The organism is Rhizobium esperanzae (assembly GCF_014197615.1).
Classification (GTDB): Bacteria; Pseudomonadota; Alphaproteobacteria; order Rhizobiales; family Rhizobiaceae; genus Rhizobium; species Rhizobium esperanzae_A.
Genome location: NZ_JACIFY010000016.1, coordinates 1 through 115,343 on the forward strand (window position 1 = coordinate 1; position 115,343 = coordinate 115,343).

Below are 115,343 nucleotides of genomic sequence, written 5' to 3' on the forward strand. Positions count from 1 at the left end.
GCATAAACCTCAATCTCTCGAACCGCCCGGTGCGGACCCGCATGCCGGGTGGTGTGGCAGGGGTGCGATCACAGCGATCGCCCCCTATGCCGATTATGGGAGGATGTCTGCTGGTATCAGGCGGCTGCGTAGGCGCCGCGGCGTGCGTCGATCGAATAGGCACCGGCACCGACGGTGGCGAGCAGGATGTACGCGCCGGCCAGCGTGATGTTCTTCATGACCATGATCTGGTTGAGAATGTTCACCAGTTCCGTGCCGCTTGCGTAGGGCAGGTGGAAGGCAACGCCCGTGAAGACACAGAAGGCGGCGAGCAGCCAGCCGGCAATGCGGACCTGGAAGCCCGTAAGAACGGCAAGGCCGGCCAGCAGTTCGAAAAGGCCTGCGACATAGGCCAACAGGGTTGCTGCCGGCAGGCCGGCACCGGCGATCATGCCCGCAGTACCGGCAGGATCGGTGAGCTTCATGAAGCCGGAAAGGATGAACATGAAGGAAAGAAGAATGCGGGCAATCAGGATAATGGCGTTCGACATGGATGTTGTCTCCGTTTGAAGGACTCTGGAGATCTGGGTGCCCCGGCACCGGATGGACCTCGGATGCCTCCTATGTCGCCTTTTTCTTCTATTATGGAAAGATAAACGGAAGCGGACAGTTCGTTCAATAATATGGAACAATGTCCTGCCGTCGTCGCTTGCCTTTCACAAAGCCAGTCTTTTATGGTCGCCACCCAACAAGGAGAATCCGATGGCAGATCTTTCCGCATTTCCGATTACGACGCGCTGGCCGGCTAAAAACCCCGACATCATCCAGCTCTATTCTCTGCAGACGCCGAACGGGGTGAAGGTTTCGGTCGCTCTCGAAGAGCTCGGGCTCGCCTATGAGCCGCATTATATTTCCTTCGCCGTCAACGAGCAGAAGTCGCCGGAATTCGAATCTCTCAACCCGAACGGCCGCATTCCGGCGATCATCGATCCGAACGGCCCGGGCGGCAAGCCGATCGGCCTGTTCGAATCCGGCGCCATCCTGCTTTATCTCGCGGAAAAGACCGGTAAGCTCATCCCCGAGGATGCCGCCGGCCGCTATGAATGCATCCAGTGGGTGTTCTTCCAGATGGCCGGCATCGGCCCGATGTTCGGTCAGTTCGGGCATTTCTACAAATTCGCCGCCGACAAGGTCGCCAACAATTCCTATCCGGTGGAGCGCTATCGCGATGAATCCAAACGCCTGCTCGGCGTGCTCGAAGGCCGGCTGAAGGGCCGTCAGTGGATCATGGGCGATCAATATACGATCGCCGACATCACCACCTTCACCTGGGTCCGCGGCGCCGACATCTTCTATGGCGGCCGCGAGGTTCTCGACTATGCGAAATTCCCCGCCGTCTGCTGCAGCGCTGCGTCGCCCGTCCGGCAAGCGAAAGGGGCCTGAACATACCCGTCAAGCCGGAGTAGCGACTGGATCAGTCGGAAAGTACGCAGAGTGGGCTCGGGGAGGGCTTAAGATTGCTGACTGAGCCCGCAAACTTCTCGGCAAGGGGTGAGCCATGCATCTGACAGACACCAAGATGGTCTATCAACACAGTGGCTGGCGGATCGACTTCGTCGGTGACGACGGCGACGCGGTCACGATCCGTGTTGCATGTGCTTTCGACGCCGCTCGACCAGTGCGACGCAAGGATACTTCATGCCGATGACCTCGGCACAAGTCGGCCCTGCATGACAACCATCTCGGCGTCGCGCTTGCCGGTTATCATTTCGACCACGGCGTTGATCATCTCGTCAGTGGGCTGTTCGTAGCTGGTCAGTTCGTAGGCCGGAGCCCCGCCGAGTTCGATATTGTCGAAGCCGACGACTGCCAAGTTTTGTGGAACTCCAAGCCCGAATTCGCTTCGGGCGACATCCATCGCTCCCAGGGCCAAGATGTCATTTTCACACATCAGTACGTCGATGCGCGATGTGGGCGAAGTGGCGCTCAAATAAGTGCGTGCGGCCTCGGCGCCCGCCTGTGCGCTATATCTTTCCGCTGCCAATTCTGTGATCACTTCGACGCCTTTCCGTCGCCAGAAATTTGCGTAGTGATGCCGCCTGCCCAGCGCCGTCGACAGGGTTCGCGCTCCCGTCATAAAGCCGGGGCGGCGATATCCCTTGTCGAACAGGTAGTCGACGATTTCGCTTAGAGCGAGTTCGGCGTTGCAAGCGATCGCGGGAACGCCGGGGATTTGGCTGTCCCTTGCAAGAACGAACATCGGCGGGAAACCTGCGCCAAGCCGTCGATCGCCCAGCGTTTCCTCGCGAAAGGCGGTGCCGAACAGGATCACCGCGTCGAATTGTCGTTGGTCGGCATTAATCAATGCGTGAACATGATCGAAATGGCGGTTAATGTTGATCAATACGGTCAATAGACCCTCCGCTTGCAGGCGCTCGGTTAACCTCTCCAGAACCGGGAGCTTGTGCGGGTTGGCGAAGTCGTCGACGAAGACGGCGACCTGGTGTGTCGTGTTCGTCGCAAGGCTGCGGGCAAGCAGGTTGGGCGAATAATTCAGGGCCTCGGCCGCCTGAAGAACCTTTTGCCGGCTGGCGTCCGTAATCGATGCGCCTTGTGTAAACGCGCGGATCACCGTCCATTTCGACACGCCGGCGGCTTCCGCCACCTCTTTCGCCGTCGCCCGTTTGCGCATGACTGCCTCCTCCTCAGTGGAATGAATATTCCACAAAAAAATAAAAATGGAACGGATACTTGATTTCTGCCGACAATAAAGTAGTTTTGTCGAGCTTGCTACCGGGTGCAAATGGAGATGCAACCGGTAGCATTGGAGGTTTGCATAGCGCGAACCGTTTTTGGGAGGGTAAAATGAAATTCGGACTGAAATCGCTTCTCGCGGGTGCGGCTGTCGCTGCTGCGCTCATGTGCTCCTCGGTAATTGCCAACGCTGCTGACATCCGCATTGTCGCCGTGACCCACGGCCAGGCCAATGATCCGTTCTGGTCCGTCGTCAAGAACGGCGTCAACGCAGCGGCGAAGGACATGGGTGTTAGCGTCGATTATCGCGCTCCGGAAACCTTCGACATGGTGTCGATGGGGCAGCTCATCGATGCTGCCGTCAATCAGAAGCCCGACGGGCTTATCGTCTCAGTGCCGGACGCCTCCGCGCTCGGTCCATCCATCAAGAAGGCTGTCGCTGCCGGTATCCCGGTGATTTCCATCAATTCCGGTTCTGACGTTTCCAAGGAGTTGGGAGCGCTTCTGCATGTCGGCCAGGACGAGTATACCGCCGGCAAGGCCGCTGGCGCGAAGCTTCATGAGTTGGGCGGCAAAGAAGGCCTCTGCGTGAACCAGGAGGTCGGCAATGTTTCGCTCGACCTGCGCTGCAAGGGCTTTGCCGATGGTTTCGGCGGGAAGGTCACGGTCCTGCCCGTCAGCAACGATCCGGCCGATGTCCGCGCGAAGGTCAAGGCGGCGCTGAGTTCCAATACGGCTGTTGATACCGTCATGGCGCTCGGTGCGGGCACGGCCGGCGAGCCGTCGCTCGCGGCCGTCGAGGATGTCGGAATGACCGGCAAGATCAAAGTGGCGACATTCGACCTTTCAGCCGATTTCCTGAAGGCCGTGGCCGACGGCAAGGCTGCATTCGCGATCGATCAGCAGCAGTTCCTGCAGGGCTATCTGCCGGTCGTATTCTTGGCTAACTATGCCAAATACGGGCTTATCCCAGGGGGAAATGTTCCATCCGGCCCGAACCTTATCACCAAGGAAAAGGCTGCCCAGGTTGTGGATCTTTCCGCCAAGGGCATTCGCTGACCGGAATTGCCGAAAGGCATTCTCCCAGAATCTCCTCCCCCTTGATGGGGAGGGGGTTCGGCTGACACAGCGCGCTGTCGAGCAGCGCCGCCGCTACCCTAGATTACGATACCGTTGGAGGAGTTATGGCTTCGCTTGAGCAGACGAGGGCGGCCGCGCCGAAACCCGATGAGCGCATCAAACAAGTGAGTTTTCTGACCCATATGATGCGGCGGCCCGAGCTTGGTGCCGTGGCAGGACTCGTTCTCGTCATCGTCTTTTTCTTTCTCACCGCAGATTCGACGATGTTCTCGCTTTCGGGCCTGATGACGATCATGGCGCCCGCATCGCAATTGGGGATTCTGGCCATTGCAGCGGCACTTCTGATGATCGGAGGAGAGTTCGATCTCTCGATCGGCTCAATGGTGGCTTTTGCCGGACTGATCTTCGGCGTCATCCTCACGAACTTCGGTCAGCCGCTTTCGGTTGCCATCGTCATGACGATGCTCTTTGCCGCGTTCATGGGTGCGATCAATGGGCAGATCGTCATTCATACCCGTCTTCCGTCCTTCATTGTGACCCTGGCATTCCTCTTCATTCTTCGCGGCCTGACGCTCGTCGGCCTGAAGTGGGCGACAGGCGGCTCGACGCAGCTTCGCGGCATCGGTGACCATGTGAAGGACAGTCCGCTGCTCGGGATCTTTTCCGGCGATGCTCTGAAGAGCCTATTCGTCTGGCTTGCAGATCACGACTTAATCGACAAGTTCCCCAATGGCCTGCCGAAGGTCACGGGCATTCCCGTGTCGGTCCTGTGGTTCGTCGCACTTGCCCTGGCTGCAACCTGGGTCCTGCTGCGCACCCGCATGGGCAACTGGATATTCGCAGCCGGTGGCGATCCGAATGCAGCAAGAAACTCGGGTGTGCCTGTCCACAGGGTGAAGACCGGCCTGTTCGCCTTGACGGCGTGTGCCGCAGCGCTGGTCGCCATCATCACCGTGCTTGACGCGGGGTCGACTGATGCGAGACGCGGTTTTCAGAAAGAGTTCGAGGCGATCATCGCCGCCGTCATTGGAGGATGCCTGCTCACAGGCGGCTATGGTTCGGCGATCGGCGCCTTCTTCGGAGCGATCATCTTCGGCTCGGTTTCCATCGGCCTGACCTATACCAAATTCGACTCCGACTGGTTTCAGGTCTTTCTCGGCTCGATGCTGTTGCTGGCTGTTCTCTTCAACAATTTCATCCGCCGCAAGGTTACCGGGGAGCGCTGATCATGCCAGACGTCAATAATCGAACGCCGATCATCGAAGTGACCGACATCACCAAGCACTACGGTTCCGTGATTGCACTCAACGGCGTGTCGATGCAGGTGTCGGCCGGAGAAGTGCTTTGCCTCCTTGGAGACAATGGTGCGGGCAAATCCACCTTGATCAAGACGCTCTCCGGTGTCGTCCGTCCAAGCGGAGGTGCGTTCCTGGTCGAAGGCAAGCCGGTCAATTTCCGCAGCCCGCGCGACGCGCTCGATGCAGGGATCGCGACCGTCTATCAGGACCTTGCCATGATCCCGCTGATGTCGATCACCCGCAATTTCTTCATGGGGCGAGAGCCCCGCAAGGGCTTCTTCCCCTTCCGTCACCTCGACCTCACGCACTGCAACGATGTCACGCGAGAAGAGATGCGTAAGATCGGCATCGATATCCGCGATCCCAATCAGGCGGTCGGCACTCTGTCCGGGGGCGAACGCCAATGCGTTGCGATTGCGCGTGCGGTCTACTTCGGCGCCAAGATTCTCATTCTCGATGAGCCGACTTCGGCGCTCGGTGTGGCGCAAACCTCGATGGTGCTGAAATACATACACCAGGTCCGACAGAACGGATTGGGGGTGATCTTTATCACGCATAATGTCCGGCACGCCTATGCGGTCGCGGACCGTTTCACCATCCTCAATCGCGGCCAGACGCTTGGCACTTTTGCCAAGGCGGATATCGCGATGGACGAGCTTCAGAACTTGATGGCTGGTGGTAAGGAACTGCAGCAATTGTCCGAAGAGCTCGGCGGAACGATCTAGCCGGCTTACTACCGAGGCGGCGTCGGGTGCCTTCCAAAGGCCGTCGCCGCCTTTCACTCAATTATCAAACATGGAATACGGTCATGAACGACGGCTCGTCGAATGCCTCATCCCCCTTCACGCTCGCCGTCTGCGCTGAGATGGTCTTCAAGTCGCTTCCTGTCCTCGACAGGCTGAAGCGCATCACCGAACTTGGCTTTCATGCCGAGATCTGGGACTGGACGAAACATGACATCGCCACCCTAGCAAAATCCGGGGCGGTCTTCTCTTCAATGACGGGCTATGTGACCGGCACGCTCGCGGATGATGAGGGCGCCGACGAATTGCTACGAACTGCGAAGCAATCGATCCCGATCGCCAGGGAGCTCGGTTGCCCGCGCCTCAACCTGCACGGGACCGGTCTCGATGGCCAGGGTCTGCCGGTGGTCAAGGCCGAAAAGGTAACGGGCGCCATGTGGCTCAAGGCGCGCGACACGCTCAACCGCATCGCCGACCTTGGAGAGAAAGAGGGCGTCACCTTTGTGCTCGAAAACCTCAATGAAGCCGTCGATCACCCCAAGACGCCGTTTGCCAAGGCGGAGGATACGCTTGCTCTCGTCTCGTCGGTAAGCCGACCATCTCTGAAGCTCAATCTCGACCTCTATCACGCTCAGATCGGCGAAGGAAACCTGATCGAGCTATGCCGGCGCGCGTTGCCCCATATCGGTGAAATCCAGGTGGCGGATGTTCCTGGCCGCATGGAACCGGGCACCGGAGAAATCAACTACAAGGCAATCGCCCGTGCGCTCAAGGAAATGGGTTATCGCGGTACCATCGGCATGGAAGCCTGGGCCTCCGGCGATGATGAGACGGCGCTTGCCCGCTTCCGCGACGCCTTCACTGTTTGAAGATTTCGATAGTCAACACTTACATATCACGGAGAAATATCAATGATCAGGTTTGGAGTGATCGGCGCTGGCCGGATCGGCAAGGTGCACGCCGCGACCATTGCGGCGAACCCCAAGGCCAAGCTCGTCTATGTGGCGGATGCCTTCAGAGCATCAGCTGAGGCACTGGCCGCGCAGACGGGCGCCGCGGTTGCCGATGCGGAAGATGTCATCAAGACCCCAAACGTGGATGCGATCCTCATCGCGACACCGACCCCCAGCCACGCCGATCTCATCGAGGCGGCCGCGAGGGCCGGCAAGGCAATACTCTGCGAAAAGCCGGTGTCCCTGTCGGTCGAGCGCATCAATGCCTGCCTCGACGTCGTCGAGAAGAACAAATCGACCTTCATGATCGGTTTCAATCGCCGGTTTGACCCGAACTTTGCCAGCGTGGAAGCGCGCCTGCGCCGCGGCGATATCGGCGAAATCGAGATCGTGACGATCACCAGCCGAGATCCCGCGCCGCCGCCGGCCGACTACGTCAAATCCTCCGGCGGCCTGTTCCGGGACATGATGATCCATGACTTCGATATGGCTCGCTTTCTCATGGGGGAGGAATTCGTCGTCGTGAACGCGCTTGGGTCGTCTCTCGTCGACAAGGCAATCGGCGCCGAGGGCGATGTGGATACCGCCGCTGTGCAGATGCAGACGGCTTCGGGCCGCATTGCCGTCATCACCAATTCCCGCCGGGCAACTTATGGCTATGACCAACGCATCGAAGTGCATGGAGCCGCCGGTATGCTTGCGGCGAAGAATATCCATGCAACAAGCGTCGAACTTTCCAATGCGGACGGCGTGAGCGGCGATCCTGTTCAATATTTCTTTCTTGAACGATATGCGCAGGCCTACGCCAACGAGATCAACGCCTTCATCGAAGCGATCGACAGCGGCAACTCGTCGACGAGGCCAGGCGGGTTGGATGGCCTTCAGGCTCAGAAACTGGCTGAGGCCGCCACCGTGAGCTGGCAGACGGGCAGACCGGTGCAGGTCGATTAACGAGCTTTGATGCGGTGCGATGCGCTGATGTCTTCACATTGCTGCATCGCTACCGGGGGTGACGTGCCGCCTCGCGATATGTGTCCGGGTCGCGTTGAGATTGCCGGAAGGCAGTTCTTTGAAAGGTGAAGCGAAATGCCACAAGATAGAGACCGCCGTCCTCCAGCGACACTGCAGGAACTGAAGTATCTGATCGCCAAGCGGCAGATCGTCTTTTCCAATAGTCTAGAACAGGTTGCGAGGCAGATCATAGACCGGCCGGAAATGGTTGCTTTCGAAAGTGCTGCTGTGATTGCGCGCAATTGCAGGGTTTCTCAAACAACGGTCCACCGACTTGCACAGCATATTGGGTTTCAAACATTCGGCGAGCTTCGCGCGATGATAAGAAATCACCTTCGCAAGAGCGCCGTATATCGCGGACACTAACAAAATCGTCCGGTCAGGACGGTTGCGCAGTCGAAACCGATCTAAGCCTGCGAGAGACTGATCGATCAGTGTTTGCCGTCTCCCCTTGGCGACGCGGCCGTCCTGCGCCAACCCCGAAAAGAGGGCAGCGCCCTGTCTGGGTGCATTTTGAGGGCAGATGACTGTCGCATTCGCGCGGATGCCTGCCTTCACTCCCTAACCCTCTCCTATCGCGAACTTGTGATTTGCCTGGCGCCTTCGAGCTTGAAGCGCGGGAAGATGAAGACGCCGGCCATGCTGCCGCTGTATTTCTCTTCGAGCCCGTTCGACTCGCCCATGCAGAAGAGCGGCTGGCGCAAGCCGTTCGGCATGATGATCGTCGTCGAAAAACAGAAGGAGGAGCAGAGGGTCGCCGCCTGCTCGAACAGCTCCAAGACGTGGCCGCGGTCCTTGCTGTCGTAGCAGCGGATCAGGCTTAGCAGTCCGCAGTCCCTTGCGGAGAGGCCGTGCAGCATCGTGCTCCATTCGCCGAGACGGAGCATGCCGCTCGACAGATCCCCGGTCCAGGCTTCGGAAATGGAAAACTGCGCCACCATCTCGTCATTTTGATTATGGTGATCAAGCGAGCCGGGCGTCAAAGGAATGGCTGCATTGGCATTGGCGATCTTAAACAAGGCGTTCCCCCGTTCGCATGCGGCTCCTCACCGCACGCTCGGCAAACACAAAGAAACAGGATCATGTCGCTGCGGGCATTATGCCCGCGCACCCGGCGATCGTTGACACAATGATCAGGCCTTCAGAACCCGAATGTCCACGTATCGCCTTCCGCGCTCTGGCCTCGTCTGATGGCGAGATTCGCCCGGCGCGCTTCAATTGCAGCGCGGATTTATAGGGGCTTTTCGACAAACGGCAACGGCTTTTTAAGGGCTATTCGGATTGCTGCCATTTCCTGAATGCCCGCATGTCCGAGCCGTTTTGCGGAAATCGTCACCAGACCATCGTCCTCAAGGGTTTTGCGGCGGTTTCCACGCCTTAGGAAGCAGGAAATTCTGCCGCGGCGCTGCGATGTCGGCGAAACAAGGAGAAGCTGCGACGCAAGTTTCGCGCAAGCTTCGCGCCCGGGGCCTGTGATAGCGAGCCTTCATCGGTCGAATGAAACGTCTCACCTGTCGAATCGATATCGCATCACTCAGCCGCTGCGGCGCAAAAGAAAAGGGCGACCCGAGGGGCCGCCCTTCCTGTTCCGGATATCGGAATGGTATCAGTGCAGGCTTTCGCCTATCACATCATGTCCATACCGCCAGTTCAGCGCGCTTGACGCGCTGAACCATCTTAGATGATGGGCGGTTTTATGGACGATGCTGTGAAAGGCCGTTGGCCTATCACATCATGTCCATACCGCCCATGCCACCCATGCCGCCCGGCATGCCGGCAGGGGCATCCTTCTTCGGCAGTTCGGCGATCATGGCTTCGGTGGTGATCAGCAGCGATGCAACAGAAGCAGCGTTCTGCAGTGCCGTGCGAACGACCTTGAGCGGGTCGACGATACCCATGGCGATCATGTCGCCGAATTCAGACGTCTGGGCGTTGTAGCCGAAGTTGTCTTCGTTCTTGTCGAGGACCTTGCCGACAACGATCGAGGCTTCGTCGCCTGCGTTTTCAGCGATCTGGCGAACGAGGGCCTGAAGGGCGCGGCGAACGATGTTGATGCCGGCTTCCTGGTCGTCGTTTGCACCCTTGACGTTGATCTTCGTGGAGGAGCGCAGGAGAGCGATGCCGCCGCCGGGGACGATACCTTCCTGAACGGCAGCGCGCGTCGCGTTGAGAGCGTCGTCGATGCGGTCCTTCTTTTCCTTCACTTCGACTTCAGTCGAACCGCCGACGCGGATGACGGCAACGCCGCCGGCGAGCTTGGCAAGACGTTCCTGCAGCTTCTCGCGGTCGTAGTCGGAGGTGGTTTCTTCGATCTGGGCCTTGATCTGGGCAACACGGCCTTCGATGTCGGACTTGGCGCCCGAACCGTCGACGATCGTGGTGTTTTCCTTGGAGATCGAAACCTTCTTCGCGCGGCCGAGCATGTCGAGCGTGACGCTTTCGAGCTTGATGCCGAGGTCTTCGGAGATGACCGTACCGCCGGTCAGGATCGCGATGTCTTCGAGCATGGCCTTGCGGCGATCGCCGAAGCCCGGAGCCTTGACGGCAGCGATCTTGAGGCCGCCGCGCAGCTTATTGACGACCAGGGTCGCAAGAGCTTCACCTTCGACGTCTTCAGCGATGATGAGGAGCGGCTTGCCGGTCTGAACGACGGCTTCCAGAACCGGAAGCATCGACTGCAGGTTCGAGAGCTTCTTCTCGTGAAGGAGAATGAAGACGTCTTCGAGGTCGGCGACCATCTTTTCCGGGTTGGTCACGAAGTAGGGGCTGAGGTAGCCACGGTCGAACTGCATGCCTTCGACGACTTCGAGTTCGGTTTCGGCGGTCTTGGCTTCTTCAACCGTGATGACGCCTTCGTTGCCGACCTTCTGCATGGCTTCAGCAATGTCGAGACCGACCTGCTTGTCGCCGTTTGCCGAGATCGTGCCGACCTGTGCAACTTCTTCCGAGGTGGAGATCTTCTTGGCCTTGGCCTGGAGATCCTTCACGACGTCGGCCACAGCGAGGTCGATGCCGCGCTTCAGGTCCATCGGGTTCATGCCGGCTGCAACGGCCTTGTTGCCTTCGCGAACGATCGCCTGGGCAAGAACGGTTGCGGTCGTGGTGCCGTCGCCGGCGATGTCGTTGGTCTTCGAAGCAACTTCGCGGACCATCTGGGCGCCCATGTTTTCGAACTTGTCTTCGAGTTCGATTTCCTTGGCGACGGAAACGCCGTCCTTGGTGATGCGCGGAGCGCCGAAGGACTTGTCGATGATGACGTTACGACCCTTCGGGCCGAGCGTTACCTTGACTGCATCGGCGAGAATGTCGACGCCACGCAGCATCTTTTCGCGCGCGGTGCGACCAAACTTGATTTCTTTAGATGCCATGATTGAAACTCCTCAATTCGAGTGTCCGGGTTCTGGACCCGTCGGCTAGTCGGAAAGGCCAGCGGCTGATCAGCCGATGATGCCCATAATGTCGGCTTCCTTCATGATCAGAAGGTCTTCGCCGTCGATCTTGACTTCGGTGCCGGACCACTTGCCGAACAGAATGCGGTCGCCAGCCTTGACGTCGAGTGCGACGACCTTGCCGGATTCATCGCGCGCGCCGGAGCCGACCGCGACGATTTCGCCTTCCTGCGGCTTTTCCTTGGCGGTATCGGGAATGATGATGCCACCCTTGGTCTTGGCTTCGGACTCAACGCGGCGAACAACGACGCGGTCGTGAAGGGGGCGGAAGTTGGTGCTTGCCATTGTCTAATCCCTCGATCGAATGACATTCGCGGGCCGGAGCGGCCCACATGGATAGATGTTAGCACTCCCTTGCGGTGAGTGCTAGCGAGGAGCATTTAGGGATGGCTCTAAGAGGAGTCAATGAGAGCACTCACGAATTTTTGTGCCGGAATTGTGAAGAGGCGGGAGAATAATCGGAGAATGCCGCCGAAGCCCGGCCCGTTGCAGCATGGCAAAGAAAAGGCCTTGCCATCGCCTTGCGCCTTTGCAATGTCACCGGTGACTGAAGCGGGGAAATCGGAATGGCCAGACGGATAGAAAACTTCTCGGAGATAACAGGTCACTATGATGTGGTGCTCTGCGATGTCTGGGGCGTCGTTCACAACGGCGTCGATCCGTTTCCGAAGGCGGCGGCTGCCCTTGAAGCGGCACGCGCAAGCGGTGTCGCCGTCGTCCTCATCACCAATTCGCCGCGCCTTTCCTGGCAGGTGGTCGAGCAATTGCGCCAGATCGGCGTGCCCGACAGCGCCTATGACAGGATCGTCACCTCAGGCGACGTCACGCGCCGGCTGATCGCCGAAGGGCCGAAGACGGTCTTTCTGCTCGGCCCCGAGCGCGACAAGGCGCTGCTCGAAGGCATTGGCGTCGAGCGCACCCCGGCGGGCGAAGCGCAATCGCTCGTCTGCACCGGCTTTTTCGACGACGAGACGGAGAAGCCGGAAGATTACACCGACATGCTTCTTGATTTCAAAGCCCGCGACGTGCCGATGATCTGCGCCAATCCCGACCTCGTCGTCGAGCGCGGCCATCGCATCATCCCCTGCGCCGGCGCCATGGCCGCCTATTATGAGCAACTCGGCGGTAGCACCCGCATCGCCGGAAAACCGCACCGGCCGATCTACGAGGCGACGCTGGCTGCCGCCCGCGAGCTTCGCGGCGATTTCCCCGTCGAGCGCGTGCTGGCGATCGGCGACGGCATGCCGACCGATGTGCGCGGCGCCTTGAATTACGGCCTCGACCTTCTTTACATCAGCGGCGGTATCCACGCCAAGGAATACACCCTGAACGGCGAGACCGACGAGGCGATCCTCAACGCCTATCTCGATCGGGAAAAAGCCGCACCCAAGTGGTGGATGCCACGCCTCGCATAAAGAGAAGCCAGCCGATGACCGTTTTCCACCGCAATGAAACCCGGGAACCTCTACCCGCCCATCTCAAAGGCGGCGTCATTGCCATCGGCAATTTCGACGGCGTGCATCGCGGCCACCAGTCGGTGCTGAACCGCGCGCTCGAAATCTCCAGGGCGCGCGGCATCCCGGCCTTGGTGCTGACCTTCGAGCCGCATCCGCGCACGGTCTTCCGGCCGCAGGCGCCGGTCTTCCGGCTGACGCCCGCGCCGCTCAAGGCCCGCATCCTGGAAACGCTCGGTTTCAACGCCGTCATCGAATATCCCTTCGATCATGAGTTCTCGCAGCGCTCGGCCGATGATTTCATCCATTCGATCCTCAAGGATTGGCTCGGCGCCTCCGAAGTCGTCACCGGCTTCGATTTCCATTTCGGCCGCGGCCGCGAGGGCGGTCCGGCTTTTCTCATGAATGCCGGCCAGGCCTATGGTTTCGGCGTTACCCTGATCGATGCCTTCCGCGACGAAAACGCCGATGTCGTCTCGTCGAGCCATATCCGCGCGCTTTTGAAGGAAGGCAGCGTCAGCGAAGTCGCCGGCATGCTGGGCTACCGCTATACTGTCGAAGCCGAGGTGATCGACGGCGAAAAGCTCGGCCGACAGCTCGGTTTTCCTACGGCCAATATGCGCCTGCCGCCGGAGGTCGATCTTGCCGCCGGCATCTACGCCGTCCGTTTCCGCCGCCAGGACGGCACGCTGCACGATGGCGTCGCCAGCTACGGCCGCCGCCCGACGGTGACGGCAAACGGCGCGCCGCTGCTCGAAACCTATCTCTTCGACTTCAGCGGCGATCTCTACGGTCAGCTCTGCGCCGTCTCTTTCTTCGGCTATATCAGACCCGAGCTGAAATTCGACGGCCTCGATCCGCTCGTCGCCCAGATCAAGCGCGACGAGGAAGAGGCGAGGGCGCTGCTTGCAGGTGTCAGGCCGCTCGGCGAACTCGATCGGAAGCTTTGTTTTTCCTGAGGCTGCGCTGGCACCAAATTTTTCTGACGCAATCGAAAATTTCCCCCGCGCCGAGGGATCGCTCGCGGTGAATTCTTCTCTTCCTTTTCCCGGCAAAAACGCCTATGAACCGGCGCTATGACCAAATTTCGGCTGGCGATCACGATGCGAATTATCGGCCCGGCCTTCCGCGCGCGCTAAGCGGCCGGGAGGTCCGGGTTTTTGGCGCTCTCACATGAGCGCTTCCGTCACCAGCTTTTTCACGCCCGTAGCGCCCCTTTCCGGGCCGCCAGAAACGATTGTCCCGCTATGACCGACACAGCCGAAAAGATCGATTATTCGAAGACCCTCTATTTGCCCGAGACCGATTTCCCGATGCGCGCCGGCCTGCCGCAGAAGGAGCCGGAGCTCGTCAAGCGCTGGCAGGAGATGGGCCTCTACAAGAAACTGCGCGCCTCTGCCGCTGGCCGCGAGAAATTCGTCCTTCATGACGGTCCGCCCTATGCCAACGGCAACATCCATATCGGCCACGCGCTGAACAAGATCCTCAAGGACGTCATCAACCGCTCGTTCCAGATGCGCGGTTACGACGCCAATTACGTGCCCGGCTGGGATTGCCACGGACTTCCGATCGAATGGAAGATCGAGGAGAAGTACCGCGAGAAGGGCAAGAACAAGGACGAGGTTCCGGTCAACGAGTTCCGCAGGGAATGCCGTGAATTCGCCACCGGCTGGATCAAGGTCCAGGCCGAAGAGTTCAAGCGTCTCGGCATCGAAGGCGACTTCGACAATCCCTATACGACGATGAATTTCCATGCGGAATCGCGCATCGCCGGCGAACTCCTGAAGATCGCCGCCAGCGGCCAGCTCTATCGCGGCTCCAAGCCGATCATGTGGTCGGTCGTCGAGCGCACGGCGCTGGCCGAAGCCGAAGTCGAGTACCAGGATTACGAGAGCGATACGATCTGGGTGAAATTCCCGGTCGTCGAAGGTCCGTCCGCGCTCAAGGATGCCTTCGTGGTGATCTGGACGACGACGCCCTGGACGATCCCCGGCAACCGCGCGATCTCCTTTTCCGCACGTGTCTCCTACGGGCTCTACGAGGTGACGGCGGCCGAGAATGATTTCGGTCCGCGTCCCGGCGAAAGGCTGATCTTTGCCGACAAGCTGGCCGAGGAATCCTTCGCCAAGGCCAAGCTGCAGTACAAGCGTTTGAGCGATGTCTCTAAGGCGGACTTCGCGGCGATGGTCTGCGCCCATCCCTTCAAGGGCCTCGATGGCGGCTATGAATTCGCCGTGCCGCTGCTCGATGGCGACCACGTCACCGACGACGCCGGCACCGGCTTCGTGCACACCGCTCCGAGCCATGGCCGCGAAGACTTCGATGCCTGGATGTCGGCCGTCCGCACGCTGGAGGCGCGCGGCATCGAGACCAAGATCCCGTTCCCGGTCGATGACGGCGGCTTCTACACCTCCGACGCCCCCGGCTTCGAGGGCGCCCGCGTCATCGACGATAACGGCAAGAAGGGCGATGCCAACGACCGCGTCATCAAGGAACTGATCGCCCGCGGCGCGCTCTTTGCCCGCGGCCGGCTGAAGCATCAATACCCGCATTCCTGGCGCTCGAAGAAGCCGGTCATCTTCCGCAACACGCCGCAATGGTTCGTCTATATGGACAAGACCCTTGCCGACGGCACGACGCTGCGTTCGCGCGCTCTGGGAGCGATCGACGACACGCGCTTCGTGCCCGCCGCCGGCCAGAACCGGTTGCGCGCCATGATCGAGGGCCGCCCCGACTGGGTTCTTTCCCGTCAACGAGCATGGGGCGTGCCGATCGCCGTCTTTGCCGACGATGAGGGCGAGGTCCTGGTCGATGACGCCGTCAATGCCCGCATCCTCGAAGCCTTCGAACATGAGGGCGCCGACGCCTGGTTTGCCGAAGGCGCCAAGGAACGTTTCCTCGGCAATGACCACGACCATTCCCGCTGGAAGCAGGTCATGGATATCCTCGATGTCTGGTTCGACTCTGGCTCGACGCACACCTTCACGCTCGAAGACCGCCCCGACCTGAAGTGGCCGGCCGATCTCTATCTCGAAGGCTCCGACCAGCATCGCGGCTGGTTCCATTCCTCGCTCCTGGAATCGGCTGCCACCCGCGGCCGTGCGCCTTACAACGCCGTCCTCACCCATGGTTTCACCATGGACGAGAAGGGCGAGAAGATGTCGAAGTCGAAGGGCAACGTCACCGCACCGCAGGAAGTGATGAAGGATGCCGGCGCCGATATCCTGCGCCTCTGGGTGATGACCTCGGACTATGCCGATGACCTGCGCGTCGGCAAGACGATCATCCAGACCAATGTCGACGCCTATCGGAAGCTCCGCAACACCATCCGCTGGATGCTCGGCACGCTCGCCCATGACAAGGGCGAGGAGATCGCGCTTGCCGACCTGCCGGAGCTTGAGCAGCTGATGCTGCACCGGCTGGCCGAACTCGACGAGCTGGTGCGCGAGAATTACGACAGCTTCGATTTCAAGAAGATCGCCCGCGCATTGATCGATTTCGCCAATGTCGAGCTTTCGGCCTTCTATTTCGATATCCGCAAGGATGCGCTCTATTGCGACGCGCCGTCGAGCCTGCGCCGGCGCGCCAGCCTGCACGTCATCCGCCAGATCTTCGATTGCATGGTGACCTGGCTCGCGCCGATGCTGCCCTTCACCACCGAGGAGGCCTGGCTGTCGCGCAACCCGTCCGCCGTTTCCGTGCATCTGGAGCAGTTTGCCCCTGTCGCCAGGGAATGGCGCAACGACGCCCTGGCGGAAAAGTGGAAGAAGATCCGCGCCGTCCGCTCGGTTGTGACAGGCGCCCTGGAAATCGAGCGCAAGGACAAGCGCATCGGCTCCTCGCTGGAGGCGGCTCCCGTCGTCCACATCGCCGATGCGGAGCTGATGAAGGCGCTGGAAGGTCAGGACTTCACCGAAGTCTGCATCACCTCGGCAATCGAGATCGAGGCAGGTGTTGGCCCGGCGGATGCTTTCCGCCTTGCCGAGGTACCCGAGGTCAGCGTCGTGCCGAAGCTTGCAGAGGGTGAGAAATGCGCCCGCTCCTGGCGCATCACCCGGGATGTCGGCTCCGATCCGGACTATCCCGATGTCTCCAAGCGTGACGCTGCCGCCTTGCGCGAACTCGGCATCGGCGCTTGAAGATATTTGCCGGGTGAATTGCGTTTTCGCGGTTCATCCGGTAAAAGCTGCCTGAAAATGGCCGGATTTTTGCGTCAGGGGGACGGTTGTCCGGTTGGGCAACGATTGCACCGGTGGCTGGAAGGGTTTTCATGTTCGCAACGCATTGGTTCCGTATGGGCGCCTGCCTGTCTGTCGTCATGGCGGGATGCTCCCTGGTCTCCAGCTGCGCCAGCAGCCCGACCTACGGCACCGACAAAACAGCCATGGAGCAATTGACCGACGACCTCGGTCAGTCCGTGTCGTTGACCGGGCCGGACCCGAAGAATAAGGGCGTCAAATACACGCCGCGCCCGACGCTGGTGCTGCCGGCCGCCGAGCAGAAGGAAACCCTCGTTGCGCCGCAGCAGACGGTCGCCAACAAGGACAATCCGCAGTGGATCGAATCGCCGGAGGAAACCCGCGCCCGCCTCGTCGGGGAAGCCGATGCGAACTCGGACAATCCGAATTACCGCTCGCCGCTCGCCAGCTCCGCCATCGAAGGCGGCCGCCGCACGACCGAAGCCCAGACCAAGGCCTATCGCGAAGCCCGCGCCCTGCAGAAGGGCTCCTATGTCGATCAGCGCCGCTACATATCCGATCCGCCGCCCGGCTACCGCACGGTCGACGATCCGGCCAAGCTCGACGATGTCGGCGAGCCCGAGCTCAAGAAGCAGAAGAAGCGCAAGAAGGACGCTGCGATCGCCAATAGCGGCAAGCAGTGGTGGAACCTGCTGCAGTAGCAGCTTTTCTCTGCGTTTAGACGCCGTCCCGGGAGACCGGCGAAGGCAGCCCCTCATCCGGCTGCCGCCACCTTCTCCCCGTAAACGGGGCGAAGGGACCACTCCGCAAGCTCTCCGTTCCCCGGCAGGCCTCTCGCAGTGCACGGTTAGGGTGAGGGGCAGCTATTCGCGCGAAAGCGGAAGATGATGCCGGGCACCTGAGAATTACGGCGCCTCTCGCCTCTGCGAAAAGAAGCCCCGCAAGATCTCGGCTGACTCGACCTCGTTGAAGCCGGAATAGACCTCCGGCGCGTGGTGGCAGGTCGGCTGCGCATAGAACCGCACGCCATTGTCGACGCCGCCGCCCTTCGGGTCCTCGGCGCCGTAATAAAGCCTGCGGATGCGCGCAAACGAGATGGCCGCCGCGCACATGGTGCAAGGCTCGAGCGTGACGTAGAGATCGGCGCCGGCCAGGCGCTCCTGTCCGAGCGCTTCGCAGGCGAGCCGGATTGCGGCGATTTCGGCGTGGGCGGTCACGTCATTGAGCTCGCGCGTGCGGTTTCCCGAGCTGGAAATGGCAATATCGTCGATGACGACGACGGCGCCGATCGGCACCTCGCCGCGTTCTCCGGCAGCCCGCGCCTCTTCGAGCGCCATCTCCATGAAACGATTTGTCTTCACGATCGCACGAATTTCCACTTAACCGCAGATGCGTGACCTGATAGACAGGCCCAAAAGGCAGGCAAACAACAAATGACACCCAAAGACAAGCCAAAACGCCCGGGCGCAAAGCCGTTTTCACGGGACACCGAGCCGAAGACCGGCGCCAAGTCGGGCAGCGGCAAGCCGGCAAAGGCTGCGATCGCCGCCGAGACCGACGGCGACGCGAAGGCAGAACGCATTTCCAAGGTGATGGCGCGCGCCGGCGTTGCCTCCCGCCGCGACATCGAACGCATGATCATGGAAGGCCGTGTGACGCTGAACGGCAGGGCTCTCGACACGCCTGTTGTCAACGTCACGCTGGCCGATCGCATTGAGGTCGACGGCGTACCGATCCGCGGCATCGAGCGCACCAGGCTGTGGCTTTATCACAAGCCGGCGGGCCTGGTGACCACCAATGCCGATCCGGAAGGCCGCGCGACCGTCTTCGACAACCTGCCGGAAGAACTGCCGCGCGTCATGTCGATCGGGCGCCTCGATATCAACACCGAAGGCCTGCTGCTGCTCACCAATGACGGCGGTCTTGCCCGCGCGCTCGAGCTGCCCGCGACCGGCTGGCTGCGCCGCTACCGTGTCCGCGCCCATGGCGAGATCGATCAGGAGGCGCTCGACAAGCTGAAGGACGGCATCGCCGTCGACGGCGTGCTCTATGGCTCGATCGAAGCGACGCTCGACCGCACGCAAGGCTCGAACGTCTGGATCACCATGGGCCTTCGCGAAGGCAAGAACCGCGAAATCAAGAACGTGCTCGGCGCGCTCGGCCTCGACGTCAACCGTCTGATCCGCATTTCCTATGGCCCGTTCCAGCTCGGCGATTTGCCCGAAAGCCAAGTCATCGAAGTGCGCGGCCGCACGCTGCGCGACCAGCTTGGCCCGCGTCTGATCGAGGAAGCCAAGGCTAATTTCGACGCGCCGATCTATAACGCCCCGGCCGTTGCCGCCGAGGAAGAGGCTGAAGCCGCAGTGCCGGAAAAGCGCGAACAGCGTCCGCGCCGCGGCGAGGACAAGCGTGAACGGGCGCTGAGCCGCCTCGACACCAAGCGTGACGACCGCCACGGCGGCGGGCGCAGAGATGACGATCGCCGCGAGGGCGGCCGCAGGGACGACGACAAGCCGAAGCGTCCCCAGCCGCTCGGCCAGCGCCGCAGCGCCAATGTCTGGATGGCGCCCGGCGCCCGGCCGCTCGGCGAAAAGGCTGCGGCCAAAGCCGCCAAGAATGCGCAGACCGCGCGCCGTCGCGGCGAGCAGGCGCCGGCAAAGAACAATGCGTACGATCGCATCGAGGATCGCCCGCGCACGCCGATCAACCGTGTGCGCGAGGAGGATGGCGAATGGATCCGCTCGAGCGAAGAGCCCCGTCGCAAGGATGAGGGCGAAGGCGCTGGCCGCAAGCGCTCGTTCGGGGATCGCCCGGCCCGCGAAGACCGCGGTTTTGGCGACCGCCCGGCGCGCGGCGAGCGCCGTCCCCGCGAAGGCGGGGATGAACGCCCGCGTGCCAGAAGCTCTGCCGGCGAAGGCCGTTCGGAGCGTCCGCGCGGCGAGCGACCTTTCGGTGATCGTCCCTCACGCGGCGATCGCCCCTTCGGCGACAAGCCGCGCGGTGACCGCAAGCCGCGTGGCGATGGTGACGAGCGTCCCCGTGCCGCCAGAGCCGCCACCGGTGAGGCTCGCTCGGAGCGCCCGCGCGGCGACCGGCCTTTCGGCGATCGTCCTTCCCGCGGCGATCGGCCGTTCGGCGACAAGCCGCGTGGCGATCGCAGACCGCGTGAGGATGGTGATGAGCGTCCGCGCGCAGCCAGGAGCTTTGCCGGCGAGGGCCGTTCCGAACGTCCGCGCGGTGAAAGATCGTTCGGCGACAAGCCTTCCGGTGACAAGCCTCGTGGTAAGGGTTTTGCCGGCAAGCCCGGTGGGCCGAAGAATTTTTCCGGTAAGCCAAAGGGCGCCAAGCCGGGCGGTAACAGGCCGGGCGGTGACCGGCCGGGCGGCGACAGGCCTGCGGGCGGTCCGTCCAGAGGTGGTGGAAAAGGAAAGGGAATGACGCGCGGTGCGGATCGTCGGCGGTGAGTTTCGCGGACGGCCTCTCGCCGTGCCAAAATCCAACGAGATCCGGCCGACTGCCGACCGGACGCGCGAGAGCCTGTTCAATATATTGAGCCATGCCTATCCGGAATGCGTCGACGGCACCCGGATCCTCGACCTTTTTGCCGGAACCGGCGCCGTCGGCCTCGAAGCCGTGTCGCGCGGCTGTCGCCATGCGCTCTTCGTCGAAAACAGTGTCGAGGGCAGGGCGCTGCTCTGGGAGAATATCGATGCGCTCGGCCTGCACGGCCGCACGCGCATCCTGCGCCGGGATGCCACCGATCTCGGCAGCGTCGGCAATCTCGAACCCTTCGACGTGCTGTTTGCCGACCCGCCCTATGGCAAGGGCCTCGGCGAAAAGGCGATGGCGGCGGCCGCCATGGGCGGCTGGCTGCGGCCGGGCGCGATCGCGGTGCTCGAAGAACGCGGCGATATTGTCGTTTCCGTGCATCCTTCCTATGTCTTCCTCGAAAACCGCATCTTTGGCGATACGAGGGTGCATTTCTTCCGGTATCAGCCGCAATAAGCGGGGGCGGGGCGTGCAGCAGGCAGAGATCATCAGCCCGAAACTGCCTGCGATCAGCGATCTTCCAACGGTCGCTGTTGCTTTCGGCGGCGGCGGCGCGCGCGGGCTTGCCCATATCCATGTCATCGAGACGCTCGACGAACTCGGTATCCGGCCGGTGGCGGTATCCGGCTCGTCGATGGGGGCGATCATGGGGGCTGGCATGGCCGCCGGCATGTCCGGCGCCGAAATCCGTGAACATGCGCTGGCGACCGTCGGCAACAAGACGGCCGTCGTCAGCCGCATCTGGGGCCTGAGACCGACGACGGTGCGCGATGCGGTGGCAAAGGGCATCCGCATCGGCCAGTTCAATCTGGAGCGGATCCTCAAGGCCTTCCTGCCCTCCGAACTGCCGGCCCGCTTCGAGGATCTGCTGGTGCCGATGAAGGTGATCACCACGGATTATTACGGGCAAAGCGAAGTCATCATCGAAGAGGGGGAGCTGTTTCCGGCACTGGCCGCCTCTTCCGCCATCCCCGCCGTCTTCATGCCGGTGCGCCTGCGCGGCCGGGTGATGATCGACGGCGGCATCAGCAATCCGGTGCCCTACGAACCACTGATGGATCTTGCCGACATCGTCGTCGGCATCGATGTCGTCGGCGCGCCCGAGGGTGACGGCACCCATATTCCGAACCGCATGGAAAGCATCTTCGGTTCCGGCCAGCTGATGATGCAGACGGCGATCACGCTGAAACTGAAGCTGCGCCCGCCGCACATCTTCCTGCGCCCGGCGGTCGGGCGCACCGGCGTCATGGACTTCCTCAAGGCCCGCGACGTGCTGGCCATGTCGGTCGGCGTCAAGGACGAGTTGAAATTCGCCCTCGACCGCGAGATCGAAGCGCGGTTAAAGCGCTAAAGCAATTCCAGGAAAAGTGCGAAGCGGTTTTCCCAGGCAAAGCGCAAAGCGCCTTTGCCGGGAATTGCGTAAAACAAAAAGTTAGAGTGGTTCAGCGCTTCCGTGAAACCTGAACCGCTCTATCTAACGAACCTTGCAAGGGAAGCGCTGCACGCGCCCGGGCGGCATGCATGAGCGGTTCAGCAAACATCGCTTCGGCGATGAGCTCGGCATCGTCATTGTCGATTTCGAAGAGACCAAAGCGCAGTCGATAGCCCCAGCCTGCTCGATCGCTCGTGAAGGAGAGCCGGCCGAGCAGCGGCCGGATCGGTGTTTCCACGGCCTGCCACCAGGCGACATCCCGCCTCCAGGGGCGGAAGCCGGGCTGAACCTCCACCTGATATGCCGCCGTTTCCTCGACCACGCCCATAGCCGTGAACGCCTGCAGGCGATCCTTGCCGCCAAAGGTTTCGGTCGGCGAATAATAGATCACGCGGTCGCCGGGCGCGCTCCGCTTCAGCGGAGCGGCCTTGCCGTGACAGACCTGCATAAACCCGGCTTCGCGCCCGATGCGGACATGGTTGGCGGATGCGACGGCGATCCAGCTGCGGGACATAGGTCAGTCCTCCGTCACGTTATAGACGCGCAGGCGATGCCCGTCGGGATCGGCGGCAACGAAACTACGGCCGAAATCGAGGTCGGTCGGCGGCAAAAGCACGGCTGCGCCCTTGGCTTGCCATTCGGCGTGAAGCGTATCGACCATATCCGCTGTCGCAACCTTGAAGCCGATGTCGCAGCCCCCGCCCGTTGCCGCCGGCGCCGGATCGACGCCCGCCTTGCCCCACAGTCCGAGCGCCAATCCCGAAGGCAGGATGAACATGGCGAAGGTCGGGCTGGCTTCGACCGGATCCTGCCCAAGCAGGCGGCTATAAAAGCCGGCGCTTTTCGGCGCGTCGGCTACGAAAAGGAGAATGCTGTTGCTGTCGATCAAGGTCGCCTCCTGTTTTGGGTCAGGAGGATCATCTACAGAGACATACTGACAGATTCTGGCAGTAGGCTTTTGCTTCGCCGCCGTTCAATACGCTCAAGCTTGGCACGCCCGAAGTTGATTTATGCGTCCGCCGTCGCATCGACGGTGCCCGCCAGCGGGTCGTCCTCGAAGGGATCGGCGGCGCGTTTCGGCTTGACCAGCGGTTCGGGGCGGACGGGATGGGAAAACAGCATGTCGCGTCCGGCCTGCAGCCCTTCGGACACCTGCAGCACCAGGCGGGCTTCGTCGCGCTTGCGGATATCCTCGCCGATCTCATAGGCGTCGACTTCGGAAACGCCGAGCGCTTCCAGCGTCCGCCGCCCGAAGAGCAGGCCCGATTCCAGCGTTTCACGCAGCTCGTAATCGACACCCTTGTTGCGCAGTTCGATCGAATGGATGCGGTCGTAGGAGCGCACGTAGAGCCGCGTGTGCGGATAGTCCGCCTGCACCAGCTCCACCACCTTGTCGGTGATCTCCTTCTTCTGCGTGCAGACGAGCACGATCTTTGCCCGGTCGATGCCGGCCGAACGCAGCACGTCCTTGCGGGCGCCGTCGCCGAAATAGATGCGGAAACCGAAGGAGGAGGCCTGGCGGATGCGGTCCGCCGAAAAATCGATGACGGTGACGCTGCGCCCGCCGGCAAGCAGGATCTGGGCGGCGATCTGGCCGAAACGCGAGAAGCCGACCATCAGCACGTCGGCGCCCGCGCCCTCGAAATCCTCGTCCAGTTCCTCATGCGCGTCGCCGCGCAGCAGCCGCTTCGAAAGGGCCGCCCCGATCGGCGTCAGCGCCATGGACAGCGTGACGATCGCCACCAGCAACGATGCGGTGCTCGTCGACATCAGCCCGGCCGTACCCGCCGTGGTAAACAGCACGAAGCCGAATTCGCCGCCCTGCGGCAGCAGGAAGGCGATGCGGATCGCATCGTCATGCGGAGAACCCGAGATCCGGCAGAGCCCGTAGATGATGATTGCCTTGACCGCCATGACGATCGGCACGGTGACGATGACGAAGAGCACGTTGTCGGCAAGAACCTCGAGCTCCAGCGACAGGCCGACGGCGATGAAGAAGATAGCGAGCAGGACGCCGCGGAAGGGCTCGATATCGGCCTCCAGCTCGTGCCGGTAGGAGGATTCGGCCAGCATCACGCCGGACAGGAAGGCGCCCATTGCCATCGAAAGCCCGGCAAGCTGCATCAGGCTTGCCGATCCCATGACGACGAAGAGGGCGGCCGCGATCATCGCCTCGCGCGCGCCGGTCCGGGCAATGACCTGGAAGAGCGGCGTCAGCAGGTAGCGCCCCATCAGGATCATCGCCGCGACGGCGCCGATGGCGACGGCAAAACCGAGCAGCGGCGCATTGCTGCCCCTGCCACCGTCGAGAATGGTGATCAGCGCCAGGAGCGGCACGATCGCCAGGTCCTGGAACAGGAGCATCGAGAAGGAGCGCTGCCCATATCGCGTATTGACGTCGCCGTCGCCCTCGAGGATCTGCATGGCGAAGGCGGTCGAGGACAGGGCCAGGCCAAATCCGGCGACGATGCTGCCGCGCCAGTCGAAAACCCCCGAAAACCAGGCGAGCACCGTCAGCGCCAGCCCGGTCACCACCACCTGCGCCGTGCCGAGGCCGAAAATGTCGCGCCGCATCTGCCAGAGGCGGCTGGGTTTCAGCTCCAATCCGATGATGAACAGCAGGAAGACCACGCCGAGTTCGGCGACGTTGAGGATCTGTTCGCCATCGGTGATGCCGTGGAAGACCGGGCCGATGACGATGCCGGCAGCGAGATAGCCGAGCACGGTGCCGAGCCCGAGCTTCTTGAAGATCGGCGCGGCCACGACCGCTCCGCCGAGCAGCAGGATCGTTTCGGAAAAAAGGGCATTGGGCGCGGACATGCTGGCGATTTCTTTCGACGGCGGGGAACGTGCAGCCAGCCCCGACAAAGAATCGGTGGCGGCGGCCTTGATGCTTGGGAGAGTGCACAATAAATGGAAGCCGAAGGAAAGGCCAAATCATGTCCTCTGAAATCGATTCCTCGACACTTCTTTCCCGCGCAAGTCAATTGATCGATCTGGCCAGGAAGGCAGGGGCGGATGCCGCCGACGCCGTCGTCGTCCGGTCGCGCTCGCAATCGGTCAGCGTCCGTCTCGGCAAGGTCGAGGGAACGGAATCTTCCGAAAGCGACGATTTTTCGCTGCGCGTCTTCATCGGCAAGCGCGTCGCCAGCGTTTCGGCCAATCCGGGCTTCGATCTCAAGGCGCTTGCCGAACGCGCCGTCGCCATGGCCAAAGTCTCGCCGGAAGATCCCTTCGCCTGCCTGGCGGATGAGGCGAGCCTTTCGAAATCCTATCCCGACCTGCAACTGCTCGATACCACCGAAGTCTCCTCCGAGATGCTGCGCGAGGCGGCTCTTGCCGCCGAGACGGCGGCCCTTGCGGTCAAGGGTGTCACCAATTCTTCGGGCGCCGGCGCCTCGGCCGGCATGGGCGGCCTGGTTCTTGCCACCTCGCATGGGTTTGCGGGCAGCTACATGGCTTCGCGTTTCGGCCATTCCGTCAGCGTTATCGCAGGCGAAGGCACCGGCATGGAGCGCGACTATGATTTCGACAGCCGCCTCTATTATGCCGAACTCGACGCGCCCGCCGAAATCGGCCGCCGCGCCGGCGAACGGGCGGTCAAGCGCATCAACCCGCGCCAGGTGCCGACCGGCAAGGACATCACCGTCATTTTCGATCCGCGCGTCGCCCGCGGCTTCGTCGGCCATATCGCCGGCGCGATCAACGGCGCTGCCGTTGCCCGTAAATCCAGCTTCCTGCGCGATAGGATGGGGCAGCAGGTGCTGAAGTCGGGCCTGTCGATATCAGACGATCCGCTGATCGTGCGCGGCCCCGCCTCGCGGCCCTTCGACGGCGAAGGCGTGTCGGGCGAGCGGCTTGTGATGATCGAGGACGGCGTCTTGAAGCACTGGTTTCTCTCGACCTCGACCGCTCGCGAGCTGGGGCTGGAAACCAATGGCCGCGGCGTGCGCGGCGGCACCGCCGTCTCGCCGTCTTCCACCAACCTTGCGCTGGAACCCGGCGACGTCTCGCCGGAGGAGCTGATCCGCAGCGTCGGCAATGGTTTTTACGTCACCGAATTGATCGGCCACGGCGTCAACATGATCACCGGTGAATATAGCCGCGGCGCCACCGGCTTCTGGATCGAGAACGGCGAACTGACGTTCCCGGTGTCCGAGGTGACGATCGCCTCGAACCTCAAGGAGATGTTCATGCGCCTGACGCCGGCAAACGACATCGACCGCAAATTCGGCGTCGCCGCCCCGACCTTCGCCATCGAAGGCATGACGCTTGCAGGGCGCTAGAGCAATTCCAGCAAAAGTGTGTGAGCGGTTTTCGGGCGACGTCATACTCTCGCATTTGAATTGAGAAACGGATTGATGGGATGAGCGATAGCAACAAGGACCGCTGGCAGAGCGATCTGACGCTGATCGCCGATGCCGCGAAAGAGGCGGGTGCGGTCGCTTTCGGCTTCTTCAACCAATCGCCCGAGGTCTGGTGGAAGAACGGCGATCGCTCCCCCGTCAGCGCCGCCGATTTTGCCGCCAACAAGACACTCGAGACCATTTTGCGTAAGGCCCGGCCGGATTACGGCTGGTTGTCTGAGGAAACCGACGACGATGCCGACCGTCTCGCGCGCGAGACGGTGTTCATCATCGATCCGATCGACGGCACACGCGCCTTCCTCGGCGGGCAGAAGGTCTGGTGCGTCAGCGTCGCGGTCGTTCATCGCGGCCGGCCGGTCGCCGGCGTGCTCTATGCCCCGGCGCTCGAAGAGTTCTATCAGGCCGTCGAGGGCGGGGTGGCGACGAAGAACGGCATGCCGCTCGCCGTTTCCGCCGCGCGGCCGGAAGAGACGAGCCGCCTTGCGGTCGGCGAGGACCTTTTGAAGACCTTTCCGCCGGAGTTTCGCGAGCGGGTCAGCCGCCAGAAACACATTCCATCGCTTGCCTATCGCATCGCCATGGTGGCGGACGGTCGCCTCGAAGGCACCTTCGTCAAGGGCAATTCGCATGATTGGGACCTGGCCGCCGCCGATCTCATTCTGGCTTGCGCCGGCGGTGGCCTCGTCGATCTCGACGGCCGGCCGGTCGTCTACAACAGCGCCGGCGTGACCCACAAGGTCCTCTGCGCAGCACCGGTGTTGCGCATCGATGAATTCCTCACGGCCTTTGCGGGGCGAAGAGACAGTTGACGTTTCCGTCAAAATCCCGCAGATGGGATGACGGAGGAGAACAGGCAGAAAGAGAACAAAAAATGACTGAATCCGGTGACAAGAAGCAGCTTTTGCATCTCGTTTTTGGCGGCGAACTGGAAAGCCTCGATGACGTCCAGTTCCGTGATCTGAAGGATCTCGATATCGTCGGCATTTTCCCGGATTATGCCACGGCGCTGACAGCCTGGAAGTCGAAGGCGCAGCAGACGGTCGACAATGCGCATATGCGCTACTTCATCGTCCATATGCATCGTTTGCTCGATCCGCAGGAAAAGGCCTGAGGCAACTGACCTCGGCGAGCGACCTCGGCCAAGGCCATCCGCAAGTGCCGCCGGCGACCTCCGGCGCGCAGGGTTTTCGCGCATCGGGCGCGCGTCGTTCCGGATTGCCTGACGCATTCTGAACAAATTGATCGGTCATTGCGGCCGCAACGATAATGAGGGAATGGGTTTGATGTCGATCTTGGATCGGAGACTGGCGCAATGAGCTCCCGGATGGCTCGGTTCGGTCTGAGCGCATACCGTCTGGCGGGAACCGTGGCCTCTCCTGTTGTCGGCCTCTATATCACTTACCGCACGGCCAAGGGCAAGGAAGACCGGGCGCGCCGCCTGGAGCGCTTCGGCTATCCGAGCGCCAATCGGCCGCAAGGCCCGCTCGTCTGGTTCCATGCCGCCAGCGTCGGTGAAACCAATGCCGTCATCCCGCTGATCCGTGAAATCCGCCGCCGCGACATCCACGTCATCCTGACCACCGGCACCATCACCTCCGCCAGATTGGCCGCCGAGCGGCTCGGCAATGAGGCGATCCATCAATATGTGCCGCTCGATCTCAAACCCTCCGTCAGCCGCTTCCTCGATTATTGGCAGCCCGATTGCGCCATCATCGCCGAGTCCGAGATCTGGCCGGCAACCGTGCTGGAACTCGGCCGCCGCCGCATTCCGCAGATCCTGATCAATGCCCGCATGTCGGACCGCTCCTTTGCCCGCTGGCGCCGCCGCCCGGCGATCGCCGAAGCCCTGTTCGAGAATCTGGCTCTGGTCATCGCCCAGTCGGATATGGATGCCGAACGTTTCCGCGATCTCGGCGCCGTCCCGGTCATCACCTCAGGCAATCTGAAGGTCGATACCGACGCACCGCCTTACGACAGCGCTGTCCTTGCCCGCTACAAGAAGCAGATCGGCGAGCGCAAGACTTGGGCGGCGATCTCGACCTTCGACGGCGAGGAAAATGCCGCCGCCATCGTCCATCGGGCGCTGAGAGAGCGCGATCGTCAATTGACGATCATCGTGCCGCGTCACCCCGAACGCTGCGACGAGATCGAGGCGGCCCTGGTCAAGCAGGGGCTGAAGGTCGCCCGGCGCACCCGTGACGATGTCCTGTCGGCCGATGTCGATATTTTCCTCGGCGATACGATCGGCGAAATGGGCCTCTATTTGCGACTGACGGAAATCGCTTTCGTCGGACGCTCGCTCTTTGCCGAAGGCGGCCAGAACCCGCTGGAGCCCGCCATGCTCGGCTGCGCCGTCCTCTCCGGCGGCCATGTGCAGAATTTCCGCGAGGCCTATCAGAAGCTTGCCCGCAGCGGCAGCGCTCGCATGGTGCGCGATACCGAAATGCTGGCCAAGGGCGTGCATTACCTGCTGATCAACGACGAAGCCCGACGCAATATGATCGAGGCCGGCATCACCGCCGTGCACGAGATGCGCGGCGCGCTGACCGCGACCGTGAAGGGGCTGGAGCCCTATATCAATCCGCTGACGGTAAAGGCGCGGCTGTTGCCCAAGGCCGTGGCCCAGCTCTGAGGATATATCATGTCGGCAGCCTCTCCTATCAAAGGCATTCTCTTCGACAAGGACGGCACGCTGCTCGACTATGACGAGAGCTGGCTGCCGGTGAATCGCGAGCTTGCCCGCATTGCCGCGCAAGGCGATCCGCTTCTGGCCGACCGGCTTCTCGCCGCCTGCGGCATGGATCCGGTCACCGGCCATATCGTTCCCGACAGCCTGCTTGCCGCCGGCAATACCCGCCAGATCGCCGAGGGTCTGGTTGCCGCGGGCTCGATGGTCGATGTCGGCGAACTGACGGTGCGCCTCGACGAACTCTTTTCCAACGCCGCCGAATTTTCCGTGCCGGTGACCGACCTCGCCGGCTTCTTCGCAAGGCTGCACGGACGCGGTTTCAAGCTCGGCGTTGCCTCCAGCGACAACGAACGTTCGATCCGCCAGACGGCGGAACGCTTCGGTTTTGCCCGCTATGTCGATTACATCGCCGGCTATGACAGCGGTTTCGGCGTCAAGCCGGAGCCGGGCATGGTGCTCGGCTTCTGCGCCGCGACCGGTCTTTCGCCGGAAGAAGTGGCGATGGTCGGCGACAACAATCACGATCTGCACATGGGCCTGAATGCCGGCACCGGGCTGAGGATCGCGGTGCTGACCGGCACCGGTTCGCGCGCTTCGCTTGCCGCGGCCGCCCATCACGTGCTCGACGATATCACCGCCATCGAGACGCTGTTGCCGGATCTGCAGCCGGCCTAAACCTGTAAGGACTTGCATTTTCATCGGTTTTGGCTTCTCAATCCGACCCGGGCGAAAAGCGCGGGGTTCGACCGTCGCCAGCCGGGCAGGGGAGCAGAACGGCAAGATGATATCCGAAGCGCCGCCGTTCTGGTGGAGGAAAGCCGATTGGCGGGCCTGGCTGCTCGCGCCGCTTTCCTTTCTCTACGGCCGTATCGCCGGCCATCGCATGGCCCATGCGCGCCGCGCCTCCGTTCCCATTCCGGTCATCTGTGTCGGCAATTTCACCGTCGGCGGCGCCGGCAAGACGCCGACGGCGCTGACCATCGCCCGTGCCGCCAAGGCCAAGGGGCTGAAGCCGGGTTTTCTCAGCCGCGGCTACGGCGGCTCGCTCGATGTGACGACGGTGGTCGATCCCGATCATCACCGGGCCGTTGCCGTGGGCGACGAACCCTTGCTGCTTGCCCAGGAGGCGCTGACGGTGATTTCCCGAAAGCGCGTCGAGGGTGCCGCGCGCCTGGTGGCGGAGGGCGCTGATCTCATCGTCATGGATGACGGTTTCCAGAGTGCCCGGCTGGCGATCGATTATGCCCTGCTCGTCATCGACGCGACCCGTGGCCTCGGCAACGGCCATATCGTGCCGGGCGGCCCGGTCCGCGCGCCGATCCGTCAGCAGCTGCGTCATGCGACGGCACTGTTGAAGGTCGGCGGCGGCAATGCCGCCGACAGGATCGTCCGCATGGCGGCGCGCGCCGCAAAGCCCTATTTCACCGCATCGCTGAAAGTGCGCGGCGACAACACGCTCGCCGGCGCCAAGGTGCTCGCCTTCGCCGGCATCGCCGATCCCGCCAAATTCTTCCGCACGGTCGAATCGCGTGGCGCCGAGATCGTCGTTGCCAGGAGCTTCGGCGACCACGAGCATCTGACCGAAGAAGAGATCGACGACCTCCTGACGACCGCCGAGCGGCAAGACCTTCTGATCGTCACGACGTCAAAGGATTTCGTTCGCCTCTCCGGCCATCCCGGCAAGGCGGCAGAGCTTGCCGAAAAGAGCCGGGTGATCGAGGTCGACATGGTCTTCGAGGATCACCTCGCGCCAAGCCTGATCATCGACCGGGCGATCGTCGCCTGCCGCGAGAGGCGGCTGCGGGAGATGAAGGCCGGGGCTAAAGGCTGAGCAGCTCTCACAGCTGCTGCAAAACGTCTCGCCCGTGCACATCTGCGCATAAAACCATATCACGCGATCGAGTGAAGCAAAGTTTCGCGGGCCGAAGTCAGATGCAACCGACATGCGCGATCGATCGACACGATAGTGCGGCTTTCGAGGGCTTCAATCAGCGCGAGATGTTCCCTGATGGCAATCTCATTGCGCGCGCGTTCATCACGCTTGTTCCACTGATAGTGGTAGTGAAAGACCATGGCTATCACGTCTTGGAAGCTTTCGATAAAGCGGTTTGGCGCAACTGCCGCAATCAGTCGGTGGAATCGGCTGTCCAGCTCCGAGAAATCCTGAAACCGGACGTCGATATCCGCGAGCAGTTCCAGATGTGCAGCCCGCATGGATTGGATCTGTTTCCAGACGGGCGCGTTGTCGGGCAGGGCAGCGAAGAGCCGTGCCGAGCGCATTTCGAACATTTCTCTGATCTCGAACAGTTCGAGTGCGAAACTGGCTGTGAACCCCTTGAAAACCCAGCCAGCGTTCGGGCGCTTCTCGATCAGGCCATATTTCTGAAATCGATTGAGAAACTCACGGACAATCGTTGTCGCGACACCGAACTTCCGAGCCAATTCCGCCTCATTGATTTCCGTGCCCGGACAGGCATCGCCGCGCAGCATCCATTCCATAAAGCTTGTCTCCACCTGTTCCGAAATTGCCAAGGTCTCTTGCTGCGGATAGCGTTCTATCTGCAGCGGCTGCTCGCGGAGGATCCGCCTATGCGCTTCAGACGTGATGATCCCGCGTGCCGACATCCCTGCTAGCACCTTCCGGACCGTTGTCCTGCTCACGCCAAGCTGCGCACGCAGGGCATTTTCGGACGGCAGCTCCGCCCCAAGATCGAGCGTCCGTATGATGTCGATCATCTCATTGAATGCCCGCTTAAAGGTCGTGTCGGTCCGCATTGAACAACTCCCGGTATGGATTTCTATCCATAAAAAACAAGTTGACGTACGTGTATCATATGTTTCTTATGTATAAAAAACAGGGGAGGCTAGGGGAATTTGGAGAACTCCGGGATTCTGCCTCAGAATTCGTCTCGGCCTGACGGTTCGCAGGATGAAACCTTCTATCCGAGACGATCAGGCGTCACACTGGGATTGAAGCTACTGAGCCTTGGCCCACTGCTGATCCTCGTTATGCTCATTGCCGTCGTCAGTTTGATCACCCCGGCTTTTCTGAAGCCCGTTAACCTGGGGAACATCCTGGCGCAGACAGCAGTGATCGCTGTTGTGGCGATGGGCCAGCAACTCGTTATCCTGACGCGCGGAATCGACCTGTCCGTAGGCTCGAATCTCGCGTTGGCTACGGTCATCGGCGGACTTGTTTACCAACAAGTCGATTCCTCATTTATCGTCATCATGGCCATGCTGCTGGCAGGTGCTGCCATTGGTGCAATAAACGGGGTGGTCTTCGTCTACGGTAGGCTGCCACACCCTTTTATCATTACACTGGCAACTCTGAGTATCTGCCGCGGGGTGGCACTTGCATTGGCGCCCGGCCACACGACCATGCGCGGGATGCCTAATGCAGTGACTGCGATCGGTGGCGGTACGACGCTTGGTGTGCCCAATTCCTTCTTTATCGTCGGGATGTTCGGGCTTCTTTTTCTGATCCTGACGAAGTCGATGGTCTGCGGCCGATGGATTTATGCGGTCGGCGGCTCGCCGAACGCCGCCAGAAGCATGGGTATACCGGTGAGGGGCGTTCTGCTCTCGACCTATGTCGTTTGCGGCTTTTGCGCCGGTGTCGGCGCGGTGCTGCTTGCCGGCCGGACCGGCGCCGCCTCGCCGATCTATGGTAATCTCCTGGAACTCGACACGATTGCTGCGGTGATTATCGGTGGCGCCAGCTTCCTTGGCGGACGAGGACACCTCGGCCACGCCCTGATCGGCGCCGTGCTGATCGGCGTCATCCGCAATGCCCTTAACCTTCTCGGCGTCGACGTCTTCTTTCAGATGATTGCGATTGGGCTTGTCATCGTCATCGCCGTAGAGGCTGACGTGCTTCGTAACCATCTCGAGGCCCGTGCACGCGTGCTTCAAGCGGCGGCAGTACAATGAACCCGACATCCACCGCACCGGCACTTTCTGTTCGAAACGCCCAGAAGCGCTTCGGCGCAATCCACGCCCTGAAAAATGTAAGCTTTGACGCTTATTCAGGTGAGGTAACTGCTCTCCTGGGTGACAACGGCGCCGGCAAGTCGACGCTCGTCAAATGCATCAGCGGGCTTCATAATCTCGACGAAGGAGAGATCCTCGTGGATGGTTCTCCGGTATCGCTCCATTCAGCGGCGGCCGCCCGCCGCGCCGGTATCGAAACCGTCTACCAGGATCTGGCGCTTTTCGACAATCTGACACCCGTGCAGAATTTCTACTGCGGGCGAGAAATTTCTTTCCCCTCCTGGTTGCCGCGTCCGCTCCGCTTTCTGAGGACGGGCGAAATGAAGCGGGAAGCAGCGAGCGTCATCGATCGCTTGAAGGTTAAGTTGCCGAGGTTTGACGCACCGGTCGCGCTGATGTCTGGGGGGCAGCGGCAGGCGATCGCGGTCGCACGCGCCATTGTTTTTGCCCGCAAGCTGGTGATTCTTGACGAACCTACGGCAGCCCTCGGCCTTCGCGAGTCTCGCCAGGTCCTTGATATTATCGGTCAGCTCAAAGCCGACGGCAATGCCGTGATCATCATCACCCACAATATGGAACACGTCGTCGAAATCGCTGATCGGGCGGTTGTCCTGCGGCAGGGTCGCAAGGTGGGGGAAGTGAAGCCAACCGAAGCGAACAAGCAGGACATTGTCGCAATGATTGTCGGCGCCGAGGCTTGACGAGATCGCTGCTTCGTTCGGGCAGCGGACAACGAGATCGCCCTAGAGGAGGGCGGTCGAAAATGGGAGGTGTAATCATGAAATCGCAATCCCTACTGGGAGCTGTCGCGCTCCTGGTCGTCGCTGTAGTCCCGTGCCTGGCGCAGGAGCCGGTGAAGCTCGGCTTTATAACCAAATTCCCTGTGCCGTTCTTCGCAACAATGGAGAACGCCGCCAAAGATTATGCAAAGAGAAATCCTGGCGTCGAGATCATCTATGGGCAAGGGACGTCCGCAACCGACATCGAGGGCCAGATTGCACAGATCGAGTCCATGGTAACACGCGGCGTGCAGGGCATTGCCCTCACGCCCGTCGATCCCACGGTATCCACTGCCCTCGACAAGGCGGTGGCGGCCGGTATCAAGGTCGTGCTGATGGATAACAATATTCCGGATTGGAACGGCAGGACGGCGCTTGCCACGACCAATAACTTCGCCGCAGGCAAAATTGCCGGGGAATATCTCAAAACTGTTCTTAAAGCCGGCGACACGCTCGGAATTCTTGAGGGTGTGCCTGGTGTGCCGGCGCTTGATGATCGAGTGAAGGGCATGCTTGAGGGGCTGAATGGACTTGACGTTAAGATCGTCGGGAAAGGCGCAACAAATTGCACCGAGGAACTCGGGATCAGTGTCGCCGAGGATCTGCTTACGAAAAACCCGGACCTCAAGGCCATTTATGCCGCTTGCGGCCCGCCCGCTGCTGGTGCGGCACGCGCGATCAAGAACGCTGGCATTGCCAATGATAAGATTGTGCTGGTCGGTTTCGATTTCTGCTGCGGCGAAGAGGAGGCGCTGAAGAATGGAATCGAGGATGCATCGGTGGCGCAGTTTCCCACCAAGATGGCGGAACTGGGTGTAGATGCGCTGGTAAAGTCGATTCGCGGAGAAAAGGTCGAGTCTTTGATCGACTCCGGCGCTGCGCTCGTGACGCCTGAGAACATGTCCAAATTCAAGTAAGTCGTTGCCGCTCTGTGCAGCCTGCATAGGGCGCATATGGACCTTTGCGAAGCAAACGGCCCGTCCTTCACGGGCGGGCCGGATCTATGGTTCCTCGAACGCGGCCGCTTTAACGCCGCTGGTTCGGCAGCACGCCGGCGCGTTTGTCGGCTTCTACAGCCGAGATCACGTCGGCATAGGGTTCCTGGCGGGCGACGCTCCAGTAGCGCAGCTCGTCGAGAGGGACCTGTTTTCCCGTCATCGCGCAGACGACATAAGAGCCGGGCGAGAGAATCTGGAAATCGCCATCGAGATACCGGATCTTCGCTTCGCGGTTTCCGTGCCCTTCGAACAAATTCATGCGCTCCGTTCCCTGCAGCCTGTCATGCGTCTGCCATACTCCCGCACAGGCGGCTTTTCCAGCTTTTTTAGCTTCTGCCGAAAAGCCGCTCGATATCGCTGAGCTTCAATTCGATATAGGTCGGCCGGCCATGATTGCATTGGCCGGAGCCGGGCGTCACTTCCATTTCGCGCAGCAGCGCGTTCATCTCCTCCGGCCGCAGCCGCCGCCCGGAGCGCACCGATCCGTGGCAGGCCATGGTCGCCGCCACATATTCGAGCTTCGCCGACAGGCCCGACGCCGTGTCCCATTCGGCGATCTCGTCGGCAAGCTGGCGGATCAGGCCATGCGCGTCGACCTCGCCGAGCATGGCCGGCGTCTCCCGCACGGCAATCGCCCCGGGGCCGAAACGCTCGATCGACAGGCCGAGTTCGGAAAGCTCGGCAGCATGCTGCATCAGCCTGTCGCAATCCTCTTCCGGAATGTCGATGATCTCGGGGATGAGCAGCACCTGCGAGGCGAGCCGCTTCGAATGCAGCGCCTTGCGCATCGCCTCGAACACCAGCCGCTCATGCGCGGCATGCTGGTCGACGATGACGAGCCCGTCCTCGGTCTGGGCGACGATGTAATTTGCATGGATCTGCGCCCGCGCTGCGCCGAGCGGATAGCGCGCGGTCGGTTCGGGAGCGGCCGGCTGCGGCGAAAATTGCGGCTCGGCCCGCGCGGTCGGCATCGACAGTCCGTCGAAGGAGGCCTGTGGCCGTTCACTGAGCCCCGTTGTCGGCTGATAGGGCCGCGACGGCGAGGTCTCGGCCGACCATGCCGTCTGCGGCCGCGGCGCGTAGGACTGAAAGCCGGGGCGGAAGGCGCGCAGCATATCGCTCGCCCCCGTCGTTGCCGCCCGGCTGCCGTCTCGCGCGAGCGCCTCGCGGACGGCGCCGACGATCAGGCCGCGCACCAGGCCGGGATCGCGGAAGCGCACGTCGGATTTGGCCGGATGGACGTTGACGTCGACGAGAGCCGGATCGAGCGTGATCGACAGCACCGCTACCGGGTAGCGTCCTGACGGGATCGTCTCGGCATAGGCGCCGCGGATAGCCGAAAGGATGAGCTTGTCCTGCACCGGCCGGCCGTTGACGAAGGCATATTGATGGGCGGAGTTGCCGCGGTTGAAGGTCGGCACGCCGGCAAAGCCGGTGAGCGCGATCTCCTCGCGCACGGCGTCGAGCGCAATGGCGTTGTCGCGGAATTCCTTGCCGAGCACCTGCGCCATGCGCGCCAGGTGATCGTCTCCGGTTGCCGGAAATTCCAGCGTTGCGCGGTCCGAGCCCGACAGCACGAAGCGCACAGCGGGAAAGGCGATCGCCATGCGCTTGACGATTTCGGTAATGGCGCCGGCCTCGGCCTTTTCCGTCTTCAGGAATTTGAGCCGCGCGGGTGTGGCAAAGAACAGGTCGCGCACTTCGACGATCGTGCCGGGATTGGCGGCGGCCGGGCGCATATGCGCGATCTTGCCGGCGATCACGGCGATCTCGTGACCGCCGGCGCTGTCGCGCCTGCGGCTGGCGATGCTGAGCCTTGCGACCGAGCCGATCGAGGGCAGCGCCTCGCCGCGGAAGCCGAGCGTGCGGATATCCTCGAGCGTGTCGGATAATTTCGAGGTGCAGTGGCGCCGGACTGCCAGTTCCAGATCGGCCGCGTCCATGCCCGAGCCGTTGTCGCTGACGCGCAAGAGCGCCTTGCCGCCGCCTGACGTCGCGATCTCGATGCGGGTTGCGCCGGCATCGAGCGCGTTTTCGATCAGTTCCTTGGCAGCGCTCGCCGGCCGTTCGATGACTTCGCCGGCGGCGATCTGATTGATGAGCGTTTCGGAAAGCTGTCTGATGGCCATGGGCTATTTTCGAGGATTCGGGGCTCGGAGGGAAGGGGCTTCGACAGGCTTTCCCAAAGCGTGATCCGGGCGTCTGTCCAAACTTGGGGGTCGATAGAGCAATTCCGTTTTCTTCGAATCACGGAGTTGCTCTATCTCTTTGTTTTCTCGCAATTCCGGACGCAAGAACCGCTGCACACTTTTGCTGGAATTGCTCTATTGTTAAGCCGGTCTTAACATAAAAATGGCATTTCTATTCATATACCTCCGGAAGCCGCGAAATCGAACAGATGTGGGACGCAATGGAATGAGTGCCGGCTTCGAAAAGGCGGACACATCATCGGAAACCGACGGGATTTCCGCCGACGCCGATCTGCAGACGGCGCTTTTCGATGCGGTGTGCGACAGCCTTTCGGCCGCTTTCATCATCTACGACAAGAACGATCATCTGATCTTCGCAAGCCGCCAGACGCTGCAATTCTTCCCGTTGCCGCCTGAGATGCTGAAGCCCGGCACGCGGCTTCGCGATTTCCTCGGCGCGGTCTACGACACCGGCATTCGCCAGCAATACGACGTCAAGCAGCGCGGATCGCTCAGCCGCGAGGACTGGCTGTCGCAGAAAATCGCCTCGCATTGGCGCGAGCGCTTCGAATCCGTCGAGCGCCACGGCGCCGACAGCTGGGTCCGTTTCGCCAAGCGCAGGCTGCCGGGCGGTTACGGCGTCACCATCATTTCCGATATTTCCGAGGACAAGAAGCGCGAAGAGCAATGGCGCTCGGACCTGGAGCGCGTGCAGCTCACCGAGGATATTCTCGACAATCTGCCGTTCCCGCTGTTCGTCAAGGACCGCAACCTCACCTATGTCGCGGTCAACCTTGCCTTCTGCGAGAAATATCAGACGACCGCCGACGAGGTGCTCGGGCGCAAGAGCGCCGATCTTTTTTCCGACGAGATCGCCAAGCGTTTCGAAGAAAGCGACCGTCACGTGCTGGAGACCGGCGAGATGTCGATCTCCCGCCAGCGGCAGATCTCCCGCGACGGCATCGAGCGCGATATCGTCAGCCGCAAGCACCGCATCGGCAAGCCGGGCCGCTATTTCCTGGTATCGACCATGCAGGACCTGCCGCGCGACGGCGCGGATCTCGAGGAGTTCGGTCGCGCATCGGCGATCACCACCTCGAGCAATCAAAGCTACCGCCGGGCCTATGTGCCGATGCCGAGCGCCGTCGAACGCCGCGAGCCGGCGGCGATGGAAGCGATCGTTCCGGAGAATTTCTCCGGCCGCAAGGTCCTCGTCGTCACGGCAGACCTCGCCGCCGAGACCGCCGCTTTGCGCACACTGTCGAAATACGGTTTCGAATCCTGCTCGGTCCGCGGCGAGGACGAGGAGGAGCGGTTCCTGGAAATCGCCACCTCCTCCGGCATCTCGCTCGATCTGCTGATCATCGACAATCAGATGGGCATGCGCTGCCTGGAACTCGCCGAGCAATACGGCATCCCGTCGCTTGTCATGGACGGCTTCCAGATCGCCAACGAGCTCACCTTCCAGATCGCCCGCCATTTCAACCGCAACAGCCGCAACGGCGGCACCGGCGCGGATACGGATTGGGAAATCAGCATTTCCGACGATGTGGTCGGCCTGCAGGTTCTCGTCGCCGAAGACAATGATATCAACCAGATCGTTTTTTCGCAGATCCTGGAAGGCCTCGGTTATCGCCATATGATCGCGGCGACCGGCGACGAGGCCGTGCGCCTCTGGGCCGAACACCGGCCGCAGATCGTGCTGATGGATATTTCCCTACCAGGCTTCAACGGCTTCGAGGCCGCCCGCCTGATCCGGCAGATGGAGGAAGCCGGCAGCGCAACCCGCACCCCGATCATCGGCGTTCTCACCCAGGCCTTCGAAAGAGACCGCGCCGAATGCGTCAAAGCGGGCATGGACGATGTCATCATGAAACCCGTCAGCCCCGACATGCTCGAGGCCGTATTTCAGAAACACCTGATGGATGAGGCCATGCGCGCCGCCGCGGCTGCGGGATCGCGACATACCTGAAAACAAACAGATTTAATCCGGCATACCCGTCAACTCCCCAGATTTAGGGCGCTTCAAGCGACAATGCCCGCTGATTTACTATCGAATTGTTAAGACATGCCGGTCATTCTTTGCATGGCGCGGGAAAGCTCGGGTGGAGAATGAAATCGGCGGAAACAGCTTTCTTGACCGTCGGTCAGAATGAGCTTCAGGCGATGGCCTATACCGATCCGCTGACCGGATTGGGAAATCGCAATCGCCTGCGGGACAAGGTCTTGCAGATCTCCTCCGAACGCGCCAGCGATCCGGCCCCCTTCACCATCGGCATTGCCAATCTCGACAGTTTCAAGCCGATCAACGATCTCTTCGGCTCGACGGCCGGCGATGAAATCCTGTGCCAGGTCGCCCATCGTCTCCGCGCCTGCATTCCGGATGGAGCCTTGGTCACCCGCCATGACGGCGATGAATTCGCCTTCGTGCTGCCGCTGATTTTCGAGCGCGCAAGTGCCGAGAAATTCGGCCAGATGATCCGCGAGGTGCTGTCGGCCCCCTATGATCTCGGCGACCGCAATGTCCGTCTCTCCGCCTCCCTCGGCTTTGCCATCTACCCGTTCGCCGGCGAGGATTGCGAGGAACTGCTGAAGAGTGCGGAAACCGCGCTTTACCGTTCCAAGCGCCGCGGCCGCGGCCAGATCACCGTTTATTCGCGCGAGATCGCCCAGGAAATGAAGCGCGCCACGCAGTTGGAGCAGGCGCTCCGAAACGCCATCATTTCAGACGCGATCGATGTACATTTCCAGCCGATCGTCTCGCTCTCCAACAATCAGGTGGTCGGCTTCGAGGCGCTCGCCCGCTGGAACGATCCCGATCTCGGCTTCGTCTCGCCCGGCGTCTTCGTGCCGCTCGCCGAAGAGCGCGGCTTCATCGATGCGCTGTCGGAGGCGCTGCTGCGCAAGGCCGCCGAAGCCGCCCTTTCCTGGCCGCGCGAACTCTTCCTGTCGTTCAATCTCTCCTCGGCCCAGCTGATGGACCCGGGCACCAGCGGCAGCGTGTTGTCGATCCTCGGCCGAGTCGGCTTCGATCCGCATCGCCTGGAGCTTGAAATCACCGAGACCGCGGTGATGAGCTCGGCCGATACCGCCCACCGCATCATCGCCGATCTGCGCGCCGCCGGGGTGCGCATTTCGCTCGACGATTTCGGCACCGGCCAATCGAGCCTGGGGCGGCTGCGCGACTTCATCTTCGACAAGATCAAGATCGACCGCGCCTTCGTCTCGCGCATCAACTCCGACCGCGCCTCCGAACATATCATCAAGGCGATCCTGACCATGTGCGACGGCCTGGAGCTGGAAGTCGTGGCCGAAGGCATCGAGGATTATGCCGAGGCGGTGAAGCTGCGCACGCTCGGATGCGGCATGGGCCAGGGTTATCACTTCGGCCGTCCGGCGGACGGGATCGCCACACTGCGCTTCCTGCATGAGAATTATTACGATCCGGCCATGGCGGAGCGTGCCAGCGCATAAAACGATGGCGCCCTCCGGGGAGCGCCATCGCCTACGCTGTACTACCGCGCGCGGTTTATTTAGCCGTGGTCGAGCCGGTCGCCGTGGTATCGGTGCCGGTCGCAGCCGGGGCCTTTTCCGCCGACTGCATGGCCAGCGTCTTGAACTCAGGGGCGGCCTTCAGCGATTCAGCCGTTTCGCTCGTCGTCAGCTTGACACTGCCGTCCTGGGTGTTCTGGGCGACGGTGATCTTTTCCATCGGAACGGCGACGTTCTTTTCGCCAATGCCGAGGAAGCCGCCGACGCCGACGATCGCAGCGACGAAGCCGCCGTCCTTCTTGAGGATCAGGTCGTTGACGCTGCCGATGCTTTCATTGTTGCCGTTATAGACCGACTGGCCGATATAGGTGTTGGCGCTGACCTGGTCCGGGGCCTGCTCCGTGATATAGCCGGCCTGAGCCGTATCTGCTGTCGGTGCTGCGGCCGGAGCCTGTGCGGCATCGCCTGCGGGCTTGGTGACGTCAGGGGTGACCGGCGGCTTCGGTGCTGCCGGATCGGCGGGCGCTGCCTGGGTCGGAGCGGCCGGATCTGCCGGTTGCGGAGCCGCCTGCGAAAATGCCGCCGGTGCGAAAGCCGTGGCAAACAGAGCGCCAGCGGCAACGGTCGTCAGAAGTTTGCGTGTCATTTCGAACCTACCTTCATTTCCCTAGAGTGATTTCTGACGCGGCAATGCCTGTTTTAGGTCTCCTTGCCGTGCCGGTTCGAAGAGGAAATGACCGGTGCGCCGATTGGTTCCGGTTGAAAACACGGAAAATTTCTCGATTTTCACGGAACTTTTATCGCAGAACCGCCCCTGAAAGCGAAAAGGCGCCCCGGTTGGAGCGCCTCTGGCCGGCAAAATACAGATGGCTCGGTTTCAGATCACATAGACCGGATCGAACACGCCTTTGACCTCGATGCCGAGTTCCAGCAGCGCGCCGGCACTGGGCTGCGCCGAGCGGGCATCCTCGTCGAGACCTTCCCAGGCGGTGGTCACCGCCAGCCGGTCGGCGTTGACGCCGATGAAGGCGGGGCAGGAGGGCTGGACGGCGGGAACCTTGTAGCGCGAGATGCGCAGGCCATCGGGATTGTAACGGTCGACGACACCCGCACCCCAGCGCGAATTCCAGATATAACCGTCGGCATCGACCACAGAGCCATCGATGTCGCCGGGTTCGTTGGCGCTGTCGACCAGCACGATCGGTTCGCCCGCGGGCAGGCCTGTCTGCGGATCGACCATGACGCGCATCAGCCGGTTGAGGCGGGAGTCGGTATAATAGCCGATCGTGCCATCGGGCGAAAAGCAGATCGAATTCGGGATGCTGATGCCGTTGAAGATCTTCGTCACCTTGCCGCCGGCGACATGATAGATGGCGCCGGCCTGGTTTTCCGCGCGTTTGCTCATCGTGCCGATCCAGAGCGCACCGGATGGATGGGTGCGGCCGTCGTTCGAACGGTTTTCCGGCCGGTCGTTTTCGAGCGCGGCGTAGAAGGTGAGCTGGCCGCTTGCCACGTCGCGGACGAAAAGCCCTTCTTCCGTCGCGATCAGCTGCCGCCCGGCGTCGATACGGGCAAGCACGCTCGCCATGGCAGGCAGCGAATGCACCTTTTTCGCGTTGGTCGAAAGATTGAGCTCGTGCAGTTCCTTGCCGAGGATGTTGAACCACCAGACAGTATTGCTGTCCGGATCATAGGTCGGGCCTTCGCCGAGAACGGAGTTGGTGTTGCAAAGGGTTTTGCCCTCGAACTCATAAATGTCGGTCATACGCTCACGCTCCAATGGCTGCATCATAGGCGTAAATGGTCGCCTTGGCGCGCTCGGCAACCTCCGACGCGGTCATTCCCGGCTTGTAGAGGCTGGTGCCGAGGCCGAAGGCGAAGATGCCGGCTTTGGTGTAATCGCCGAAATTCTTGTCCGATACGCCGCCGACGGCGGCAATCGTCAGCTCCGGCGGCAGGATGGCCCGGATCGCCGTGATGCCGGAAGGGCCGAGAACGCTCGCCGGAAAAAACTTAAGACCGGTGGCGCCGGCGCGCGCCGCTGCCAGCGCCTCGGTGGGCGTGAAGACGCCGGGCATCGTCACCATGCCGTACTGACGCGCCCGGATGATCACCTCGGGCTCGACATTTGGGGTGACGAGCAGCTTGCCGCCGGCCGCGTTCAGGCTGTCGACCGCCTCGACCGTCAGCACCGTGCCGGCGCCGATCAGCACCTCGGCCGGCGCCAACTTGGCGGCGATCTCGATGGATTTGAACGGTTCCGGCGAATTGAGCGGGATCTCGATCGCCGTCAGGCCATTGTCGATCAGGGCGCCGACGATGCTCTCGGTCTCGTCGGGCCGGATGCCGCGAAGGATGGCGATCAGCGGGCGCTTCATCTCGGGGAAGGGGATACGGTTCATCGTGTCGGCTTTCTCAATTCGGCCAGAGGGTCTCGGCGGCGGCCGAAAGCCCGCGGCGCACGGCGGCGTCCGCATCGATGGCGGTGAAGGGAAGGGAGAGAGTTCTGAAGGCCTGTTCGTAGAGTCCCTGCAGGCGCCCGGAAGCGACGAGGGTAATGTCTGAGTTGGCTGCATCCTGCAGCGCCCCGGCGATTTCGAGGCCGATCAGCGTGCCGGAAATCCGGGCTTGCGCCGATGCGGCCGAGATCCCGTGCAGAAGCTGGCCCGAGCGGGCGGCAAACAGCAGGTTGGAGGCAAGCGCCGGCCGCGCGAAAGCCGCCGATACCGCCGCCTCGAAGGCGGCTGCGTCTGCCGGCTGTTCTGCCGCGCCGGCAACGGCATGCGACAGGATGGTGTGCTTGCTGATGACGTCGAAAAGTTCGCCGGTCATGAAGGTCGAAAAGCCGGTGACCTTGTTGTCTCTGACATGCACCCATTTCGAATGGGTGCCGGGCATGCAGACCGCTTGCGCCCCCGAACCTGCGGTGCCGAGCGCGCCGAGAAGCTGGGTCTCCTCGCCGCGCATGACGTCGGGTGTGGCGATGTCCCGCTGGGCAAGGCCGGGCAGGATGCGGATGTCGCGGCTTTCGGCCGGCACCGAGACGGCGCCGGTGAGGATCGAGGCGAGCGGCGCCGGCACGTCGATATAACCGGCCTCGACCCAGCCCTGCCGCGCGCCGGCCATGCCGCAGACGATCACCGGCAGATTATCCGGCGCCTCGACGGCAGCGAGGTGGCTGGCAAGCACTTGGGAAAAGCCGGTCTTTGCCGCACTCGTCATGCCTTCGCCGCTGCGGCGTTCGGCCAGGATGCTGCTGTCTTTTCCGATCAGCCAGAGCCGGAAACTGCTGGTGCCCCAGTCCATCGCGATATAAGCGGGATTAGCCATTACAGAATGCCTCCATCGACAATCAGGGACTGGGCGGTCATCGCGGCCGCGCAGTCGGATGCAAGAAACAGGCAGGGGCCGACGATCGCGCCGGGCGTGAGGGCGGTTTTCAGGCACTGGTCCTCGACCGAGCGCGCAATGCTCTCCTCGGTCAGCCAGAGCTGCATCTGCCGTTCGGTGACGACCATGCCGGGCAGGATGCAGTTGACCCGTATGTTGTCCTGCCCGAGCTTGCCCGCCATGCTCTTCGTCAGCCCGACGACCGCAGCCTTGGCCGCCGCATAGGAGGGAAAACCGCCCATGTTCAGCTTGTAGGCGATCGACGACATGTTGATGATCGCCCCGCCGCCGGCCGCCCGCATCGAGGGGGCTGCCGCCTGCGAGGCAAAGAACACATGCCGCAGGTTGACCGCCTGGTTGTTGTCCCAATAGGCCTCGGTCACCGCGTCGAATTCATGGCGGTCGTCCCAGGCGGCATTGTTGACCAGCACCCGGATCGGCCCGGAATTCGCAACGACGGTATCGACCGTGCGCCGGATCGCCTCGATGTCGCGCAGGTCGGCATGGTGGAAGGAGACCGGATGCGCCGTCTCCCGCGACAGGTTTTCGGCGAGCGCGCGGCCCGCGGCCTCGGCGATATCGATGAAGGAGACCTTGGCGCCCTGGCGCGCGAAACCTTCGACGATCGCAGCGCCGATGCCCGATCCGCCGCCGGTCACCAGCACGGTTCGGTCTTTGAGTTCGGGAAATTGTGCTGCCGGCATTATGGTCATCGTGACCTCGTTATTCCATTATTTGGAACTTAATTTGACTATATGGAATTATCCAATTATGCTGGCCTTTCTGTCAAGGTGGATGGGGCGATGAATTCAAACGGCGACGGCATGGCGCAGGCACGCGAGACCGGCACGCTCGGCAAACTCATGGTTCTGCTCGACCTCGTCACCCATGCGGACGGCCCGCTGCGTTTCACCGATATCCTGGCCCTTGCCGGCCAACCGCGCGGCACATTGCACCGCCATCTGAGCCACCTGGTGGAGGAGGGGCTGCTCGAGTTGGACGGCGACGGCCGTTATGCGCCGGGCCTGCGCCTGCTCGATTTCGCCGCGCGCAGCTGGGCGCGCAACGAATTTCGCCTGATTGCCGAACCGCACCTCGCCGATCTGCAGCAGGCGACCGGCGAGACGGTGCATCTCGGCGTTCTCAGGGGCCAGTCGATCATCTATCTCGACAAGGTCGACGGCCGTCAGCCGGTACGCATGTATTCGCAGATCGGCAATGCCTCGCCCTGCTACTGTACCGGCGTCGGCAAGGCCGCCCTTTCGCTGCTTCCGGCCGATCGCCTTGCCGATCTCCTCGCCGGTCTGAGTTTCACCCGCTTTACCGCCTCGACCCATGTCTCGGCCGAAACGCTGCTTGCCGAAATCCGCGAAATCGCCGTTGAGGGGTATGCCTTCGACCGCGAGGAGCACGAGGCCGGGATCCGCTGCGTGGCCGCGCCCGTCTGGTCGGAGGATCGGACTTTCATCGGCGGCATTTCGATCACCGGCCCGGCCTATCGCCTGTCGATGGAACTTCTGCGCCAATGGGCCGTTCCGGTTCAGCGGGCAGCTGGGCAGATCATGGAAGGCATGCGCATCCGCCTCGGCCCGCGCCGCTGATGGAAAATTGGCTCTCGGCCCTTGCCGAACGCGATTCGGAGAGCATGCTTATGATGAGGGCGATATTGAGATTTGCCGGCGAATCACGACAACTGTAAATAGTCCTCGAAATCGACAACCACTCACCGGCCGAATGCTGCACGCCGAGGCCGGCTCCATTTGATCCGATCAGCGATCGTCATTCCCCGATGCAATCGAACCGGCCGCTGTGCTGAAGATGAAGAAATGTGATGGCACCCTTGTCGCAAACATCCCCGGAAGAAGATGATTATCTCAAGGAGATAGCGGGTCTGAAGACCCAGTTCGATATTTTCCGTTTCCTGAAACGCGTGACGGAAGCCTATCGCAGCCGTGCCTTCATGGTTCTCAATCTGCCGCCGATCACCTCCCTGGATATCCAGGGCAGCACCGTCATCACCAGCTGGCCGGCCGAGCTTCTGGCGCTTTACGACCAGGAGGGACTGCTGGTGAACAGCCCGGTTCTCCGGCGGCTCAGAACATCGGCGCGGCCCTTCTCCTACGACATGTCGCGGGACAACTGGTCTCGGGACGACGGTAAGTCGGTCCTCGTCACCGCGCTGTTCGAACGTTTCAGGATGATGCGCGGCGCCTATTTTCCGACGCATGAACCATCCGGCCTGCGCGGCGCCGTGTCTTTCTCCGGCGACCGCGAACCCTTCAGCCCGGCGGAGATGCGTGAGCTTTGCTATATCGCCGTCCATGTCTATGACCGGCTCGCCGAAATCCGCAATCTCGATGCGCGCATCACCGACACACTGACCGACCGCGAGATCGATTGCCTCAACTGGACGGCGGCCGGCAAGACCAGCGCGGAAATTGCCGAAATCCTCACGCTGTCCGAGCACACGGTCAATCATTACCTCAACCGCGCCACCAAGAAGCTGGATACGGTGAACCGCACCCAGGCGGTCGCCAAGGCGCTGCGGATCGGCCTGATCAAATAAGGTGCAGAAAGCCGCGGCGGGCTTTCGCCGGGCGCCCAGCGCTTGGGCAGATCCTTGTCGTTGGGGCCGTTCTGAGGCCGCCATTGCAGAATTTCCGTCGATTTTCGGTCTGGCACGCTTTCTGCTTCTCTTTTGACAGAGGCCCAGAGGGGACTTGACCAGCGCCAGGAAATGGCGCGGCCGGCACACCGCCGTCCGACGCCGAAGCCGCTTTCTTGCAGGCCTTCGGCGTCGGCGGCAGTTGTTGCGTTTTGGCACCGCTCGGTTTGCAGCTGCCGGCGGTTTGGCCTTTCCCGGTCATTTTTCGCTGGCCTTTTTGTCGGCTTGCTCTAGTTCGCCCGCATTGCGCCGGTTCTCGGGGAGACCGTTGCGGCCATCAGGGCGAAAGCCCGGCGGACTTGATGGCCGCAACGGATTGCCGATCCTCCCCGCCGCTTTCTGCAAGCCGGCAAATCGATTTTCACGGCGATGATTTCGTTTGGCGAAGGCGTCCGCCTCCACTATCTCTACTGCAGGATTTCAGCCTTGATCGGAATCGATGAGGGCTGAAATCATATGGCAATTAAAGTGCTGCCGCGTCCTTTGCGTCTCTTGAACACGCGTGGGCGCCGTAGTCTGCGACAGATGCAGTGAGGGTGGAATGACCGACGTCACCAAGGAACAGGTTCTCGAAACGCTGAAAACCGTGCGTGGACCGGATCTCGAGCGCGATATCGTCGAGCTCGGCATGGTTTCCGACGTCTTCATCTCCGACGGCAAGGTTTATTTCTCCATTACCGTTCCGGCCGATCGCGCCAAGGAGCTGGAGCCGATGCGGCTCGCCGCCGAGCGCGTCGTCAAGGCGATGCCAGGCGTCAAGGGCGCGCTCGTCGCACTGACCGCGGACAAGAAGGCGGCGGCCGCTGCTCCCGCTGCCCGCCCGGTGGCGAACCCGCCGCACGGCCATGCCGGCCACGATCACGCGGCTCATGATCATGGAGCCCATGGTCACGGGGCGCATGCACACGCGCCGCAGCAACAGCCGCCGCGGACAGGCAGGATCGGTGTTCCCGGCATCGGCGCCATCATCGCCGTCGCTTCGGGCAAGGGTGGGGTCGGCAAGTCGACCACCGCCGTCAACCTGGCGCTCGGGCTGCTTGCCAACGGCCTGCGCGTCGGCATTCTCGACGCCGATATTTACGGCCCCTCGATGCCGCGGCTGTTGAAGATATCCGGCCGTCCGACGCAGATCGACGGCCGGATCATCAATCCGATGGAGAATTACGGCCTCAAGGTCATGTCGATGGGCTTCCTCGTCGACGAGGAGACGGCGATGATCTGGCGCGGGCCGATGGTCCAGTCGGCCCTGCTGCAGATGCTGCGCGAAGTCGCCTGGGGTGAACTCGACGTGCTCGTCGTCGACATGCCGCCCGGCACCGGCGACGCGCAGCTGACCATGGCCCAGCAGGTGCCGCTTGCCGGCGCCGTCATCGTCTCGACGCCGCAGGATCTTGCGCTGATCGATGCCCGCAAGGGCCTCAACATGTTCCGCAAGGTCGAAGTGCCAGTGCTCGGCATCGTCGAGAATATGAGCTATTTCATCGCGCCGGATACCGGCACCCGCTACGACATCTTCGGCCATGGCGGCGCCCGCAAGGAGGCCGAGCGCATCGGCGTGCCCTTCCTCGGCGAAGTGCCGCTGACGATGAACATCCGCGAAACCTCCGACGCCGGCACGCCGCTCGTCGCCTCCGAGCCGAACGGCGTCGTCGCCGGCATCTATCGCGGCATCGCCGCCAAGGTCTGGGAGCAGATCGGCGGCCAGCCGCAGCGCGCTGCCCCGGCGATCGTCTTTGAATAATGCATGTCGCCCGGAAGTGTTTAGCGGTTCCGGGATAACGACATGCATAAGAAAGAACGCATGCCGCCCGGAAGTGTGCAGCGGTTCCGGGATAACGACAGGCATTAAACGTGCCAGCCTGCGAATCACCGCGGCGGATACCCCAAATTGTGGGGGAAACGTGGTGAAAAGCCGCGCCTCACGGAAGATGTCTTGATTATTTCACGGCTTTGCTTCATATGCCGCGGCGCCATGATGGCATTTGCTGCAGTTGCTCAATGACGGTCGTCTTCGTGTGGAAGATTTCGGCTCGCCTGCAAGTTCGGAGTTGTCTTGTCGATCGAAGGATTGGTCGCTGCGATGCGGTGGAGCACGATGCGCATGCCGGCCTTTGAGGTTGGATGCGGCCGGAGTTGTATGAACTTTTTTGATCCGCTTCGGTTTGGACTTGGAACGAGCGACCCTCGCGGCGCCGCGCTGGCGGCCGCATGGAAAGGCTGCCGGTGATCACCGCCTACTGTTCCGATTGCAAGTCGGTCGAGATTCGCGACCTGTCGCATCCCGCATCCTTTCCAGGGGATGCGGTGTGGATCGACATGATCGAACCGACCCGCGACGAGGAGCTCTATGTCGAGAAGGTTCTCGGCATCGAAGTTCCGACCCGTGACGACCTCAAGGATATCGAGCCTTCCGCCCGTCTCTATGTCGAAAACGACGCTGTCTTCATGACTGCATCGCTTCTGTGGAAGGCCGATACCGACGCGCCGACGCTGACGGACGTCGCCTTCATCCTGGCCGGAAACCGGCTGGTCACCATCCGCTACGCCCATCCCAAGTCCTTTGCGCTGTTCATTGCCGCCCTTCACCGGCTGCCGGAAAGCTGGCGCAGCGGCGCTGCCCTTCTTGCCAAGCTGTTGGAAACGATCGTCGACCGCACCGCCGAGCTCCTCGAAATCTCCGTCTCGCGCATCGACATCCTGTCGATGCATGTCTTCGGCGACCGGGCAAAGAAGGTGCGCAAACCTTCGAACTATCTCGAGGAGAAACTGCGGGATATTGCCGGCCATCACCGGATGATCAGCAAGCTGCGCGACAGTCTCGGTTCGCTTTCCCGCCTGCTGACCTTCTTTCACACGACCCCGGCGATCCAGCAGGACCGTGAGGCGAAGGATCTCTGCCGCACCGTCTCGCGCGATATCCAGTCGCTGTCGGAACATGCCGCCTTCGTCGCCGGAAACATCACATTCCTGCTCGACGCTTCGCTCGGTCTGATCAACATCGAGCAGAACTCGATCATCAAGATTTTCTCGATCGCCTCGGTGGTGTTCCTGCCGCCGACACTGGTCGCCTCCATCTATGGTATGAATTTTCAGGTCATGCCGGAGCTGGCCTGGGCCGCGGGTTATCCCTATTCGCTGGCCCTGATGGTGATCTCAGCCGTCATCCCCTTTTTCTTTTTCCGCTGGAAAGGCTGGCTCTGAGGAGCCTGTTGCAACTTCATGTCCGCAGAAAGCCATCCGAACGAATCCCAGATGACGCCGAAAAAGCTGTTCTATCTGACGCTGGGCTCCATCGGCGTCGTTTACGGCGATATCGGTACCAGCCCGCTCTATGCCTTTCGCGAGGCGTTGAAGCCGGTGGCTCATGACGGCCTCACCCGTTTCGAGGTCATCAGCCTGATCTCGCTGATGATCTGGGCGCTGACGATCATCGTCACCATCAAATATGTGCTCTTCCTGCTGCGCGCCGACAACGAAGGCGAGGGCGGCACGCTGTCGCTGCTTGCTCTTCTGATGAAGACCGCCAACGGCCATACCGCCATCCTGATGCTGCTCGGCCTCTTGGGAGCTGCGCTTTTCCTCGGCGATGCGATGATCACGCCGGCGCTGTCGGTGCTGTCGGCCGTCGAAGGCCTGAAGCTCGTCACGCCCAGGCTCTCGGAATATATCGTGCCGATCTCGGTGGTGATCCTGGCGCTGCTTTTCGTCGTGCAATCGCGCGGCACCGGCGCCGTCGCCAAATTTTTCGGCCCGATCACCGCCGTCTGGTTCCTCGTCATGGCTGCCGCCGGCATTTCGCATATTTCGGACGATTTCGGCATTCTCGCCGCCTTCAATCCCTATTATGCCGTCAGCTTCCTGCTGCATGAGGGCTTCTATGGTGTCGTCGTGCTCGGCGCCGTCTTCCTGACGGTGACGGGTGCCGAGGCGCTTTATGCCGATCTCGGCCATTTCGGCCGCCGCCCGATCCAGTGGGCGTGGTTCCTGCTGGTCTTTCCGTCGCTGACGCTGAACTATCTCGGGCAGGGCGCACTCGTGCTCGGCAAGCCAGAGACGATGTCGGATCCCTTTTACCTGATGTATCCGCAATGGGCGCTGCTGCCGGTCGTCATCCTGGCGACCGCGGCGACGATCATCGCCAGCCAGGCGGTCATAACAGGCGCTTTCTCGATGGTGCGCCAGGGCATCAACCTCGGCTTCCTGCCGCGCATGGAAATCCTCTTCACCTCGGAAACCAATACCGGGCAGATCTTCGTGCCCTCGGTCAATGCCGTGCTGTTCATCGGCGTCATCTTCCTGGTCCTGAGTTTCAAGACCTCGGACGCCCTGGCGACCGCCTATGGCATTTCCGTCACCGGCGCCATGGTCGTCACCTCGATCATGGCTTTCGAATTCGTTCGCGCCCGCTGGAACTGGTCGCTGCCGGTTGCTGTGATCGCGCTCGCACCGCTCGTCATGCTCGAATTGATCTTCCTCGGCGCCAACCTTCTGAAGATCCACGACGGCGGCTATATCCCGATCATGATCGCCACGGCCTTTACCGTCATCATGTGGACCTGGCGTCGCGGCACCGCGATCCTGATGGAAAAGACCCGCCACACCGATATTCCGCTCGCCTCCTTCGTCAGCTCGATCGAACGCAAGAGCGAACATTCGCCGGCCCAGGTTCCGGGCACCGCGATCTTCCTGACCAGCGATCCGGAATCTGCACCCGCCGCCCTGCTGCACAATCTCAAGCACAATCACGTGCTGCACGACCGCAACGTCATCCTGACGATCCGCACCGTCAACAAGCCGCGCGTGCCGAGCCAGGACCGCTACAAGGTCGAGCAGATTTCCGAGCGTTTCTCCCGCGTCGAACTGCTGTTCGGCTTCATGGAATCGCAAAACGTCTCACAGGCGCTCGCGACGCTGCGCAAGACCGGACTGAAGTTCGACATCATGTCGACCTCCTTCTATCTCGGCCGCCGCAAGCTGGTGCCGGACGCCAAGTCGGGCATGCCCTACTGGCAGGACCGGCTCTACATCGCACTCGCCAACGCCGCCGCCAACCCCTCGGACTACTTCCGCCTGCCGGCCAACCGCGTGGTGGAACTGGGGTCGCACGTCATTATTTGATGTAGAGCGCTGAAGACCCCGCCCCAAACCCCTCCCCACAAGGGGGAGGGGCTTAACCTGTTGCGCCGGCTTTCCAGATCTTTGACGTTCGGGAGGAACGAGGGGCAACCCCGGGGTTAGTCCCTCCCTCTTGTGCGGAGGGGACTTTCGCAAGGGCGCAGACACCACATTCACGAAATTGTCAGCCCTATTAGAACATGCAGAACTTCGCATGGTCACATTCCGGCACGCCCCGTTAACCAGACATCAAGGTTAATGCGGGATTTATAGGGGAATGTTCCCGCGTCCCATGCCCGGAGTTCGTGTTGCGTCGAAAGAGCTCTTCCCGTAGCAAGCTGCGTCTTCTTCCCGAGAACTGGGTCTCGCCCGTTATCTTCGGGCTTGCCGGCTGGCTGATTTTCCCGAGCGTCGCATCCCATGCCGATCTCGCCGCCATGCTTGCCGGTCTCGACCGGGAAGGGGAAAACTGGCGCATGGTGCTGACCAATTCGCCGGCCGGCTCCATCCATCAGGCCGAACTTGCCTTTGCCGATCCGGCGGCGACGGGTTCGATCTCGTCAGGCGCCGGCATGGTGCTGCCGGATGGCCGCAAGGTTGCTTTTACTGCCAAGGATAAGGGCCACGAGGACACGCCGGACGAAGATCGCGTCAATCGAGGCACCAAGAAGGGCCGCGTCGTCGCCGTCGAGAAGATGCAGCCGCCGAAGGATTTTTCCGCAGGCTCCATCCTCGAGCGCACGAAGATGCTCTTCACCCCGAACTTCGATCTCAAGGACCGCTCGGCCTTCGTCAAGCCGAAGATCCAGGGTAAGGAAATCCAGATCGCCACTTCTTTCTATAAGAAGCAGCCTGTCGTGACCGATAGGGGCGTGCCGGCAATGCTCGCAAGCCTCGTCACCAGCAATAAGGCCGATATCCTTGCCACCGCCTATGGACCGGCAGCACCCGACTATTCCCGCCAGTCGCCCTTCGATTCGATCCTGACCGAGCCGGACAGCGGCCGCTTCGTTCCGGAGATCGGCCCGCGCGATCACGCCTGGGCGGCAAGCGTGCTGCCGCCCAGCGTCTTTTCCGCCGGCGAGCAGCAATGCCTTGCCTCCGGCATCTATTTCGAGGCGCGCGGCGAATCGGTGAAGGGCCAGGCGGCCGTCGCCCAGGTCATCCTCAACCGCGTCCGCAACCCTGCCTATCCGAAAACCATCTGCGGCGTCGTCTACCAGAACGAAGACTGGCGCAACCGCTGCCAGTTTTCCTTCGCCTGCGACAGCATCAAGGACAGGGTGAACTCGGAATATCATTGGCGGATGGCCCGCGATGTGGCGATGGCGGTGACATCTGGCAAGATCTGGCTGCCGCAGGTGGGCTCGGCGACGCATTACCACGCCGTCTATGTCAGGCCGAAATGGGCAAAGACCATGGAAAAGGTCGGCCGCATCGGTCTTCACGTCTTCTACCGCACCTATGGCGGCGGCTGGAGCTGAGATAAATCAGCCACGGCAAGCCGATTTGCCGGGCTTAAAAGCGGATTCTTTCCATCGAATTTAAGCAATCGGTCAAAAATCGGCTTATCTCATTGATTCGACAAAATTATTTTCTGGCTGGACAGAAGCTGTCTACGCCTTGACTATACCAATCCCTAAAACTATGTTGCGCGCGACTTCAGAACGGGCCGGAAGGGTCTCAACCTTCGCGTCCGGGGTCCGAATGACCGGGGTAGCGGGAGTGCGGGCGACGGGCAGGCGAGGAGAGATCCATGGCGGATGACCGCGAGGAAAGTCTTGAGAAGCGCCGTGCGCGGCTGGGAGCGGAACTCGCGACCAAGCGCGCTGAGGCGGGAGTGGAACATGCAAGCGAGGCCCATGCCGAGGTAAGCCGCAAAGGTTATGCCCAGGCGATGAAGCTTTCCAGCGAGTTCATTGCCGCGATCATCGTCGGTGCCGTTCTTGGCTATGTTCTCGACCGTTTTGTTGGTACGGCGCCTTGGGGGATGATTGTTCTTCTGCTTCTCGGATTCTGTGCCGGCGTTCTGAACGTGCTGCGTTCTGCGGGGGTGGTAGCCCATCCCCTTGATGACGACAAGAAATAAGGACCGGTTCCGGTCCAGTGCAATGACCCCGCGTCCTGCGGGCCAAAGAGAGAGAACAAGCGGTGTCTAACGATCCGACTCATCAGTTCCTGATCCAGAAGATTGTGCCGATCGAAATCGGCGGAATTGATTTTTCGTTCACCAATGCATCGCTTTTCATGGCGGCTTCCGCTGCCGTTGCCGCCGGCTTTCTCTATTTCGCGACCTCGAACCGCGCCATCGTGCCGGGCCGTTCGCAGTCGGTCGCGGAAATGTCCTATGAATTCATCGCCAATATGCTGAAGGAAGGCGCGGGCAAGCAGGGGATGAAGTTCTTCCCGCTGGTCTTCTCGCTCTTCATGTTCGTGCTGACGGCGAACCTGCTCGGCATGTTCCCTTATTTCTTCACGATCACCAGCCAGATCATCGTCACCTTCGCGCTGGCGATCCTCGTCATCGGCACGGTTCTCGTCTACGGCTTCTATAAACACGGCTTCCACTTCCTGAATGTCTTCGTGCCCAAGGGCGTGCCGGGCATATTGCTGCCGCTGGTCGTCTCGATCGAAATCATTTCCTTCCTGTCCCGCCCGATTTCGCTCTCCGTTCGTCTTTTCGCCAACATGCTCGCCGGTCACATCACGCTGAAGGTGTTCGCAGGCTTCGTCGCCTCGCTTGGAGCCCTCGGTGCAGTCGGTGTCGGCGGAGCCGTTCTACCCCTCATCATGACCGTCGCCCTGACCGGTCTCGAGTTCCTCGTCGCCTTCCTTCAGGCTTACGTCTTTGCGGTGCTGACTTGCATGTACCTCAACGACGCAATCCATCCGGGCGGGCACTAAGGATAACGACAACGACGTCTCCAGGGCGTCAGTCATTCGCCGCAACAACCATTTCAAAGGAGTTCAACATGGAAGCGGAAGCAGCAAAGTACATCGGTGCAGGCCTGGCTTGCTTTGGTATGGCCGGTACGGCTCTCGGCCTCGGCAATATTTTCGGCAGCTACCTCTCCGGCGCACTGCGCAATCCGTCTGCCGCTGACAGCCAGTTCGGCCGTCTGGTATTCGGCTTCGCCGTTACGGAAGCTCTGGGCATCTTCTCGCTGCTCGTTGCTCTCCTCCTCCTCTTCGCCGTCTGATATCGGCGAATAGATGGATCACGGCCTGCGATCGCACGCCGTGATCCTTTGCATTTGCAGTCCACCTGGAGGTGAGCATGTTTTTTGTGACCCCGGCTTACGCTGAAGAAGCACCGGCGGCAGCGACCGGCACGGATGCGCACGCCGCTCCGGCCGCAGGCGAGGTCCATACCGAGACCGGTGTTGCCGAAGGCGAACACGCCCGAGGCCCGTTCCCGCCTTTCGATTCGACGACCTACGCATCCCAGCTGCTGTGGCTGGTGATTACGTTCAGCGTCTTTTACCTCCTTATGCAAAAGGTCATCGCGCCGCGCATCGGGGCTATCCTCGATCAGCGCCACACGCGCCTCTCCCAGGATCTGGAAGAAGCCGGCCGCCTGAAGGCGGAAGCCGACGCTGCCGTCCAGACCTATGAAGGTGAACTGGCGGCTGCCCGCGCCAAATCGAATGCGATCGGCGCTGCCGCACGCGACGCCGCCAAGCTCAAGGCCGAAGAGGATCGCCGCGCTGTCGAGGCGAGCCTGTCGGAAAAGATCAAGGCTGCCGAGGTCCGTATCGCCGACATCAAGGCGAAGGCCTTCGCCGACGTCGGCAGCATTGCCGAGGAAACGGCGGCTGCCGTCGTCGAACAGCTGATCGGCGGCACCGCTGCTCAGGCAGATGTCGCCGCCGCCGTCGCGGCCGCCAAGAAGGAGGCTTGATCGATGGAATTTCACTTTGATGCGACTTTCTTCGCCTTTGTCGGCCTCGTCCTCTTCCTGGCATTGGTTGTTTACCTGAAGGTTCCGGGCATGATGGCACGGTCGCTCGACGACCGCGCCGACCAGATCCGCAACGAATTGGCCGAAGCCAAGCGTTTGCGCGAAGAGGCCCAACACCTGCTCGCCGAATACCAGCGCAAGCGCAAGGAAGCGGAAGCCGAAGCGGCCCACATCGTTGCCGCTGCCGAGCGTGAAGCCGAAATGCTGACCGCCGAGGCGAAAAAGAAGACGGAAGAATTCGTCGCCAATCGCACGGCGCTTTCCGAGCAGAAGATCAAGCAGGCCGAGGCCGAGGCGATGAAGGCGGTCCGTTCCGCCGCCGTCGATCTCGCAATCGCGGCCGCCGAAACGGTGCTCGCCAAACAGGCGGACGGCAAGGTCCAGTCCGAACTCTTCGGCAATGCCATCGGCCAGGTCAAGACACGGCTCAACTGAGCGGTTTCGAATGGAATAAGCAAAAGGCCGGGCATGTCCCGGCCTTTTGTCTTTGGCGGCAAAGCTCGTTCTTTATCTAGTCTCTACCTCAAACTCGCGAACGACTGAGAATGAGGCGCGGCGCTGCGACGAATCCCTTCTCCCCAGCGGGGAGAAGATGCCGGCAGGCAGATGAGGGGGTGAGCAGCAAAGCTGCGAATGCGCTGAGCGCAAGCGAAGGCAAGCAAGGGTGTGCCGTATCGCCTCCTCAACCGACCCTTCGGACCACCTTGCTCCCCGCTGGGGAGAAGAGGAAGCAAGCCGCCGTACCGGCTTTCTACTACCGCGTTTGGCATTGCCGGTTCTTCTGTTGAACGAGCTATTCCGAGATCAGCTCGTCCATCCCTGGACCGTCCTCGACCTTCCGCAGCGGCCTAAAGCTCATCCGGTGCAGCGAGCAAGGGCCGTGCTTTTCGATACCGGCGCGGTGTTGCGCCGTGCCGTAGCCCATATGCGCGACAAAGCCGTAATCCGGAAACACATTGTGCGCCCGCGCCATCATCCGGTCGCGCGTCACCTTGGCGACGATCGAGGCGGCGGCGATCGAGACCGAGCGGGCGTCGCCCTTGACCACCGCCTGTCCCGGACAATCGAGGCCGGGCGGCACATCCAGCCCGTCGGTTAACACGTAGCTTGCCGGAATGGCGAGGCTGCAGATCGCCCGGCGCATGGCATCGAGGCTCGCCTTGCGAATGTCGGTCTCGTCGATGCGCGTCGAGCTGGAGGAGGCAATCGAGACGGTGGCGGTTGCCAGGATCTGCAGGAACAGTTCCTCGCGCCGTTGCGCCGAGAGCTGCTTGGAATCGTTGAGGCCCTCAGGAATGCGCTTGGGATCGAGGATGACCGCGGCGGCAACCACAGGTCCCGCCAGCGGCCCGCGGCCGGCCTCGTCGGCGCCGGCGACCGGCCAGTGGCCGGCCTTGCGGGCTTTGAGCTCGAGTTTGAAATCCGGCACGAGCGGAACCGTGTCGAAAAGCAGAGGAGAATCGGGTGGCGTGCGAGGTTTCATGCGGCTGAACCTCGCACGCCAACCCGATTTCCCGCAAGTCCCCGGATCAGGGCGGCGGCCGGGGACCGGGTCCGGCGGATGGTGGCGGTCAGGGCCATCCGCGGGAATTGCGCTCGGGGCTCGAAAACAGGGCGGTTTTTCTCAGCAGCCGACGCGCAAACTTGAGAAATCAGAGCAGCGACAACTGCACGCCGCTGCCGTCGGGCGGCACGAACAGATCGTCGCGCAGCGGCATGCTGCGGCGCGTCAGCTCGAAACGCCTTGCGGCCATTTCGAAACGGCGGGCGATCTGCCAGGCATAGGGACCGGCGCCCTTCATGCGCTTGCCGAATTCGGCATCGTAATCCTTGCCGCCGCGCATCGAGCGCACCAGCGACATCACATGCCGGTAGCGATCGGGATAATGCTGCAGCAGCCAGTCGCGAAACAGCGGGCTGACTTCGAGCGGCAGCCTGAGGATGACATAACTCGCCTCGGCGGCGCCGGCCGCCTTGGCCGATTCGAGGATGCGCTCCAGCTCGTGATCGTTCAGCGCCGGGATCAGCGGGGCGGCCATGACAGCCGTCTGGATGCCGGCTTCAGCGAGCGCATGGATCGTCTCCAGCCGCCGCGGCGGGGTGGCAGCGCGCGGCTCCATCGCACGGGCAAGTTTGCGGTCGAGCGTCGTCACCGAGATGCCGACACGCACCAGGTTTTTCGCCGCCATCTCCTGCAGAATGTCGAGATCGCGCAGGATCATCGCCGACTTGGTGACGATCGACACGGGATGGTTCGCCTTGTTCAGGACCTCCAGAATGCCGCGCATGATGCGCCATTCCTTCTCGATCGGCTGGTAGGGATCGGTATTGGTGCCGATCGCGATCACCCGCACCTTGTAACCCGGCTTGGCGAGTTCCCGCTCCAAAAGTTTTGCCGCATCCGGCTTGGCAAACAGCTTCGTCTCGAAATCGAGCCCGGCGGAAAGCCCCATATAGGCGTGTGTCGGCCGGGCGAAACAATAGATGCAGCCATGCTCGCAGCCGCGATAGGGATTGATCGAGCGGTCGAAGGAAATATCCGGCGATTCGTTACGGGTGATGGCCGTGCGCGGCTTCTCGATCTGCACATCCGTCTTGAACGGCGGCAGATCTTCCAGCGTCTGCCAGCCATCGTCGAAGGTCTCCCGCTGCAGCGCCTCGAACCGGCCCGTCGGGTTCAGTCCCGCCCCACGCCCGCGCCGCCGATCGACCTCAATTCTCAGGCCTGAAGAAACGATCATCGCATCGGCAATATCTGCCGTATTGGCAGGCGCGAATGCGGCCTGCCCTGCCAGGGACTGCTCTCTCATCGGATTCTCCCGTGGCGGAAGGCCATCGCTTCCGCCCGTTTTGATGATTAAATTCCTATCTGCAAAACAAGAACAATGCAAGAACAAAATGCGGAAAACGCCGCTGGCAAAAATTTGTGCGGCGCATTATAAACGGGCAATGTTGACGGTAATTCTCGAATGTCAGGATCAGGAATCCGAACTTGCACAGACCTTGTCGGTGCTGGTGGCAGGCGCGGTGGAGGGTCTCGTCAGCGATGTGATCGTGCTCGATCACGGTTCAAGCGACGGTACGTCGCGGGTCGCTGACGCTGCCGGCTGCCGCTTCCATTCTGCCTGGGATATCAGGGATATCGTTCACTCCGCCCGCGGCGAGTGGCTGCTCTTCGTCGAGCCGGGCGCAAGGCCCCAGGCCGGCTGGATCGACGAGATCGCCGAGTATATGGCGCTGAACAAATTGCCGGCCCGCTTCACCGCTTCGCGCGGTTACAAGCGCCCGTTCTTTGAGCGCTTCGGCCGCGCCGCGCCGCCGCTGGAGCTGGGTTTGCTGATGCCGAAGAGCCGGGCGCTTGGCGTGGCCAAAAGCGGCATGCGCCTTGCCGAATTCGTCGACGGCCAGAAACCGCGCAAGCTTTCCAGCGAACTGATTCCCGCCTGGGTCGCGCGCGCTGCGCGGTAAGTAATTCTTTGCTTCATCCTGTCTGGTGCGGGTTCATGGCCGTCAGGTTCGGGCCGCCCAAAGCCCCTCCCCAACCCCTCCCCACAAGGGGGAGGGGCTAACGTGCGGCACCGCTTCACGTAACCCTGCATCGTACCAATCCGTCGAACGGCAACAGCCAGCAAGACCTCTCCTCTTGGTCACCGCCGGACACCACGGATTAGTCCCTGGGTGGCTAAATTCTCGGGAGAAGCATCTCCCAACTTCTTGCAAAACATAGCGCCCAATCTGATTTCGCGCTATAATTCGTCCATGGCGCCGTCGAAGCGCCGCGCTTCGTAACGGATGGCCATGGAATGCCGGTGGACGGCAGAACAGGTCAGCGGAAATCTCCTCTTCTGCCGGGGTCCCGGCGAAAGGAGGTGCGTCATGACACGCGGTAGGAACGACTGCGCACGCGGTAGGATCTACGGCGTACGCGGTATGATTTACGGCCTGCTGGCCGTCATATTGCCGATATCATTGATCGCGCATCCGCATCCGGCAGCATCGCAGACGATGCTCAGTTGCGCAGGCCGATCCGATGTCGTCAGTTTCCTCGACAGGAACTTCGCTGAAAAATTGACAGCGGTCGGACTGGTCAACGAGAACGCCGTTCTCGAGGTCTATGCCGCCGAAAGCGGCACCTGGACGCTCGTCGTCACGGATGTTCACGGCATAAGCTGCATCCTGCTGTCGGGCGACAGCTGGGAAACCATGCCCGCTCTGCCGGGACTTGCGACATAGCGGCTTTTACTTGGTCGCGCCGCGTTTCAGGTGTTCATCGAGACGCGGCATGATCTCGACGAAATTGCACGGCATGTTGCGATAGTCGAGCTGGGTTTTCAGAATGCCGTCCCAGGCATCCCGGCAGGCGCCGGGCGAGCCTGGCAGCGCAAAGATGAAGGTAGCGTTGGCAACGCCTGCCGTGGCGCGCGACTGGATCGTCGCCGTGCCGATCTTCTCATAGGAGATGCGGTGGAAGATGGCGGAAAAGCCGTCCATCCGCTTTTCGAATAAGGGCTCCAGCGCCTCGGGCGTTACATCGCGGCCGGTAAAGCCGGTGCCGCCGGTCGTAATAACGACGTCGATCTCGTCCTGCTCGGTCCAGGCCTTCACCCGTGCGGCGATTTTTTCCCGGTCGTCGGGTACGATCGCCCGGTCGACCAGCCGGTGGCCGGCCTCGACGATCCGCGCCGCCAGCGTGTCGCCTGACTTGTCCGTCTCCGGCGTGCGCGTATCCGAGACGGTGAGAACCGCAATGCCGACGGCGATGAAGGGCCGCTTTTCGTCCAGACCTGCCATTACATGCCTCCCGAAACCGTTTCCGTCGCCTGGAAATACCAGTCGGGCCGCACGCCGTGAAGGGCTGCTGCCGCTTCCTGCGCTGCCGCCATGCTCGAAAAGATCCCGAAACAGGTGGCGCCGGAGCCGGACATGCGGGTGAGCAGGGCACCCTCGGCTTGCAGCATCGCCGAGATCGCCGAAATCTCAGGGACAAGTTCGCGCGCCGGCGGTTCCAGGTCGTTCCGGGCGGCGCCGATCGCGGCGAGCCAGGCGGCAGCCCCGGCGAGATCGGCAGCCAGCTTCAGAGCCGGATTGGTCTTGGTGGCCAGCCGCCGGAAAACCTCCGGCGTCGAGACGCCTGTCAGCGGATTGGCGAGCACCATGGCAAAGGCGGGCAGATCCTGCAGGGGCTCGATCTTTTCGCCGATGCCGCGGGCGATCAGCGGCCGGCTCTCGAAGCACATCGGCACGTCGGCGCCGAGCCTGAGCGCGAGACCGGCAACCGTTTCCACCGGCAGGCTCATGCCCCAGAGCCGCATCAGACCGCGCAGCGTCGCCGCCGCATCGGCCGAACCGCCGCCGATGCCGGAGGCAACGGGCAGGTTCTTTTCCAAGTGGATATGGACGGGGAAGGCGAGGCCGCCGACGGCCTCGCGCAACAAATCGCGCGCCCGCAGCACCAGATTGGTACCGCCGTCGCCGACAAGCGTCTCGCCGAACCGGCCCGACAGGGTCAAGGCATCGGCCTGCGCGGGCAGGAAGCCCAGCCGGTCGCCGCAATCGGCGAAGGTCACCAGCATATCGAGCAGATGGTAGCCATCGGCTCGTTGGCCCGTCACATGCAAAGCAAGGTTGATCTTCGCACGCGCCTCTTCGGTGACGCCGAAAGCCTCGGCAAGGCCTTCCTCAGGCATGTGCCGCGCCCGTCAGGATTTCTTGTCGACGGGCGGCGGGGTGACCGGCGCCGGGTCCGGCTGCTTCTTGTCGGCGGCTTTGGCATCGTCGCTGACAGGCGGCAGGCCGTTGGCGACCTTGTCCTTGATCTTGGGGATTTCGGCGGCCTCCGGCTCGGAAGCCAGCGCCCGGTTCCACTGATAAACGGCCTCGAGCTTGCGGCCGACGCGCCAATAGGCATCGCCGAGATGGTCGTTGATCGTCGCGTCGCCGGCCTTGATCTGTGCGGCACGCTCCAATTCGTCGACGGCATCGTCGAAGCGGTTGAGGCGGAAATAGGCCCAGCCGAGCGAATCGACGATGTAACCGTCGTCGGGGCGAAGGTCGACGGCCTTCTTGATCATGCCGAGACCTTCGTCGAGGTTGCGGTTCATGTCGATCCATGAATAGCCGAGATAGTTCAGCACCTGCGGCTGGTCAGGATTGAGTTCCAGCGCCTTGCGGAAGTTCGGCTCCGCCTGGTCCCACTTCTTCAGCCGCTCATAGGCGATGCCGCGCTGGAAGAAGACACTCCAGTTGGCGCGGCCGGGAATGGGGCCGATCGCTTCGACGGCCTTGTCGTAATTGGCGGCCATCGCCTCGTAGTCCTTGGCATCGGAAAGCACGCTGCCATAGGCGAGATAGCTGCGGATGTCCTTCGGGTCGGAGGCGATCAGCGCCTGCAGGTGCTTGCGTGCCTCGTCCACCTTGCCGCCCTGGGCAAGGGCAAGGCCGAGCTGCAGCTCGGAGATGCGCCGCATCGGCGAATTCTCCGGCACCTTCTTGTAGAGCGCGATGGCGCGGTCCATCTGGTTCTGCTTTTCGGCGATGCCGCCGAGCAGCACCAGCGTATCGGCGCTGTTCGGATCGAGCGCATTGGCCGTCTGCAGGTAGAGCGAGACGATATCCTCGGCGCCGTCGCGGTTCAGCGCGCCGCCGACCGAAAACAGCACGCCGGCAGCACCTTCTTCGGCGGTCTTGACCTGCTGCTCCTGCTTCTCGTCCTTTTCGATGCTGTCGCGCAGCGCGTTCAGCGGCGCATAATTCGGCAGCAGATTGTCGCCGACGGAAACGGCGTCGAGCGCCTTCTGCTTGTTGCCCTGCTGGGCTTCAAGGCGGGCAAGCGCCATGACAGCGCGCATGAAGGTGTCGGGCGCCGTCGCGCCCCCTTCCTTGTCGAGCACGGCATCGTTCAGATGCTTGCGGGCGGATTTCACGTCGCCGGCGACGATGGCGATCGTCCCGGCATTGTAATTCTGGAAGATGCGGACCCAGTCCGGCCCCTTCATCTTCTCGACCATGGCGAGCGCTTCCTTGCCGCGGCCGGCGCCGACGCGGGCCCAGGCGAGCAGCAGGTCGTTCATCATCCGGTCGAGATCGTTCGGCCCCTTATATTTCAGGATGGCCTCGGCGGACTTATAGTCGTCGCGGCGCATGGCATCCATGCCGCGCACGATCGTGGTGATGCGCTCGACGGAAGGATCGCCCTTCAGGTCGTCGGCATATTTGACGCCGTCCTTGATGTCGCCGTTGAGCAGCAGCGAGATCATCAGCCGCTGGCGGATCTCCGGGTTGCCGGGCTCGATCTGCAGCGCCTTCTTGTAGAGTTCGATCGCCGTTTCATAGTCATGATCGACATCGGCCGTGCGCGCCGCGAGGAAGGCGCCGGAGAAAGTGGTGACGCTGTCTGCATCGAAGCTGGCGGTCTTGCCGGCATCGCCCGTCTTGGCCGCATCCTCGGCACTCACGCCGGCGGCGACGCCGAGCGAAAGAACAGCCGCCAGTGCTGCGCTCGTAAGAAGACGGATGGCAAATCTCTGCCGCATTAGGGAAACCTTTCTTCGAGAGCGTTCCGGCGATGATGCCGGTCGCAAATCAGTTGCGATCACTGATTCATAACAGGATGGCTTTTTTGAAGCGGCGCCGCAAGAAAATCAGCCTGCAATCAAGGACGTTTGATCAGTTGACGCGCTCGATGCAGAAATCGATCACTTCCATCAGGGCGGATTTCCAGGCCGTATCGGGCAGCGGCGCAAGCGCATCGCGGGCGATCGTGCCGTAATGCACGGCGCGGCCGATCGTATCGCTGAGCGTGCCATATTTGGTGATCAGCCCCAGGGCCTTTTCGAGATTGGCGTCGGTGCTGTTGCCGGCTTCGATAGCATCGCGCCAGAAGGCGCGCTCGTCCTCGGTGCCGCGGCGATAGGCGAGGATGACCGGCAGGGTGATCTTGCCCTCGCGGAAATCGTCGCCGACATTCTTGCCGAGATCGGCCGCCTTGCCGCCATAGTCGAGCGCGTCGTCGACGAGCTGGAAGGCAAGCCCGAGATTCATGCCATAGGACTTCAGCGCGTTGCGGCCGGATTTGCCGGCCTCGGCGACGATCGGCCCGACTTCGGCGGCGGCGGCAAAGAGCGCGGCGGTCTTGGCGCGGATGACGGCGAGATAATCGTCCTCCGTCGTCTCCATGTTCTTGGCGACAGAAAGCTGCAGCACTTCGCCTTCGGCGATCACGCAGGCGGCCGAGGACAGCACGTCGAGCGCATCGAGCGAGCCGACTTCGACCATCATGCGGAAGGCCTGGCCGAGCAGGAAGTCGCCGACCAGCACGCTTGCCTGGTTGCCCCAGATCATCCGCGCCGTCGATTTGCCGCGGCGCAGGTCGCTTTCGTCGACGACGTCGTCATGCAGCAGCGTTGCCGTGTGCATGAATTCGACCGAGGTCGCGAGCTTGACGTGGTTTTCGCCTCTGTAGTCGAACAGTGCTGCGGCTGCCAGCGTCAGCATCGGCCGCAGCCGTTTGCCGCCGGATGAGATCAGATGGTTCGCCACCTCGGGGATCATCTGCACGTCGGAGCCGGCCTTGGACAGAATAAGCTGGTTCACCCGCTCCATATCCGCCCTGGTGAGATCGACCAATGGCTTGATGGATGCCAGTTTGTTTTTGCTTTCTTCAAGCGGTATGACCACGCCCAACGACCCGGACTCCTGTTCATTCATTGCACCCGACAATAGAAAGGGGCGATGGGCGCGGCAAGGGGTGAATTGTCGCGCTGAACGAAATTGGAAGGAAAACGACGGCAAATGCATGAGCTTATCCGCGCCAACGACCCCGTTCTGCTCTCCTTTGCCGAGAGTTTGATGAAGGATGCGGGAATTCACTGCTTCATCGCCGACCAGGGCATGAGCGTGCTGGAGGGCTCGCTCGGCATGCTGCCGCGCCGTCTGCTGGTGGATGAGGAGATGGCCGATCAGGCGCGCCGCATCCTGATCGATGCCGGTCTCGGCGGCGAGCTGCGCGAGAAGAAATGAGCCTGACATGACCGGGAAGCCCGCTGACACCATCGATGCCTTCCACCGCGGCGCCTTTCATGTGGTGCAGCCGAAGGGCAGGGGCCATCGCTCCGGCATGGATGCGATGCTGCTGGCAGCCCTCGTCGCCGACGAGCGCCCGGTCAGGGTTGCCGATCTCGGCGCCGGCGCCGGTGCTGCCGGCCTCGCCGTCGCCTCGCGACTTGCCGAGACGCAAGTGGTGCTGTTCGAGCGTTCGGCCGAGATGGCCGATTATGCCCGCCGCAGCATCCTGCTGCCCGAAAATGCCCACGTCGCCGGACGCCTCAGTGTCGTCGAGGCCGATGTGACGCTGACCGCCAAGGCGCGCAACGATGCCGGCCTCATCGATGAGAGTTTCCACCACGTCATCATGAACCCACCCTTCAACGATGCCGGCGACCGGCGCACGCCCGATGCGCTGAAGGCCGAAGCCCATGCGATGACCGACGGCCTGTTCGAAAGCTGGATCCGCACGGCGGGCGCGATCATGATCCCGGGCGGCCAATTGTCGCTGATCGCCAGGCCGGAATCGATTGCCGAGATCGTTGCCGCCTGTGGCCGGCGCTTCGGCGGCATCGAAGTGACCGCCATCCATCCGCGCCCGGGTGAAAACGCCGTTCGTATCCTGGTGACCGCGATCAAGGGGTCGCGGGCGCGGCTTTCGCTGCGCGCCGCCCTCATCATGCACGAAGAGGGGAGCCACAAGTTCTCCCCTCTCGTCGATGATTTCAACAATGGCCGGGCGGCCTATGCCAGGCTTTAAGAGCAATTCCAGGAAAAGTGCGAAGCGGTTTTTCGTCCGGAATTGCGTAAAACAAAAAGGTTAGAGCGGTTCTGCGCTTCCGTAAAAACCTGAACCGCTTTAGCCGGTGACGAAGTCGAACAGCAGCTTGACGTTCAGGCCGGCGATGACGACCGCGATCAGATAGGCGATGCCGCTCAGCCAGCGCGGCGCCACCAGTTCGCCCATCTTGGCCTTGCTGGCGGTGAACATGACAAGCGGGAAGACGGCGAAGGAAAGCTGAAGGCTGAGCACCACCTGTGTGAGGATCAGAAGCTCGGCCGTGCCCTTGTCGCCATACCAGATGGTGACGATCGCCGCCGGCACGATGGCGATGGCGCGGGTGATCAGCCGGCGCATCCACGGCTTCAGCCTGATCTTGAGGAAGCCTTCCATGACGATCTGGCCGGCAAGGGTCGCCGTGACCGTCGAGTTCAGGCCGCAGCAGAGCAGGGCGATGCCGAACAGCGTCGGCGCGATGGCAAGACCGAGCAGCGGCGACAGCAGCGAATAGGCGTCGCCGAGTTCGACGACGTCGGTCTTGCCGTTCGCATTGAAGGCCGCCGCTGCCAGGATCAGGATCGAGGCGTTGATCAGGAGCGCGAAGCACAGCGCCACCGTCGAGTCGATCGTCGCAAAGGTCAGCGCCTCCCTCTTCTCGGGAATCGTATGGCCATAGGCCCGCGTCTGCACGATGCCGGAATGAAGGTAGAGATTGTGCGGCATGACGGTCGCGCCGAGAATGCCGAGCGCCAGATAGAGCATCTCCGGATTGGTGACGATCTCGGTGGTCGGGAAGAAGCCGGTAACCACGGCGCCCCATTGCGGGTCGGCAAGCAGGATCTGCACGCCGAAGCAGACCGCGATGACGCCGAGCAGCGCGATGATGAAGGCTTCCACCCAGCGGAAGCCGAGCTTCTGCAGGAAGAGGATGACGAAGACGTCGAGCGCGGTGATCAATACGCCGAGTTCGAGCGGGATGCCCATCAACAGGTTGAGGCCGATCGCCGTGCCGATCACCTCGGCGATATCGGTGGCGATGATGGCGATCTCGGCAAAGGCCCAGAGCGGCACCGAAACCCATTTCGGAAAGGCGTCGCGGCAGGCCTGTGCGAGGTCGCGGCCGGATGCGATCGCCAGGCGCGCGCAGAGCGATTGCAGCACGATCGCCATCAGGTTGGAAAGCAGGGCGACGGTCAGCAGCGCATAGCCGAATTTGGAGCCGCCGGCGAGCGAGGTCGCCCAGTTGCCGGGGTCCATATAGCCGACGGCGACCATGTAGCCCGGCCCGGCGAAGGCTGCCGCCCGCCGCCATACCGAGCTGTGACGTCCCGTTCCGACGGTGCGGTACACATCCGATAGCGATGCCTCGCCGCGTTCGTGCCGCCAGCCGCTGTTGGCATTCGGATTCAGGGCGTCCATGCGATTTCCACCTGTTTATCGTGAGCGTCACTATGACGGATTAGAATGATAATGCAAGTCATTCGCAACAAGAAAATCAAACTGCATGTTTTCCAGAACGCGGCCATTGCGTTTGTCGTTCCAGCGCATACATGGATGCCGATCGCGATTGACGATCGCACGACGCCCAGCGAAGGATGAGAGATGGCCGGATTGTTGAGAAAACTGCTGCCGAAACGGTTCCGCAAGGATGGTCTCACCATCCCGGTCGTCCGGCTGCAGGGCGCAATCGTCAGCGGCGGCGGCCAGTTCCGGCCGGCTCTCAATCTCGCCAATGTCTCGCCGGTTCTGGAAAAGGCCTTCGCCATGAAGGACGCGCCGGCGGTTGCCATAACAATCAATTCGCCGGGCGGTTCGCCCGTCCAGTCCCGGCTGATCTTCACCCGCATTCGTGAACTCGCTCGCGAGAAGCAGAAGAAGGTGCTGGTTTTCGTCGAGGATGTCGCGGCCTCCGGCGGCTACATGATCGCGCTTGCCGGCGATGAGATCATCGCCGACGCCACCTCGATCGTCGGCTCGATCGGCGTCGTCTCCGGCGGTTTCGGTTTTCCCGAACTGTTGAAGAAGATCGGCGTCGAGCGTCGCGTCTATACCGCCGGCGAAAACAAGGTGATCCTCGATCCGTTCCAGCCGGAAAAGGAAAAGGACATCGAGTATCTGAAGAGCCTGCAGCTCGAAATCCACCAGGTCTTCATCGCGATGGTGCGCGAGCGCCGCGCCGGCAAGCTGAAGGACGATGCGGCGGTCTTCTCCGGCCTGTTCTGGAGCGGCACCCGCGGCCTCGAGCTCGGCCTCGTCGACGGGCTCGGCGACATGCGCCAGGAGTTGAAGCGGCGCTACGGCCAGAAGACCAAGCTGGAACTCGTCACCGCCGGCCGCGGCCTGTTCGGCCGCCGCATTCCCGGCGTATCGCCTGTGACACTCGAAAGTGCCGCATCCGGTCTTGCGACGGGGCTTGTCGAAGCGGCCGAAGAAAGGGCATTGTGGAGCCGTTTCGGGCTTTAAGGGCAGGAGAGGGGAATGGCACAGCTTATCACGATCCTGGTCCTGGTCTTCTCAGCCTGGTGGCTCTACCGTCGCTTCGTCTCCGATGCCCGCAAGCTCGCCGAAAAGTCACGCCGCGCCGAAAAAGAGCGCCAGACCGGCGCGATCGGCACGCTGGTCAAGGACCCGGTGACCGGGGAGTATCGGCTGAAGCGGGATGAAGAGTAGGAACAGCCTTGGATCTGCCCATCCAGCCGCCACGTAAGCTTGGGTGGGCTGGGCACCCCCTCTGTCCTGCCGGACATCTCCCCCACAAGGAGGGAGATCGGCTGGGCGTGACGGCTTCCCCAAGCAACTGAGTATTGTGATTGTCGCTGCCGTTCGAGAGGGAGCGATGGTCAAGCCTCTTGCCAATCTCCACCCTTGTGGGGGAGATGTCCGGCAGGACAGAGGGGGGTGCCTAGCCCACCATCGCTGGATTGAGGTTAGGGGCAGTTAGATTCCGCTTGCAGATCGGTTCGACCCCGACCGCCGCAAAACCCTTGACCCCTGCCGCCCTCCATGGCACCTGTCGCGCCGATCTATCAAGTCAGCGGTGCCATCCCATGTCAGCTATCCCAGACCATATGAACCCGAAGCGCTCCTTCCAGGCGCTGATCCTGACCCTGCATAGCTACTGGGCGGACAAGGGTTGCGCGGTGCTGCAGCCCTACGACATGGAAGTCGGCGCCGGCACCTTCCACCCGGCCACCACGCTGCGCGCCCTCGGCCCCAAGCCCTGGAAGGCCGCTTACGTCCAGCCGTCGCGCCGTCCGTCCGATGGCCGTTATGGTGAGAACCCGAACCGCCTGCAGCATTATTACCAGTACCAGGTCATCCTGAAGCCGAACCCGCCCAATCTTCAGGAGCTTTACCTCGGCTCGCTGGCGGCAATCGGTCTCGATCCGCTGCTGCACGATATCCGTTTCGTCGAGGACGACTGGGAAAGCCCGACGCTCGGCGCCTGGGGCCTCGGCTGGGAATGCTGGTGCGACGGCATGGAAGTCTCGCAGTTCACCTATTTCCAGCAGGTCTGCGGCATCGAATGCGCGCCGGTCGCGGGCGAACTGACCTATGGTCTCGAGCGCCTCGCCATGTATGTCCAGGGCGTCGACAATGTCTACGACCTGAATTTCAATGGCCGCGAGGGCGACGAGAAAATCAGCTATGGCGACGTCTTCCTGCAGGCCGAGCAGGAATATTCGCGTCACAATTTCGAATTCGCCAATACCGAGATGCTGCATCGCCACTTCGTCGACGCCGAGAAGGAATGCCGGGCGCTGCTCGATGCCGGCGCCCCCGGCCAAAGCGACAATCAGCGCCTGCACAAATGCGTCTTCCCCGCCTATGACCAGTGCATCAAGGCCAGCCACGTCTTCAACCTGCTCGACGCCCGCGGCGTCATCTCGGTGACCGAGCGCCAGAGCTATATCCTGCGGGTGCGCACGCTCGCCAAGGCCTGCGGCGAAGCCTTCCTGCTGACCGACGCCGGCGGCGTTAATCTGTCGAAAGAGGCGGCGTAAAAGCCGTCTCGAAAAATTTCTTCAGCTTCTGAAACTATGCTTCTTTTGCTTAAAGCGTCCGAACATTATCTTATCGATGTTTCGATCATGTATAGGTTCGGTCTGTCTTTTGAAAAGCGACATTGTTTATTTTCAGATCGCATTTGAAAATTGCGCAGGCGGGATGCCGCGCTTTCTCTCATGGCTCATGTCATGCGCAATTCTTGTCTTGCTGACCTCATGCAGCGATTTTGACAAAGAGTTCACCGTCCAGTCGGCAAAAACCACGATCGAAGTCTCTACCGACGGCACTGCCTTTGTGTCGGAAAGCTTCGATATCCTGGTCAAGAAGGCGACAAACTACGGTGGCGTTTACGTCGACATTCCTCAGCGTTTCAAGGATTCGTTAGGCAGCGTTCACTGGCGGGATTTCGTTCTGGTCGCCGCCCGGCGTGACGGATCCGACGAATATTATTTCAAAGAAAACAACGTGCCCGGCTATTCTATTTACGTCGGTAAGGAACACTGCAGAAGCTGCCCAGCGGATATCGTCACCGGCGTCACAAAGATCCAGATCTCGTACCGGCTCGGCCGCCTAGTCCGTCAGGAAGGCGATCGTCAGATTCTTTTCTTGCCGGCCTATATGGGGCATGTCCACGGCCAAGGCGCGCAAAAGACACTTGCTCTAAGGGTGCCGCCCGGCGGAACGCTACGCCCTTTGCGCAATATTCCGGGGGCCTATGACGTCATACAGAAGGCACCGGATGAAATTGTGGTGTCTATTGCGGCGGGCAAAGGGGATCGGATTCTGCCGGACGTCGAGGTCGAATATCCCGGAGGAACTTTTTCGGGCGGAACGAGCGACAGCCGCGTGTGGCGGTGGCTCTCCGATCACTTTCTCCCATTCCTCAGCATTTTAGGGCCGCTGATCGTCGGCCTGGTTGTTATCCTCAAATTTCGACCTTCGTGGCTTTTGCCTGCACCATTGATAGCGGTCGACACTAGAATGACGGAAAGCATATCCCCCGCTCTGGCAGCCTATCTGTTCCGGGACTGGAGGGCGGACGCGGCAAAAGCGGCCTTCATGGCGTCTGTCTGCCATCTCGCAGTGAAACGAACGCTTCGCATTTCCAGCCTGGATGAGGATGCGGAGGCTTCTGACTTGTTGGCAAAGCACGAGCGCAGGAAGGGCAAGCCGGGTCGCGCCAAATGGTACAGTCTCCCGGCTGCGACGCGCTTGGTATTTGGGCGAATTGGAAGGGAGCGGCCTGTCGGTGATCGGCGCAGACTTAAAAACGCCAGGCCTGATGTGAGGGCTGAATTGCATAGGACAGTCGCTGAGGAGTATCGGAAGATCAGAGGCATAGATCGGTGGAGCTTGATCGCTGTAGTTTCGATTTTGGCTCTTGGCATTGCCGTCTCTCGTTATTCTGGCCTTTTTACCTTTTCTGCGGCGATCTGCGGCATATTGTTTATACCTTTGATAGTTTTAATGATGTTCCGGCACCCAGAGCGGTTCCCCGTACCAATCGACGGCTTCCAACGGTTCAAGCGGGCGGTTGGCCTGATTGTGGGTTTCCCGACGCTGATGATTTTCGCAATTTCCTATATTTGCACGACTGAGGTTATTAGCGAACAGCGGCCATATCTGGCGGCGATCTTGTTGGATATCGTCGGCATCGTGATTATTCTGGGAATGCTGCGCATGCCTACGCCGAAGCAGCAGCAGATCCATAATAATATGCTTATTTTGAATCGTTATTTCCGTGGCGAGATCGATGGCCCGGCAATGTCGGTCGAGTGCTACGAGCACTATCTGCCGTTCGCAGTCGCGCTTGATGCCGAGCACTACTGGACCGAACGCTTCAATTTCTGGCGGGAGAGCGAGAAGATGGATGCCTATGCCCCTGATTGGCGCATAAGTTCCTAGATTGGGCGGCAGTATCAAAGTCTCATCGAAATCCGCCGAAGAATGACTGCGCCAAGATGACTTTGTTATGCCGAATCACTAACGTGCGATCATCAAATCGGGGAGCTCATCTGCATGTACGTGATACTGGGTATTATCGTTGTCATCGCACTCTACGTCGTCTTCATCTACAACGGCCTGGTTCGCTCACGGCAGATGGCGGAGGAAGCCTGGTCGGGCATCGATGTGCAGCTGAAGCGCCGTGCCGATCTGATCCCGAACCTGATCGAGACGGTCAAGGGTTATGCCGCCCATGAGAAGTCGACGCTCGAAGAGGTGGTTGCGCTCCGCAACAAGGCGCAGGCCGTACCATCGGGCGATGTTGCCGGCAGGGCGCAGGCGGAAGGCCTGCTCGGCCAAGCGCTCGGCCGGGTCATCGCGCTCGCCGAGGCCTATCCCGATCTCAAGGCCAACCAGAACTTTGCCGAATTGCAGGCTTCGCTGGAAACCATGGAAGGCGAGCTGCAGATGGCGCGCCGCTATTACAATGGTGCGGCCCGCGATCTGAACGTCAAGGTCGAAAGCTTCCCCTCCAATCTCGTCGCCGGCCAGTTCGGTTTTGCCAAGCGGGACTATTTCGAAATCACCAACGAGGCCGATCGCGCCGTCCCCAGCGTCAAATTCTGACGATCCGGCATTTTGCCTTTGCGAGAAAGCGGTTAAGAGCAAGGGCAGATTGCGGCCGATAAGGCTCGCCCAGAACAGGATGATTTTAGGCCGGGTCGGCCTAAAATCTGAATCCCGTTCTAAATTAAAGAGTTAGAGCATGATGTCATGAGAAAACCGCTCACACTTTTCGGCATCATGCTCTAGGGACGGAAGACACAGCATGACACGCACAGCCAAACTCACGATCATCCCGCCGGGCAAGCCGCTTTCGGGCCGCGCCATGCCGCCGGGCTCCAAATCGATCACCAATCGAGCCCTGCTGCTCGCCGGCCTTGCCAAGGGCACGAGCCGGCTGACCGGCGCGCTGAAGAGCGACGATACGCGTTATATGGCCGATGCGCTGCGTGCGATGGGTGTTGCGATCGACGAGCCCGACGACACCACCTTCGTCGTCACCGGCAGCGGCAGGCTGCAGCCGCCGAAGGCGCCGCTCTTCCTCGGCAATGCCGGCACGGCGACACGCTTCCTGACGGCAGCGGTTGCTTCTGTCGACGGCACGGTTGTCGTCGATGGCGACGAACATATGCGCAAGCGCCCGATCGGTCCGCTGATCGATGCGCTGAAATCGCTCGGACTGGATGCCGAAGCCCCGACCGGTTGCCCACCCGTGACGGTACGCGGCAACGGGCATTTCGCTTCGGGCCGCGTCGAAATCGATGCCGGCCTGTCCAGCCAGTATGTGTCGGCGCTTCTGATGGCCGCACCGCTTGCCCAGCCGGGTGCGAACGCGCCTGTCACGATCGCGCTCGCCGGTACCGATATTGGCGCGCGCGGCTATGTCGATCTCACGCTGGCGGCCATGGAGGCCTTCGGCGCCAAGATGGAACAGCTCGATGCCGCAACCTGGCGCGTCGCCGCGACCGGCTATACCGCCGCCGATTTCGTCATCGAGCCGGATGCATCCGCCGCGACCTATCTCTGGGCGGCCGAAGTGCTGAGTGGCGGCGAGATCGATCTCGGCGTGCCGAACGATGCCTTCACCCAGCCGGATGCCAAGGCCTACGAAACGATCGCCAAATTCCCGCATCTGCCGGCCGAAATCGATGGCTCGCAGATGCAGGACGCTGTTCCGACGATCGCCGTGCTTGCCGCTTTCAACGAGACGCCGGTCCGCTTCGTCGGCATCGCCAATCTGCGCGTCAAGGAATGCGACCGCATCCGGGCGCTATCGACGGGGCTCAACAATATCCGCGAAGGCCTGGCTGTCGAGGAGGGCGACGATCTGATCGTCCAGTCCGATCCTGCTCTCGCCGGTCAGACGCTGCCGGCCGAGATCGATACCTTTGCCGATCATCGCATCGCCATGAGTTTCGCGCTCGCCGGCCTGAAGATCGACGGCATCACCATTCTCGATCCCGATTGCGTCGGCAAGACCTACCCCGCCTATTGGCGGACGCTCGCCGCCCTCGGCGTGACATATCGGGACAATGATTGACGGAAACGCAGCCGAGGCTGCCGGCGGGAGACAGGGATGGGGCGTCGGTTTTTCGGATTTTGTTTTGCACTGCTCTTGATGCTCGCGGCGCCGGCGGCCTTTGCCGCCGAGGTGATCGACAGTTTCGCCTCCGACATCGCGCTCGAAAAAAGCGGCGCGATGAAGGTAGCGGAAACGATCACCGTCAATGCCGAGGGCAACCGGATCAATCACGGCATCTTCCGTGATTTCCCGCTCTATTTCACCGATGCCGCAGGCCGCCGCCGCAGCGTCGATTTCGATATAGTGTCGGTCACGCGCGACGGCGCGGACGAGCCCTGGCACACGGAATCGATTTCGGACGGCATCCGCATCTATGCCGGCTCCGCCGAGGTGACGGTGACACCGGGCCGCCACCGCTATGTCTTTACCTACAAGACCAACCGCCAGATCCGCTATTTCGACGATCATGACGAACTTTACTGGAACGTCACCGGCAATGGCTGGCTCTTCCCGATCCGCTCGGCCACGGCGACGGTGACGCTGCCGCCTGGTGTCAGCGCGACGGAGACCACCTTCTTCACCGGCCCTCAGGGCGCCAGGGGAAAGGACGCCAGCGTGAGCGAGACCGGGGCCAGCCTTATCTTTTCCACCACCGCACCGCTCGATGCCAAGGAAGGGCTGACTTTCGCGATCCGCATGCCGAAGGGCTCGATCGATCCGCCGAGCGCGGATATGGAAAGCAGTTGGTGGCTCAAGGACAACCGCGATTATTTCATCGGCTTCGGCGGCCTGATCCTGGTTTTCGCCTATTATCTCAGATCATGGCTGAAGGTCGGCCGCGATCCTGCCCGCGGTGTCGTCGTACCGCGCTGGGACGCGCCTGACGGCATCTCGCCGGCGCTGGTCAATTACATCGACAATAAGGGCTTCTCCGGCGGGGGCTGGACGGCGCTTTCCGCCACGGCGCTCAATCTGGCGGTCCGCGGTTACGTCAAACTCGAAGACCTGAAGAATTCGATCATCATTCGCGGCACGGGCAAAGCGCTCGGCAAGGAGAAATTCCAGGCCGGCGAGAGCGAACTGCTGAGGGTTGCCGGCGGCGCCGGTGCGACGCTGACGATCGACAAGGCCAATGGCGAGCGGGTGAAATCCGTCGGCCAGTCCTTCCGTTCGGCGATCGAGAAGGAACACCGCGGCAAATATTACAATGCCAATCTTGGCTATACCATAGGCGGCATCGCGCTCAGCGCCGCCGCCCTGGTGACGCTGTTCGTCTTTGGCTCGCTGGAGCCGGACACGATCGCGCTGATACTGATCCCGACCGCCATCTCGGTCTTCGTTGCGGTTTTTGTTGCCGGCTTCGTCCGGTCGCTGCATCGCGGCAGTTCGCTGTTCGGCAAGATCATTGCCATCATCGCCGCAGCGATCGGTGTTTTCGTCGGCATCGGCATCCTGTCGGCCATGGTCCTGGCGCTCGCCTCCTCGCTGGTGAAGCTGCACGAAACGCCGATGCTCTTTGCCGTCGGCGGTATCGTGCTGCTCAACATCCTGTATTTCTTCATCATGGGCGCACCGACGCCGCTCGGCACCAAGATGATGGACGGGATAGACGGTCTGCGCCAATATCTGACGCTGGCCGAAAAGGACCGGATGAACACGGCTGGCGCCCCGCAAATGTCGCCGCAGCACTTCGAGACGCTGCTGCCCTATGCGGTGGCGCTCGGCGTCGAGAAACCCTGGTCGCGCACCTTCGAGGCCTGGCTGGCGGCCGCTGCTGCCGGTGCCGCCGCGGCCTATGCGCCCGGCTGGTATTCCGGCAATTTCAACAGCGGCAGCTTCTCCGATCGCATCGGCGGCTTTTCCTCGTCGATGGCCTCGACGATCGCCTCGACCATACCCGCGCCGCCGCCGTCGAGCTCATCCTCCGGTTTTTCCGGCGGCGGTTCGTCCGGCGGCGGTGGCGGCGGCGGGGGCGGCGGGGGCTGGTAAGCTTTCGCGCTTGACCTTTCGGCCCTTGGCCCTTAACCGCCAGAGGCAAAAGGAAAGGGTGGCGCATGAAGGTTCTGTTGATCGGATCGGGCGGACGCGAGCATGCGCTCGCCTGGAAGCTGGCGCAATCGCCGTTGCTGAGCGAATTTTATGCCGCGCCCGGCAATCCCGGCATCGGCGAACATGCCGTCCTCGTGCCTGTGAATATCGAGGATCACGAAGCGGTCGCCGCCTTCTGCCGGGACAAGGCGATCGATTTCGTCGTCGTCGGCCCGGAGGCGCCGCTGGTGGCCGGTCTCGCCGACCGTCTGCGCGCCGATGGCCTGGTGGTTTTCGGCCCCTCGGCCGGCGCTGCCCAGCTCGAAGGCTCCAAGGGCTTCACCAAGGATATCTGCGCCCGCTACGGCATTCCCACCGGCGCCTACCAGCGCTTCAACAATGCACCGAAGGCCAAGGCCTATATCCGCGCTCAGGGCGCACCGATCGTCGTCAAGGCGGACGGTCTTGCCGCCGGCAAGGGCGTGACGGTGGCGATGACGCTGGATGAGGCGCTTGATGCCGTCGACGATTGCTTCGAGGGCGCCTTCGGCGCGGCCGGGGCCGAAGTCGTCGTCGAAGCCTATCTCGATGGCGAAGAGGCGAGCTTCTTCTGCCTCTGCGATGGAAAACATGCGCTGCCGCTCGCAACCGCCCAGGATCACAAACGGGTGGGCGAGGGCGATACCGGCGTCAACACCGGCGGCATGGGCGCCTATTCGCCGGCGCCTGTGATGACCGCCGAGATGGTCGAGCGCACCATGAAGGAGATCATCGAACCGACGATGCGCGGCATGGCCGAGAGCGGTCATCCCTTCTCCGGCGTTTTTTTCGCCGGGCTGATGATCACCGCGAAAGGACCGGAGCTGATCGAATACAATGTCCGCTTCGGCGATCCCGAATGCCAGGTGATGATGATGCGGCTGAAGAGCGATCTGCTGCCGCTGCTGCTCGCCACCGCCAACGGCACGCTCGATCAGGTGAAAGCCGAATGGAGCGACGATCCGGCGCTGACGGTGGTCATGGCTTCCAAGGGGTATCCCGCCGCCTACGAGAAGAACACACCGATCCTCGCGCTGCCGGATGCCGGCGAGGGTGAGAAGGTGTTTCATGCCGGCACGGCTTTGAAGGACGGCGCGCTGGTTGCGACCGGCGGCCGCGTGCTCAACGTCACCGCATCGGGCGGCACGGTCGCTGCAGCCAAGGACCGCGCCTACGCGCTGCTCGACAGGGTGAAATGGGAAAACGGCTTCTGCCGGCGCGACATCGGCTGGCGGGCGATCGAGCGCGAGACTGGCCCCGATAAAGTATAAACCGGCACGTTCTTTAAATTTTTACCCTTTCCCCTGACGGGATGGAAACAAAGCTGCGTTATACCGCTCCTACGGTAAGACGGAGGTGCGTTCATGCGTCAGATTTTCTTCGGTGCGGCAGTCCTGCTGATGGCAGGCCCGGTGATGGCCTCCTCGATCGAGGTGGTCGGTACGGCTGCCCCGCGCGCTGACGGCAGCATCGTCACCGAAAGCTGTGCCAATTGCCCGCCGCTGCAGGCCGATGCCACCAAAAAGGACTATACGGTGCCGGAACTGAAGCCCGGCGTCCTTCAGGCGAGCGAAGTCCGCGATGTCGGCGGCGAAAAGAAGATCTATCGCACCGAGGGCTGGATGGGCGGCTCGCCCGTTCTCTTCGTCAGCAAGGCGACCCCGGAAGCGATGGTTGCCGCCGTGCCGCCGGCCCCGCCCGCAGACGGGATCGACATGAACGCTACGACCGCAGCCGTCATCGGCGGTGACGTCAAGCCGGTTGTAGCAGGCATGGCTGAACGGCCGGCGAGCCTCGACACTTCCGAATTCAAGCTGCGTGTCGAAGGCAATTCCAGCAACGCCAGATAAAGTTCCCTGCCCCCGCCCGATCAAGGTTTCGATCGTTTGGGGGTCCACCGCAGGTGGGCCGAATGCACCCTCGATGAGCAGCGGGGGTGCATTCTTGTTTGATGGGCCGAGCAAGCTGAGATTTCCAACACGAGCGATATTGCGATCATCGGAAATCCGACGCTGCGCTGTATAAATTGACCCCTTGATTTTTAGGGAAATCCGCATCGTTTTTAATAAAGTTAAAGCTTTTTTATAAAGTTAGCATCAATTGTTGCTTACCGGTCGCAGCATGTTGTTTTAGCAGCAGTAGACGCGTCGCCTTGTTCGGCGCGCTCGCACAGGCGGTAGAAAACCGCACCGGAATGCAGCCATTCATTCCCGTTGCGAGGCAACATGAAAAACTTGAAAATTTCGAAGCAACTTATCTTGCTGGTCATCGGCCTGATGGTGGCCTTTGCCGTCGCCACGTCGCTGCAGATCCGCTCCTCCGTCGATGCGATCTACAAGGAGCGTTATGACATGCTCCGCGCCGAGGTTCAGTCGGCGGTTTCCGTGCTCAAGCTTTACCAGGCCAAGGTGACCGCGGGCGAGATGACGCTCGAGGATGCCCAGAAGCAGGCCTACACCACCGTCAACGGGATGAAATACGATCCCGACGGTTATTTCTTCGGCTATAGCTACGACGTCCAGATGTTGTTCCACTACGATGCCTCGAAGGTCGGGCAGAGCCTCAAGGGGCAGCCGGACAGCAAGGGCAAGCTCTACCGCGAAGAGCTGGTCAAGCTTGGACAGCAGGGCGGCGGTCTCGTCGAATTCTATTCCACCAGCAAACCGGGCGAACCGGCCGGCGATTACCGTAAGACCGCCTATGGCCAGGCCTTCGAGCCCTGGAAGGTCGTCGTCGTCACCGGCGTCTACATGGATGATCTCGATGCTCAGGTGAACAGCACGATCCTGACCGCGCTCTCCGGCAGCATCGTTTTGTTCTTCCTGGCCATGGCCGCCGCCTACGTCGTCATCCGCGGCATATCGGGACCTCTCAACAGCGTTCACGCCGCCTTGAAGGCCGTCTCCGAAGAGGACGTTTCCATTGCCATCCCGCATACCGGCATGAACAACGAAGTCGGCATGATGGCGAAGGCGACACAGTCGCTGCAGGAAAAGATCCGGGAACGCCATGCGATGTCGGATCGCGAAGCGGCCCAGCAGCTGGCGCTGGAAAACGAGCGTGAAAACAATCAGCGTCAGCAGCAGGACGAGACAGCGCTCCAGGCCCGCGTGGTGGCGACGATCGGCCAGGCGCTGGAGATGATCGCCCGCGGTGATCTCACCGTCCGCTGCGCCGATCTCGGCCAGAAATATGCCGCCCTTCGCGACAACTTCAACGATGCGCTGTCGCATCTCGAAGCCGCCATGGCCAAGGTCAGCGCCAAGGGCAGCGATATCGGCACCAGCAAGGAAGAGATCCGCCGCGCCTCCAATGAGCTGTCGCAGCGCACCGAGCGCCAGGCCGCGAGCCTTGAGGAAGCCTCGGCCGCGCTCGACGAGCTTACCGTCGCCGTCCGCCAGACGGCCGATGGCGCTCACGAGGCGAGCAAGCGCGTCCATTCCGTCAGCACCGAGGCAACCCACAGCGATGCGATCGTCGGTCAGGCGATCGAGGCGATGAGCGGCATCGAAAAGTCGTCCTCGGAGATCTCGAAGATCATCGGCGTCATCGACGAAATCGCCTTCCAGACCAACCTTCTGGCGCTGAATGCCGGCGTCGAGGCAGCCCGTGCCGGTGAATCCGGCAAGGGTTTTGCCGTCGTCGCCCAGGAAGTGCGCGAACTCGCCCAGCGCTCGGCCGCGGCCGCCAAGGAGATCAAGGACCAGATCGCCCGCTCCTCCACCCAGGTCGATCATGGCGTCCGCCTGGTCGGCGAGGCAGGCGAGGCGCTAAAGCGCATCTCCGACCAGATCAAGGCCGCCAACGAGATCGTCGCCAAGATCGCCCACAGCGCCTCCGAACAGGATACGACGCTGCGCTCGATCTCCTCGTCGGTGAACCAGCTCGACGCCGCGACCCAGCAGAACGCCGCGATGGCCGAGGAGACCACGGCATCGGCCGAAACGCTCGCCAGCGACACCGACGAACTGATCGACCTCATCCGCGGCTTCCGCGTCAGTGGTGGAAGCGCTGCCCCGGCCACGCATCAGGGGCGCCGTGCCGCTTAAACGGCGCTGAGACAATCAGAGTTTTCAGTATCCAAATCCTGGCGGCCGTCGGTTTTTCCGGCGGCCGTGTCATTTGAAGGCCTATTGCGCGCTACGGTCGATCAGTCGTTCGATCTCGCGATCGGAAAACACCTCGACGCCGGCCGCTTTCAGCGCCGCCGCCGTCACACCGTTGCCGGTCTGCCGGCGTCCGGAAAACGTGCCGTCATAGATGAATCCGGACCCGCAGGACGGGCTGCCGTCGATGAGCAACGCATAGCGGCAGCCGGTTTGCCGTGCGAGCGCCACGGCATTTTCCGCCGCCCGCAGGAACTCTTCCGTCACGTCGGCGCCCGTCAGCTCGACAACCCGCGCCGTGCCGGCCAGCACGTCCTTACCGGTCGCGCCGTTTGCAATCTCCGCCGGCGGCCGCGGCACTTGCATGCCCGCCGACATCTCCGGACAGATCGTCACCAGCCGCCCTTCAGCCCGCCATCTCTCGATCGCAGGGTGAAGCAACGGCTTCGCTTGCCCGTCATAGCGGACGGCCTGACCCATGAGACAGGCGCTGACGAGAATCCTATCTTGCATGCTTCGTTGAATAGCGCCTCGGCGGCCGCAATGCCAGGCCGCCGATGGAACTCATTCTCAGCCCGAGATCTTCGAGAAATCAGCAACCGTTCCCGTCGCCTCGCGGATCAGCCGCAGCAAAGCGAGGCGGTTGGCGCGGATCGCGGCGTCCTCGTCGTTGACGAGAACGTCTTCGAAGAAGCGGTCGACCGGGCCGCGCAGCTTGGAAAGCGCTGCCATTGCCGATCGGAAATCCTCGCTGGCGACGGCATCCGCCGCATCCCTCGATGCGCTTGATATCGCGGCGAACAGCTCTTTTTCGGCATCGAGCTTGAAGAGCGCTGCCGAAACGCCGTCGGCGATCACGGTGCCCTTCTTCTCCTCGGCGGCGAGCAACTGGGTGGCGCGCTTGGTGCCGGCGAGCAGGTTCTTGCCGTCCTCGGAGGTGATGAAGGCCGTCAGCGCTTCGACGCGACGCGCCACCATCAGCAGGTCGTCGGCCTCAGGCGTCAGCACGGCGTCGATGAGATCATGGCGGGCGCCTTGATCGCGCAGATAGACCTTGAGGCGGTCGTGGAAGAAGGAGAGGAGGTCGGCGTCCTTTGATGTCGCCAGGAGCGGCAGGCGAACCCTGCGCTCCAGCAGGATTCTGACGACACCGAGGGCGGCGCGGCGCAGGGCGAAGGGATCTTTGGAGCCTGTCGGCTTTTCATCGATCGCCCAGAAGCCGATCAGCGTATCGAGCTTATCCGCAAGAGCGACCGTGATCGCCACCTTGTCCTCCGGCACGCGGTCCGATGGGCCTTGCGGCTTGTAGTGATCCTCGATCGCCGCGGCAACCGAGGCATTCTCGCCCTGCAGCACCGCATATTTGCGGCCCATCAAGCCCTGCAGTTCCGGGAATTCGCCGACAGCCTCGGTGCGCAGGTCCGCCTTGGCGAGCACGGCAGCACGATCGACGAGAGCCGCGTCCGCGCCGGTAATTCTAGAGAGCTCCGATGCCAGCGCCCGAATGCGGGCGACGCGGGCGCCCTGCGTGCCAAGCTTGGCATGGAAGGTGACGTCAAGTGCATCGAGCTTGGCCATGCGCTGATCGAGCGGCTGCTTCAGGTCGAGGCCGAACTTTGCGGCAGATGCCTCAAGCGTCTCGAGATCCGGCAGGTTGCCCTGGTCGCGCTTCCAGAAATGCAGTGCGTCCGAAAGCCGGGCCCGCACCACCTTGCCGTTGCCGTGGACGATTTCCTTGCCGCCGTCATGCGCCTGGATATTGGAGACCAGGATGAACTTGTTCGAAAGCGTCTCTTCACCCTGTTTGCGGGTGACGAAGCACTTCTGGTTGGTCTTGATCGTCAGCCGGATGATCTCCGAGGGAATGGAGAGATAATCCTCCTCGAAGCTGCCCATCAGCACCTGCGGCCATTCGACGAGGCCGGAGACTTCCTCCAGCAGGCCTTCGTCTTCCACCAGTTCGAGGCCATTGGCGAAGGCGATGTCGCGGGCGTCGTGCAGGATGATGTCCTTGCGCCGCTCGGCATCGAGGATGACCTTGGCCTTTTCCAGGCTCGCCGCATAATCGTCGAAGCGTCGCACCGTGATCGCCTCGGGCGCATGGAAACGATGGCCATAGGTGATGTTGGAAGCGGTGAGGCCGTCGATCTCAAAGGGAATGACGGTGGTTTCTTCATGCTCCGGGCCGAAGGTGCAGACGATCGACTGCAGCGGCCGCACCCAGCGCAGCGCGCCGGGCCTCGATGATGCCTTGCCCCAGCGCATCGATTTCGGCCAGGGAAAATCGCGGATGATGCCGGGCATGACTTCGGCGACGATTTCTTCCGTCGCGCGGCCGGGCTTCGAAATCACCGCGACGTAGAAATCACCCTTCTTCGGATCGCTCACCACCTGCGCCTCGGAGACCGAGGACAGGCCGGCGCCGCGCAGAAAGCCTTCGATCGCCTTCTCGTTGGCGTCGGTGCGCGGTCCCTTGCGTTCCTCGCGCACGTCGGCCGAGCGCGCCGTCAGGCCGTGAATGTCGAGCGCCAGCCGGCGCGGCGTCCAATATTCGCGCGCGCCCTCATAGGACAGACCCGCTTCGACAAGCGCATCGGTGACGAGCTTCTTCAGGTCGCCGGCAGCCTTGCGCTGCATGCGGGCCGGAATCTCTTCGGAGCGGAGTTCGAGAAGAAGGTTTGGCATGTCACTCTTTTCCTTGCGCCCGCGGGCAGGGCGATCCAAAAACGTTGCTTCTGCTATCAAAGAATGCCGCATCTGCACAACCGCAAAAACGGCGGAGAGCGATGGGCTGGGGCAACACGCAGATGACCCCCAACCCCTTAACTTCTGCTGTGGAAACCACAGTCGGGCATTGCCTTGCCGCTTTTCGCCGCTATGGTCCCGCAACTTTCGTCGGAACAGGAAATCCCATGGCCGCTGATCTTCGTTTTCTCGCAGCCCGTATCTCGGCCGAAATCAACGCCCGGCCCGACCAGGCCAAAGCCGCCATCGAGCTGCTCGACGAGGGCGCCACCGTGCCCTTCATCGCCCGCTACCGTAAGGAAGTGACGGGCGGGCTTGACGATACGCAGCTGCGCAATCTCGCCGAGCGGCTGGTCTATCTGCGTGAACTCGAAGCCCGGCGCGACGCGATCGTTGAATCGATCACCGGCCAGGGCAAGATGACCGAGGAGCTGATGGCGAAGGTCGCCGGCGCCGAAACCAAGGCCGAGCTCGAGGATCTCTATCTGCCCTACAAGCCGAAGCGCCGCACGCGGGCTGAAATCGCCCGTGAACGCGGTCTCGGCCCGCTTGCCGAGGCGATCTTGGCCGAGCGCGGCCGGGAGCCGGCGGTGCTCGCCGAAGGCTTCATCACCGCAGACGTGACTGACGTGAAGACGGCGCTCGAAGGCGCGCGCGACATCATCGCCGAAGGTATTGCCGAAAATGCCGACCTGCTCGGCAAATTGCGCGCCCACATGCGCCAGGCGTCGCTGCTGAAGGCCAGGGTCGTCGACGGCAAGCAGGCGGCGGGCGAAAAGTTTTCCGATTATTTCGACCATTCCGAACGCTGGGCGACTGCGCCGGGCCACCGCGCGCTCGCCATGCTGCGCGGCTGGAACGAGGAGGTGCTGACGCTGACGATCGAGGCCGACGCCGAGACCGCCTCGCCGAACAAGCCCGTCGAACGCATGATCGCTGTCGCCTACGAGATCGGCGCGAGCCGCCCCGGCGACCGCTGGCTGATGGAGGTGGCGAGCTGGACCTGGCGCGTCAAGCTCTCCATGTCGCTGTCGCTCGACCTGATGCGCGAACTGCGCGAAAGGGCCGAAGAGGAGGCGATCCATGTCTTCGCCCGCAATCTCAAGGATCTGCTGCTCGCCGCCCCGGCCGGCTCGCGCGCGACGATGGGTCTCGATCCCGGCATCCGCACCGGCGTCAAGGTCGCCGTCGTCGACGGCACCGGCAAGGTGGTCGCGACCTCCACCGTCTATCCCTTCCAGCCGCGCAACGACGTGCGCGGCGCCCAGATCGAGCTCGCATCGCTGATCCGCAAGCACAATGTCGAGCTGATCTCGATCGGCAACGGCACCGGCAGCCGCGAAACGGAAAAGCTGGTGGCCGACATGCTCGCCGACCTTCCGGCGCCGAAGCCGACCAAGGTCATCGTCTCGGAAGCCGGCGCCTCGGTCTACTCCGCCTCGGCAACCGCTGCGGCCGAGTTTCCCGATCTCGACGTGTCGCTGCGCGGCGCCGTCTCCATCGCGCGGCGCCTTCAGGACCCCTTGGCCGAACTGGTCAAGATCGAGCCGAAGTCGATCGGCGTCGGCCAGTATCAGCACGATGTCGACCAGCAGAAGCTGTCGCGTTCGCTCGATGCCGTGGTGGAAGACGCGGTGAATGCCGTCGGCGTCGATCTCAACACGGCGTCGGCGCCGCTGCTGTCCCGCGTCTCCGGCCTCGGGCCCTCGATCGCCGATGCCATCGTCCGCCACCGCGACAACGAGGGCCGCTTCGAGACCCGGCGCGATCTGCTGAAGGTCGCAAGACTGGGCGGCCGCACCTTCGAGCAATGCGCCGGCTTCCTGCGCATCCCCAACGGCAAGGAGCCGCTCGATGCCTCCTCCGTCCATCCGGAGGCCTACGGCGTCGCCAAGAAGATCGTCGCTGCCTGCGGCCGCGATCTCAGGGCGTTGATGGGCGACAGCGCCGTCTTGAAATCGGTCGATCCGCGTCAGTTCATCGACGAGAAATTCGGCCTGCCGACGGTCAAAGACATCCTCTCGGAACTGGAAAAGCCCGGCCGCGACCCGCGTCCGAGCTTCAAGACCGCGACCTTCGCCGAGGGCGTCAACGAAATTTCCGACCTGAAGCCCGGCATGGTGCTGGAAGGCACGGTGACCAATGTCGCCGCCTTCGGCGCCTTCGTCGATATCGGCGTGCACCAGGATGGCCTGGTGCATGTGTCGCAGCTTGCCGATCGCTTCGTCAAGGATCCGCATGAGGTCGTCAAGGCGGGCGATGTCGTCAAGGTGCGGGTGGTCGAAGTCGACGCCAAGCGTAAGCGCATCGCTCTGTCGATGAAACGCGACGACGGTTCTTCGGCATCCGCGCCGCGTGGCGATTCTCGCGGCAACCAGGGTTCCCGGCCGCAGAACGAGCGCCGGCCCGCGGCGGCCAAACCGGAGAGCCAGGGTGCTTTCGGCGCCGCGCTCGCTGAAGCCATGAAGCGAAAATAAGGGTTTAGCCGGCATTTCGGCAAAAATGCCACAGTTTGTCGGCGTTATTTCGAGAGTGCTAATTCCGGCGCTTGTAAGGCGAAAGAGAACGCCTAAGTTGATGTGACTATCCTGTCACATTTGCGAGGCGTCCATGGCGTCGGCTTTCCTTTCGATCGTCCAGCAAATCATCAGCAAGGGTTCGTTGAGACTTACCCTTGCCAATGGCGAGACCCACATGATCGGCGACGGCACGGGTGAAACCGTTGTCGCCCGCCTTGCCGATCAGGAGGCCGAGGACGCCATCCGGCGCGACCCGACGATGAAGCTCGGCGAAATGTACATGCAGGGCCGGTTCATTCTCGAACAGGGCAATATTTACGATTTCCTGTCGCTGGTGAAGCAGAACACTACCAACGAGATCTTCGATTTTGAAATGGCGGCACTGCTCGTCGGCCGCATTGCCTTGCAGCAGCTGAAGAGCCGCATGCCGGTCAACCGCAACAAACACAATGTTGCCCATCACTACGACCTGTCGGCCAAGCTTTTCGATCTTTTCCTCGACGAGGACTGGCAATATTCCTGCGGCTATTTCGAGCCGCCGGGCATTGGCCTCGACGAGGCGCAGCTTGCCAAGAAGCGCCATATCGCCGCCAAGCTTCTGCTTGCCCCCAACCAGCGGATCCTGGAGATCGGTTCGGGCTGGGGCGGCATGGGCATGTATCTGGCGGAGGCGACGGATGGAGCCGATTTTACCGGCATCACGCTCAGCGAAGAACAGCTGAAGGTCTCGCGCGGCCGGGCTGCTAAGCGCGGCCTTGACGATCGGGTACGTTTCGAGCTGCAGGACTACCGCAGCATGACGGGACAAAAATTCGACCGTATCGTCTCGGTCGGCATGTTCGAACATGTCGGGATCGGCAATTACCCCAATTTCTTCCGCAAGGTCGCCGATCTGCTCGACGATAACGGCGTCATGGTGCTGCATTCGATCGGCCGTCCGAGGCCGAGCTTCGGCACCAACGCCTTCATCGAGAAATATATCTTCCCCGGCGGCTACATCCCTTCGGTCGGCGAGGTCCTGCCGCCGCTTGAAAAGGCCGGGCTGCTGGTCAGAGATGTCGAAATCCTGCCGATGCATTATGCCTATACGCTGCGCCATTGGCGCGAACGTTTCGTGGCGCGCAAGGCCGAAGCGGTGGCGCTTTACGACGAGCAGTTCTTCCGCATGTGGGAATTCTATCTGGCCGGTTCCGAAATGGGTTTCCGCTGGGACGAACTCTTCATCCTGCAGATCCAGATCGCCAAGAACCAGTTCACCGTTCCCGACAATCGAAACTACATTGCGCGCAACGAAGCCAAGCTGCAGGAATTCGAGGCGAGGCGCCCCCCGCTGGAAAAGGTGACCTTTTGAGCGGCGGCACCTGTGCCGGTCATAATGAAAGGGCGTGCCGATGAGCAGTGCGTTTCCCGAAATCTACCTGGTCCGCCACGGCGAAACCGAATGGAGCCGGTCCGGGCGCCATACAGGCCGCAGCGATATTCCGCTGACTGTGAACGGCGAGGCCGCCGCCCGCAAACTGACCGAACGGCTGGCCGGCCTTTCCTTCGCCGCCGTCTGGTCGAGCCCGTCGGCGCGCGCCCGCACGACCTGCGCGCTCGCCGGTTTCGGATCGGATGCAGTGATCAGGGAGGATCTCGCCGAATGGGATTACGGCGCCTATGAAGGCATCACCACCAAGGAAATCCTCGCCGGCCGCCCCGGCTGGCAGCTTTTTCGCGACGGCTGCCCGAACGGCGAGTTCGCCGCCGATGTCGGCGCCCGCGCCGACGCCGTCATCCATGCGCTTCGCGAGGCCGCCGGCACCATCCTGATCTTCTCGAGTTCGCATTTCCTGCGCGTGCTCGCCGCCCGCTGGCTCGGCCTGCCACCGGAAGGCGGCGCATATTTCTCGCTGGATACCACCAGCATCAGTGTGCTCGGTTATGAGCACGACCTGAGCGAACCGGTCATCCGCCGGTGGAACCAGAGATAGGGCGACTGCAAAGGGGCCACACGGCATGCCTTTCATTGAGCGCCCTTTGTCTCCGTGGTTAACATTGAGGTAACGACCTCACGATAAATGTAGCCACCGCCGCCCTCCGCGGCTTTGTTTTTGCGTTTTTCTGGAGTGCGGACGTGTCTCATCGATCGGTCCTATCGATTTCTTTAGCTATTGCCCTTTCATCCCCAGCTTTGGCGCTCGCGCAGGAAAGCGGCCAGCCCTTCTGGTCCGGCGACTGGTATCTGAGCGTTGGCGTCGCCGGTTTCTCCGCTCCGAAATTCGAAGGCTCGTCGCATAATGAATTCAAGTTCAGCCCGCTGATCTCGGTCGGCCGCCAGGGTGCAGGCCCGCGTTTTTCCTCGCGCAACGACAACCCGTCCTTCGCCCTCATCGACAAGGGCGCCTTCCGCGCCGGCCTCGTCGGCAAATTCGTCCCCTCGCGCGATGCCGGTGACGATAGTGACCTGAAGGGTTTGAGGAAGGTCAAATGGGGGGCGGAAGCCGGCGGCTTCGTCGAGGTTTACCCCACAGATTTCCTGCGCGCCCGCGCCGAAGTCCGCCAGGGTATCCGTTCCCACGACGGCATCGTCGCCGATCTCGCCGTCGATGCCTTCACCGATATCGCGCCGAACCTGCAGCTGTCGGGCGGCCCGCGCGCGACATTTGCCACCGCCGGCTATTACGACGCCTATTACGGCGTCAGCGCCAAACATGCCGCGGCAAGCGGCCTTGATCCTTACAAGCCGTCGTCGGGCATCCAGTCCTATGGCGCGGGAACGGCCATCACCTGGAAGGCGACAGAAAATCTCTCGGCCAGCTCCTTCCTCGAATATAAGCGGCTGGCCGGTCCGGCCGCCGACAGCAGCCTGGTGCGCGACCGCGGTTCGAAGAACCAGATCGTGATCGGCGTTTCGGCGACCTACAAGTTCAATTTCTCCCTGCAGTGATCAATGCATGTCGCCCGGAAGTGCGTAGCGGTTCCGGGATAACGACTTGCATCAAACATTCAATGCATGTCGCCCGGAAGCGTGTAGCGGTTCCGGGATAACGACATGCATAAGACGGAGAGATCGCTTCTTGACCGGATCGCCGGCCGGTCGCTAGATGGCGGCATGCGAGATACCGACCATCTTAACGACCGCGTTTCCGACGCGCCTTCCGACAACTGGGTCTACCGGATCCTGCCGCCATGGCTCTGGCCCTATGCGCAGCTGGCGCGCTGGGACCGCCCGATCGGCTGGCAATTGCTGATGTGGCCATGCTTCTGGTCGGCCACACTTGCCGCCAATGCGGCGATCGGCGAGGGGCTCTATTCCGGCAGCCTGCTGGTGTCGCACCTGTTCCTCTATTTCATCGGCGCGGTCGCCATGCGCGGCGCCGGCTGCACCTATAATGATCTCGTCGACCACGAGATCGACATGGAAGTGGCGCGCACCCGTTCGCGTCCGCTCCCCTCCGGCCGCGTCACGCGCGCCCACGCGAAAATCTTCATCGGCCTGCAGGCGCTGGTCGGGCTGTTCGTGCTCTTGCAGTTCAACTGGTTCACCGTCTTTCTCGGCGTGCTCTCGCTCGGCATCGTGGCGCTTTACCCCTACGCCAAACGCTTCACCGACTGGCCGCAATTCTATCTCGGCCTCGCCTTCTCCTGGGGCGCGCTGATGGGCTGGGCCGGCATTTTGGGCGGGATTTCCTTTGCGTCCGTCCTGCTCTATGCCGCCTCCGTCGCCTGGACGATCGGTTACGACACGATCTACGCCCATCAGGACAAGGAGGATGACGAACTGATCGGCGTCCGCTCGACCGCGCGCCTCTTCGGCGACAGGACGAGGCTTTGGCTGATCGGCCTTTATGGGCTGACGCTGGTGCTGATGTTCATGGCTTTCGCGCTCGCCGGCGCCAATCTCATCGCTTTCCTGGCCTTGCTCGGCGCGGCCGGCATGTTCGCCTGGCAGATCGTCCGGCTCGATATCGAGGACGCCGCCCAATGCCTGGCGCTGTTCAAATCGAACAATCGCGTCGGCCTGATCATCTTCTTCGGCCTCTTCGTCTCGCTGCTGTTTGCCATTCCCTGATTGATACGATGATGAAACGGCGAACCCGGCGCGGGCGCCGGGTTTCAGATGCTGCGAAACGAAGTGTCGCGATATCGCTCAGTGGCGGGCGATGATTTCCTTGCCTTCGATCCGCATGGCGACGCCGAGCTGGCCGGTGGTGCGGCGCACGAGGAAACGCGGGCGGCGATTGGCGAAGTAGGAATGGCGGCGGCGCGGCTTGAGATCGCTGGTACGCAGGCCGCCGATATGATCTTCGAGCGGACGGGCGACGCCGTCGGCCTCGACCATCAGCATCGGAATGCGGAAGGCTTCCGACCAGCTGCGCCAGTCGGCGGCGATGTCGCTGAGATCATGGGCGACGAGCAGCGGAATGCAGAGTTCGGGATCGGCGTGGTGCAGCTCGAGCGTGACGGTAACCTCGCCGTCGCCATGGTCGATGGCGCGGGCGGCGACGCCCTTGAAGACGCGCTTCGGCAGCGCAATCGACAGCGGCAGCCCGCTGGAAGGCAGGACCTTGCGCAGCACCGCGCCGCGTTCGTCGATAGTGATATTCACGTCATCCGAACAATCATGGATGGCGTAGCTGACCTGCTGGGGAAAGCGGGACGGATCGAGGCGTAACGTCGTGCCGGCCCAGGCCGGCTTCTTTACGGGATTGTTCATGTCATTCTACCCTTGTCTTACCTGAGAGCCGATTTCCGGTCTTCTCCTTGGGACTTTTCGTCCTCTATGGCCGACAATAGGGGCCTGCCCTTCCGTACAGCTTAAAAATTGCGGTTAAGAAAACTTTGCCTCCTCTGATGGTTATCAAAACCGAATCCGGCAGGGTTTCCGGAAGGTGAACGGTGTGCTGTGCGGAAATGATGCATCCTGAAGTAAGCCTCAGGTAAGCTTTCCATGGCAAAATGGGCTCACCAGCAGTTCGTCGTTCTTTTAGAGATTTTGCCGAAAAGGGCGCTATTCATGATCACGGCTTCCCTCGCTTACACGATCCTGTCGAAGGATATGACGTCCAGCCTCAACAAGGTTGCGTCTCAGGCGACGGTCAAGAAGGATGCCCAGTACTACGCCGACCATATCAACAAGGTCAAAGACGTCGACGGCTTCCTCGGCGACTACAAGCTCTACAGCTATGCGATGAAGGCCTATGGCCTCGAGGACATGACCTACGCCAAGGCCTTCATGAAGAAGGTGCTGGAAAGCGATCTGACCGACCCGAACAGCTACGCCAACAAGCTTTCCGACACGCGCTACCGCGAATTCGCCGCCGCCTTCAATTTCAATGCGCCTGCCAAGGATGTGCAGACGGACGCGCAGGAGGACGACATGATCGGCCTCTACAAGCAGTCCTTCGCCGATGCCGACAAGGCGGCGAGCGCCGAGAGCACCTATTACAGCAATAATATCGACAGCGTGCAGACGGTCGACGACCTGGTCAACAACACCCGGCTGCGCACCTATGTGCTGAAGACGTTCAACATCGATCCCACCTATGCGTCGAAGGACTTTCTGCGCCAGGTGCTGACGAGCGATCTCAACGACCCCTCAAGCGTCGTCAACACGCAAGGCGGCGACAAATACAAGGCGCTTGCCGCCCAGTTCAGCTTCAATGCCGACGGCACCGTCACCGGCACCGCGCAGACCGCCGCGCAGAAGGCCTCGGTCATCGAGACCTACACGCTGAATTCCCAGTCGGTCATCATCGACAATTCGGTCGGTTCGGATGTCTACTATGTCGGCGCGACGGCGGCCGAATACAACAAGGCCTATTACACGGCGAAGATCGGCACGATCACCAATGTCGACGATCTGGTCGCCGACAAACGCCTGACCTCCTACATCACGACGGCCTACAGCATGGGCGCCGACTTCACCGCCGCAGCGCTGCGCACGGTGCTGACCGATCCGGGTTATGCCCAGCTGATGGGTTTCACCAATGTCTACAATGCTTTCAACTTCAAGGCTGACGGGACGACTTCCAGCACGGCGCGCGTCCAGTCGGTCGACCAGGCGAACAAACTGCAGTCGGCTGCATCGAGCACGACCAACTATTATTCGGTGACCTCGCAGTCGAGTGCGATCACCAATGTCGACGATCTGCTCGCCGATAGCGTCATGGCGCGCTACATCAAGGATGCTTATGGCCTCGGCACGAGTTTCAGCAATGCCGACCTGAAGAACATCCTGACCGATTCGACCTATGCCGCGGCCCAGGGCCACGCCGATCTCAATGCCGACTTCAACTTCAATGCGGACGGCTCGATCAACGGGTCGGCGATCCAGACCGCGGCGCAGCGCAAGTCGACCACCGACAAATCGGCGGCGAACGCAGCGCATTTCAACAGCATGATCGGCAGTGTCACCAATGTCGACGACATCATGTCCGATCCTGTGGCGGTAAGCTATCTCAGAACCAGCATGCAGGTTGCAGACAGCGTCTCCGATGCGACGCTGAGGACCTTCCTCGTCGATCGCACCGCGGCCAGCGCCCAGGGTTACAGCGACGTCCACGATCTCTTCAATTTCAAGGCGGATGGATCGGTCGCGACCCTTTACGCCTCGCAGACGGCTGCGCAAAGCGCCAGCACCGCAAGCAAGGCCGACGATGCCGCCGTCTATTACCAGGCGACGATCGCCGGCATCTCGAATGTCGATCAGTTGCTGACGGACAGCAGGCTGAACAATTTCGTGCGCAACGCCTTCGGTATCCCGTCCACCGTCACCGACGTCAATCTGCGCGCGATCCTCACCGACCAGAGCGGCACCGGCACCTATGCCGACGTTGCCGCCGCCTTCAACTTCAAGGCGGACGGCACGCTCAAGGACGGCATGGCCGCGCAGACGGCCACCCAGATCCGCGACACGAAGTTTGCCGCCGGCGCCCGCATGGACGACTATTCGGCGCGGATGTCGACGATCGCCAATGTCGACGATCTTCTCGCCGATGACGCCATCACCAATTTCCTGAAGAGCACCTATAATCTGCCGACCGGCATTTCGAACGCCGATCTGAAGAGCATTCTGACCGATGCGACGGCGGCGGCCGCCGCCGGCCACGCCGATCTCAACGCCGATTTCAATTTTGCCGCCGATGGATCGCTGCCGGTGGTAAGCTCGGTCCAGACGGCCGATCAGGCGCAGACCACAAACGACAATTATATGGCGCGTTACGACGACGAGCGCGACGAGGCGATCGACGAGGTCGCGTCCAATTATTCGAAGATGATGGCCGACAGCAGCAGCCTGTTGAACTTTTCCGACATCAAGACCGTCAACGACTTCATGCGCACCAATAAGGCGGCCGATTTCAGCAAGAGCAACGACAACCTGCCGGATCCCTATCATGTGGCGCTGCAGGCTTTCGGCCTGACGGACCAGGAAGTATCGCGCTCGATGATGCGCAAGATCCTGACGAGCGATGCCTACGACCCGAAGGGTTATATCGCCTCGCTGAAGGACGAGCGCATCACCAATCTCGCCCGCGCCTTCAACTTCGGCCCCGACGGCAAGGCGGCCGCCCCTTTCCAGGCGCTGCCCGACGCGACCCTGGCCAAATACGCCACCGACTACAAGGCGCATGTCACCATGCTGCTGAAGGCCGGCCCGGTGAAGGACAAGGCATCCAAGGACGCGACGACCGAGGTCGACTATTTCGCCAAGGGCATGGCGAAGGTGAAGTCGCTCGACGATTTCCTCGACGACAGCCGCCTGACCGATCTCGTTCTGAAGGCGAATAATCTCGACCCGAAGGATTACGACAAGGCGACGCTGAAGAAGATCTTCACCTCCGATCCCGACGACAAGAAGAGCTACCTCAACACCAAGGCCGATGCACGCTTCAAGGATATCGTCGCCGCCTTCAACTTCGACAAGGACGGCAATCTGACCCGCGCCAAGATGGGCACGATACAGAACAAGGCGGCGGAAGACCGTACCCAGCAGCTCTATGTCCAGCAGACGATGGAAACGCAGCAGGGTGAAAGCAATGACGGCGTCCGCCTGGCGCTCTATTTCAGCCGCAAGGCCCCAAGCATCACTTCGATTTATTCGATCCTCGGCGACAAGGCGCTCTACCAGGTGATCACCACGGCCTACAGCCTGCCGTCGCAGATATCGGGCATGGACGTCGCCAAGCAGGCCGACCTGATCAACCGCTTCGTCAAGCTCGAGGATCTCCAGGATCCGAAGAAGGTCGACAAGCTGCTGCGCCGATTCACCGCCATGTACGATGTCCAGAACAGCACCCAGCAATCGCCGGCGCTGCAGCTCCTGACCGGCGGCGGCACGCAGCAGGCTTAAGGTAATTCCGGCATACTTTGCGAACAAGACCCCTCCCCACAAGGGGGAGGGGCTTGAGCGCGGCGCTGTCCTACACAAACCGTATCGTCGGAGACAGCGGAACGGCAACAGCGTGCGAGACATTGACTTTTGGCCGCCGATGCGGGCCGCAGGTTAGCCCCTCCCCCTTGTGGGGAGGGGTTGGGGAGGGGCCTTCCCTGAGGCTGATATCGCCGAACGGGCCGACGTTCGCCAACCTCACCCTTCGAGGCTGACAACCTTCCCCGGGTTCATGATATCAGCCGGGTCGAAGGCGCGCTTGATGCGGCGCATCAGGTCGATTTCGATCGCCGGGCGGATTGCCGCCAGTTCGTCGCGCTTCAGCTGGCCGATGCCGTGTTCGGCCGAGATCGAGCCGCCATGCGCCAGCACCAGCCCGTGGACGATATGGTTCATTTCGCGCCAGCGGGCGATGAAGGCGGGTTTGTCGGCGTCGACCGGCTGGGAGATATTATAATGGATATTGCCGTCGCCCATATGACCGAAGGCGCAGATGCGGGCGCCCGGCATCGCCGCCATGACGGCTTCTTCGGCCTCGGCCATGAAATGCGGGATCCGCGACACCGGCACGGAAACGTCGTGCTTGATCGACCCGCCTTCGGGCTTCTGCGCATCCGACATGCTCTCGCGCATGTGCCAGATCGCCTTCTGCTGGGCGACCGAGGCGGCGATTGCGGCATCCAGCACCAGCCCGGTCTCGAAACCCTGTTCGAGCACGCCGTTCATCATCCGCTCCGCCGTCTCGGCCGAGTCGGACGTCGAAATGTCGATCAGTACGTACCAGGGATAGGCCGTGTCCAGGGGATCGCGCACGCCGTCGATGTGGAGGGTGGTGATCTCGACGCCGAAACGCGGCATCAGCTCGAAACCGGTAAGCGAGGCGCCGCAGAGACTGGCGGCAAGGTTGAAGAGGCCGAGCGCATCCGCGACCGAATTCAGGCCGGCGAATGCCACCTGATGGCCGAGCGGCTGGGGAAACAGCTTCAGCACCGCACCGGTGATGATGCCGAGCGTGCCTTCCGCACCGATGAAGAGATCGCGCAGGTCGTAGCCGGTATTGTCCTTCTTCAGGCGGCGCAGCCCGTCCCAGATCTCGCCGGTCGGCAGCACCACTTCGAGGCCGAGGCAGAGCTGGCGCATATTGCCATAGGCCAATACGGCCGTGCCGCCGGCATTGGTGGAAAGATTGCCGCCGATGCGGCAGGAGCCCTCCGAGCCGAGCGACAGCGGAAACAGCCGCCCATGCGCCTCGGCCGCCTTCTGCACCTCGGCCAGGATGGCACCGCCATCGGCGACCAGGACGTTGGCCACCGGATCGACATCGCGGATCCTGTTCATGCGCTCGAGCGACAGGATGATATCGGCCTTGCCGGCGCGCGGCGTCTGGCCGCCGACGAGGCCGGTATTGCCGGTTTGCGGCACGATCGCCGTTCCGGTCTCCGTCGCAAGCTTCATGATCTCGGAGATTTCCTCGACCGAGCCGGGTTTCAGCAGCAGAGGGGAGGAGCCGTGATAGAGGCCGCGGTTTTCGATCAGATGCGGCGCAAGGTCGGCCTCGTTGCGAAGCGCGTATTTGTCGCCGACGATGGCGGCGAAGCGGGCGAGAAGATCGGGGGAAATGCCGGGGCTGCTCATCAGATCGATCCTCTCTCGCATCCTATAGGTCTGTCAGTCGCGGGGTGCGGCTGCCCGCTGCAGGCGATCGTTGATCGCTTCTCCGAGCCCCTCTTCGGGAATGGGCGAAAAGGCGATGCTCGATGCCCCGCTGGCATCGGCCCGCTTCATATAGTCGAAAAGATTGGCCGCCGCCTCGGCAAGGTCGCCGCGCGGGCTGAGATCGAGAACGATCCGCGCAGCCTCCGCGCCGGAGACCGCGGCACTGCCGAAGCCGATCAGCGCTTCGCCGGGTTCGACGGCGCGCGCATTGAGACGCACGGCGGCGCCCGGCGCATAATGGGAGACGAGCATACCCGGCGCTTCGATGGCCGCTGATGCCGTCTTCGCCCTGAGCAGCGGCCTGCCTGCGACGCGCTCGATCTCGCGTGCCGCCAGGCCGCCCGGCCGCAGCAGTCTCAGCCGGTCGCCCTCCACCTTGACGATCGTCGATTCGACGCCGACGGCGCTGGGGCCTGCATCGAGGATCAACGGGAGCTTCGCTCCGAGATCGGCCTCGACATGGGCCGCACTCGTGGCGCTGATCGCGCCCGACGTATTGGCGCTGGGGGCTGCGAGCGGCCGCCCGAAGGCGCCGATCAGGGCGCCCGCAAAACCCTTCGGCACACGGATGCCGACGCTGTCGAGCCCGGCGGTCGCCAGCGAATGGATCGGGCTTTCGGGCTTCAGCGGCAGCACCAGCGTCAGCGGGCCGGGCCAGAAGGCTGCGGCGAGCGCCCGCGACACGGGGTCGAATTCGGCATGTTCCTCGGCCATCGCAAGATCGGCCATATGGCAGATCAGCGGGTTGAAGCGCGGCCGGCCCTTGGTCTCGTAGATGCGGGTGATCGCCGCCGGATTGGTGGCGTCGGCGGCAAGGCCGTAGACGGTTTCGGTCGGAATGGCGATGGCAAAGCCGTCGGCGAGCGCGGCCGAGGCGGCCTCGAGCGCCGCCTGCCGGTCTGCCTCTATGTCGATGATGCGTGCCATTTGCTGCCCGTGTCTGGTCCCGGCAGTCATTAGGCTTTCCGCCGCCCGCGATCAATCGCCTTGTTTGTTCACAATTGGCGGATGATTTCGCGCAGCTGTTCGTTGCGGGCGCCGAGCAACAGGATGTTGCGGATCGCCGCCTGCGGATCGTGGGTCCGGAAGAGCAGACCGTTGCCGCGCACCGACCGGTCGATGGTCATCTTTTCCGCGGAGTTCTCGCCCGGCTTGATGGCGACGGCGAAATACATGCGGGAATAGCCGACATCGATCCGTTCGAAGAAGTTGTCGTTCTCGCCGATATCGGAATAAAAATTGGCGATATAGAAGGCCCAGCTCACCTCTTCGTAATGGGCGAACTTCGTCCGTGCCGCGGTGACGTGGCAATAGCCGAGATGCGGGCTGTCCTCCAGCGTCCGGTGGAAGATCATCTTCGGAAACTGGATCGAGTGGTGAAAGCCGTTGATGTGCTGATGCGTCTTCTCGCCGGCCACCTGCAGCTTGCGTCCGGTCTTGGCGGCGACCTCGTCATGGGTGAGATAACGCTTTTCCTCGGCCAGCCAGTGCCGCCGTTCGCGGGGAATGCGGCCGGTACGCAGGAATTCGGAATGCGCGGCAACCAGCTGCGGCTCCTGCGATCTGCTCGTTTCTTTCGCGTCGAAATACCGGAGTTTGGCCATGATTCGCGTGCTTCGTCGGTCTCGGATCGTCAGCAGGATAGGAGCGTATGCTTAAGGCCGTGTTAAAACGGCGCCGGTGGCCGCCTGCGTGGAGGGCCGATATCCGCCGATGTCGCAAATGCGATGATCATGGCCATCTGGCCGCATCGCTCTTTGCGGATCGGGTCTTTACGCCATGTCGCAATTGACGATAATGGCCTGCGGAGTCGGCTGATGCGATCGCTCCGGGCGGGCTGCTTGCATCCTGTCGTCAATTTCGAAGCCGATGTCGCATTACAACCAAGCGGCAGACAACCCAGATGCTTAAATGGGCTCAGGTGATTAAATGACCGCCATGAACAATTCTCTCGAAGGAGAAGGAAGCGGGCGCGCTTCCGCCGGCCTTCAGCATAAGGCGGCAACCGGGTGCACGAGGACATGAAGATGGATATCCGCAGCAACGTTTTACGTCAGCTCAAGAACCGCCGCGAGGGCTTCAGCCTCGAACAGCCGTTCTACACCGACGAGGATTATTTCAAGCTCGACATGGAGATGATCTACTATCGCGACTGGCTGTTCATGGGCCATGATTGCGAGTTGCCGAAGCCGGGCGCCTATTTCACCGTCCAGATCGGCACCTATCCGGTCGTCATCGTCCGCGGTCGTGACAATGTCATCCGCGCCTTCCACAATAGCTGTCGTCATCGCGGCTCGCGCGTCTGCACGAAGGAGCACGGTTCTTCCGTGCGTCTCGTCTGCCCCTATCATCAGTGGACTTACGATCTCGACGGCAAACTTGCCTTTGCCCGTCACATGGGCGACGATTTCGACAAAACCGGCTTCAACCTGAAGCCCGTTCATTGCGAGAGCGTCGCAGGCTATATTTTCATCTGCCTCGCCGACGTCGCCCCGGATTTCAAGCCGGTGCGCGACAAGATCGAGCCCTATATGGCGCCGCACCGGATCGGCGAGACCAAGGTCGCCTTCCAGAGCACGATCATCGAGAAGGGCAACTGGAAGCTCGTCTGGGAAAACAACCGCGAGTGCTACCACTGCGCCGCCAATCACCCGGAACTCTGCCGCACCTATCCCGAAGCGCCGAGCGTCACCGGCACGGACGGCGGCGCCGACGATCCGGAGATCGCCGGCCATTGGGCGCGCTGCGAGGCCGCCGGCCTGCCGAGCAAGTTCCAGATCTCGCCGGACGGCCAGTTCCGCACCGCCCGCATGCCGCTGATCGAGGATGCCGAAAGCTATACCATGTCCGGAAAGCCGGCCGTGCAGCGCCGAATCTCCGACGACATCTCGATCAATCGTATCGGCACCATGCTGCTCTTCCACTATCCGACGACGTGGAACCATCTGCTCGGCGACCACGCCATCTCCTTCCGGGTGCTGCCGCTCAACGCCAACGAGACGGCGGTGACGACCAAGTGGCTGGTCCACAAGGACGCGGTCGAGGGCGTGGATTACAATCTCGAGGAACTGACCCACGTCTGGACCGAGACCAACGACCAGGATCGCCGCATCGTCGAGGAGAATGCTTTCGGCATTCACTCGCCGGCCTATGAGCCCGGCCCCTATTCCTCCCTGCATGAGGGCGGCGTCATGCAGTTCCTCGAATGGTATTCGAACTTCATGGTGAACCGCCTGCAGGACGACCAGGCGAAAATCTCCGCCGTCGCCTAACCACGCGCCGGAAGATGGGCATTGATCGCGGTTCGTCCCGGTTAATGCCCGGTTCAGATCGATTTCTTTAAAAAGACGAAAGCAGCCGGTCCCGGCCGCTTTCGGAACCATTCGAGCACGAAAGCGTTGCTGTGCAGGCGGTTAGTCGCTGTTGAATGGGAGAGAAGAATGTTCAGTTTGAGTAACAAGATCGCGACCGCAGCTTTGGCTGCCGCCGTCGTTCTGACAAGTTTCGTGTCGTCGCAGGCAATCCAGATGCCGACCGCCCCGCAGGTGGAAAAATCCTCCGCCGTCGAGAACGTGCAATACCGCCGCTACTATCGCGGCGATTATTACCGGCCCGGCTATCGCCCCGGCGCTTACTATCGCCCGGGCGCCTATTACCGGCCCGGCTATTACGGCGGCTATCGCGGATATTCTTATTACCGCCCGGGCTACCGCCATTATAACGGCTACTGGTATCCGCTCGCTGCCTTCGGCGCCGGCGCAGTTATCGGCGGCGCCATCGCCGCTCCGCGTTACGTCGAGCCCGCGCCCAGCATGGGTTCAAGCCATGTCGCCTGGTGCGCCAATCGCTACCGGTCCTATCGCGCTTACGACAACACCTTCCAGCCCTATAACGGCCCGCGCCAACAGTGCTATTCGCCGTATTAAGGCGGTAGGAAGCACGCCCCGCTTCCCAGCGATAGACGCAACGCCGCGCGTCCGTTGGGTCGACGGCGAGTTTGGTTGGAACGTTTACCCCATCCTCCGTCATCCTCGGCCTTGAGCTGCTCAAGGCCGAGGATGACGGAGGGGAGGGGAGCTCAGTGGCAAGTACCGCGACGTTGATGAAATAAGAGCCCGCCGGTCGCCTGACAGGCACGCCAAACCTTTCACCCTCAAAGAATATTCACCCGCGCAACTGCGAAACTCAGTGAACGACGGTGATCACCGAAATGCCAGCTTCGTCGGCGGCACGGATAAGCGCTTCTCGCGCGTCCTGAGCCGGAATTTCCCCATGAATTGCATCCCGGCATGCCCTGATCGCGATAAGATATTCGTCTCCATCGTCGATCGGCCAGCAAACCGTCAGCATCTCGGCGGCCTGCCCAAGGGTTGCAACAAGCTTGTATTTTTCCGGCCCACTCACAACGAGCATCAGAGGGGCAAATTCTCCGGATGTGCACCATTTCATGACATTAGGTCTCCCCACGGTGAATACATTAGTAACCGTGCAAGAACCGTTCCGGGGTGACGGCGTGAAGTAAGGTGGGGTAGGCGTGGCCTCGCAAACGCGTTGCAGCGATGGTGAGTTTGGCCGGAACATCGCGCCATCCTCCGTCCTCCTCGGCCTTGAGCCGAGGATCCATGCGGCCGGCGCTGCGTGGACAGAGATGGCGTTCAGCTGCAGGGAAGTTATTGGGGCCGCGTGCTTGGTTGTGGATCCCAGGGTCAGCAAGCCCTGCGATGACGGAGTGTGGGGTGAGCCCCGTGCTAAACGTCGTAACTCATGGCGGAGTAAGAGCGGCGTTGCCCAGCGCCTACCGCCCTTTCACCCTCAAAGAATATCCACCCGCCGCAGCAGCCACCAGGCAAAGGCAATCGACGCGACGATCAGCGCGACGGCGTATTCGGTGCCGTAGTCGCCGACGGCGAAGGGCAGGTTGGCCGTGTTCATGCCGAAGAAACCGGTCACCAGCGTCGGCGGCAGCAGGAAGGCCGTCATGATCGACAGCAGGTAGAGATGGCGGTTGGTTTCGGAGGATTGTTTCGAATCGATTTCTTCGTGCAGCAGGCGGGCCCGGTCCTGCAGCGCATAAATATCGTGATCGACCGTTTCCAGCCGACTCGTCAGCCGTCGCGCCACGTCGTCGAAGCCGAAGGGCATCTCGTCGTCGTCGGCTGCCGCCGCGCGGCGCATCAGCGCCAGCACCGTGCGCAGATGCCGATGCAATCTCACCACGGTTCGCCGCACCGGCGCCAGCCGCCGGCGTTCGTCGCGCGGCGCATTGTCGTAAACGATATCCTCGATCTGGTTCAGTTCTTCGGTCAGTTCCATGACGATCGCGATCAGCGTGCGCTGAAACTCGATCACCAGCAGTTCGAAGAGATCGACCGGCCGTGAGAATTTGCCCGGATTCTTCTCGATCAGCGCCCGCGCCCGCTCGACGCTGCGCAACGGCTGCAGCCGTGTGGTGATGATGAAGCGGTCGGACATGGCGAAATGCAGCCAGCCGAGATTGTTGGTATCCTGGGCGAAATCGCGCTGGCAGTCGACGAGCGTGCCATAGAGCATCTGCTCGTCGACGGTGATCGCCGCATGCGTGTCACGCGTCGTCAGCGCCGATTTCGCGTCCTCCGTCAGCCCGTCGAGCGTCTCGAGCAAGGCCGGCACGCGGGCGTCGACAAGGTTGAGGTGCAGCCAGTAGAAACAGTTGTCGGCGGTCAGTTCCGCCACCGTCGCACTGTTGTTCAGCCGCACCGCCGTCTTTTCATCCGGCGAGAAGCGATAGGCCCAGACGAAGCCGGGTATATTGACGGGCAATGTATCCATTGGTCGCCGGTCCTTTGCGAAGGCGATGTCATTCCTTTAAAGCGCGCCGCATCCTGCACACTTCCGGGCGTCATGCATTAGAGATTCTCCATGACGTTCATTTGTGCAAGGTTGCAAGAGCCAAGCGTTATCAAAGGCAAACTATCACATGGCAGACCGGGAAATCGAAATTGACGTTTACGTAAAAATCAATTAGCCCTTGCCTCGGAGGGGCTTTGCCGAGGTGTGGGCCGGTTCCGCGGAGGAAAAACCATGTACAAGGCGCCCGTCGAAGAAATAGCGTTCACGTTGAAGCATGTAGCCGGCATGGGCGAGGCGATTTCAGAAGGGTTTTTCGGCGATCTCGGCGACGATCTGGTCGATGCCATCCTCTCCGAGGCGGGACGTTTTGCCACAGAGGAAGTAGCGCCTCTAGCCGATATCGGCGACCGCCAGGGGGCACGCCTGGAGGGCGGCGAGGTCAGGCTGCCGGACGGCTGGCGCGAACTCTATCGCAATTGGATCGCCGGCGGCTGGAACGGGCTGACGGCGCCCGAAGCTTTCGGCGGCCAGGCCCTGCCGCATATGCTGAATGTCGCGGCGCTGGAAATGTGGAATTCCGGCTCCATGGCCTTCGCGCTCGCCCCGACGCTGACGATGGGCGCCATCGAGGCCGTCAGCGCCCATGGCAGCGCTGAGCTGAAGGAGAAATATCTGGCAAGGATGGTCTCCGGCGAATGGACCGGCACCATGAACCTGACCGAGCCGCATGCCGGCTCCGACCTCGGTGTGCTCAAGGCGCGCGCCGAACGGCGCGACGACGGCAGCTACCGCATTTTTGGCCAGAAGATCTTCATCACCTGGGGCGAGCATGATGCGGCCGACAACATCATCCACCTGGTGCTCGCCCGCCTGCCGGATGCGCCGGCCGGCACCCGCGGCATCTCGCTCTTCCTGGTGCCGAAATTCCTGGTGAACGACGACGGCTCGCTTGGCCCCCGCAACGATCTGTTCTGCCACTCGCTGGAGCACAAGCTCGGCATCCACGGCTCGCCGACCTGCACGATGATCTATGGCGACGGGCGGTTCGGCGCCGAAAAGGGCGCTGTCGGATGGCTGGTCGGCGAGGAGAACAAGGGGCTCGCCTGCATGTTCACGATGATGAACAATGCCCGCCTGGCTGTCGGCATGCAGGGTGTCGCGATCGCGGAAGCCGCCACCCAGAAAGCCCTTGCCTATGCCAGGGAACGCACCCAGGGCAGGGCGCCCGGCTGGAGCGGCGCCGGCATGAGCCCGATCGTCGAACATCCCGACGTCGCCCGCATGCTGCTGACCATGAAGGCGCTGACCCAGGGGGCACGCGCCATCTCCTATGCCTGCGCCCATGCGATCGACATGTCCCACCGGGCCGGCGACAGCAAGCGCCATTGGCAGGAGCGCGCCGCGCTGCTGACGCCGATCGCCAAATCCTTTTCGACCGATGCCGGCGTCGACGTCGCCTCGCTCGGCATCCAGGTGCATGGCGGCATGGGCTTCATCGAAGAGACGGGTGCAGCGCGTTATCTCCGTGATGCCCGTATCGCGCCGATCTACGAGGGCACCAACGGCATCCAGGCGATCGACCTCGTCACCCGCAAACTGCCGGTCTCCGGCGGCGATCAGGTGAGAGGCTTAATCGCCGAGCTCAAGGAACTGGCCGACGACATCAGCCGCTCGAATCTTGACGGTTTCGGCGAAACCGCCGTGCGCCTCGACGCAGCGATTTCTGATCTCGAAGCGGCGACCGCCTGGCTGTTGCAGATGCTGACCGAAGGCAAGACCACTGAAGCGCTCGCCGGCGCGACACCCTACCAGCGCCTGTTCGGGCTCGTGCTCACCGGCTGCTATCTCGCCAAGGGCGCCCTCGCTGGGAGTGCGGATGGAAGAGGCGAAGGCCGGATCGCCCTCTGCCGTTTCGCCGCCGAAAACCTGCTGGCGGACACCGCCGCCCTTCGCGACCGGGTCGTCAACGGCGCGGAAAGTCTTGCCGCCGCCCGCATCCTGCTGGCCTGAGAGGAACACCAATGAGCGATCATATCGTCGTCGAGCAGCCGGCCGCCCATCCCGGCGTCCAGTCCATCCGCTTCAACCGGCCGGAAAAGAAGAACGCCATCACGCGGGCCATGTACCGTGTGATGACCGATGCGCTGAATGCGGCGAACGCCAATCCCGAGATCCGCGCCACGGCCTTCCTCGGCACCGAAGGCTCTTTCTCGGCAGGCAACGACATGGGCGATTTTCTCGCCGCGGCGATGGGCGGCGGCCTGGGGCCGGAGCTCCTCGATTTCCTCTATGCGCTGGTGAAGGCCGAAAAGCCCATCGTTTCGGGCGTCGATGGCCTCGCGATCGGCATCGGCACCACCATCCATCTCCATTGCGACCTGACCATCGCCTCGCATCGAAGCCAGTTCCGCACACCTTTCGTCGATCTGGCGCTGGTGCCGGAGGCGGCCTCGAGCCTCGTCGCGCCGCGGCTGATGGGCCATCAGCGCGCCTTCGCCCTGCTTGCGGCTGGCGAAGCCTTTTCGGCTGAAGAGGCGAAGGAAGCGGGTCTGGTCTGGAAGGTCGTTGAAGCCGCGGAGGTCGATGGCCTGACGCTTGCCACCGCAGCGCGCCTCGCGGCCAAACCGCCGGAAGCGCTGCGCATCGCCCGCGATCTCATCCGCGGCGAGCGCGGCGAAATCATCGCCCGCATCGACGAGGAGGCCCGGCATTTCTCGGCGCGCCTCAAGAGCGCCGAGGCCCGGGCCGCTTTCGAAGCCTTCATGCGTCGCTGATGCCGGCGGCAATCGGCGCCTATTTCTCCAGCGTCGCCACCACCTCGACATGCGAGGTCCAGAGGAACTGGTCGATCGGCGTCACCCCGGTAATCCGATAACCGCCTTCGACGAGGATCGCGAGGTCGCGCGCCAGCGTCAGCGGATTGCAGCTGACGGCGATAATCTTCTTCACCGCGGAGCGGGCGAGTTCCTTGCACTGGAACTCGGCGCCGGCGCGCGGCGGGTCGAAGACGACGGCGTCATAGGGCTTGAATTCCTGCGTCATCAGCGGACGGCGGAAGAGATCGCGCTTTTCGATGCTGACCGGCTTCAGTCCCTGCGTCTTGCGGGCGGCCTGATCGAGGGCTGCGAGCGCCGCTGCCTCGGCCTCGACCGCATGCACCCGGCCGATGCGCGCCAGCCTGAGCGAAAACGTGCCGGCGCCGGCAAAGAGATCGGCGATCCGCTTGGCCTTGCCGACATGGGCAAGCACCAACTCGGCCATTGCCTCTTCCGCCGGTTTGGTTGCCTGGGCAAAGCCGCCCGCCGGCGGCGAAACCTGGACGCCGCCGAAATCGATGAGCGGCTTTGCCGGCTCGACGAGGATTTCGCCGTTCAGCGAAACACGGGCAATGCCGCGCAGGCTGAGCACGGTTTCGATCGCCTTGCGCCGCTGCGGGTCGGACAGTTTCTTCACCTCGTCGACGGCGACATCGAGTCCGGACAGCGTTTCGAGCACTGAAATGCGGAAGGGTTCGGCATTGGTCGCCAGCGAAGCGCCGATCGCCTTGATCGCCGGCAGCCGGGCGATGATCCCTGCCGACGAGATCGGACATTCCTCGATCGCGACGATATGATGGCTTTCGGCCTGGTTGAAACCGATCAGCATATCCTTCTCGGTCTTGCGCGCCGCAAACACCACGCGGCGGCGTTCGCCCGGCCGGGCCGGAACGATCTCGCCGACATCAGGCGTCAGCCCCTTGGATCTCAGCGCATCGACGACCAGCTGGCGCTTGAAGGCGCGGTAGGGGCCATCTGCCATATGCTGCAGCGTGCAGCCGCCGCAGGTGCCGTTGACGCCGTCAGGGCCGAAATGCCGGCAGGGCGGCTCCTGCCTGTCGGGCGAGGCCGTCGTGATCGAGATGATCGTGCCCTGGCTCTTGACGCGGGCAATCGCCACGCTTTCTCCAGGCAGAGAAAAGGGCACATAGACAGGTCCGGCGGCGCTGCTCGCAATGCCGTCGCCCTGGGCGCCGAGTTTTTCGATCGTGACGGTTTCGGTGCTCACGGTTTCAATCCTGCCAGAAGATATTCCCGATTGCCGTCGCCGCCTGATATCGGGGAGGGGATGAGGCCAAGGCTGTTCCAGCCCATATCCTCGGTGAACCAGCGCGCGAGTTCCGCAGCGACGGCGGGCGCGGAGGAGGGGTCTTTCAGCAGCCCGCCCTTGCCGATCGCCTCGCGCCCCGCCTCGAACTGCGGCTTGACCAGCAGCACGGCGACGGCGCCCGGCTCGGCGATCTCAAGAGCCGGGGCCAGCGCCAGCTTCAGCGAGATGAAGGAAACGTCGGAGACGATGAAGGTGGCGGGTCGGCCGATATCGTCAGCCGTCAAATTGCGGGCGTTGAGGCCTTCCCGATTGGTCACGCGTGCATCGCCGGCGATGCGCGGATGCATCTGCCCATGGCCGACATCGATCGCGGTGACATGCGCGGCACCGCGCTGCAGCAGCACCTCGGTGAAGCCGCCGGTGGAAGCGCCGATATCGAGACAGTGATGGCCGGCGGGATCGAGCCGGAAATGGTCGAGGGCGGCGGCAAGCTTCAGTGCGGCGCGCGAGACATAGTCCTGCGCCGGATCGTCGATCTCGATGACGGCATCTTCGCCGATCAGCACTCCGGCCTTCGTCACCACGTGGCCGGCGATCCTGACGGTGCCGCGCTGCACAGCGTCGCGAGCCCGCGAGCGGCTGGCGAAAAGGCCGCGGGAGACGAGAAGCTGGTCGAGGCGTTGGCTGTTTTGATCGGACATCGGCTGTGAATGACCGGCAAAGCCGCCGGTTGCAAGCGTTTTGTTCCCGGGAGCGTCATTGACCCTCAAAAGCTTTCGGCGATAATTCTGCCGCGGCAATCGCGGGGCGGCCGCAGACACGGGGGTGTTTTATGCTGAAGCTCTTCACTCTTCTCGTCGCGGCAGGGATCGCATCGCCGGCGCTGGCGAACGACACCATGGCCGAGGTAAAGACCGGTGGGTTGATCTTTGCCCAATCCGACGATGTCAGCATGGCGGAGGAGGATCTCTTCATCTCCGCTTCGCAAGTGCGTGTCGACTATGTCTTCGAGAACACCTCCGACAAGGATGTCGACAGCCTTGTCGCCTTCCCGATGCCCGACATATCGGGTCAGGTGGACAACAATTCCGCCATATCGGACTATGACAGCGATAATTTCCTGCATTTTTCCACCGTGCAGGACGGCAGGCCGATCACCGCCAAACTGCAGCAGCGCGTCGTCTCGCTCGGCATCGACGTCACCGACGAACTCGCCAAAAACCATATACCGGTCCTGCCCTACAGCCAGAAGACCCAGGATGCGCTCGCCAAGCTTCCCGAAGCCGTCCGAAAAGACTGGATCGCCCGCGGCCTGATCTATGCCATGACGGACGCCGATCTTGTGCCGCTCTGGACGCTGCGTTCGACCTATTGGTGGCGCACCACCTTTCCGGCGAAGAAGAAGGTCAGTGTCCAGCATCGTTATACGCCGGCCGTCGGCGGCACCGTCGCCATCAGCTTTCTCGAAGGTGGCGAGGCGAAGGGCCAACGCTTCGAGGAATATTCCCGCAAATACTGTTTGGATGCGGACTTTGTCAGGACCGTCCGGCAGCGGGCCGCGGAAGCCGAGACGGGCGGCGCCAACTATACCGAAAGCTGGATCTCCTATGTGCTGTCGACGGGCGCCAATTGGGCGGGGCCGATCAAGCGCTTCCAGCTGACGATCGACAAGGGCAAGCCCGGCAGTCTCATCAGCTTCTGCGGCAGCAACGTCGAGAAGATCGGCCCGACGACCTTCCGGATGACGGCGGAGGATTTCAATCCCGAGAAGGATTTCGACATCCTGATTCTCAATCCGCCGGAAGCGGAAACGAAGACGCCTTAATTTAAGCAAGTTTAATCATGGCTTGGGCCGCTGCTGCGCCGCCTAATTTAAACAAATCTAAAGCTCGCCCGCATAGCTTCGGCGCGATTGCAGCGGTTCGTTTGAACCGCTTCGTGCCATGAAGGCGCAAGGCGTCCTCCCCGCCGATCATGTTCCCAATTCAGAAGGTTTGCGGTTGCGCGTCGCGCGCGCCCGCCTTTTACCGCGTCGACTGTCGTCAGGAGAAATTCACCGATGTCCGCTAAAAACATATCCTTGAACGGAAAGCTTGCGGCCACGTTCGCAGCCCTCATTCTCATCTTCATGTCCGTTTCCGTTTTCGTCTATTCCAAGGCGACGGCATCGGCGGCGGCTTCCGCCGAGCAGGAAAAGTCCGAGCTGCTGGTCAATCAGATCGATGATGCGCTGCAGGCGATGCTCGAGCAGGCGGTCAACCTGCGCGGCTTCATCCTCTTCCGCAGCGACAGCACCTATGGCGATATTTTCGCCAATCGCGAGCGCATGCTGAAGGCGATCGCCGCCGCCAGGCAGACGGCCGCGGCAGAGCCGCAACTGCTCGAGATGATCGACGGCATGCAGAAGGCAGCCGACCTCTATTTTCATGAGCTTGCCGAGCCGCAGACCAAGGCCCGCAAGGAAACCGACATGCCGATCGAGGAGGTCGTCAAGATCGGTGTCAACGCCGCCAAGGGCCAGCTCGACGGCTTCCGCCAGGCTTCCGCCAAGATCAAGGCCAGTGCCCGTGAAAAGTCCGATGCGCTCGCCACGGTTCGCGCCGAGGCCAACAGCGATCTGAAGACGACGCTGCTTGCAGGCGGCATCCTCGCCTCGCTTGCCGCCGCCCTGCTCGCCTGGCTGATGTCGCGCACCATCGTCCGCCCGGTCGTCGGCATGACCGCGGCCATGGATCGCCTCGCCGGCGGTCAGAACGACATCGAGGTTCCGGCCGTCGAGCGTGGTGACGAAATCGGCCGCATGGCCCAATCGGTGCTGGTCTTCAAGCAGGCGGCGATCGAGAAGCTGCGGCTTTCCGGCGAGACCGACCGCATGCGCGGCGAAGCCGAGCGCCAGCGCCAGGCAAGCGACGAGCAGAAGGCGCGCGAGGAAGGCGAGATCCGCTACGCCATCGACGCGCTTGCCGGCAGCCTCGCCGCACTTGCCGACGGCGATGTCGCCGCCCGCATCCAGACGCCGTTCGCGCCGCAATATGACAGCCTGCGCAACGACTTCAACAATGCCGTCGAAAAGCTGCAGGCAGCCCTCCAGTCGGTCGGCCGCAACGCTTCGGCGATCAATGCCGGCGCCGGCGAGATCCGCTCGGCCGCCGACGATCTGGCCCATCGCACCGAACAGCAGGCCGCTGCCGTCGAACAGACCGCCGCAGCACTCGAGCAGGTGACGACGACCGTCCGCGACAGCGCCAAGCGCGCCGAGGATGCCGGCAATCTCGTCGAGCGCACTCGCCTCGGCGCTGAAAAATCCGGCGATGTCGTTCGCAAGGCGGTCTCCGCCATGCAGCAGATCGAGAAGTCCTCGGGCGAAATCTCCAACATCATCGGCGTCATCGACGACATCGCCTTCCAGACCAACTTGCTGGCGCTCAACGCCGGTGTGGAAGCGGCCCGCGCCGGCGATGCCGGCAAGGGTTTTGCGGTCGTCGCCCAGGAAGTGCGCGAACTTGCCCAGCGCTCGGCCAATGCCGCCAAGGAGATCAAGGCCTTGATCACCACGTCAGGCGAACAGGTCATTGCCGGCGTCTCTCTCGTCGGTGAGACCGGCAAGGCGCTGGAGGCGATCGTCGCCGAGGTGCAGGAGATCAACCGCCATGTCGGCGCGATCGTCACCGCCACGCGCGAACAGTCGATCGGCCTGCAGGAGATCAATACCGCCGTCAACAACATGGATCAGGGAACGCAGCAGAACGCGGCCATGGTCGAGGAGCAGACCGCGGCAAGCCATGCGCTCGCTCAGGAAGCGAGCGCGCTGGACGAATTGCTGCACCAGTTCAAGCTCGGCCAGACGGCCCCGGCGCCGCGTGCAACGATTGCCGCCGCAAACGCCCGCCCGGTCGCCTCACCGGCCCGCGCCCTCGCCGGCAAGGTCACCAAGGCCTTCGGCGGCAGACAGGCAAGTGCTGCGGCTGCGGTTCAGGAAGAGTGGACGGAGTTCTGAGTCGGGGCTTTCGGAAGGAACGTAAAGTGCAGAGGGCGGCGCAGAGATGTGCCGCCTTTCTTTGTTTCGACGGCCCCGTCTGGTGGACGAAAAACCTGACGCGATCCGCTTTATCGAGAGCAAGGTGGCCACCCCATAGTGCCAGTGTCGTGGAATTCCTGGTCGAGATATGGGCCGCCGTGCCGCTGCCGCTGCCGCCAGGGGGCGATTTATCGCTTCAGGGAACTGACGACGTTCACGCAATGATGATGACGCGGCGGCACCTCTTAGTTTAGTATGTTCTTAAAGACGAATTCTGGCGAGGGGGAAGCTGTCGTGGACATTGCCTCCTGGTTGCGAGGCCTTGGCCTCGAGCAATACGAACAGGCATTCCACGAGAATGCGATCGATGCAGACGTTCTGTCCGACCTGACCGACGCAGACCTCTGCCAGCTCGGGATTCTGCTCGGGCATCGCAAGCGGCTCCTCAGGGCAATCGCCGAATTGGGGCGGACTGCAAATCGCTCCGATTCGAGCGCTGCCGAGCCCGTCGCCGAGCGCCGGCAGCTCACCGTGATGTTCGTCGATCTCGTCGGCTCCACAGCGCTTTCGTCGCGGCTCGACGTCGAGGATCTGCGAGAGATCATCGGGGCTTTCCATCGCTGTGTCGCTGATACGATCGCCCGCTTCTCCGGCTTTGTGGCCAAGTACATGGGCGACGGCGTGTTGATCTATTTCGGTTATCCGCAGGCGCGCGAGAACGACGCGGAGCAGGCGGTGCGAGCTGGCCTTGCTCTCGTGGATACTATCGCGCGGCTGCAGCAGTCCGAGCCTTTGCGGGTACGCGTCGGCATTGCCACCGGCCAGGTGGTCGTCGGCGATCTGATCACCTCGGACGAAGGACAGGAGCGCGGCGTCATTGGCGAGACACCGAACCTTGCCGCACGTTTGCAAGCTCTTGCCGAGCCCGATGCAGTTCTGATCGCACCGCAAACGCGGCAGTTGCTCGGTGAACTTTTCCGATACCGCGATCTTGGGGCAATCGCTGTGAAAGGTTTTCCGGAGCCCATCCGTCCATATCAGGTCGTGGGCGAGAGCGCCGTCGCCAGCCGGTTCGAGGCGCTGCACGGGTCCACCCCTCCGTCACTGATCGGCCGTGAGGAAGAGCTCGAGGTGCTGCTGCGACAATGGCATTGCGCGAAAAGTGGTGAAGGCCGCGTCGTGCTGCTCTCGGGCGAGGCTGGGATCGGCAAGTCCCGCCTCATCGTCGCCTTGCAGGAGCGCATCCAGAATGAGCCGCATACCCGCCTTCGCTATTTCTGCTCACCGCATCGCCAGGACAGCGCGCTCCATCCGACCATTGCGCAGCTCGAACGGGCCGCCGGGTTTGAACGGGAGGACACGCCGGACAGGAAGCTCGACAAACTGGTGGCGCTGCTTGCTCCAGCCTCGCCCGAGGACGGAACATTGCTCGCCGAGCTGTTGTCGCTGCCGATCGACGGCCGCTTCCCACCTCTTCAGCTCACGCCGCAGCGAAAGAAAGAAAAAACGTTCGAGGCGCTGATCGGTCAGCTCGAGGCACTGTCGCGGCAAGGCCCGGTTCTGATGCTCTTCGAGGATGTGCACTGGCTCGACCCCAGTTCGCGCGAGCTGCTCGACCTCGTCATCGAGAGGGTGCCTCGCCTGCGGGTCCTGCTTCTCGTCACGTTCCGTCCCGAGTTTGAACCGACGTGGACCGATCAGGCCCACGTAACGATGCTGCTGCTCAATCGGCTCGGCCCACGTGAAGGCGCAGCACTCGTTGAGCAAGTGGTCGGCAGCCGAGAACTGCGGAGCGAAATGGCCGCGGAGATCGTCGAGCGTACCGATGGAGTGCCACTCTTCATCGAAGAGCTGACGAAGGCAGTGCTGGAGAGTGGCGATGCCCATACCGTCCTTTCGCATGCGGCCACGACTGCGTTGAACGTTCCGGCCACATTGCAGGCTTCACTGATGGCGCGGCTCGACCGTCTTGGCTCTGTCGCCAAGGAGGTCGCCCAGGTCGGCGCTGTTCTCGGACGCGAATTCTCCTACGAATTGTTGGCAGCCGTCGCACGGCGAAACGCGATTGAGCTGGATGGAGCGCTGGATCAGCTCGTCGCCGCCGGTCTTGCATTCTGTCGCGGGACGCGGCCACTGGCCATATACCTCTTCAAACATGCGCTCGTTCAGGACGTAGCCTATGGCACGCTGCTACGCGGCAAGCGCCAGGAATTGCACAGGCGTGTCGCAATCGCGCTAGAGGAACGATGGACCGAAATCACCGACGCGCAACCCGAACTTCTCGCGCATCATTTGCAAGAAGCCGGAGATTGGGCGGCGGCTCTCGAGCGCTGGCAACAGGCGGGAGAGGCCGCGGTGGCCCGAGCTGCCACTCGCGAAGCGGTGTCGCATTTTGCCAGTGCGATCGAGTGCAGCAAGAGACTGGGTGATATATCCGGCGGCGCCGAACGGATGACACGTCTCCACCTTTCCATGGCCAATGCTTTGATGCAGGCCGAGGGGTATCGCTCCGAGCGCCTTGGGAAAACGCTTGAAGACGCGCATCTTGCCGCCGCAAACACTGGTCTGGTCAAGTTGCAATGTGACGTAGTGCTGTCACTCGCGCCATTTTATTATGCTTCTGGCCGCAATTACGACTACCTGATCCTGGTGGAAGAGCAGCTGGCAAGCTCTTCCAATCTTCTTCCCAAGACCTATCTGAGTGGCCTTTTGGCTGCCAAGGGGATGGCTCACTTCAACCGGGGAGAACAGTCGATGGCGGCGGATGCTTTGCGGAATGCGCTCGGTTTGATTGATAGTGTCGACGAAGACGGTCGTATTTTGTTCGCTGGCGTGGATCAGCGTCTCGCGGCCCTGGGCTATCTTAGCGAGTCATTGCTGATATTGGGTTTCTTTGACGGCGCAGTCGAAACGAAGGAACGCATTTTTCATAATTTTGGTCAGCTAGAGAAGCCCTTCGACCTCGCCTGGTATCTCCTGGAACGGTGCGAATTGGAGGCGCTACTCGGTCAATATGAACAACTGCTAGAAAATGCTGACAAGATAGTCGAGATTAGCGAACTGCATGGCTACACGGCACGTCGAGGCAGCGGCCTTAGGTGGCGTGGCTATGCCCGCGCGCATCTGGGCGAACTGGACGCTGGCATCGATGATGTCGGGGAGAGCATTGGTCTTTGGCGTGGCCAGGGCGTCGTATTTCATACCCCTGAGAAAATATGCGCACTTTGTGATCTACTCCTGCGGGCCGGTCGCGTCGAAGACGCATCGCGCATACTTGATGACGTCGATACCCTTGTTTTCGATACTGATGAAGCGTCTTACTTAGCAGAATGTATTCGCCTTCGTGGCCAAATCGCCGCGGAAGGAGGCGATCTGACGGGCGCCGCGCAGCTGTTCGAAACAGCCATCGCTACTGCCCGTCGGCAGCAAGCAAAACTTTTTGAGCTTCGCGCCATCACACACCTGGCACCAATTCTGGCACGACAAGGTCGCGTCGACGATGCCGCAACGCGTCTGCGAGCGGCGGTTCATATGTTTGACGCCAAGCATCAAATCGTGGACCTCACTGCGGCACAATCAGCGTTGGATACGCTGTGCAGTTAAGGTCGAGGTTTCCGGATCGACAGCGAGCCTGGCTCGGACTTCTCCTCGCTCGCCGTCATCGGCTTTGATCCTACGAGTTGGCTCCCTCAGCAGCCCGAAGGACAGCCGAGACCCGCGGCTCGACTGAATGCCCATAGGCGAATGAGGGGGGCCACACGGCACACCCTCACATAATCAACTACCCAGCCACGCCCACAGCAACACCACGCCCCAGCGCCCGGAACACGGTCGACACGATCCCGGCACGGTCGAGGCCGGCATGGGCGTTCATCGCTTCCGGCTTGGCCTGCTCCATCCAGATATCCGGCATGACGAGCGAGCGGATTTTCAGGCCGTTGTCGAGCAGGCCGTCGCTCGAGAGATATTGCATCACCTGGCTGCCGAAGCCGCCGACCGAGCCTTCCTCGACGGTGATCAGCATTTCGTGGTGGCGGGCAAGCTGGCGGATCAGGTCGTGGTCGAGCGGCTTGGCGAAACGCGCATCGGCGACCGTCGTCGAAAGTCCTGCGGCATCGAGATCTTCGGCGGCCAGCAGACAGTCGGCAAGCCGGGTGCCGAAGGAAAGCAGCGCCACCTTGGCGCCTTCCTTGACGATGCGGCCCTTGCCGATCTGCAGGATTTCACCGCGCACGGGCATGTCGACGCCGACACCTTCGCCGCGGGGATAGCGGAACGAGATCGGGCCGGCATCATAGGCGGCTGCCGTGCGCACCATGTGCTTGAGTTCGGCCTCGTCGGCCGCCGCCATCACCACGAAGCCGGGCAGGGTGGCGAGGAAGGCGGTGTCGAAGGAGCCGGCATGGGTCGGCCCGTCGGCGCCGACAAAACCGGCGCGGTCGATCGGGAAGCGCACCGGCAGTCCCTGGATCGCCACGTCATGCACCACCTGGTCGTAGGCGCGCTGCAGGAAGGTCGAATAGAGGGCGGCGAAAGGCTTGTAGCCTTCGGCCGCAAGGCCGGCGGCGAAGGTCACGGCATGCTGCTCGGCAATGCCGACATCGAAGCAGCGCGACGGAAAGGCTTCGGCGAGCTTGTCGAGGCCGGTGCCATTCGGCATGGCGGCGGTGATGCCGACGATCTTGTCATCGAGGGTCGCTTCCTGCACCAGCGCTTCGGCAAAGACGCTGGTATAGCTCGGCGCATTCGGCTTGACCCGCGCCTGGGCGCCGGTGATGACGTCGAACTTGTTGACGCCGTGATATTTGTCGGCGGCGGCTTCCGCCGGCGGATAACCCTTGCCCTTCTGGGTGACGACATGGATCAGCACCGGCCCGCGGCCATTGTCGCGCACATTGCGCAGGACGGGCAGCAGGTGGTCGAAGGAATGGCCGTCGATCGGCCCGATATGATAGAAGCCCATTTCCTCGAACATCGTGCCGCCGGTGACGTAGCCGCGCGCATGCTCGACGGCGCGGGTGATCGCCCGGTCGATGTTCTTGCCGAGATAGGCCGTCAGCTTCTTGCCGAAGTCGCGGAAGCCCATATAGGTGCGGCCCGAAGCGAGGCGGGCGAGATAGGCGCTCATCGCCCCTGTCGGCGGCGCGATCGACATGTCGTTGTCGTTGAGGATGACGATGAGGCGGGCATCGAGCGCGCCGGCATTGTTGAGCGCCTCATAGGCCATGCCGGCGGACATCGCCCCGTCGCCGATGACGGCGATGACGCGGCGGTCGTTCTTGTCGAGATCGGCGGCGATCGCCATGCCGAGGCCGGCCGAGATCGAGGTCGAGGAATGCGCCGCTCCGAACGGATCGTATTCGCTCTCCGCCCGGCGGGTGAAGCCGGAAAGCCCGTCTTCCTGGCGCAGCGTCCGGATGCGGTCGCGCCGGCCGGTGAGGATCTTGTGCGGATAGCATTGATGGCCGACATCGAAAATCAGCCGATCGTCAGGCGTGTCGAAGACGCTGTGGATGGCGATCGTCAGCTCGACCACGCCGAGACCGGCGCCGAGATGACCGCCGGTGCGCGACACCGCATCGATCATTTCGTCCCGGACCTCGCGGGCAAGCTGCGGCAGGTCGCGATCCTCGAGCTTGCGCAGGTCGGCGGGATAGATGACCTGGTCGAGCAGAGGGGTCTTCGGCAGTTGTGTCACGGGCGGGCGCTCTTTCTTGCTTTTCCTTGTTTCGCTTTATTCGATTAGATCGGGGCAAAACAAGTGCATTTCAGGAACCGAAGGTTTTCACCTTAGAGCATGGCGGAAAAAAGTGTGAGCGGTTTCGGAGGATATCACTTTCTATTTCTGTGAGTTGCACTTGCCTGATTTTAACAAGGCGATCGAACGCGCGAAGAGCTGGCGATCGGCTTGAATATGACACGGAATGGTAGCAATGTTGCCGTGCTGACGGGGGGACAGGTCATGGGAACGATTGTTGCAGCGCATGCCTATGTCAACAACGAGGTCGCCTATGTGGCCTGGGACATCGATGACAAGATCGACGGATGCCTTGGTTTCGAAGTCGTCCGCGTCTATCTCGACGAACAGGGAAACGTGTCGAAAAAAGCCGATGGCAGCGAGGACCGGGTGACCTGCGCGGCCTGGGTCGCCTTCAAGGGACAGCGCAATCCGCACTGGCTGCCGCAAACTACCTCGATCTGGCCGGTGCAGAAGCTCTCCTGGCGCGATCTGACGCTGCGCAAGCGGCGCAACGAGATGAAACGGCGGCCGGACGAGGTCCGCGTGCGCTATGAAATCCGTCCGCTCGGCGATCTGAAGCCGGGCATGACGGCCGCGCTCGATCCGACGCCTGAGATGGTCGAGATCAACAAGCGGGACGAAAAGGGCAGGCCGATCAGGAAGCTCGACGGCACCTTCGAGAAAATTGCGGTCAAGGCCTATGAGGGGCCTCCACGCCCGCTCGGTTATCTCGGGCCGGCTGT

General features: G+C 62.1%; 99 protein-coding genes and 1 pseudogene (1 of these 100 running past the window's edge). 64 read left to right on the top strand and 36 right to left on the bottom strand.

Features of this window, described 5'->3' with window-relative positions:
* Window positions 1-116: 116 nt before the first annotated feature.
* On the bottom strand, window positions 117-530 hold the full coding sequence (locus GGD57_RS20405) for a DoxX family protein (RefSeq protein ID WP_003588305.1): 414 nt from the start codon (window positions 528-530) through the stop codon (window positions 117-119).
* A 211-nt stretch (window positions 531-741) separates the two neighbouring features.
* On the opposite strand from GGD57_RS20405, the pseudogene GGD57_RS20410 reads away from it, so the two are divergent.
* A pseudogene (locus GGD57_RS20410) lies at window positions 742-1,445 on the top strand (glutathione S-transferase N-terminal domain-containing protein).
* A gap of 230 nt (window positions 1,446-1,675) precedes the next feature.
* On the opposite strand, the gene GGD57_RS20415 reads toward GGD57_RS20410, so the two are convergent.
* On the bottom strand, window positions 1,676-2,671 hold the full coding sequence (locus tag GGD57_RS20415) for a LacI family DNA-binding transcriptional regulator (protein ID WP_184472107.1): 996 nt from the start codon (window positions 2,669-2,671) through the stop codon (window positions 1,676-1,678).
* Between the two features lie 173 nt (window positions 2,672-2,844).
* Here GGD57_RS20415 and GGD57_RS20420 point away from each other — a divergent pair, with 173 nt between their 5' ends.
* From GGD57_RS20420 to GGD57_RS20445, 6 genes are all read left to right on the top strand, one after another.
* Window positions 2,845-3,792: a sugar ABC transporter substrate-binding protein gene (locus GGD57_RS20420; protein ID WP_184472229.1), complete on the top strand. Its 948-nt coding sequence runs from the start codon at window positions 2,845-2,847 to the stop codon at window positions 3,790-3,792.
* A gap of 125 nt (window positions 3,793-3,917) precedes the next feature.
* A complete protein-coding gene (locus GGD57_RS20425; RefSeq protein ID WP_184472108.1) occupies window positions 3,918-5,039 on the top strand; it encodes an ABC transporter permease in 1,122 nt (373 codons plus the stop codon).
* 2 nt (window positions 5,040-5,041) lie between these two features.
* Complete coding sequence (locus GGD57_RS20430) at window positions 5,042-5,836, top strand: ATP-binding cassette domain-containing protein (RefSeq protein WP_184472109.1); 795 nt, start codon at window positions 5,042-5,044, stop codon at window positions 5,834-5,836.
* Window positions 5,837-5,919: 83 nt separating this feature from the next.
* Window positions 5,920-6,723 carry a TIM barrel protein gene (locus tag GGD57_RS20435; protein WP_184472110.1) on the top strand — a complete coding sequence of 268 codons (804 nt, stop codon included), beginning with the start codon at window positions 5,920-5,922 and terminating at the stop codon, window positions 6,721-6,723.
* Window positions 6,724-6,765: 42 nt separating this feature from the next.
* Window positions 6,766-7,758: an inositol 2-dehydrogenase gene (iolG, locus tag GGD57_RS20440; protein ID WP_184472111.1), complete on the top strand. Its 993-nt coding sequence runs from the start codon at window positions 6,766-6,768 to the stop codon at window positions 7,756-7,758.
* 135 nt (window positions 7,759-7,893) lie between these two features.
* Window positions 7,894-8,184, top strand: coding sequence for a MurR/RpiR family transcriptional regulator (locus GGD57_RS20445; protein ID WP_184472112.1), 291 nt, complete (start codon window positions 7,894-7,896; stop codon window positions 8,182-8,184).
* Window positions 8,185-8,390: 206 nt separating this feature from the next.
* On the opposite strand, the gene GGD57_RS20450 is transcribed toward GGD57_RS20445, so the two are convergent.
* The 3 genes from GGD57_RS20450 to groES form a co-directional block, all read right to left on the bottom strand.
* On the bottom strand, window positions 8,391-8,837 hold the full coding sequence (locus GGD57_RS20450; RefSeq protein WP_184472113.1) for a hypothetical protein: 447 nt from the start codon (window positions 8,835-8,837) through the stop codon (window positions 8,391-8,393).
* A 708-nt stretch (window positions 8,838-9,545) separates the two neighbouring features.
* Entirely contained in the window at window positions 9,546-11,186 is a 1,641-nt protein-coding gene (groL, locus tag GGD57_RS20455) for a chaperonin GroEL (protein ID WP_184472114.1), read from the bottom strand.
* A 69-nt stretch (window positions 11,187-11,255) separates the two neighbouring features.
* A complete protein-coding gene (gene groES / locus GGD57_RS20460) occupies window positions 11,256-11,552 on the bottom strand; it encodes a co-chaperone GroES (protein ID WP_003545797.1) in 297 nt (98 codons plus the stop codon).
* Window positions 11,553-11,833: 281 nt separating this feature from the next.
* Between groES and GGD57_RS20465 the strand changes: the two genes are divergently transcribed.
* From GGD57_RS20465 to GGD57_RS20480, 4 genes are all read left to right on the top strand, one after another.
* Window positions 11,834-12,682, top strand: coding sequence for a TIGR01459 family HAD-type hydrolase (locus tag GGD57_RS20465; protein WP_184472115.1), 849 nt, complete (start codon window positions 11,834-11,836; stop codon window positions 12,680-12,682).
* A 14-nt stretch (window positions 12,683-12,696) separates the two neighbouring features.
* Window positions 12,697-13,680 carry a bifunctional riboflavin kinase/FAD synthetase gene (locus tag GGD57_RS20470; RefSeq protein WP_184472116.1) on the top strand — a complete coding sequence of 328 codons (984 nt, stop codon included), beginning with the start codon at window positions 12,697-12,699 and terminating at the stop codon, window positions 13,678-13,680.
* 288 nt (window positions 13,681-13,968) lie between these two features.
* Window positions 13,969-16,860 (top strand): isoleucine--tRNA ligase, encoded by a 2,892-nt coding sequence (gene ileS, locus GGD57_RS20475; RefSeq protein ID WP_184472117.1) that lies wholly within the window; start codon window positions 13,969-13,971, stop codon window positions 16,858-16,860.
* A 131-nt stretch (window positions 16,861-16,991) separates the two neighbouring features.
* The gene (locus tag GGD57_RS20480) at window positions 16,992-17,621 is read left to right on the top strand and encodes a hypothetical protein (RefSeq protein ID WP_184472118.1); all 630 of its coding nucleotides are present in this window, start codon (window positions 16,992-16,994) and stop codon (window positions 17,619-17,621) included.
* Window positions 17,622-17,825: 204 nt separating this feature from the next.
* Here the strand turns inward: GGD57_RS20480 and GGD57_RS20485 are convergent, their stop codons facing one another.
* Window positions 17,826-18,263 carry a nucleoside deaminase gene (locus GGD57_RS20485; protein WP_184472230.1) on the bottom strand — a complete coding sequence of 146 codons (438 nt, stop codon included), beginning with the start codon at window positions 18,261-18,263 and terminating at the stop codon, window positions 17,826-17,828.
* A gap of 90 nt (window positions 18,264-18,353) precedes the next feature.
* On the opposite strand from GGD57_RS20485, the gene GGD57_RS20490 reads away from it, so the two are divergent.
* Genes GGD57_RS20490 through GGD57_RS20500 form a run of 3 tightly spaced genes read left to right on the top strand, consistent with a single transcriptional unit; the run spans window position 18,354 to window position 21,820 of the window.
* Entirely contained in the window at window positions 18,354-20,384 is a 2,031-nt protein-coding gene (locus tag GGD57_RS20490; protein WP_184472119.1) for a pseudouridine synthase, read from the top strand.
* Window positions 20,365-20,925, top strand: coding sequence for a 16S rRNA (guanine(966)-N(2))-methyltransferase RsmD (rsmD, locus tag GGD57_RS20495; protein ID WP_184472120.1), 561 nt, complete (start codon window positions 20,365-20,367; stop codon window positions 20,923-20,925). The genes GGD57_RS20490 and rsmD overlap by 20 nt, the downstream gene beginning before the upstream one ends.
* 13 nt (window positions 20,926-20,938) lie before the next feature.
* Window positions 20,939-21,820 carry a patatin-like phospholipase family protein gene (locus GGD57_RS20500; protein ID WP_010069358.1) on the top strand — a complete coding sequence of 294 codons (882 nt, stop codon included), beginning with the start codon at window positions 20,939-20,941 and terminating at the stop codon, window positions 21,818-21,820.
* 91 nt (window positions 21,821-21,911) lie between these two features.
* Here GGD57_RS20500 and GGD57_RS20505 read toward each other — a convergent pair whose 3' ends face one another.
* The 3 genes from GGD57_RS20505 to GGD57_RS20515 all read right to left on the bottom strand — a co-directional run bounded on the left by GGD57_RS20505 (window position 21,912) and on the right by GGD57_RS20515 (window position 24,721).
* Window positions 21,912-22,415, bottom strand: a complete 504-nt coding sequence (locus GGD57_RS20505) for an EVE domain-containing protein (RefSeq protein WP_184472121.1) — start codon at window positions 22,413-22,415, stop codon at window positions 21,912-21,914.
* Window positions 22,416-22,418: 3 nt separating this feature from the next.
* On the bottom strand, window positions 22,419-22,790 hold the full coding sequence (locus tag GGD57_RS20510) for a VOC family protein (protein ID WP_184472122.1): 372 nt from the start codon (window positions 22,788-22,790) through the stop codon (window positions 22,419-22,421).
* A gap of 119 nt (window positions 22,791-22,909) precedes the next feature.
* Window positions 22,910-24,721 carry a monovalent cation:proton antiporter-2 (CPA2) family protein gene (locus GGD57_RS20515; RefSeq protein WP_184472123.1) on the bottom strand — a complete coding sequence of 604 codons (1,812 nt, stop codon included), beginning with the start codon at window positions 24,719-24,721 and terminating at the stop codon, window positions 22,910-22,912.
* A gap of 119 nt (window positions 24,722-24,840) precedes the next feature.
* On the opposite strand from GGD57_RS20515, the gene GGD57_RS20520 reads away from it, so the two are divergent.
* The 6 genes from GGD57_RS20520 to lpxK all read left to right on the top strand — a co-directional run bounded on the left by GGD57_RS20520 (window position 24,841) and on the right by lpxK (window position 30,788).
* A complete protein-coding gene (locus tag GGD57_RS20520) occupies window positions 24,841-26,187 on the top strand; it encodes a TldD/PmbA family protein (RefSeq protein WP_184472124.1) in 1,347 nt (448 codons plus the stop codon).
* 80 nt (window positions 26,188-26,267) lie between these two features.
* Window positions 26,268-27,077 (top strand): 3'(2'),5'-bisphosphate nucleotidase CysQ, encoded by an 810-nt coding sequence (locus GGD57_RS20525; RefSeq protein ID WP_184472125.1) that lies wholly within the window; start codon window positions 26,268-26,270, stop codon window positions 27,075-27,077.
* 62 nt (window positions 27,078-27,139) lie between these two features.
* Window positions 27,140-27,379, top strand: coding sequence for a DUF4170 domain-containing protein (locus GGD57_RS20530; protein WP_010069294.1), 240 nt, complete (start codon window positions 27,140-27,142; stop codon window positions 27,377-27,379).
* A gap of 201 nt (window positions 27,380-27,580) precedes the next feature.
* Window positions 27,581-28,900 (top strand): lipid IV(A) 3-deoxy-D-manno-octulosonic acid transferase, encoded by a 1,320-nt coding sequence (waaA, locus tag GGD57_RS20535; protein ID WP_184472126.1) that lies wholly within the window; start codon window positions 27,581-27,583, stop codon window positions 28,898-28,900.
* A gap of 9 nt (window positions 28,901-28,909) precedes the next feature.
* Complete coding sequence (locus GGD57_RS20540; RefSeq protein WP_184472127.1) at window positions 28,910-29,632, top strand: HAD family hydrolase; 723 nt, start codon at window positions 28,910-28,912, stop codon at window positions 29,630-29,632.
* A gap of 106 nt (window positions 29,633-29,738) precedes the next feature.
* Window positions 29,739-30,788 carry a tetraacyldisaccharide 4'-kinase gene (gene lpxK, locus GGD57_RS20545; RefSeq protein ID WP_184472128.1) on the top strand — a complete coding sequence of 350 codons (1,050 nt, stop codon included), beginning with the start codon at window positions 29,739-29,741 and terminating at the stop codon, window positions 30,786-30,788.
* A gap of 59 nt (window positions 30,789-30,847) precedes the next feature.
* Here lpxK and GGD57_RS20550 read toward each other — a convergent pair whose 3' ends face one another.
* On the bottom strand, window positions 30,848-31,732 hold the full coding sequence (locus tag GGD57_RS20550) for a GntR family transcriptional regulator (RefSeq protein ID WP_184472129.1): 885 nt from the start codon (window positions 31,730-31,732) through the stop codon (window positions 30,848-30,850).
* Between the two features lie 99 nt (window positions 31,733-31,831).
* Between GGD57_RS20550 and GGD57_RS20555 the strand changes: the two genes are divergently transcribed.
* The 3 genes from GGD57_RS20555 (at window position 31,832) to GGD57_RS20565 (ending at window position 34,646) form a co-directional block, all read left to right on the top strand.
* Window positions 31,832-32,890, top strand: coding sequence for an ABC transporter permease (locus GGD57_RS20555; RefSeq protein WP_184472130.1), 1,059 nt, complete (start codon window positions 31,832-31,834; stop codon window positions 32,888-32,890).
* Window positions 32,887-33,651 carry an ATP-binding cassette domain-containing protein gene (locus GGD57_RS20560; RefSeq protein ID WP_184472131.1) on the top strand — a complete coding sequence of 255 codons (765 nt, stop codon included), beginning with the start codon at window positions 32,887-32,889 and terminating at the stop codon, window positions 33,649-33,651. The genes GGD57_RS20555 and GGD57_RS20560 overlap by 4 nt, the downstream gene beginning before the upstream one ends.
* A gap of 77 nt (window positions 33,652-33,728) precedes the next feature.
* Window positions 33,729-34,646 (top strand): sugar ABC transporter substrate-binding protein, encoded by a 918-nt coding sequence (locus tag GGD57_RS20565; RefSeq protein ID WP_184472132.1) that lies wholly within the window; start codon window positions 33,729-33,731, stop codon window positions 34,644-34,646.
* A gap of 109 nt (window positions 34,647-34,755) precedes the next feature.
* Here the strand turns inward: GGD57_RS20565 and GGD57_RS20570 are convergent, their stop codons facing one another.
* Complete coding sequence (locus GGD57_RS20570) at window positions 34,756-34,986, bottom strand: DUF2093 domain-containing protein (RefSeq protein WP_184472133.1); 231 nt, start codon at window positions 34,984-34,986, stop codon at window positions 34,756-34,758.
* 67 nt (window positions 34,987-35,053) lie between these two features.
* Window positions 35,054-36,856, bottom strand: a complete 1,803-nt coding sequence (mutL, locus tag GGD57_RS20575) for a DNA mismatch repair endonuclease MutL (RefSeq protein ID WP_184472134.1) — start codon at window positions 36,854-36,856, stop codon at window positions 35,054-35,056.
* Window positions 36,857-37,142: 286 nt separating this feature from the next.
* Here mutL and GGD57_RS20580 point away from each other — a divergent pair, with 286 nt between their 5' ends.
* The gene (locus tag GGD57_RS20580) at window positions 37,143-38,888 is read left to right on the top strand and encodes a response regulator (protein WP_184472135.1); all 1,746 of its coding nucleotides are present in this window, start codon (window positions 37,143-37,145) and stop codon (window positions 38,886-38,888) included.
* Window positions 38,889-39,028: 140 nt separating this feature from the next.
* Window positions 39,029-40,390, top strand: coding sequence for a putative bifunctional diguanylate cyclase/phosphodiesterase (locus tag GGD57_RS20585; protein WP_085736386.1), 1,362 nt, complete (start codon window positions 39,029-39,031; stop codon window positions 40,388-40,390).
* Window positions 40,391-40,445: 55 nt separating this feature from the next.
* Here GGD57_RS20585 and GGD57_RS20590 read toward each other — a convergent pair whose 3' ends face one another.
* From GGD57_RS20590 to GGD57_RS20610, 5 genes are all read right to left on the bottom strand, one after another.
* Window positions 40,446-41,054: a PRC-barrel domain-containing protein gene (locus GGD57_RS20590; protein ID WP_184472136.1), complete on the bottom strand. Its 609-nt coding sequence runs from the start codon at window positions 41,052-41,054 to the stop codon at window positions 40,446-40,448.
* A 231-nt stretch (window positions 41,055-41,285) separates the two neighbouring features.
* Entirely contained in the window at window positions 41,286-42,173 is an 888-nt protein-coding gene (locus tag GGD57_RS20595; protein WP_184472137.1) for an SMP-30/gluconolactonase/LRE family protein, read from the bottom strand.
* 4 nt (window positions 42,174-42,177) lie between these two features.
* Complete coding sequence (locus GGD57_RS20600; protein WP_085736389.1) at window positions 42,178-42,810, bottom strand: 2-dehydro-3-deoxy-6-phosphogalactonate aldolase; 633 nt, start codon at window positions 42,808-42,810, stop codon at window positions 42,178-42,180.
* A 13-nt stretch (window positions 42,811-42,823) separates the two neighbouring features.
* The gene (locus tag GGD57_RS20605) at window positions 42,824-43,738 is read right to left on the bottom strand and encodes a 2-dehydro-3-deoxygalactonokinase (protein ID WP_184472138.1); all 915 of its coding nucleotides are present in this window, start codon (window positions 43,736-43,738) and stop codon (window positions 42,824-42,826) included.
* Window positions 43,738-44,502 carry an SDR family NAD(P)-dependent oxidoreductase gene (locus GGD57_RS20610; protein ID WP_184472231.1) on the bottom strand — a complete coding sequence of 255 codons (765 nt, stop codon included), beginning with the start codon at window positions 44,500-44,502 and terminating at the stop codon, window positions 43,738-43,740. Before GGD57_RS20610 ends, GGD57_RS20605 begins: the two co-directional genes overlap by 1 nt.
* A 99-nt stretch (window positions 44,503-44,601) precedes the next feature.
* Here GGD57_RS20610 and GGD57_RS20615 point away from each other — a divergent pair, with 99 nt between their 5' ends.
* Together GGD57_RS20615 and GGD57_RS20620 are read left to right on the top strand one after the other, a co-directional pair.
* Complete coding sequence (locus GGD57_RS20615) at window positions 44,602-45,399, top strand: IclR family transcriptional regulator (protein ID WP_184472139.1); 798 nt, start codon at window positions 44,602-44,604, stop codon at window positions 45,397-45,399.
* 230 nt (window positions 45,400-45,629) lie between these two features.
* Window positions 45,630-46,364 (top strand): LuxR family transcriptional regulator, encoded by a 735-nt coding sequence (locus tag GGD57_RS20620; RefSeq protein WP_184472140.1) that lies wholly within the window; start codon window positions 45,630-45,632, stop codon window positions 46,362-46,364.
* 297 nt (window positions 46,365-46,661) lie between these two features.
* Here GGD57_RS20620 and GGD57_RS20625 read toward each other — a convergent pair whose 3' ends face one another.
* Complete coding sequence (locus GGD57_RS20625) at window positions 46,662-46,865, bottom strand: hypothetical protein (RefSeq protein ID WP_184472141.1); 204 nt, start codon at window positions 46,863-46,865, stop codon at window positions 46,662-46,664.
* A 139-nt stretch (window positions 46,866-47,004) separates the two neighbouring features.
* Between GGD57_RS20625 and GGD57_RS20630 the strand changes: the two genes are divergently transcribed.
* The 9 genes from GGD57_RS20630 to GGD57_RS20670 all read left to right on the top strand — a co-directional run bounded on the left by GGD57_RS20630 (window position 47,005) and on the right by GGD57_RS20670 (window position 55,974).
* Window positions 47,005-48,204 carry an Mrp/NBP35 family ATP-binding protein gene (locus GGD57_RS20630; protein ID WP_184472142.1) on the top strand — a complete coding sequence of 400 codons (1,200 nt, stop codon included), beginning with the start codon at window positions 47,005-47,007 and terminating at the stop codon, window positions 48,202-48,204.
* 482 nt (window positions 48,205-48,686) lie between these two features.
* The gene (locus GGD57_RS20635) at window positions 48,687-49,664 is read left to right on the top strand and encodes a magnesium transporter CorA family protein (RefSeq protein ID WP_348645991.1); all 978 of its coding nucleotides are present in this window, start codon (window positions 48,687-48,689) and stop codon (window positions 49,662-49,664) included.
* An 18-nt stretch (window positions 49,665-49,682) separates the two neighbouring features.
* Window positions 49,683-51,581: a potassium transporter Kup gene (locus GGD57_RS20640; protein WP_184472144.1), complete on the top strand. Its 1,899-nt coding sequence runs from the start codon at window positions 49,683-49,685 to the stop codon at window positions 51,579-51,581.
* A gap of 305 nt (window positions 51,582-51,886) precedes the next feature.
* Entirely contained in the window at window positions 51,887-53,062 is a 1,176-nt protein-coding gene (locus GGD57_RS20645; protein WP_184472145.1) for a cell wall hydrolase, read from the top strand.
* 272 nt (window positions 53,063-53,334) lie between these two features.
* A complete protein-coding gene (locus GGD57_RS20650; protein ID WP_184472146.1) occupies window positions 53,335-53,667 on the top strand; it encodes an AtpZ/AtpI family protein in 333 nt (110 codons plus the stop codon).
* Between the two features lie 62 nt (window positions 53,668-53,729).
* Window positions 53,730-54,482 carry a F0F1 ATP synthase subunit A gene (locus tag GGD57_RS20655; RefSeq protein WP_184472147.1) on the top strand — a complete coding sequence of 251 codons (753 nt, stop codon included), beginning with the start codon at window positions 53,730-53,732 and terminating at the stop codon, window positions 54,480-54,482.
* A gap of 68 nt (window positions 54,483-54,550) precedes the next feature.
* Window positions 54,551-54,778: a F0F1 ATP synthase subunit C gene (locus GGD57_RS20660; protein WP_003545854.1), complete on the top strand. Its 228-nt coding sequence runs from the start codon at window positions 54,551-54,553 to the stop codon at window positions 54,776-54,778.
* Between the two features lie 77 nt (window positions 54,779-54,855).
* Window positions 54,856-55,479 (top strand): F0F1 ATP synthase subunit B, encoded by a 624-nt coding sequence (locus GGD57_RS20665; RefSeq protein ID WP_184472148.1) that lies wholly within the window; start codon window positions 54,856-54,858, stop codon window positions 55,477-55,479.
* Window positions 55,480-55,482: 3 nt separating this feature from the next.
* On the top strand, window positions 55,483-55,974 hold the full coding sequence (locus tag GGD57_RS20670) for a F0F1 ATP synthase subunit B (protein ID WP_184472149.1): 492 nt from the start codon (window positions 55,483-55,485) through the stop codon (window positions 55,972-55,974).
* Window positions 55,975-56,332: 358 nt separating this feature from the next.
* On the opposite strand, the gene GGD57_RS20675 is transcribed toward GGD57_RS20670, so the two are convergent.
* Window positions 56,333-57,022 (bottom strand): ribonuclease HII, encoded by a 690-nt coding sequence (locus GGD57_RS20675; RefSeq protein WP_184472150.1) that lies wholly within the window; start codon window positions 57,020-57,022, stop codon window positions 56,333-56,335.
* Window positions 57,023-57,191: 169 nt separating this feature from the next.
* Window positions 57,192-58,349, bottom strand: a complete 1,158-nt coding sequence (locus GGD57_RS20680) for a PA0069 family radical SAM protein (protein WP_184472151.1) — start codon at window positions 58,347-58,349, stop codon at window positions 57,192-57,194.
* Window positions 58,350-58,488: 139 nt separating this feature from the next.
* Here GGD57_RS20680 and GGD57_RS20685 point away from each other — a divergent pair, with 139 nt between their 5' ends.
* A complete protein-coding gene (locus GGD57_RS20685; protein WP_184472152.1) occupies window positions 58,489-59,007 on the top strand; it encodes a glycosyl transferase in 519 nt (172 codons plus the stop codon).
* Window positions 59,008-59,415: 408 nt separating this feature from the next.
* The gene (locus GGD57_RS20690) at window positions 59,416-59,772 is read left to right on the top strand and encodes a hypothetical protein (protein ID WP_184472153.1); all 357 of its coding nucleotides are present in this window, start codon (window positions 59,416-59,418) and stop codon (window positions 59,770-59,772) included.
* Window positions 59,773-59,778: 6 nt separating this feature from the next.
* Here the strand turns inward: GGD57_RS20690 and moaB are convergent, their stop codons facing one another.
* From moaB to GGD57_RS20710, 4 genes are all read right to left on the bottom strand, one after another.
* Window positions 59,779-60,330: a molybdenum cofactor biosynthesis protein B gene (moaB, locus tag GGD57_RS20695; RefSeq protein WP_184472154.1), complete on the bottom strand. Its 552-nt coding sequence runs from the start codon at window positions 60,328-60,330 to the stop codon at window positions 59,779-59,781.
* Window positions 60,330-61,226 (bottom strand): 4-(cytidine 5'-diphospho)-2-C-methyl-D-erythritol kinase, encoded by an 897-nt coding sequence (locus tag GGD57_RS20700; protein WP_184472155.1) that lies wholly within the window; start codon window positions 61,224-61,226, stop codon window positions 60,330-60,332. The genes moaB and GGD57_RS20700 overlap by 1 nt, the downstream gene beginning before the upstream one ends.
* A 12-nt stretch (window positions 61,227-61,238) precedes the next feature.
* Window positions 61,239-63,071: a tetratricopeptide repeat protein gene (locus GGD57_RS20705; protein WP_184472156.1), complete on the bottom strand. Its 1,833-nt coding sequence runs from the start codon at window positions 63,069-63,071 to the stop codon at window positions 61,239-61,241.
* Between the two features lie 133 nt (window positions 63,072-63,204).
* A complete protein-coding gene (locus tag GGD57_RS20710) occupies window positions 63,205-64,221 on the bottom strand; it encodes a polyprenyl synthetase family protein (RefSeq protein WP_085736403.1) in 1,017 nt (338 codons plus the stop codon).
* 108 nt (window positions 64,222-64,329) lie between these two features.
* Here GGD57_RS20710 and GGD57_RS20715 point away from each other — a divergent pair, with 108 nt between their 5' ends.
* Window positions 64,330-64,557 carry a DUF2007 domain-containing protein gene (locus GGD57_RS20715; protein WP_085736404.1) on the top strand — a complete coding sequence of 76 codons (228 nt, stop codon included), beginning with the start codon at window positions 64,330-64,332 and terminating at the stop codon, window positions 64,555-64,557.
* 7 nt (window positions 64,558-64,564) lie between these two features.
* Window positions 64,565-65,341, top strand: coding sequence for a tRNA1(Val) (adenine(37)-N6)-methyltransferase (locus GGD57_RS20720; RefSeq protein ID WP_184472157.1), 777 nt, complete (start codon window positions 64,565-64,567; stop codon window positions 65,339-65,341).
* Window positions 65,342-65,440: 99 nt separating this feature from the next.
* Here the strand turns inward: GGD57_RS20720 and GGD57_RS20725 are convergent, their stop codons facing one another.
* On the bottom strand, window positions 65,441-66,781 hold the full coding sequence (locus GGD57_RS20725) for an Nramp family divalent metal transporter (RefSeq protein WP_184472158.1): 1,341 nt from the start codon (window positions 66,779-66,781) through the stop codon (window positions 65,441-65,443).
* A gap of 183 nt (window positions 66,782-66,964) precedes the next feature.
* On the opposite strand from GGD57_RS20725, the gene GGD57_RS20730 reads away from it, so the two are divergent.
* The 10 genes from GGD57_RS20730 to GGD57_RS20775 all read left to right on the top strand — a co-directional run bounded on the left by GGD57_RS20730 (window position 66,965) and on the right by GGD57_RS20775 (window position 79,516).
* Window positions 66,965-67,825, top strand: coding sequence for a S49 family peptidase (locus tag GGD57_RS20730; protein ID WP_010069597.1), 861 nt, complete (start codon window positions 66,965-66,967; stop codon window positions 67,823-67,825).
* A gap of 15 nt (window positions 67,826-67,840) precedes the next feature.
* A complete protein-coding gene (locus GGD57_RS20735) occupies window positions 67,841-68,032 on the top strand; it encodes a hypothetical protein (RefSeq protein ID WP_003584596.1) in 192 nt (63 codons plus the stop codon).
* Between the two features lie 377 nt (window positions 68,033-68,409).
* Window positions 68,410-69,366 (top strand): glycine--tRNA ligase subunit alpha, encoded by a 957-nt coding sequence (locus GGD57_RS20740; protein WP_184460486.1) that lies wholly within the window; start codon window positions 68,410-68,412, stop codon window positions 69,364-69,366.
* A 163-nt stretch (window positions 69,367-69,529) separates the two neighbouring features.
* Window positions 69,530-71,275, top strand: a complete 1,746-nt coding sequence (locus GGD57_RS20745; RefSeq protein WP_184472232.1) for a DUF2207 domain-containing protein — start codon at window positions 69,530-69,532, stop codon at window positions 71,273-71,275.
* A gap of 114 nt (window positions 71,276-71,389) precedes the next feature.
* Window positions 71,390-71,941, top strand: coding sequence for a LemA family protein (locus GGD57_RS20750; protein WP_184472159.1), 552 nt, complete (start codon window positions 71,390-71,392; stop codon window positions 71,939-71,941).
* Window positions 71,942-72,143: 202 nt separating this feature from the next.
* Complete coding sequence (gene aroA / locus GGD57_RS20755) at window positions 72,144-73,418, top strand: 3-phosphoshikimate 1-carboxyvinyltransferase (protein WP_184472160.1); 1,275 nt, start codon at window positions 72,144-72,146, stop codon at window positions 73,416-73,418.
* A 36-nt stretch (window positions 73,419-73,454) separates the two neighbouring features.
* A complete protein-coding gene (locus GGD57_RS20760) occupies window positions 73,455-75,389 on the top strand; it encodes a DUF2207 domain-containing protein (RefSeq protein ID WP_184472161.1) in 1,935 nt (644 codons plus the stop codon).
* Between the two features lie 65 nt (window positions 75,390-75,454).
* The gene (gene purD / locus GGD57_RS20765) at window positions 75,455-76,738 is read left to right on the top strand and encodes a phosphoribosylamine--glycine ligase (protein WP_184472162.1); all 1,284 of its coding nucleotides are present in this window, start codon (window positions 75,455-75,457) and stop codon (window positions 76,736-76,738) included.
* 93 nt (window positions 76,739-76,831) lie between these two features.
* Window positions 76,832-77,317, top strand: a complete 486-nt coding sequence (locus GGD57_RS20770; RefSeq protein ID WP_184472163.1) for a plant virulence effector HPE1-like domain-containing protein — start codon at window positions 76,832-76,834, stop codon at window positions 77,315-77,317.
* A 375-nt stretch (window positions 77,318-77,692) separates the two neighbouring features.
* The gene (locus tag GGD57_RS20775; RefSeq protein ID WP_184472164.1) at window positions 77,693-79,516 is read left to right on the top strand and encodes a methyl-accepting chemotaxis protein; all 1,824 of its coding nucleotides are present in this window, start codon (window positions 77,693-77,695) and stop codon (window positions 79,514-79,516) included.
* A gap of 81 nt (window positions 79,517-79,597) precedes the next feature.
* On the opposite strand, the gene GGD57_RS20780 is transcribed toward GGD57_RS20775, so the two are convergent.
* Complete coding sequence (locus tag GGD57_RS20780; RefSeq protein ID WP_184472165.1) at window positions 79,598-80,086, bottom strand: DUF523 domain-containing protein; 489 nt, start codon at window positions 80,084-80,086, stop codon at window positions 79,598-79,600.
* A gap of 57 nt (window positions 80,087-80,143) precedes the next feature.
* Window positions 80,144-82,258: a glycine--tRNA ligase subunit beta gene (gene glyS / locus GGD57_RS20785; protein ID WP_184472166.1), complete on the bottom strand. Its 2,115-nt coding sequence runs from the start codon at window positions 82,256-82,258 to the stop codon at window positions 80,144-80,146.
* A gap of 227 nt (window positions 82,259-82,485) precedes the next feature.
* Here glyS and GGD57_RS20790 point away from each other — a divergent pair, with 227 nt between their 5' ends.
* The 5 genes from GGD57_RS20790 to ubiA all read left to right on the top strand — a co-directional run bounded on the left by GGD57_RS20790 (window position 82,486) and on the right by ubiA (window position 88,891).
* Entirely contained in the window at window positions 82,486-84,795 is a 2,310-nt protein-coding gene (locus tag GGD57_RS20790; protein ID WP_184472167.1) for a Tex family protein, read from the top strand.
* 133 nt (window positions 84,796-84,928) lie between these two features.
* Entirely contained in the window at window positions 84,929-86,188 is a 1,260-nt protein-coding gene (locus GGD57_RS20795; RefSeq protein WP_184472168.1) for an SAM-dependent methyltransferase, read from the top strand.
* Between the two features lie 40 nt (window positions 86,189-86,228).
* A complete protein-coding gene (locus GGD57_RS20800; protein ID WP_184472169.1) occupies window positions 86,229-86,810 on the top strand; it encodes a histidine phosphatase family protein in 582 nt (193 codons plus the stop codon).
* A 143-nt stretch (window positions 86,811-86,953) separates the two neighbouring features.
* Window positions 86,954-87,766, top strand: a complete 813-nt coding sequence (locus GGD57_RS20805) for a MipA/OmpV family protein (protein ID WP_184472170.1) — start codon at window positions 86,954-86,956, stop codon at window positions 87,764-87,766.
* Window positions 87,767-87,931: 165 nt separating this feature from the next.
* Window positions 87,932-88,891, top strand: coding sequence for a 4-hydroxybenzoate octaprenyltransferase (gene ubiA / locus GGD57_RS20810; protein WP_184472233.1), 960 nt, complete (start codon window positions 87,932-87,934; stop codon window positions 88,889-88,891).
* Between the two features lie 78 nt (window positions 88,892-88,969).
* On the opposite strand, the gene GGD57_RS20815 is transcribed toward ubiA, so the two are convergent.
* Complete coding sequence (locus GGD57_RS20815) at window positions 88,970-89,536, bottom strand: DUF6101 family protein (protein ID WP_010066354.1); 567 nt, start codon at window positions 89,534-89,536, stop codon at window positions 88,970-88,972.
* Between the two features lie 300 nt (window positions 89,537-89,836).
* Here GGD57_RS20815 and GGD57_RS20820 point away from each other — a divergent pair, with 300 nt between their 5' ends.
* Entirely contained in the window at window positions 89,837-93,172 is a 3,336-nt protein-coding gene (locus GGD57_RS20820; protein WP_184472171.1) for a DUF1217 domain-containing protein, read from the top strand.
* A 237-nt stretch (window positions 93,173-93,409) separates the two neighbouring features.
* Here the strand turns inward: GGD57_RS20820 and GGD57_RS20825 are convergent, their stop codons facing one another.
* The 3 genes from GGD57_RS20825 to GGD57_RS20835 form a co-directional block, all read right to left on the bottom strand.
* Window positions 93,410-94,846, bottom strand: coding sequence for an FAD-binding oxidoreductase (locus tag GGD57_RS20825; RefSeq protein ID WP_184472172.1), 1,437 nt, complete (start codon window positions 94,844-94,846; stop codon window positions 93,410-93,412).
* A 33-nt stretch (window positions 94,847-94,879) separates the two neighbouring features.
* Window positions 94,880-95,854 carry an L-threonylcarbamoyladenylate synthase gene (locus GGD57_RS20830; RefSeq protein ID WP_184472173.1) on the bottom strand — a complete coding sequence of 325 codons (975 nt, stop codon included), beginning with the start codon at window positions 95,852-95,854 and terminating at the stop codon, window positions 94,880-94,882.
* A 68-nt stretch (window positions 95,855-95,922) separates the two neighbouring features.
* A complete protein-coding gene (locus GGD57_RS20835; protein WP_184472174.1) occupies window positions 95,923-96,531 on the bottom strand; it encodes a DUF6656 family protein in 609 nt (202 codons plus the stop codon).
* Window positions 96,532-96,954: 423 nt separating this feature from the next.
* Between GGD57_RS20835 and GGD57_RS20840 the strand changes: the two genes are divergently transcribed.
* Entirely contained in the window at window positions 96,955-98,199 is a 1,245-nt protein-coding gene (locus GGD57_RS20840; RefSeq protein WP_184472175.1) for an aromatic ring-hydroxylating oxygenase subunit alpha, read from the top strand.
* A 168-nt stretch (window positions 98,200-98,367) separates the two neighbouring features.
* Window positions 98,368-98,853: a BA14K family protein gene (locus GGD57_RS20845; protein WP_184472176.1), complete on the top strand. Its 486-nt coding sequence runs from the start codon at window positions 98,368-98,370 to the stop codon at window positions 98,851-98,853.
* 259 nt (window positions 98,854-99,112) lie between these two features.
* On the opposite strand, the gene GGD57_RS20850 is transcribed toward GGD57_RS20845, so the two are convergent.
* Both GGD57_RS20850 and GGD57_RS20855 read right to left on the bottom strand, forming a co-directional pair.
* Entirely contained in the window at window positions 99,113-99,376 is a 264-nt protein-coding gene (locus GGD57_RS20850; RefSeq protein WP_184472234.1) for a DUF982 domain-containing protein, read from the bottom strand.
* Window positions 99,377-99,739: 363 nt separating this feature from the next.
* A complete protein-coding gene (locus tag GGD57_RS20855) occupies window positions 99,740-100,735 on the bottom strand; it encodes a transporter (RefSeq protein WP_184472177.1) in 996 nt (331 codons plus the stop codon).
* Window positions 100,736-100,987: 252 nt separating this feature from the next.
* Between GGD57_RS20855 and GGD57_RS20860 the strand changes: the two genes are divergently transcribed.
* Both GGD57_RS20860 and GGD57_RS20865 read left to right on the top strand, forming a co-directional pair.
* Window positions 100,988-102,766: an acyl-CoA dehydrogenase gene (locus tag GGD57_RS20860; RefSeq protein WP_184472178.1), complete on the top strand. Its 1,779-nt coding sequence runs from the start codon at window positions 100,988-100,990 to the stop codon at window positions 102,764-102,766.
* Window positions 102,767-102,777: 11 nt separating this feature from the next.
* Window positions 102,778-103,530, top strand: coding sequence for a crotonase/enoyl-CoA hydratase family protein (locus GGD57_RS20865; protein WP_184472179.1), 753 nt, complete (start codon window positions 102,778-102,780; stop codon window positions 103,528-103,530).
* A gap of 19 nt (window positions 103,531-103,549) precedes the next feature.
* Here GGD57_RS20865 and GGD57_RS20870 read toward each other — a convergent pair whose 3' ends face one another.
* Window positions 103,550-104,800, bottom strand: a complete 1,251-nt coding sequence (locus GGD57_RS20870) for a class I SAM-dependent RNA methyltransferase (RefSeq protein WP_184472180.1) — start codon at window positions 104,798-104,800, stop codon at window positions 103,550-103,552.
* Window positions 104,797-105,543: a TlyA family RNA methyltransferase gene (locus GGD57_RS20875; RefSeq protein ID WP_184472181.1), complete on the bottom strand. Its 747-nt coding sequence runs from the start codon at window positions 105,541-105,543 to the stop codon at window positions 104,797-104,799. Before GGD57_RS20875 ends, GGD57_RS20870 begins: the two co-directional genes overlap by 4 nt.
* Window positions 105,544-105,674: 131 nt before the next feature.
* On the opposite strand from GGD57_RS20875, the gene GGD57_RS20880 reads away from it, so the two are divergent.
* The 3 genes from GGD57_RS20880 to GGD57_RS20890 all read left to right on the top strand — a co-directional run bounded on the left by GGD57_RS20880 (window position 105,675) and on the right by GGD57_RS20890 (window position 112,463).
* Window positions 105,675-106,667, top strand: a complete 993-nt coding sequence (locus GGD57_RS20880) for a DUF4424 domain-containing protein (protein ID WP_184472182.1) — start codon at window positions 105,675-105,677, stop codon at window positions 106,665-106,667.
* Window positions 106,668-106,901: 234 nt separating this feature from the next.
* Complete coding sequence (locus tag GGD57_RS20885; protein WP_184472183.1) at window positions 106,902-108,839, top strand: methyl-accepting chemotaxis protein; 1,938 nt, start codon at window positions 106,902-106,904, stop codon at window positions 108,837-108,839.
* 315 nt (window positions 108,840-109,154) lie between these two features.
* Entirely contained in the window at window positions 109,155-112,463 is a 3,309-nt protein-coding gene (locus tag GGD57_RS20890) for an adenylate/guanylate cyclase domain-containing protein (protein ID WP_184472184.1), read from the top strand.
* Between the two features lie 178 nt (window positions 112,464-112,641).
* Here the strand turns inward: GGD57_RS20890 and dxs are convergent, their stop codons facing one another.
* Window positions 112,642-114,558: a 1-deoxy-D-xylulose-5-phosphate synthase gene (dxs, locus tag GGD57_RS20895; RefSeq protein ID WP_184472185.1), complete on the bottom strand. Its 1,917-nt coding sequence runs from the start codon at window positions 114,556-114,558 to the stop codon at window positions 112,642-112,644.
* A gap of 264 nt (window positions 114,559-114,822) precedes the next feature.
* Here dxs and GGD57_RS20900 point away from each other — a divergent pair, with 264 nt between their 5' ends.
* Window positions 114,823-115,343 carry the beginning of a phospholipase D-like domain-containing protein gene (locus tag GGD57_RS20900; RefSeq protein WP_184472186.1) on the top strand. It continues 1,465 nt past the right edge of the window, so the window shows 521 of its 1,986 coding nt (coding positions 1-521); it begins with the start codon at window positions 114,823-114,825; the stop codon falls past the right edge of the window.

Coding starts and splice junctions, on each gene's coding strand:
- GGD57_RS20705 (WP_184472156.1), bottom strand. CDS start 63,071: ATGCGGCAGAGATTTGCCATCCGTCTTCTTACGAGCGCAGCACTGGCG.
- GGD57_RS20480 (WP_184472118.1), top strand. CDS start 16,992: ATGTTCGCAACGCATTGGTTCCGTATGGGCGCCTGCCTGTCTGTCGTC.
- GGD57_RS20505 (WP_184472121.1), bottom strand. CDS start 22,415: ATGTCCCGCAGCTGGATCGCCGTCGCATCCGCCAACCATGTCCGCATC.
- GGD57_RS20640 (WP_184472144.1), top strand. CDS start 49,683: ATGTCCGCAGAAAGCCATCCGAACGAATCCCAGATGACGCCGAAAAAG.
- moaB (WP_184472154.1), bottom strand. CDS start 60,330: ATGGCAGGTCTGGACGAAAAGCGGCCCTTCATCGCCGTCGGCATTGCG.
- ubiA (WP_184472233.1), top strand. CDS start 87,932: ATGCGAGATACCGACCATCTTAACGACCGCGTTTCCGACGCGCCTTCC.
- GGD57_RS20465 (WP_184472115.1), top strand. CDS start 11,834: ATGGCCAGACGGATAGAAAACTTCTCGGAGATAACAGGTCACTATGAT.
- GGD57_RS20735 (WP_003584596.1), top strand. CDS start 67,841: ATGGCACAGCTTATCACGATCCTGGTCCTGGTCTTCTCAGCCTGGTGG.
- GGD57_RS20770 (WP_184472163.1), top strand. CDS start 76,832: ATGCGTCAGATTTTCTTCGGTGCGGCAGTCCTGCTGATGGCAGGCCCG.
- GGD57_RS20700 (WP_184472155.1), bottom strand. CDS start 61,226: ATGCCTGAGGAAGGCCTTGCCGAGGCTTTCGGCGTCACCGAAGAGGCG.
- GGD57_RS20820 (WP_184472171.1), top strand. CDS start 89,837: ATGATCACGGCTTCCCTCGCTTACACGATCCTGTCGAAGGATATGACG.
- GGD57_RS20860 (WP_184472178.1), top strand. CDS start 100,988: ATGTACAAGGCGCCCGTCGAAGAAATAGCGTTCACGTTGAAGCATGTA.
- GGD57_RS20620 (WP_184472140.1), top strand. CDS start 45,630: ATGGCACCCTTGTCGCAAACATCCCCGGAAGAAGATGATTATCTCAAG.
- GGD57_RS20650 (WP_184472146.1), top strand. CDS start 53,335: ATGGCGGATGACCGCGAGGAAAGTCTTGAGAAGCGCCGTGCGCGGCTG.
- GGD57_RS20490 (WP_184472119.1), top strand. CDS start 18,354: ATGACACCCAAAGACAAGCCAAAACGCCCGGGCGCAAAGCCGTTTTCA.
- GGD57_RS20750 (WP_184472159.1), top strand. CDS start 71,390: ATGTACGTGATACTGGGTATTATCGTTGTCATCGCACTCTACGTCGTC.
- GGD57_RS20850 (WP_184472234.1), bottom strand. CDS start 99,376: ATGAAATGGTGCACATCCGGAGAATTTGCCCCTCTGATGCTCGTTGTG.
- GGD57_RS20745 (WP_184472232.1), top strand. CDS start 69,530: ATGCCGCGCTTTCTCTCATGGCTCATGTCATGCGCAATTCTTGTCTTG.
- GGD57_RS20690 (WP_184472153.1), top strand. CDS start 59,416: ATGACACGCGGTAGGAACGACTGCGCACGCGGTAGGATCTACGGCGTA.
- waaA (WP_184472126.1), top strand. CDS start 27,581: ATGAGCTCCCGGATGGCTCGGTTCGGTCTGAGCGCATACCGTCTGGCG.
- GGD57_RS20405 (WP_003588305.1), bottom strand. CDS start 530: ATGTCGAACGCCATTATCCTGATTGCCCGCATTCTTCTTTCCTTCATG.
- GGD57_RS20420 (WP_184472229.1), top strand. CDS start 2,845: ATGAAATTCGGACTGAAATCGCTTCTCGCGGGTGCGGCTGTCGCTGCT.
- GGD57_RS20570 (WP_184472133.1), bottom strand. CDS start 34,986: ATGAATTTGTTCGAAGGGCACGGAAACCGCGAAGCGAAGATCCGGTAT.
- GGD57_RS20580 (WP_184472135.1), top strand. CDS start 37,143: ATGAGTGCCGGCTTCGAAAAGGCGGACACATCATCGGAAACCGACGGG.
- GGD57_RS20560 (WP_184472131.1), top strand. CDS start 32,887: ATGAACCCGACATCCACCGCACCGGCACTTTCTGTTCGAAACGCCCAG.
- GGD57_RS20670 (WP_184472149.1), top strand. CDS start 55,483: ATGGAATTTCACTTTGATGCGACTTTCTTCGCCTTTGTCGGCCTCGTC.
- aroA (WP_184472160.1), top strand. CDS start 72,144: ATGACACGCACAGCCAAACTCACGATCATCCCGCCGGGCAAGCCGCTT.
- GGD57_RS20685 (WP_184472152.1), top strand. CDS start 58,489: ATGTTGACGGTAATTCTCGAATGTCAGGATCAGGAATCCGAACTTGCA.
- GGD57_RS20600 (WP_085736389.1), bottom strand. CDS start 42,810: ATGAACCGTATCCCCTTCCCCGAGATGAAGCGCCCGCTGATCGCCATC.
- glyS (WP_184472166.1), bottom strand. CDS start 82,258: ATGCCAAACCTTCTTCTCGAACTCCGCTCCGAAGAGATTCCGGCCCGC.
- GGD57_RS20815 (WP_010066354.1), bottom strand. CDS start 89,536: ATGAACAATCCCGTAAAGAAGCCGGCCTGGGCCGGCACGACGTTACGC.
- GGD57_RS20630 (WP_184472142.1), top strand. CDS start 47,005: ATGACCGACGTCACCAAGGAACAGGTTCTCGAAACGCTGAAAACCGTG.
- GGD57_RS20615 (WP_184472139.1), top strand. CDS start 44,602: ATGAATTCAAACGGCGACGGCATGGCGCAGGCACGCGAGACCGGCACG.
- GGD57_RS20830 (WP_184472173.1), bottom strand. CDS start 95,854: ATGGCACGCATCATCGACATAGAGGCAGACCGGCAGGCGGCGCTCGAG.
- GGD57_RS20515 (WP_184472123.1), bottom strand. CDS start 24,721: ATGTCCGCGCCCAATGCCCTTTTTTCCGAAACGATCCTGCTGCTCGGC.
- GGD57_RS20790 (WP_184472167.1), top strand. CDS start 82,486: ATGGCCGCTGATCTTCGTTTTCTCGCAGCCCGTATCTCGGCCGAAATC.
- GGD57_RS20530 (WP_010069294.1), top strand. CDS start 27,140: ATGACTGAATCCGGTGACAAGAAGCAGCTTTTGCATCTCGTTTTTGGC.
- GGD57_RS20825 (WP_184472172.1), bottom strand. CDS start 94,846: ATGAGCAGCCCCGGCATTTCCCCCGATCTTCTCGCCCGCTTCGCCGCC.
- GGD57_RS20740 (WP_184460486.1), top strand. CDS start 68,410: ATGTCAGCTATCCCAGACCATATGAACCCGAAGCGCTCCTTCCAGGCG.
- purD (WP_184472162.1), top strand. CDS start 75,455: ATGAAGGTTCTGTTGATCGGATCGGGCGGACGCGAGCATGCGCTCGCC.
- GGD57_RS20855 (WP_184472177.1), bottom strand. CDS start 100,735: ATGGATACATTGCCCGTCAATATACCCGGCTTCGTCTGGGCCTATCGC.
- GGD57_RS20660 (WP_003545854.1), top strand. CDS start 54,551: ATGGAAGCGGAAGCAGCAAAGTACATCGGTGCAGGCCTGGCTTGCTTT.
- GGD57_RS20675 (WP_184472150.1), bottom strand. CDS start 57,022: ATGAAACCTCGCACGCCACCCGATTCTCCTCTGCTTTTCGACACGGTT.
- GGD57_RS20520 (WP_184472124.1), top strand. CDS start 24,841: ATGTCCTCTGAAATCGATTCCTCGACACTTCTTTCCCGCGCAAGTCAA.
- GGD57_RS20585 (WP_085736386.1), top strand. CDS start 39,029: ATGAAATCGGCGGAAACAGCTTTCTTGACCGTCGGTCAGAATGAGCTT.
- groES (WP_003545797.1), bottom strand. CDS start 11,552: ATGGCAAGCACCAACTTCCGCCCCCTTCACGACCGCGTCGTTGTTCGC.
- GGD57_RS20800 (WP_184472169.1), top strand. CDS start 86,229: ATGAGCAGTGCGTTTCCCGAAATCTACCTGGTCCGCCACGGCGAAACC.
- GGD57_RS20680 (WP_184472151.1), bottom strand. CDS start 58,349: ATGAGAGAGCAGTCCCTGGCAGGGCAGGCCGCATTCGCGCCTGCCAAT.
- GGD57_RS20430 (WP_184472109.1), top strand. CDS start 5,042: ATGCCAGACGTCAATAATCGAACGCCGATCATCGAAGTGACCGACATC.
- GGD57_RS20550 (WP_184472129.1), bottom strand. CDS start 31,732: ATGCGGACCGACACGACCTTTAAGCGGGCATTCAATGAGATGATCGAC.
- GGD57_RS20840 (WP_184472175.1), top strand. CDS start 96,955: ATGGATATCCGCAGCAACGTTTTACGTCAGCTCAAGAACCGCCGCGAG.
- lpxK (WP_184472128.1), top strand. CDS start 29,739: ATGATATCCGAAGCGCCGCCGTTCTGGTGGAGGAAAGCCGATTGGCGG.
- GGD57_RS20780 (WP_184472165.1), bottom strand. CDS start 80,086: ATGCAAGATAGGATTCTCGTCAGCGCCTGTCTCATGGGTCAGGCCGTC.
- GGD57_RS20665 (WP_184472148.1), top strand. CDS start 54,856: ATGTTTTTTGTGACCCCGGCTTACGCTGAAGAAGCACCGGCGGCAGCG.
- GGD57_RS20610 (WP_184472231.1), bottom strand. CDS start 44,502: ATGCCGGCAGCACAATTTCCCGAACTCAAAGACCGAACCGTGCTGGTG.
- GGD57_RS20715 (WP_085736404.1), top strand. CDS start 64,330: ATGCATGAGCTTATCCGCGCCAACGACCCCGTTCTGCTCTCCTTTGCC.
- iolG (WP_184472111.1), top strand. CDS start 6,766: ATGATCAGGTTTGGAGTGATCGGCGCTGGCCGGATCGGCAAGGTGCAC.
- mutL (WP_184472134.1), bottom strand. CDS start 36,856: ATGGCCATCAGACAGCTTTCCGAAACGCTCATCAATCAGATCGCCGCC.
- GGD57_RS20730 (WP_010069597.1), top strand. CDS start 66,965: ATGGCCGGATTGTTGAGAAAACTGCTGCCGAAACGGTTCCGCAAGGAT.
- GGD57_RS20595 (WP_184472137.1), bottom strand. CDS start 42,173: ATGACCGACATTTATGAGTTCGAGGGCAAAACCCTTTGCAACACCAAC.
- GGD57_RS20485 (WP_184472230.1), bottom strand. CDS start 18,263: ATGGAGATGGCGCTCGAAGAGGCGCGGGCTGCCGGAGAACGCGGCGAG.
- GGD57_RS20590 (WP_184472136.1), bottom strand. CDS start 41,054: ATGACACGCAAACTTCTGACGACCGTTGCCGCTGGCGCTCTGTTTGCC.
- GGD57_RS20835 (WP_184472174.1), bottom strand. CDS start 96,531: ATGGCCAAACTCCGGTATTTCGACGCGAAAGAAACGAGCAGATCGCAG.
- GGD57_RS20565 (WP_184472132.1), top strand. CDS start 33,729: ATGAAATCGCAATCCCTACTGGGAGCTGTCGCGCTCCTGGTCGTCGCT.
- GGD57_RS20725 (WP_184472158.1), bottom strand. CDS start 66,781: ATGGACGCCCTGAATCCGAATGCCAACAGCGGCTGGCGGCACGAACGC.
- GGD57_RS20845 (WP_184472176.1), top strand. CDS start 98,368: ATGTTCAGTTTGAGTAACAAGATCGCGACCGCAGCTTTGGCTGCCGCC.
- GGD57_RS20425 (WP_184472108.1), top strand. CDS start 3,918: ATGGCTTCGCTTGAGCAGACGAGGGCGGCCGCGCCGAAACCCGATGAG.
- GGD57_RS20445 (WP_184472112.1), top strand. CDS start 7,894: ATGCCACAAGATAGAGACCGCCGTCCTCCAGCGACACTGCAGGAACTG.
- groL (WP_184472114.1), bottom strand. CDS start 11,186: ATGGCATCTAAAGAAATCAAGTTTGGTCGCACCGCGCGCGAAAAGATG.
- GGD57_RS20885 (WP_184472183.1), top strand. CDS start 106,902: ATGTCCGCTAAAAACATATCCTTGAACGGAAAGCTTGCGGCCACGTTC.
- GGD57_RS20525 (WP_184472125.1), top strand. CDS start 26,268: ATGAGCGATAGCAACAAGGACCGCTGGCAGAGCGATCTGACGCTGATC.
- GGD57_RS20760 (WP_184472161.1), top strand. CDS start 73,455: ATGGGGCGTCGGTTTTTCGGATTTTGTTTTGCACTGCTCTTGATGCTC.
- GGD57_RS20775 (WP_184472164.1), top strand. CDS start 77,693: ATGAAAAACTTGAAAATTTCGAAGCAACTTATCTTGCTGGTCATCGGC.
- GGD57_RS20435 (WP_184472110.1), top strand. CDS start 5,920: ATGAACGACGGCTCGTCGAATGCCTCATCCCCCTTCACGCTCGCCGTC.
- GGD57_RS20720 (WP_184472157.1), top strand. CDS start 64,565: ATGACCGGGAAGCCCGCTGACACCATCGATGCCTTCCACCGCGGCGCC.
- GGD57_RS20875 (WP_184472181.1), bottom strand. CDS start 105,543: ATGTCCGATCAAAACAGCCAACGCCTCGACCAGCTTCTCGTCTCCCGC.
- GGD57_RS20540 (WP_184472127.1), top strand. CDS start 28,910: ATGTCGGCAGCCTCTCCTATCAAAGGCATTCTCTTCGACAAGGACGGC.
- GGD57_RS20415 (WP_184472107.1), bottom strand. CDS start 2,671: ATGCGCAAACGGGCGACGGCGAAAGAGGTGGCGGAAGCCGCCGGCGTG.
- GGD57_RS20605 (WP_184472138.1), bottom strand. CDS start 43,738: ATGGCTAATCCCGCTTATATCGCGATGGACTGGGGCACCAGCAGTTTC.
- GGD57_RS20880 (WP_184472182.1), top strand. CDS start 105,675: ATGCTGAAGCTCTTCACTCTTCTCGTCGCGGCAGGGATCGCATCGCCG.
- GGD57_RS20865 (WP_184472179.1), top strand. CDS start 102,778: ATGAGCGATCATATCGTCGTCGAGCAGCCGGCCGCCCATCCCGGCGTC.
- GGD57_RS20470 (WP_184472116.1), top strand. CDS start 12,697: ATGACCGTTTTCCACCGCAATGAAACCCGGGAACCTCTACCCGCCCAT.
- GGD57_RS20795 (WP_184472168.1), top strand. CDS start 84,929: ATGGCGTCGGCTTTCCTTTCGATCGTCCAGCAAATCATCAGCAAGGGT.
- ileS (WP_184472117.1), top strand. CDS start 13,969: ATGACCGACACAGCCGAAAAGATCGATTATTCGAAGACCCTCTATTTG.